The sequence below is a fragment of the Microbacterium sp. genome (assembly GCF_041641055.1).
In the GTDB taxonomy this organism is placed as follows: Bacteria; Actinomycetota; Actinomycetes; order Actinomycetales; family Microbacteriaceae; genus Microbacterium.
This window is the reverse complement of sequence record NZ_JBEPZB010000007.1, coordinates 1-115,019: the sequence shown is the minus strand read 5'-3', so window position 1 is coordinate 115,019 and position 115,019 is coordinate 1. Positions and strand designations below refer to the sequence as shown.

The 115,019-nt window shown below is 69.7% G+C and carries 95 protein-coding genes and 1 riboswitch (1 of these 96 running past the window's edge); of the genes, 40 read left to right on the top strand and 55 right to left on the bottom strand.

Annotation, left to right across the window (positions count from 1 at the left end):
* The 4 genes from ACESK8_RS06730 to ligD form a co-directional block, all read left to right on the top strand.
* Positions 1-3,076, top strand: partial view of a lamin tail domain-containing protein gene (locus ACESK8_RS06730; RefSeq protein WP_372967870.1) — the 3' portion only. 17 nt of this gene lie to the left of the window's left edge; only the last 3,076 of its 3,093 coding nucleotides appear in the window; its start codon lies beyond the left edge, outside the window; its stop codon occupies positions 3,074-3,076.
* Positions 3,077-3,166: 90 nt separating this feature from the next.
* Entirely contained in the window at positions 3,167-5,620 is a 2,454-nt protein-coding gene (locus tag ACESK8_RS06725; protein WP_372967869.1) for an ATP-dependent helicase, read from the top strand.
* Positions 5,621-5,646: 26 nt separating this feature from the next.
* Positions 5,647-6,795 carry an SseB family protein gene (locus ACESK8_RS06720; RefSeq protein WP_372967868.1) on the top strand — a complete coding sequence of 383 codons (1,149 nt, stop codon included), beginning with the start codon at positions 5,647-5,649 and terminating at the stop codon, positions 6,793-6,795.
* A 39-nt stretch (positions 6,796-6,834) separates the two neighbouring features.
* Complete coding sequence (gene ligD, locus ACESK8_RS06715) at positions 6,835-7,887, top strand: non-homologous end-joining DNA ligase (RefSeq protein ID WP_372967867.1); 1,053 nt, start codon at positions 6,835-6,837, stop codon at positions 7,885-7,887.
* Between the two features lie 3 nt (positions 7,888-7,890).
* Here ligD and ACESK8_RS06710 read toward each other — a convergent pair whose 3' ends face one another.
* Both ACESK8_RS06710 and ACESK8_RS06705 read right to left on the bottom strand, forming a co-directional pair.
* The gene (locus tag ACESK8_RS06710; protein WP_372967866.1) at positions 7,891-8,934 is read right to left on the bottom strand and encodes an ATP-dependent DNA ligase; all 1,044 of its coding nucleotides are present in this window, start codon (positions 8,932-8,934) and stop codon (positions 7,891-7,893) included.
* A gap of 94 nt (positions 8,935-9,028) precedes the next feature.
* Positions 9,029-10,480 carry a phytoene desaturase family protein gene (locus ACESK8_RS06705; RefSeq protein WP_372967865.1) on the bottom strand — a complete coding sequence of 484 codons (1,452 nt, stop codon included), beginning with the start codon at positions 10,478-10,480 and terminating at the stop codon, positions 9,029-9,031.
* A gap of 41 nt (positions 10,481-10,521) precedes the next feature.
* Here ACESK8_RS06705 and ACESK8_RS06700 point away from each other — a divergent pair, with 41 nt between their 5' ends.
* Positions 10,522-11,007, top strand: a complete 486-nt coding sequence (locus tag ACESK8_RS06700) for a hypothetical protein (RefSeq protein WP_372967864.1) — start codon at positions 10,522-10,524, stop codon at positions 11,005-11,007.
* A 124-nt stretch (positions 11,008-11,131) separates the two neighbouring features.
* Here the strand turns inward: ACESK8_RS06700 and ACESK8_RS06695 are convergent, their stop codons facing one another.
* Positions 11,132-12,367: an acyl-CoA dehydrogenase family protein gene (locus tag ACESK8_RS06695; RefSeq protein ID WP_372967863.1), complete on the bottom strand. Its 1,236-nt coding sequence runs from the start codon at positions 12,365-12,367 to the stop codon at positions 11,132-11,134.
* A 78-nt stretch (positions 12,368-12,445) separates the two neighbouring features.
* Complete coding sequence (locus ACESK8_RS06690; RefSeq protein ID WP_372967862.1) at positions 12,446-13,108, bottom strand: TetR/AcrR family transcriptional regulator; 663 nt, start codon at positions 13,106-13,108, stop codon at positions 12,446-12,448.
* Positions 13,109-13,260: 152 nt separating this feature from the next.
* On the opposite strand from ACESK8_RS06690, the gene sucC reads away from it, so the two are divergent.
* Positions 13,261-14,427, top strand: coding sequence for an ADP-forming succinate--CoA ligase subunit beta (gene sucC, locus ACESK8_RS06685; protein WP_060928717.1), 1,167 nt, complete (start codon positions 13,261-13,263; stop codon positions 14,425-14,427).
* Between the two features lie 27 nt (positions 14,428-14,454).
* Positions 14,455-15,357 carry a succinate--CoA ligase subunit alpha gene (sucD, locus tag ACESK8_RS06680; protein ID WP_060928716.1) on the top strand — a complete coding sequence of 301 codons (903 nt, stop codon included), beginning with the start codon at positions 14,455-14,457 and terminating at the stop codon, positions 15,355-15,357.
* A gap of 141 nt (positions 15,358-15,498) precedes the next feature.
* Here the strand turns inward: sucD and ACESK8_RS06675 are convergent, their stop codons facing one another.
* Positions 15,499-16,956: an NCS2 family permease gene (locus ACESK8_RS06675; RefSeq protein ID WP_372967861.1), complete on the bottom strand. Its 1,458-nt coding sequence runs from the start codon at positions 16,954-16,956 to the stop codon at positions 15,499-15,501.
* A gap of 91 nt (positions 16,957-17,047) precedes the next feature.
* On the opposite strand from ACESK8_RS06675, the gene ACESK8_RS06670 reads away from it, so the two are divergent.
* The 8 genes from ACESK8_RS06670 to ACESK8_RS06635 all read left to right on the top strand — a co-directional run bounded on the left by ACESK8_RS06670 (position 17,048) and on the right by ACESK8_RS06635 (position 28,008).
* A complete protein-coding gene (locus ACESK8_RS06670; protein ID WP_372967860.1) occupies positions 17,048-18,427 on the top strand; it encodes a DUF6350 family protein in 1,380 nt (459 codons plus the stop codon).
* 43 nt (positions 18,428-18,470) lie between these two features.
* Positions 18,471-19,058, top strand: a complete 588-nt coding sequence (gene purN, locus ACESK8_RS06665; protein ID WP_372967859.1) for a phosphoribosylglycinamide formyltransferase — start codon at positions 18,471-18,473, stop codon at positions 19,056-19,058.
* 40 nt (positions 19,059-19,098) lie between these two features.
* Positions 19,099-20,706: a bifunctional phosphoribosylaminoimidazolecarboxamide formyltransferase/IMP cyclohydrolase gene (purH, locus tag ACESK8_RS06660; RefSeq protein WP_372967858.1), complete on the top strand. Its 1,608-nt coding sequence runs from the start codon at positions 19,099-19,101 to the stop codon at positions 20,704-20,706.
* Positions 20,707-20,793: 87 nt separating this feature from the next.
* Positions 20,794-22,290 (top strand): DNA-3-methyladenine glycosylase 2 family protein, encoded by a 1,497-nt coding sequence (locus tag ACESK8_RS06655; RefSeq protein ID WP_372967857.1) that lies wholly within the window; start codon positions 20,794-20,796, stop codon positions 22,288-22,290.
* A complete protein-coding gene (locus ACESK8_RS06650; RefSeq protein WP_372967856.1) occupies positions 22,287-22,784 on the top strand; it encodes a methylated-DNA--[protein]-cysteine S-methyltransferase in 498 nt (165 codons plus the stop codon). The genes ACESK8_RS06655 and ACESK8_RS06650 overlap by 4 nt, the downstream gene beginning before the upstream one ends.
* Positions 22,785-23,120: 336 nt before the next feature.
* Positions 23,121-25,052, top strand: a complete 1,932-nt coding sequence (locus tag ACESK8_RS06645; protein WP_372967855.1) for an ABC transporter ATP-binding protein — start codon at positions 23,121-23,123, stop codon at positions 25,050-25,052.
* On the top strand, positions 25,049-26,863 hold the full coding sequence (locus tag ACESK8_RS06640) for an ABC transporter ATP-binding protein (protein ID WP_372967854.1): 1,815 nt from the start codon (positions 25,049-25,051) through the stop codon (positions 26,861-26,863). Before ACESK8_RS06645 ends, ACESK8_RS06640 begins: the two co-directional genes overlap by 4 nt.
* Positions 26,864-27,204: 341 nt before the next feature.
* Entirely contained in the window at positions 27,205-28,008 is an 804-nt protein-coding gene (locus ACESK8_RS06635) for a hypothetical protein (protein ID WP_372967853.1), read from the top strand.
* Positions 28,009-28,040: 32 nt separating this feature from the next.
* On the opposite strand, the gene yicI is transcribed toward ACESK8_RS06635, so the two are convergent.
* From yicI to ACESK8_RS06605, 6 genes are all read right to left on the bottom strand, one after another.
* Complete coding sequence (yicI, locus tag ACESK8_RS06630; RefSeq protein WP_372967852.1) at positions 28,041-30,275, bottom strand: alpha-xylosidase; 2,235 nt, start codon at positions 30,273-30,275, stop codon at positions 28,041-28,043.
* Positions 30,275-31,162, bottom strand: a complete 888-nt coding sequence (locus ACESK8_RS06625) for a carbohydrate ABC transporter permease (protein ID WP_372967851.1) — start codon at positions 31,160-31,162, stop codon at positions 30,275-30,277. The genes yicI and ACESK8_RS06625 overlap by 1 nt, the downstream gene beginning before the upstream one ends.
* The gene (locus tag ACESK8_RS06620; RefSeq protein ID WP_060927973.1) at positions 31,162-32,127 is read right to left on the bottom strand and encodes a carbohydrate ABC transporter permease; all 966 of its coding nucleotides are present in this window, start codon (positions 32,125-32,127) and stop codon (positions 31,162-31,164) included. Before ACESK8_RS06620 ends, ACESK8_RS06625 begins: the two co-directional genes overlap by 1 nt.
* A 58-nt stretch (positions 32,128-32,185) precedes the next feature.
* Complete coding sequence (locus tag ACESK8_RS06615; protein ID WP_372967850.1) at positions 32,186-33,493, bottom strand: ABC transporter substrate-binding protein; 1,308 nt, start codon at positions 33,491-33,493, stop codon at positions 32,186-32,188.
* A 125-nt stretch (positions 33,494-33,618) separates the two neighbouring features.
* Positions 33,619-34,632, bottom strand: coding sequence for a LacI family DNA-binding transcriptional regulator (locus ACESK8_RS06610; RefSeq protein WP_372967849.1), 1,014 nt, complete (start codon positions 34,630-34,632; stop codon positions 33,619-33,621).
* 214 nt (positions 34,633-34,846) lie between these two features.
* The gene (locus tag ACESK8_RS06605; RefSeq protein WP_372967848.1) at positions 34,847-35,305 is read right to left on the bottom strand and encodes an N-acetyltransferase family protein; all 459 of its coding nucleotides are present in this window, start codon (positions 35,303-35,305) and stop codon (positions 34,847-34,849) included.
* A gap of 178 nt (positions 35,306-35,483) precedes the next feature.
* Between ACESK8_RS06605 and ACESK8_RS06600 the strand changes: the two genes are divergently transcribed.
* A complete protein-coding gene (locus tag ACESK8_RS06600) occupies positions 35,484-37,703 on the top strand; it encodes an NADP-dependent isocitrate dehydrogenase (protein ID WP_372967905.1) in 2,220 nt (739 codons plus the stop codon).
* 97 nt (positions 37,704-37,800) lie between these two features.
* Here ACESK8_RS06600 and ACESK8_RS06595 read toward each other — a convergent pair whose 3' ends face one another.
* Both ACESK8_RS06595 and ACESK8_RS06590 read right to left on the bottom strand, forming a co-directional pair.
* On the bottom strand, positions 37,801-39,321 hold the full coding sequence (locus ACESK8_RS06595) for a L,D-transpeptidase family protein (protein WP_372967904.1): 1,521 nt from the start codon (positions 39,319-39,321) through the stop codon (positions 37,801-37,803).
* A 95-nt stretch (positions 39,322-39,416) separates the two neighbouring features.
* A complete protein-coding gene (locus ACESK8_RS06590; RefSeq protein WP_372967847.1) occupies positions 39,417-39,824 on the bottom strand; it encodes a RidA family protein in 408 nt (135 codons plus the stop codon).
* Positions 39,825-39,850: 26 nt separating this feature from the next.
* Between ACESK8_RS06590 and ACESK8_RS06585 the strand changes: the two genes are divergently transcribed.
* The 5 genes from ACESK8_RS06585 (at position 39,851) to nagB (ending at position 47,382) form a co-directional block, all read left to right on the top strand.
* Entirely contained in the window at positions 39,851-41,068 is a 1,218-nt protein-coding gene (locus ACESK8_RS06585; protein ID WP_372967846.1) for an alanine racemase, read from the top strand.
* Complete coding sequence (locus tag ACESK8_RS06580) at positions 41,065-44,337, top strand: family 20 glycosylhydrolase (protein ID WP_372967903.1); 3,273 nt, start codon at positions 41,065-41,067, stop codon at positions 44,335-44,337. Before ACESK8_RS06585 ends, ACESK8_RS06580 begins: the two co-directional genes overlap by 4 nt.
* Positions 44,338-44,416: 79 nt before the next feature.
* Positions 44,417-45,604 (top strand): ROK family protein, encoded by a 1,188-nt coding sequence (locus tag ACESK8_RS06575; RefSeq protein ID WP_372967845.1) that lies wholly within the window; start codon positions 44,417-44,419, stop codon positions 45,602-45,604.
* 40 nt (positions 45,605-45,644) lie between these two features.
* Entirely contained in the window at positions 45,645-46,610 is a 966-nt protein-coding gene (locus tag ACESK8_RS06570; protein ID WP_372967844.1) for an ROK family protein, read from the top strand.
* The gene (nagB, locus tag ACESK8_RS06565) at positions 46,603-47,382 is read left to right on the top strand and encodes a glucosamine-6-phosphate deaminase (RefSeq protein ID WP_372967843.1); all 780 of its coding nucleotides are present in this window, start codon (positions 46,603-46,605) and stop codon (positions 47,380-47,382) included. The genes ACESK8_RS06570 and nagB overlap by 8 nt, the downstream gene beginning before the upstream one ends.
* A gap of 10 nt (positions 47,383-47,392) precedes the next feature.
* On the opposite strand, the gene ACESK8_RS06560 is transcribed toward nagB, so the two are convergent.
* The 6 genes from ACESK8_RS06560 to ACESK8_RS06535 form a co-directional block, all read right to left on the bottom strand.
* Entirely contained in the window at positions 47,393-47,797 is a 405-nt protein-coding gene (locus ACESK8_RS06560) for an NUDIX domain-containing protein (protein ID WP_372967842.1), read from the bottom strand.
* On the bottom strand, positions 47,790-49,154 hold the full coding sequence (locus tag ACESK8_RS06555) for an FAD-binding oxidoreductase (RefSeq protein ID WP_372967841.1): 1,365 nt from the start codon (positions 49,152-49,154) through the stop codon (positions 47,790-47,792). Before ACESK8_RS06555 ends, ACESK8_RS06560 begins: the two co-directional genes overlap by 8 nt.
* Positions 49,151-49,522 (bottom strand): YrdB family protein, encoded by a 372-nt coding sequence (locus ACESK8_RS06550; RefSeq protein WP_372967840.1) that lies wholly within the window; start codon positions 49,520-49,522, stop codon positions 49,151-49,153. Before ACESK8_RS06550 ends, ACESK8_RS06555 begins: the two co-directional genes overlap by 4 nt.
* 29 nt (positions 49,523-49,551) lie before the next feature.
* Positions 49,552-51,723 carry a sigma-70 family RNA polymerase sigma factor gene (locus tag ACESK8_RS06545; protein WP_372967839.1) on the bottom strand — a complete coding sequence of 724 codons (2,172 nt, stop codon included), beginning with the start codon at positions 51,721-51,723 and terminating at the stop codon, positions 49,552-49,554.
* Positions 51,724-52,194: 471 nt separating this feature from the next.
* Entirely contained in the window at positions 52,195-53,361 is a 1,167-nt protein-coding gene (gene nagA, locus ACESK8_RS06540; protein ID WP_372967838.1) for an N-acetylglucosamine-6-phosphate deacetylase, read from the bottom strand.
* On the bottom strand, positions 53,358-54,884 hold the full coding sequence (locus ACESK8_RS06535) for a family 20 glycosylhydrolase (protein ID WP_372967837.1): 1,527 nt from the start codon (positions 54,882-54,884) through the stop codon (positions 53,358-53,360). Before ACESK8_RS06535 ends, nagA begins: the two co-directional genes overlap by 4 nt.
* A gap of 52 nt (positions 54,885-54,936) precedes the next feature.
* A riboswitch (ZMP/ZTP riboswitch) is annotated at positions 54,937-55,021 on the top strand.
* Positions 55,022-55,056: 35 nt separating this feature from the next.
* Here ACESK8_RS06535 and glyA point away from each other — a divergent pair.
* Together glyA and ACESK8_RS06525 are read left to right on the top strand one after the other, a co-directional pair.
* Complete coding sequence (gene glyA / locus ACESK8_RS06530; protein ID WP_372967836.1) at positions 55,057-56,331, top strand: serine hydroxymethyltransferase; 1,275 nt, start codon at positions 55,057-55,059, stop codon at positions 56,329-56,331.
* On the top strand, positions 56,328-57,206 hold the full coding sequence (locus ACESK8_RS06525) for a bifunctional methylenetetrahydrofolate dehydrogenase/methenyltetrahydrofolate cyclohydrolase (RefSeq protein WP_372967835.1): 879 nt from the start codon (positions 56,328-56,330) through the stop codon (positions 57,204-57,206). The genes glyA and ACESK8_RS06525 overlap by 4 nt, the downstream gene beginning before the upstream one ends.
* A 410-nt stretch (positions 57,207-57,616) precedes the next feature.
* Here ACESK8_RS06525 and ACESK8_RS06520 read toward each other — a convergent pair whose 3' ends face one another.
* Positions 57,617-58,180 carry a hypothetical protein gene (locus tag ACESK8_RS06520; protein WP_372967834.1) on the bottom strand — a complete coding sequence of 188 codons (564 nt, stop codon included), beginning with the start codon at positions 58,178-58,180 and terminating at the stop codon, positions 57,617-57,619.
* Between the two features lie 59 nt (positions 58,181-58,239).
* A complete protein-coding gene (locus ACESK8_RS06515) occupies positions 58,240-58,800 on the bottom strand; it encodes a TetR/AcrR family transcriptional regulator (RefSeq protein ID WP_372967833.1) in 561 nt (186 codons plus the stop codon).
* A gap of 65 nt (positions 58,801-58,865) precedes the next feature.
* Between ACESK8_RS06515 and ACESK8_RS06510 the strand changes: the two genes are divergently transcribed.
* A complete protein-coding gene (locus ACESK8_RS06510; RefSeq protein WP_372967832.1) occupies positions 58,866-59,342 on the top strand; it encodes a DUF4188 domain-containing protein in 477 nt (158 codons plus the stop codon).
* A gap of 18 nt (positions 59,343-59,360) precedes the next feature.
* On the opposite strand, the gene ACESK8_RS06505 is transcribed toward ACESK8_RS06510, so the two are convergent.
* From ACESK8_RS06505 to ACESK8_RS06470, 8 genes are all read right to left on the bottom strand, one after another.
* The gene (locus tag ACESK8_RS06505) at positions 59,361-60,083 is read right to left on the bottom strand and encodes a DUF6882 domain-containing protein (protein WP_372967831.1); all 723 of its coding nucleotides are present in this window, start codon (positions 60,081-60,083) and stop codon (positions 59,361-59,363) included.
* A 22-nt stretch (positions 60,084-60,105) separates the two neighbouring features.
* The gene (locus tag ACESK8_RS06500; RefSeq protein WP_372967830.1) at positions 60,106-61,353 is read right to left on the bottom strand and encodes an MFS transporter; all 1,248 of its coding nucleotides are present in this window, start codon (positions 61,351-61,353) and stop codon (positions 60,106-60,108) included.
* 61 nt (positions 61,354-61,414) lie between these two features.
* A complete protein-coding gene (locus tag ACESK8_RS06495; protein WP_372967829.1) occupies positions 61,415-62,218 on the bottom strand; it encodes an HpcH/HpaI aldolase/citrate lyase family protein in 804 nt (267 codons plus the stop codon).
* Entirely contained in the window at positions 62,203-62,988 is a 786-nt protein-coding gene (locus ACESK8_RS06490) for a fumarylacetoacetate hydrolase family protein (protein WP_372967828.1), read from the bottom strand. Before ACESK8_RS06490 ends, ACESK8_RS06495 begins: the two co-directional genes overlap by 16 nt.
* A gap of 59 nt (positions 62,989-63,047) precedes the next feature.
* Entirely contained in the window at positions 63,048-64,211 is a 1,164-nt protein-coding gene (gene hpaD, locus ACESK8_RS06485) for a 3,4-dihydroxyphenylacetate 2,3-dioxygenase (RefSeq protein WP_372967827.1), read from the bottom strand.
* A 14-nt stretch (positions 64,212-64,225) separates the two neighbouring features.
* A complete protein-coding gene (hpaE, locus tag ACESK8_RS06480; RefSeq protein ID WP_372967826.1) occupies positions 64,226-65,722 on the bottom strand; it encodes a 5-carboxymethyl-2-hydroxymuconate semialdehyde dehydrogenase in 1,497 nt (498 codons plus the stop codon).
* Positions 65,719-66,405, bottom strand: coding sequence for a GntR family transcriptional regulator (locus ACESK8_RS06475; RefSeq protein ID WP_372967825.1), 687 nt, complete (start codon positions 66,403-66,405; stop codon positions 65,719-65,721). The genes hpaE and ACESK8_RS06475 overlap by 4 nt, the downstream gene beginning before the upstream one ends.
* Positions 66,402-67,859, bottom strand: coding sequence for a fumarylacetoacetate hydrolase family protein (locus tag ACESK8_RS06470; protein WP_372967902.1), 1,458 nt, complete (start codon positions 67,857-67,859; stop codon positions 66,402-66,404). The genes ACESK8_RS06475 and ACESK8_RS06470 overlap by 4 nt, the downstream gene beginning before the upstream one ends.
* A gap of 153 nt (positions 67,860-68,012) precedes the next feature.
* Between ACESK8_RS06470 and ACESK8_RS06465 the strand changes: the two genes are divergently transcribed.
* Positions 68,013-69,392 carry an MFS transporter gene (locus tag ACESK8_RS06465; RefSeq protein WP_372967824.1) on the top strand — a complete coding sequence of 460 codons (1,380 nt, stop codon included), beginning with the start codon at positions 68,013-68,015 and terminating at the stop codon, positions 69,390-69,392.
* Positions 69,393-69,506: 114 nt separating this feature from the next.
* Here the strand turns inward: ACESK8_RS06465 and ACESK8_RS06460 are convergent, their stop codons facing one another.
* Positions 69,507-70,208 (bottom strand): IclR family transcriptional regulator, encoded by a 702-nt coding sequence (locus tag ACESK8_RS06460; protein ID WP_372967823.1) that lies wholly within the window; start codon positions 70,206-70,208, stop codon positions 69,507-69,509.
* Positions 70,209-70,340: 132 nt separating this feature from the next.
* Between ACESK8_RS06460 and ACESK8_RS06455 the strand changes: the two genes are divergently transcribed.
* On the top strand, positions 70,341-72,212 hold the full coding sequence (locus ACESK8_RS06455) for an FAD-dependent monooxygenase (RefSeq protein ID WP_372967822.1): 1,872 nt from the start codon (positions 70,341-70,343) through the stop codon (positions 72,210-72,212).
* Positions 72,213-72,473: 261 nt separating this feature from the next.
* Complete coding sequence (locus tag ACESK8_RS06450) at positions 72,474-72,854, top strand: VOC family protein (RefSeq protein WP_372967901.1); 381 nt, start codon at positions 72,474-72,476, stop codon at positions 72,852-72,854.
* 33 nt (positions 72,855-72,887) lie between these two features.
* Here the strand turns inward: ACESK8_RS06450 and ACESK8_RS06445 are convergent, their stop codons facing one another.
* Together ACESK8_RS06445 and ACESK8_RS06440 are read right to left on the bottom strand one after the other, a co-directional pair.
* Positions 72,888-73,742, bottom strand: coding sequence for a PhzF family phenazine biosynthesis protein (locus tag ACESK8_RS06445; RefSeq protein WP_372967821.1), 855 nt, complete (start codon positions 73,740-73,742; stop codon positions 72,888-72,890).
* 26 nt (positions 73,743-73,768) lie between these two features.
* The gene (locus ACESK8_RS06440; RefSeq protein ID WP_372967820.1) at positions 73,769-75,502 is read right to left on the bottom strand and encodes a thiamine pyrophosphate-binding protein; all 1,734 of its coding nucleotides are present in this window, start codon (positions 75,500-75,502) and stop codon (positions 73,769-73,771) included.
* A 158-nt stretch (positions 75,503-75,660) separates the two neighbouring features.
* On the opposite strand from ACESK8_RS06440, the gene ACESK8_RS06435 reads away from it, so the two are divergent.
* Positions 75,661-76,170, top strand: a complete 510-nt coding sequence (locus ACESK8_RS06435; RefSeq protein ID WP_060927765.1) for a phosphoribosyltransferase — start codon at positions 75,661-75,663, stop codon at positions 76,168-76,170.
* 39 nt (positions 76,171-76,209) lie between these two features.
* On the opposite strand, the gene ACESK8_RS06430 is transcribed toward ACESK8_RS06435, so the two are convergent.
* From ACESK8_RS06430 to ACESK8_RS06395, 8 genes are all read right to left on the bottom strand, one after another.
* Positions 76,210-77,733 carry an ATP-dependent DNA ligase gene (locus ACESK8_RS06430; protein ID WP_372967819.1) on the bottom strand — a complete coding sequence of 508 codons (1,524 nt, stop codon included), beginning with the start codon at positions 77,731-77,733 and terminating at the stop codon, positions 76,210-76,212.
* An 87-nt stretch (positions 77,734-77,820) separates the two neighbouring features.
* Complete coding sequence (locus ACESK8_RS06425) at positions 77,821-78,591, bottom strand: enoyl-CoA hydratase/isomerase family protein (protein ID WP_372967818.1); 771 nt, start codon at positions 78,589-78,591, stop codon at positions 77,821-77,823.
* A gap of 10 nt (positions 78,592-78,601) precedes the next feature.
* Entirely contained in the window at positions 78,602-79,798 is a 1,197-nt protein-coding gene (paaE, locus tag ACESK8_RS06420) for a 1,2-phenylacetyl-CoA epoxidase subunit PaaE (protein WP_372967817.1), read from the bottom strand.
* Positions 79,798-80,289: a 1,2-phenylacetyl-CoA epoxidase subunit PaaD gene (gene paaD / locus ACESK8_RS06415; RefSeq protein ID WP_372967816.1), complete on the bottom strand. Its 492-nt coding sequence runs from the start codon at positions 80,287-80,289 to the stop codon at positions 79,798-79,800. The genes paaE and paaD overlap by 1 nt, the downstream gene beginning before the upstream one ends.
* Positions 80,286-81,095, bottom strand: coding sequence for a 1,2-phenylacetyl-CoA epoxidase subunit PaaC (gene paaC, locus ACESK8_RS06410; protein ID WP_372967900.1), 810 nt, complete (start codon positions 81,093-81,095; stop codon positions 80,286-80,288). Before paaC ends, paaD begins: the two co-directional genes overlap by 4 nt.
* 5 nt (positions 81,096-81,100) lie before the next feature.
* Positions 81,101-81,406, bottom strand: coding sequence for a 1,2-phenylacetyl-CoA epoxidase subunit PaaB (paaB, locus tag ACESK8_RS06405; RefSeq protein WP_056308954.1), 306 nt, complete (start codon positions 81,404-81,406; stop codon positions 81,101-81,103).
* Positions 81,406-82,383, bottom strand: coding sequence for a 1,2-phenylacetyl-CoA epoxidase subunit PaaA (gene paaA, locus ACESK8_RS06400; protein WP_372967815.1), 978 nt, complete (start codon positions 82,381-82,383; stop codon positions 81,406-81,408). Before paaA ends, paaB begins: the two co-directional genes overlap by 1 nt.
* A 100-nt stretch (positions 82,384-82,483) precedes the next feature.
* Positions 82,484-82,903 (bottom strand): pilus assembly protein CpaE, encoded by a 420-nt coding sequence (locus ACESK8_RS06395; RefSeq protein WP_372967814.1) that lies wholly within the window; start codon positions 82,901-82,903, stop codon positions 82,484-82,486.
* 94 nt (positions 82,904-82,997) lie between these two features.
* Between ACESK8_RS06395 and ACESK8_RS06390 the strand changes: the two genes are divergently transcribed.
* A complete protein-coding gene (locus tag ACESK8_RS06390) occupies positions 82,998-85,121 on the top strand; it encodes a DEAD/DEAH box helicase (protein WP_372967813.1) in 2,124 nt (707 codons plus the stop codon).
* A 21-nt stretch (positions 85,122-85,142) separates the two neighbouring features.
* Here the strand turns inward: ACESK8_RS06390 and ACESK8_RS06385 are convergent, their stop codons facing one another.
* The 8 genes from ACESK8_RS06385 to ACESK8_RS06350 are packed head-to-tail and all read right to left on the bottom strand — an operon-like array spanning position 85,143 to position 92,606.
* Positions 85,143-85,490 (bottom strand): DUF86 domain-containing protein, encoded by a 348-nt coding sequence (locus tag ACESK8_RS06385; protein ID WP_372967812.1) that lies wholly within the window; start codon positions 85,488-85,490, stop codon positions 85,143-85,145.
* A complete protein-coding gene (locus ACESK8_RS06380) occupies positions 85,487-85,981 on the bottom strand; it encodes a nucleotidyltransferase domain-containing protein (RefSeq protein ID WP_372967811.1) in 495 nt (164 codons plus the stop codon). Before ACESK8_RS06380 ends, ACESK8_RS06385 begins: the two co-directional genes overlap by 4 nt.
* A gap of 48 nt (positions 85,982-86,029) precedes the next feature.
* A complete protein-coding gene (paaK, locus tag ACESK8_RS06375) occupies positions 86,030-87,316 on the bottom strand; it encodes a phenylacetate--CoA ligase PaaK (protein ID WP_372967899.1) in 1,287 nt (428 codons plus the stop codon).
* Between the two features lie 44 nt (positions 87,317-87,360).
* Complete coding sequence (paaI, locus tag ACESK8_RS06370; protein ID WP_372967810.1) at positions 87,361-87,744, bottom strand: hydroxyphenylacetyl-CoA thioesterase PaaI; 384 nt, start codon at positions 87,742-87,744, stop codon at positions 87,361-87,363.
* A 5-nt stretch (positions 87,745-87,749) separates the two neighbouring features.
* On the bottom strand, positions 87,750-89,831 hold the full coding sequence (gene paaZ, locus ACESK8_RS06365; RefSeq protein WP_372967809.1) for a phenylacetic acid degradation bifunctional protein PaaZ: 2,082 nt from the start codon (positions 89,829-89,831) through the stop codon (positions 87,750-87,752).
* Positions 89,828-90,694 (bottom strand): 3-hydroxyacyl-CoA dehydrogenase family protein, encoded by an 867-nt coding sequence (locus tag ACESK8_RS06360; protein WP_372967808.1) that lies wholly within the window; start codon positions 90,692-90,694, stop codon positions 89,828-89,830. The genes paaZ and ACESK8_RS06360 overlap by 4 nt, the downstream gene beginning before the upstream one ends.
* Entirely contained in the window at positions 90,691-91,422 is a 732-nt protein-coding gene (locus tag ACESK8_RS06355; protein WP_372967807.1) for an enoyl-CoA hydratase/isomerase family protein, read from the bottom strand. The genes ACESK8_RS06360 and ACESK8_RS06355 overlap by 4 nt, the downstream gene beginning before the upstream one ends.
* Entirely contained in the window at positions 91,419-92,606 is a 1,188-nt protein-coding gene (locus ACESK8_RS06350; protein ID WP_372967806.1) for an acetyl-CoA C-acyltransferase, read from the bottom strand. The genes ACESK8_RS06355 and ACESK8_RS06350 overlap by 4 nt, the downstream gene beginning before the upstream one ends.
* Positions 92,607-92,719: 113 nt before the next feature.
* On the opposite strand from ACESK8_RS06350, the gene ACESK8_RS06345 reads away from it, so the two are divergent.
* On the top strand, positions 92,720-93,331 hold the full coding sequence (locus tag ACESK8_RS06345; protein WP_372967805.1) for a TetR/AcrR family transcriptional regulator: 612 nt from the start codon (positions 92,720-92,722) through the stop codon (positions 93,329-93,331).
* Positions 93,332-93,334: 3 nt separating this feature from the next.
* Here the strand turns inward: ACESK8_RS06345 and ACESK8_RS06340 are convergent, their stop codons facing one another.
* Positions 93,335-94,102 (bottom strand): IclR family transcriptional regulator, encoded by a 768-nt coding sequence (locus tag ACESK8_RS06340; RefSeq protein WP_060927780.1) that lies wholly within the window; start codon positions 94,100-94,102, stop codon positions 93,335-93,337.
* Positions 94,103-94,261: 159 nt separating this feature from the next.
* Here ACESK8_RS06340 and dhaK point away from each other — a divergent pair, with 159 nt between their 5' ends.
* From dhaK to ACESK8_RS06320, 4 genes are all read left to right on the top strand, one after another.
* Positions 94,262-95,254, top strand: coding sequence for a dihydroxyacetone kinase subunit DhaK (dhaK, locus tag ACESK8_RS06335; protein ID WP_372967804.1), 993 nt, complete (start codon positions 94,262-94,264; stop codon positions 95,252-95,254).
* Complete coding sequence (gene dhaL / locus ACESK8_RS06330) at positions 95,254-95,889, top strand: dihydroxyacetone kinase subunit DhaL (protein ID WP_372967803.1); 636 nt, start codon at positions 95,254-95,256, stop codon at positions 95,887-95,889. The genes dhaK and dhaL overlap by 1 nt, the downstream gene beginning before the upstream one ends.
* Before the next feature lie 5 nt (positions 95,890-95,894).
* Positions 95,895-98,387, top strand: coding sequence for a phosphoenolpyruvate--protein phosphotransferase (ptsP, locus tag ACESK8_RS06325; protein ID WP_372967802.1), 2,493 nt, complete (start codon positions 95,895-95,897; stop codon positions 98,385-98,387).
* A 158-nt stretch (positions 98,388-98,545) separates the two neighbouring features.
* Entirely contained in the window at positions 98,546-99,844 is a 1,299-nt protein-coding gene (locus tag ACESK8_RS06320) for a hypothetical protein (protein WP_372967801.1), read from the top strand.
* A 29-nt stretch (positions 99,845-99,873) separates the two neighbouring features.
* On the opposite strand, the gene ACESK8_RS06315 is transcribed toward ACESK8_RS06320, so the two are convergent.
* Genes ACESK8_RS06315 through pdhA form a run of 3 tightly spaced genes read right to left on the bottom strand, consistent with a single transcriptional unit; the run spans position 99,874 to position 103,351 of the window.
* Positions 99,874-101,229: a dihydrolipoamide acetyltransferase family protein gene (locus ACESK8_RS06315; RefSeq protein ID WP_372967800.1), complete on the bottom strand. Its 1,356-nt coding sequence runs from the start codon at positions 101,227-101,229 to the stop codon at positions 99,874-99,876.
* Positions 101,226-102,254 (bottom strand): alpha-ketoacid dehydrogenase subunit beta, encoded by a 1,029-nt coding sequence (locus tag ACESK8_RS06310; RefSeq protein ID WP_372967799.1) that lies wholly within the window; start codon positions 102,252-102,254, stop codon positions 101,226-101,228. The genes ACESK8_RS06315 and ACESK8_RS06310 overlap by 4 nt, the downstream gene beginning before the upstream one ends.
* Positions 102,251-103,351: a pyruvate dehydrogenase (acetyl-transferring) E1 component subunit alpha gene (pdhA, locus tag ACESK8_RS06305; RefSeq protein WP_372967798.1), complete on the bottom strand. Its 1,101-nt coding sequence runs from the start codon at positions 103,349-103,351 to the stop codon at positions 102,251-102,253. The genes ACESK8_RS06310 and pdhA overlap by 4 nt, the downstream gene beginning before the upstream one ends.
* Positions 103,352-103,502: 151 nt before the next feature.
* On the opposite strand from pdhA, the gene ACESK8_RS06300 reads away from it, so the two are divergent.
* The 3 genes from ACESK8_RS06300 (at position 103,503) to ACESK8_RS06290 (ending at position 106,978) form a co-directional block, all read left to right on the top strand.
* Entirely contained in the window at positions 103,503-103,940 is a 438-nt protein-coding gene (locus ACESK8_RS06300) for an Lrp/AsnC family transcriptional regulator (RefSeq protein ID WP_372967797.1), read from the top strand.
* 132 nt (positions 103,941-104,072) lie between these two features.
* Complete coding sequence (locus tag ACESK8_RS06295) at positions 104,073-105,518, top strand: aldehyde dehydrogenase family protein (RefSeq protein WP_372967796.1); 1,446 nt, start codon at positions 104,073-104,075, stop codon at positions 105,516-105,518.
* Positions 105,515-106,978, top strand: a complete 1,464-nt coding sequence (locus ACESK8_RS06290) for a GMC family oxidoreductase (RefSeq protein WP_372967795.1) — start codon at positions 105,515-105,517, stop codon at positions 106,976-106,978. The genes ACESK8_RS06295 and ACESK8_RS06290 overlap by 4 nt, the downstream gene beginning before the upstream one ends.
* Positions 106,979-107,349: 371 nt before the next feature.
* Here ACESK8_RS06290 and ACESK8_RS06285 read toward each other — a convergent pair whose 3' ends face one another.
* The 3 genes from ACESK8_RS06285 to ACESK8_RS06275 are packed head-to-tail and all read right to left on the bottom strand — an operon-like array spanning position 107,350 to position 111,321.
* Complete coding sequence (locus ACESK8_RS06285; RefSeq protein WP_372967794.1) at positions 107,350-108,993, bottom strand: amidohydrolase; 1,644 nt, start codon at positions 108,991-108,993, stop codon at positions 107,350-107,352.
* 1 nt (position 108,994) lies between these two features.
* Positions 108,995-109,834 carry a molybdenum cofactor biosynthesis F family protein gene (locus ACESK8_RS06280; RefSeq protein ID WP_372967793.1) on the bottom strand — a complete coding sequence of 280 codons (840 nt, stop codon included), beginning with the start codon at positions 109,832-109,834 and terminating at the stop codon, positions 108,995-108,997.
* A 29-nt stretch (positions 109,835-109,863) separates the two neighbouring features.
* Positions 109,864-111,321 carry an APC family permease gene (locus ACESK8_RS06275; protein ID WP_372967792.1) on the bottom strand — a complete coding sequence of 486 codons (1,458 nt, stop codon included), beginning with the start codon at positions 111,319-111,321 and terminating at the stop codon, positions 109,864-109,866.
* Between the two features lie 258 nt (positions 111,322-111,579).
* On the opposite strand from ACESK8_RS06275, the gene ACESK8_RS06270 reads away from it, so the two are divergent.
* The 3 genes from ACESK8_RS06270 to ACESK8_RS06260 all read left to right on the top strand — a co-directional run.
* A complete protein-coding gene (locus tag ACESK8_RS06270; protein ID WP_372967791.1) occupies positions 111,580-112,326 on the top strand; it encodes an SDR family NAD(P)-dependent oxidoreductase in 747 nt (248 codons plus the stop codon).
* A 119-nt stretch (positions 112,327-112,445) separates the two neighbouring features.
* Positions 112,446-113,261 carry an SDR family NAD(P)-dependent oxidoreductase gene (locus tag ACESK8_RS06265; RefSeq protein WP_372967790.1) on the top strand — a complete coding sequence of 272 codons (816 nt, stop codon included), beginning with the start codon at positions 112,446-112,448 and terminating at the stop codon, positions 113,259-113,261.
* 491 nt (positions 113,262-113,752) lie between these two features.
* Positions 113,753-115,019, top strand: a 1,267-nt coding sequence (locus ACESK8_RS06260; protein WP_372967789.1) for a DUF222 domain-containing protein, incomplete at its 3' end; no start/stop codon positions are given.

Sequence of the window (115,019 nt, the reverse complement as noted above, 5' to 3'; positions counted from 1 at the left end):
CGCGGCTGCGGTCACGACGGTCTGCGCACTCAGCGCCGCCGCCCTGCTCGCCGTTCCGCTCGCCGCCACCGGAGCCGAGACCGGCATCCGCATCAACGAGGTCGAATCCAGCGGAGGGGTGCCGGGCGACTGGATCGAGTTCGTCAACACCTCTGCGGCCGCGATCGATCTGAGCGGCTTCGTCGTCCGTGACAACGGGGAGGACGAGCCGTACACGTTCCCGCAGGGGAGCGTCATCGAGCCAGGCGCGTACCTGGTGATCGATGAGATCGCAGCGGGCGTCGGAGACTTCTCCTTCGGTCTGGGCAAGGACGATCAGGTGCGACTGTTCGACGCGGGCGGAGTGCTCGTCGACGAGACCGCCTGGACAGGGCATGCCGCAGTCACCTGGGGAGCCGAGGACGTCGACGGGACCGTCGCATGGGCGGCGACCGCCGAGAGCTCCAGGGCGGCGGCGAACGTCTTCCCGTCCGACGCCCCCGATGCGGGCTCGATCGTCATCAACGAGGTCGACTCGCAGCCGGCCGACTGGATCGAGTTCTACAACGCGGGCGACGCGGACCTCGACATCTCGGGGTACGAGATCCGCGACAATTCGGACGACCACCGGTGGCAGTTCAGCCCCGGCACCCGGATCGCCGCGGGGGAGTTCCTCGTGGTCGAGGAGGGCACCATCGGCATCGTCGGCGGTGCGGAAGCCGCCTTCCGCGATCCGATCGGCATCGGCAGCGCGGACCGCATCCGACTCTTCGACGCTGCGGGAACGCAGATCGACGACACGCTCCCGTGGAGCGGACACGCGGCGATCGACGGCGATTTCGCTGCGGCCACTCTCGCGCGCTGCCCCGACGGTCGGGGATCCTTCGTGCTCGCCCATTCGACGCCGGGCGCGGCGAACTCCTGCGTGATGCCTGACGTGGTGATCAACGAGATCGAGTCGAACGGCGACGCCACCGACTGGATCGAGGTCGTCAACACCGGAAGCACGCCGGTGGATGTGGCGGGGTGGACCGTCATTGACGGCGACCCGGTCGGTCATGCGGCCGAGACGACCCCGCTGCCAGCCGGCACAGTGCTGGAGCCCGGCGCGTACCTCGTCTTCGACCAGCCGAAGGACTTCGTGTTCGGACTGGGCAACGGCGATACCGTCACACTGCGCGACGCGAACCTGAACGTCGTCGACGAGCACGTCTACGCCGCCCACGCGGCCGGTGTCCTGGCTCGCTGCGCGGACGGCAGTGGCGACTTCGTCGACATCGCCGTATCGACCAAGGGGCTGCGCAACGCCTGCGGGAACCCGGTGCGGATCAACGAGGTCGAGTCGGACGGCGGATCGCCGGACGACTGGATCGAGCTCGTCAACCCGACGACCTCGGCGCTCGACGTGTCCGGCATCGTCGTGAAGGACGACGACGATGCGCATGCCTACCCGATCCCGGCAGGCACGACGATCGCCGCCGGCGGCCACCTCGTGATCGAGCGCGCCGCTCTGGGCTTCGGCCTCGGCGACGGCGACACGGTGCGGCTGTTCGACGGCGACCTGCTCGTGGACTCCGCCTCGTGGGGCGCAGGCCACGCCGCCACCACCTGGGGGCGCTGCCCCGACACGACCGGCGCCTTCGGAATCACGGCACGCAGCACCAAGGGAGAGGCGAACGTCTGCGCCGGAGATATCGCGGTCTCGGCCTGGCCGGGGTCGGCTGAGGTCAGGGTGCTCGACGCGGCTCCGACGTTCCTCGAGGACAGCTCGGGTCTGGACGTGCAGGAGACGAAAGACGGCGCATTCCTGTGGGCCGTCGACAACGGCGAGGGGCGGATCTGGAAGCTGAAGGCCCATGCCGACGGCTCCTTCTCGCAGATCCCCGGGTGGGAGTCGGGCAAGCGGGTGCGGTTCCAGAAGGATGCCGCGAACCCCGGTGCGGCCGGCCCCGACACCGAGGGCATCACCGTCGACGACGAAGGCGCCGTGTACGTCGCCTCGGAGCGCGACAACAGTGCCAAGGGCGTGAACCTCAACACGGTGCTGAAGGTCGACCCCGCGGCATCCGCTGGCGACCTCGTCGCCCAGCAGGAGTGGGACCTGACCTCGCTGCTGCCGGCCGTCGGGGCGAACCTCGGCATGGAGGCGGTGCAGTGGGTGCCGGACTCGGCCCTCGACGGGAAGCTCTTCGACATCACGACCGGCGCCGCGTACGATCCGAAGACCCACGCAGGCCACGGCGGCGGGCTGTTCTTCGTCGCCGTCGAGGACAACGGTCACGTGTACGCCTTCGCGCTCGCCGCCGACGGCGGGGCGACGCTCGTCTCGGAGATCGCGCCAGGGCTTCCCGGGGTGATGGCTCTCGACTACGACAGCGTCCTCGATGTGCTCTGGGCGGTCTGCGACGACGGCTGCCAGGGGCGCTCGGCGCAGATCACGCTCAACGGCTCGGCGCAGCCGGGGATCGCACACTTCGCGCGGCCCGCCGGCATGCCCGACATCAACAACGAGGGATTCGCCACGGCTCCGGCGTCGCTCTCCGCCGACGGGCAGCGTCCGGTCTGGTGGTTCGCCGACGGCTTCGCCTCGGAAGCTCTCAGGGTAGGCACCCTTCCCGGCACGGCGGGGGAGAACCCCGGCAATCCAGGGAACCCGGGCAATCCGGGCAACCCCGGCGGCGAGAAGCCGCCGCTGCCCGGCTCGGGGCTCACCGACGACAACCGAAACGGGGTGACGGTCGACCCGGCGGTCGCCTCGCGGGGGCAGACCGTGACGGTGACGGCGGGCGGGGCGCACGCCTCCGAGCGTGTGTCGGTGTGGATGTACTCCGAGCCGGTGCGCCTGGCGACGGGGACGGCATCCGCCGACGGAGCGCTCACGGTCACGATCCCGACGGATGGTCCGCTGGGCGCCCACCGCATCGCGGTGTACTCCGCCGCCGGTGAGCTGATCGGCTGGGCCGACATCCGCGTCGCCCAGAGCGGCGGGGGTCTCGCCGCGACGGGTGCGGAGGTCCCGGCGGCGGCGATCGCGCTGGCGCTGCTGCTGATGACGGGCGGTGCGCTCGCGGTCCGCCGACGCAGCCGCGCGGCCTAGGAGTCACGAGGGCGGGGAGGCCGTGCTCCGGCCTCCCCGCCTGCCCTCCCGTGCCCCCGTGTCGGTGGCTCGGCCTAGACTCATAAGGCCATGACCGAAGCCCCCCTCATCGTCCCCGGATCCGTCGGCCCACGCTCCACAGGGGCGGAGGGGCACGACGATCTCCTCGCCGGCCTCAACCCTCAGCAGCTCGAGGCCGTGACCTATCGCGGCCCCGCGCTGCTCATCGTCGCGGGTGCGGGCTCGGGCAAGACCAGCGTGCTCACCCGACGCATCGCGTCACTGCTCCGCAGCCGCGAGGCATGGCCCAGCCAGATCCTCGCGATCACCTTCACCAACAAGGCCGCCGGCGAGATGCGCGAGCGCGTCGAGGCGATCATCGGCGACGCGGCGCGCGGCATGTGGATCTCGACGTTCCACTCCGCCTGCGTGCGGATCCTGCGCCGGGAGGCACAGCAGTTCGGCTTCACGAAGTCGTTCACGATCTACGACTCCGGCGACTCGCGGGCCCTGATCAAGCGGCTCGTCAAGGAGCACGAGGCCGACGCGTACGGTCTGACCCCGGCATCCGTCCAGTCGCGCATCTCGAAGCTCAAGAACGAGCTCTCGGATGCCGAGGCCTACGCGCGCCAGGCCAACATGTCGGACCCGGCCGAGCGGATCTTCGTCGAGCTCTTCACCGACTACCAGCGGCAGCTGCAGAAGGCCAACGCCTTCGACTTCGACGACCTCATCGGTCAGACGGTCTACCTGTTCCGGGCGTTCCCGCAGGTCGCCGACACGTACCGCCGTCGGTTCCGGCACATCCTCGTCGACGAGTACCAGGACACCAACCACGCCCAGTACGCGCTGATCCACGAGCTCACCCGGCCGGTGTCGGGCGAGTCCGCCGATCCGTATGCCTCCAACGGCATGATGATCTTCGAACCGGAGATTTCGCCGGAGCTGGAGGGTGCATCGCTCACGGTGGTCGGCGACTCCGACCAGTCGATCTACGCCTTCCGCGGTGCCGACATCCGCAACATCAGCGAGTTCGAGCGCGACTTCCCCGGTGCTCGGGTCGTCCTGCTCGAGCAGAACTACCGGTCGACGCAGAACATCCTGTCCGCGGCCAACGCCGTGATCGGCAACAACTTCGACCGCAAGGACAAGAAGCTCTGGAGCGACAAGGGCGACGGCGACATGATCGTCGGCTTCACGGGGTACTCGCAGCACGACGAGGCCCAGTTCGTGGCCGATGAGGTCGAGGCTCTGCATCGTGCGGGGATGCCGTACTCCGAGATGGCGGTCTTCTACCGCACCAACTCGCAGTCGCGCGCGTTGGAGGAGATCTTCATCCGCTCCGCCGTGCCCTACAAGATCATGGGCGGCACGAAGTTCTACGAGCGCGCGGAGATCAAGGACGCCCTGGCGTATCTCGTCGCCGTCGCGAACCCCGCCGACGAGATGGCGGTGCGCCGCATCCTGAACAAGCCGAGGCGAGGTATCGGCGACGTCACCGAGACGGCGATCGCGCGATTCGCCGAAGATCACGGGATCACCTTCCGCCAGGCCCTCTCGGTCCCCGACCAGCTGGGCTTCGGTCCGAAGATCCAGGCCGGGATCGCCCAGCTCGACGCAGTGCTCGCCGAGGCGACCGAGATCATGCTTCCGGCGTCCGGTGAAGTGCCGGCGCCGACGACCGTGGCCGACGGGCTGAGTGTGCTGCTCTCCAAGAGCGGCTACCTCGACGCGCTGCGCGCCAGCCGCGACCCGCAGGACGAGGCCCGCGTCGAGAACCTCGACGAGTTCGTCGCAGTCGCGCGCGACTTCGCGCGCAATAACCCCGAAGGCACCATCGTCGACTTCCTCACCGAGGTCGCGCTCGTCTCCGACGCCGACGACCTGGACGACGAGTCCGGATCGGTGTCGCTGATGACGATGCACACGGCCAAGGGCCTCGAGTACGACGCCGTGTTCGTCACGGGTGTCGAAGAGGACCTGATCCCGCACCGGATCTCCGCAGGCGAGCCTGGCGGACCGCAGGAGGAGCGTCGGCTCTTCTACGTCGGCATCACCCGCGCGCGCAAGCGCCTGCACCTCTCGCTCGCGATGACCAGGGCGCAGTTCGGCGAAGTGTCGGTCGCCATGCCCAGCCGGTTCCTGCAGGAGATCCCGGCCGGACTCATCGACTGGCGCCAGTCGCCGGGAGACGTGAACTCCCGGGGAGGGTCGCAGTCGCGCGCGCTCAACGCACGCCGCGCCGGAGGGTTCGGCGGATCCGGCTCCGGTGATCGTTTCGCCGTCAAACAGCTGCCGGGCAGGGACTCGCTCAAGCCGCTGTCGACCGCGATGGACAAGTTCCCCAACCGTGTCACGGCCAAGATGCGCGACAACGGCGACCTCGAGCTGGCGGCGGGCGACCGCATCCGTCACTCCGACTTCGGCGAGGGGCGCGTCGACGCGGTGACCGGCGAGGGTGCGAAGCGCATCGCGCATGTCCGCTTCGATTCGGCCGGGCAGAAGAAGCTCCTCATCAAGGTCGCGCCGATCGAGAAGATCTAGCGGTTCCGCGGGTTAGGCTGGCTGATATGGCCCTGTTCTCCCGCCGCAAGAAGTCCGCTGACGACGTCGTCGCCGACCAGACCGAGATCGAGGCCGCCGAGTCAGAGGATGTGCCGGCGACCGACACGTCGGATGCGCAGGCGACGCCGGACGAGACCCCCGAAGCCGCGCCGAGCATCGGCATCTCGGTTCAGGCCTTCCGAGGCGTGGGCGCTCAGGCCGGCCCGGAGGTGACGCTTCCCGCGCCGGATGCGGCAGCAGCGTCGGGCTCCGCGCCGATGTCGGCCCCCGCTGCGGCACCGGCGCCGGTCGCGACGCCGGCACCCGAGCCCGAAAGACGCCTGCCCCTCGCTCCGGTCCAGCCGCCGGAGCAGACCGAGACCGTCCCCGGCATGAAGGACAACGTCCTGCTCCGTGAATCGCTCAAGGAGGTCGAGAAGGGCGCGACGAACGAGCAGCTCCTCGGCGTTCTGCGTCAGGTGCTGCAGGGACACCTGTACATCCGCGTGAACGGCGATGCCCGCGCGCAGATCAGCGAGGGCAAGCCGCTGGCGGTCGCCGTGGTGCGTGACGGCGAGCGCCAGTTCATGCTCGCCTTCAGCTCGGCCGCGGCCGTGCGCGACTCGGTGCAGCTCGAGAAGGATCCTTCTGCGACCTCCGCGGTCGCGCAGCCGGTCACCTCGGTACTCCAGCAGGTCGTGTCCGGAGACTTCGCCGGGCTCATCGTCGACAACGCCTCTGCGCCGCATCGCGTCGTGTTCCCCACTGAACTGCTGCAGAAGGCGCTCGACCAGGCCGACGTCGACATGACGGTGAAGTCGATCCTCGCGGCTCCGCGCGAGCAGGACACCGCATCCAAGCTCGGCGATGCGCTCGCCGTGAAGCGCATGTGGGTCGCCGTCAACGAGGGCAACAGCAGCGGACAGGTGGGCATCGCCGAAGCGCAGACGCCAGACGGCAAGCGGTTCCTGCAGCTGTTCTCGCATCCCCTCGAGGTGCTGGCGCTGGGGCGGGGAGATCGTCCGCTGCCCTTCGAGCCGCAGCAGCTCGCGAATCTGCTGTCCAGCCATATCGAGATGGCGGGGGTCATCATCGACCCGGCAGGGCCCAGCATGCTCGTCGAGCGCGACGCTCTCACATCGGTGCTGATCATGGCCGTCGACATCGGCGACTGAGGGGTTCCGTCCGTCGCACGCGGACTCTAGGGTCGGAGCATGGCCTCAGAACGCGTGACCCTGACCGTCATCGACCCCGACGGGGAGCGCGAAGTCGCCCTCTCCAGTCCGAACCGGGTCGTCTGGCCTAAGGACGGCATCACGAAGGCCGAGCTCGCGGAGTACTTCCAGCAGGTCAGCGTGCCGTTCCTCGAGGCGAACGGCAACCGACCGGTGTCCCTCGAACGATTCCGCGACGGCGTGGGCAGCGAGGGCTTCTTCTCCAAGAACCCTCCCAAGGGCACACCCGACTACGTGGACGCGGTGATGGTCACGTACAACAGCGGGCGGCGGCATCCGCAGATCGTGCTCAACCGGCCCAGCGCCATCGTCTGGGCCGCGCAGATGAACACGATCGTCTTCCACCCGTGGGCGTCGCTCGCCACCGACTCCGACAACCCCGTCGAGCTGCGCATCGATCTCGACCCCCAGCCGGGCACAGGGTTCGCGGATGCCGTACCGGCCGCCCGTGCCCTCCGTGAGGTGTTGAAGGAGGTCGGGCTCGACGCGTTCGTGAAGACGAGCGGCAACCGCGGACTCCACGTGTTCGCCCCGATCGAGCCGACTCATGAGTTCCTCGACGTCCGCCATGCCGTGATCGCCGCCGGCCGGGAACTGGAGCGGCGGATGCCGGAGCAGGTCACGATGAACTGGTGGAAGGAGGAGCGGGGGGAGCGGATCTTCATCGACTTCAACCAGGCGAATCGCGACCGCACCATGGCGGGTGCGTACAGCCCGCGTGCACTCCCCGGCGCCACGGTCTCGACACCGGTGCACTGGGATGAGCTCGACGGATTGGACCCGGCGGCCTTCACCGTGCGCAGCGTCCCCCGGCGCCTGGAGGAGATCGGAGATCCGTGGGCGGGAGCGCAGGAGAAGCGCGGACGCATCGACACGCTCCTGCAATGGTGGGAACGCGATGTGGCTGACGGGCTCGGAGAGCTGTCGTTCCCGCCGGAGTTCCCGAAGATGCCCGGCGAGCCGCCCCGCGTGCAGCCCAGCAAGAAGGTGGCCGCGAACTGGGACGAGAACGGCGATCCGGTCGAGGACTGACGCTCAGCCGATCACGTCGGCGAGATCGTAGCCGGCGACCGTGTCGAGCTGGTCGTAGGTGCACGAGCGCGCGTCCCGGTCCGGGCGCCAGCGCTCGAACTGCACGGTATGGCGGAAGCGCGCGCCTTCGAGCTGGTCGTACCGGACCTCGAGCACGAGCTCGGGGCGCAGCCGCACGAAAGACACGTCCTTCGATCCGCTGAACCGCGAGCGTTCGCCTTCACCCGTGACGGCTGCGCCGGCGTCATCGCGTTCGACCAGCGGCTCCAGCTCCTCGACGAGCTGTCGGCGACGCACGTCGCTCCACGCGGCGACGCCGCCGACCTGGAGCAGAGTGCCGTCGGCGTCGTAGAGCCCGACCAGCAGAGAGCCCACCCCGGAGCCCGACTTGTGCACGCGATAGCCCAGCGCGACGACATCGGCGGTGCGGGCGTGCTTGATCTTCACGAGCGTCCGCTTGCCCGGCGCATAGGGCTGATCGAGGGGCTTCGCGACCACGCCGTCGAGCCCCGCGCCCTCGAATTCGGCGAGCCAGCGCACGGCGGCGTCGCGATCGCGGGTGGTGCGGGTGATGTGCAGCGGATGCTCGACCGAGGACATCAGCGTCTCGAGCCTGGCGCGCCGCTCGGCGAACGGAGTCCCCTGCAGGTCCTCGTCGCCGAGGGCGAGCAGATCGAAGGCGATGAACATCGCGGGCGTCTCGACGGCGAGCCTGTTCACCCGGGATGCGGCGGGATGGATGCGTTGGCTGAGCGCCTCCCAGTCCAATCGCTGCGCGCCGTCCGGCCCGGTGGCGACGACGATCTCGCCGTCGAGGAGGCAGGGGCCGGGGAGCAGACGCGGGATCGCCTCGACGAGCTCGGGGAAGTAGCGGGTGAGGGGCTTCGCGCCGCGGGAGCCGATCTCGACGTCCTCCCCATCCCAGGCGATCAGACCGCGGAAGCCGTCCCACTTCGGTTCGAAGAGGAGCCCGCCGGCGGTCTTCGCGGGGTCGGGGACGGATGCTGCCGCCTTCGCCAGCATCGGGGCGGGGATCTCATAGCGCATGGATCCATCCTGGCCGGGGTTCCGTCGACGCAGAAGGGCCAGTTCGGCCGCATCCGTCTGCAGCGCCGCAGGCTGAACCGCGTGTGGGGAGCGGTCAGCCGAAGAGATCGCCGAGGGAGGCGGGTCTTCCGGCATCCTTCAGAGCCGTGCGGGCCGCGTGCCAGCCCGCCATGCCGTTGACGCCGGGACCAGGAGGCGTCGAGGCGGAGGCGAGGTAGACGCCGCGCATCGGGGTGCGCCACGGGGCGGTGCCGAGCACGGGCCGACGCAGCGCCTGCGGGATCGTGAACGCGCCGCCGAGGATGTCGCCGCCGATCTCGGACGGGTTGATCGCCTCGCGATGCGAGGCCGGCACCGAGTGGTGCGCGAGGATCAGATCGCGGAAGCCCGGCGCGAACCTCTCGACCTGTCGGGTGATCAGCTCGGTGGCGTCGAGGTCGGAGTTCTGCGGCACGTGGATGTACGTCCAGAGGACCGCCTTGCCCTCGGGAGCCCTGGTGGGGTCGAAGACCGACGGCTGCACGGTGAGGACGTACGGTCGATCGCTGATCCGTCCCCTGGCCACGGCGTTCTCGCTCTCCCAGACCTCCGCGGCGGAGCCGCCGACGTGCACGGTGGGGGCCTGCGCGACGTCGGCGTTCGCCCACGGGATCGGCCCGTCGAGGGCGAAGTCGACCTTCGCGGCGGCGGGGCCGTAGCGGTACCCGCGGATCGCCCTCGCGTATCCGGCGGGGATGTCGGGGTGGGTGAGCGTGAGGCGGGGTGAGGTGTTCAGCAGCAGCAGGTCACCGCGGGCGGGGTCGCCCCAGTCGAGCGTGCCGAGGTCGGTGACGTGCGTGCCCGACTCGACGGTCCCGCCGTGCGCCTCGATGTCCGCGACCATGCTGTCGGCGATGCGCTGCGCTCCGCCGCGCGGGTACATCCACCCGCCCGCGTGGGCCTGGGCCGCGAGCAGCAGCCCGGCGGCCGCACCGGCGAGCGAGGGCATCGGGGTGTTCGCGTGCGCGAGCACCCCCGACATCAGGCCGGCGGCCTCGTCGGTGCGCAGCGAGTGGCGGGCGAGCGGGGTGCCCTGATCCAGCATCCGCAGTGCGAAGCGGAGCGCCGTGAGCGGGTCGCGCGGGATCCGGAGCATCTGGTTGCCGGTGAAGTCGACGACGCCCTCGACGTGGCTGCTGAGCGGGCGGAGCAGCGCGAGCCAGGCGCGTTCGTCGACACCGAGTCCCGCGGCGGTGCGCTCGATGTCGCGCCAGGCGATCCCTGCGCGTCCGCCGTCGAGCGGGTGGGCGTAGGAGATCTCGGGAAGGATCCACTCGATCCGCTCCGCGAGCCCGAAAGCCTGGAAGAACGGCGACGAGAGCGCGGCCGGATGCACGGCGGCGCAGACGTCGTGGAGGAATCCGGGGAGGGTGTTCTCGGCGGTGCGGACGCCGCCGCCGATCGTGTCGGATGCCTCCAGGACGCGCACCTCGTACCCGGAGCGGGCCAGTGCCACCGCCGCCGCGAGGCCGTTCGGTCCTGAGCCGATGATCGTCGCGCGAGCCATACGGCCAGTCTTCCACGTCCGGGCGTGAGATCCTTGAAGAGATGAATGAAGTCCAGGGGCCTACCCCCACCGGAACCTCCCGTCCCTACCGCACCCTCACCGAGGCGCTCCGCGCGCACCGCATCGCCGTCGAGAACCATGAGTTCATCACGGCGATCACGGATGCCGTCGGCATCTCCTCGTACATCGACCGCGGCCGCTACATCGAGGCGATCCGCCGCGGCGCCGGTGCTCCGCTGCACATCGGCAAGACCTACACGAACGGGTTCACGGAGGACGAGGTGGTCGTGATCGGCTCCACGCCTCTGCGTCTGCAGCCCAGCGAGGGCCGCGCACCGTACTTCTATGTGACGCATCCGAGCGAGTTCCGTCCGATCGCCCCGGTGAAGGCCAAGCGCTCGTCGACACCCCGAGTCGCCGCGGCACCGAAGGTCGCTCGTGCGCCGAAGCCGGTCGAGCGGGACTACGGCGTGTGCGACGTCTGCTTCATGCTGAAGACGCCGTCCGGCGGCTGCGGCTGCGACTGACCTCTGCTGCGGTCCCGATCTGCACAGGGTTCCCCGCACAGCACACGAACGGACGGGACTGGTGTGCTGATCGTGACAAGGTGTGCGCGCCGGGACCGTCGCGACCGGTCGTCCTCGGCCGAGCTCAGGCGAAGGCGCTCATCCCGGTGATGTCACGCCCGAGCAGCAGCGCCTGCACGCTCTCGGTGCCCTCGTAGGTGTGGATCGCCTCGATGTCGGCCATGTGCTGCATCACGCCGTTCTCGAGCAGGATGCCGTTGCCGCCGAGCAGGTCACGGGCGATGGAGGCCACCCGCCTCGCCGCTCGGGTGTTGTGGAACTTCGCCAGTGAGGCCTGCGTCGGACGCAGCTCGCCCGCGGTCTCCAGGTCGGCGAGGCGGCGGCAGTAGAGCTGCATCGCGGTGAGGTCCTCGAGCATGTGCGTGAGCCGCTCCTGCACCATCTGGAACTTCGCGAGCGGCTTGCCGAACTGGATGCGCTCCTTCGAGTACGCCAGAGCCGCCTCGTAGCAGGCGGTCGCGTGACCGAGTGCCGACCAGGCCACGCCCGAGCGGGTGGCGTAGAGCACGACGGACGCGTCCTTGAAACTGTGCGTGCCCGGCAGGACCGCATCGAGGGGCACGCGGACGTCGTCGAGCACGATGTGCGCCTGGTGGATCGCGCGCAGCGATGCCTTGCCGCGGATCGGGGTGCCGGTGTAGCCGGGAGTGTCCTGTTCGACGAGGAAGCAGCGGACCGCACCATGCTCGGATGCCGTCTCATCGTCGACACGCGCCCAGACGAACGTGATGCCGCCCGATGCGCCGTTGCCGATCCACTTCTTGGTGCCGCGGAGCACCCAGTGGTCGCCGTCGCGGCGCGCCACCGTCTCCAGGGACACGGAGTCCGAGCCGTGATCGGGCTCGGTCAGCGCGAACGAGCCGAACGCCGAGCCGTCGGCGAGCGAGGTGAGCCACTTCTCCTGCTGCTCGGGCGAGCCGAAGAGGGCGAGGGTGCGCAGGGCGAGGCCGCCCTGCACGGCGAGCACGGTGCCGAGCGACCCGTCGCCGCGGGAGATCTCCATGTTCACCAGTCCCGCGGCGAGAGGCGAGAGGCGCGTGAGCGACGGATGCTCGATACCGTCGGCCACGAGGTCCATCTCGCCCATACGCCGAGCGGCGTCCAGCGGATACTCGGCGCGGTCCCAGGCGTCCGCCATCTGCGGCCCGACCTCGTCGATGTACGCCTTCGCTCGCTCCCAGGCGGCACGGTCGGCCTCGGGGATGTCGGCGAAGACGGCGTAGTAGTCGCTGTCCTGGCGTCCGGTGATGTCATACGACGAGACGCGCTCGCCGGGGAAGGGGGAGGCTGCGGTGCTCATGGTGACTCCTTCGTGGCACCAAGTATCGTACTCGCTGAAACTCGGTTCCACGACCCCGCCGCTCGCGGACGGCGCGGATCAGTCGAGCTGAGAGCGCAGCCTTCTCGTCACCTCGGCGATCGGCATGGACCGGGGGAACACCGCGACCACCACGTCGTCCGGCTCGTCGGTCGCGGCATCCGCCGGGACCCCGTAGCGCCGACGCACATCGCCCAGCGCCGACTGCAGTGTCGACAGCGGCACCTTCTTACGTCCGCGGAGCAGCTGACGCAGCACGTGGTTGTGCACCGCCGTCACGAGGGCCGCGAAGCCGACGGCATCCAGCGGATCCACCCCGGGCAGCGCGCTGCGCAGGTATTCGTCGAACAGCCTCTCGTACCGGAACACCGTGATGATCTCGCGTTCGCGCAGCACCGGCACCTGACGGACGATCTGATAGCGACGACGGGCCAGCTCCGGATCGTGCGCGAAATGCGCGAAGACGGACTCGGATGCCGCGCACACCGCGCCCCACGGATCTTCGTGCCCCTCGGAGAGGAACTCGCGGAGGCGGTCGAGGAGCAGCTCGTGATCGGCGAAGACGACGTCCTCCTTGCCGCCGAACTGACGGAAGAACGTGGACCGGGAGACCCCCGCGGCCTTGGCGATCTGCTCGACGGAGGTCTGATCGAATCCCTGGGCCTGGAAGAGCTCGAGGGCGGCGGCGACGACGGCGTCGCGCGAATCGGGGAAGTCTCGCATAGCGAAAGCCTAGGACCTCACGGCCAGAGCGCCACGGTGTCTGACGTTCCGAGACGCTCAGGCGCGTCCAGATCGGGGTAGTAGGCTGGGGGACTGGTCGATGTCTCGACATCGAGAGAATTACCAGACAGCAGCCCAGTGAAGGAACCACAGTGGATCTGTACGAGTACCAGGCACGAGACGTTTTCGAGAAGTACGGAGTGCCGGTCCTCGCCGGCATCGTCGCCGACACCCCTGAGGAGGTGAAGGCAGCCGCGGAGAAGATCGGCGGAGTCGTCGTCGTCAAGGCCCAGGTCAAGACCGGTGGACGCGGCAAGGCGGGTGGCGTCAAGGTCGCGAAGACCCCCGACGAGGCGTACGAGGCCGCCAAGGCCATCCTCGGCCTCGACATCAAGGGCCACGTCGTCAAGCGCGTCATGGTCGCCCAGGGTGCGCGCATCGCCGAGGAGTTCTACTTCTCCGTGCTGCTGGACCGCGCCAACCGCTCGTACCTGAGCCTCTGCTCGGTCGAGGGCGGCATGGAGATCGAGGAGCTCGCGGTCGAGCGCCCCGAGGCTCTCGCCCGCGTCGAGGTCAACCCGCTCACGGGCATCGACAAGGACAAGGCCGTCGAGATCGCTCGCGCAGCGCGCTTCCCGGAAGACCTGGTCGAGAAGGTCGCCGACGTCTTCGTCAAGCTCTTCGAGGTCTACAAGGGCGAGGACGCGACGCTCGTCGAGGTCAACCCGCTGGTGCGCACCGAAGAGGGCGACATCATCGCGCTCGACGGCAAGGTCACCCTCGACGACAACGCCTCGGAGATCCGTCACCCCGAGCACGAGGCGCTCGAGGACAAGGACGCCGCAGACCCGCTCGAGGCCAAGGCCAAGAAGAGCGGCCTGAACTACGTCAAGCTCGACGGCGAGGTCGGCATCATCGGAAACGGTGCAGGACTCGTCATGTCGACCCTCGACGTCGTCGCCTACGCCGGGGAGAAGCACGCCGGCGTCAAGCCCGCGAACTTCCTCGACATCGGCGGTGGAGCCTCGGCCGAGGTCATGGCAGCCGGCCTCGACGTCATCCTGGGCGACCCGCAGGTCAAGAGCGTCTTCGTCAACGTCTTCGGCGGCATCACGGCGTGCGACGCCGTCGCCAACGGCATCAAGGGCGCCCTCGAGACCCTCGGCAGCACGGCCTCCAAGCCGCTCGTCGTGCGCCTCGACGGCAACCGCGTCGACGAGGGTCGCGCGATCCTCGCCGAGTACGCGCACCCGCTCGTCACGCTCGCCAGCACCATGGACGAGGGCGCCGACAAGGCCGCCGAACTCGCCAACGCCTGATCGCAGAGAGACACAAGGACTAGAGAAATGTCGATCTACCTCAACAAGGACTCCAAGGTCATCGTCCAGGGCATCACCGGCGGCGAGGGCACCAAGCACACGGCGCTCATGCTCAAGGCGGGCACCCAGGTCGTCGGCGGAGTGAACGCCCGCAAGGCCGGCACCACGGTCGCGCACACCGACAAGGACGGCAACGCCGTCGAGCTCCCCGTCTTCGCCTCAGTCGCCGAGGCCATGAAGGAGACCGGCGCAGACGTGTCGATCGCGTTCGTCCCCGGCGCCTTCACGAAGGACGCGATGATCGAGGCCATCGACGCCGAGATCCCGCTGCTCGTGGTCATCACCGAGGGCGTCCCCGTGGGCGACTCGGCCGAGGCGTGGGCCTACGCGCAGAGCAAGGGCAACACGACCCGCATCATCGGGCCGAACTGCCCCGGCATCATCACCCCCGGTGAGGCGCTCGTCGGCATCACGCCGGCGAACATCACCGGCAAGGGACCGATCGGCCTCGTGTCGAAGTCGGGCACCCTGACGTACCAGATGATGTTCGAGCTGCGCGACCTGGGCTTCTCGACCGCCATCGGCATCGGCGGCGACCCGGTCATCGGCACGACCCACATCGACGCGCTCGCCGCGTTCGAGGCCGACCCCGAGACCAAGGCGATCGTCATGATCGGCGAGATCGGCGGCGACGCCGAGGAGCGGGCGGCCGACTACATCAAGGCGCACGTCACCAAGCCGGTCGTCGGCTACGTCGCGGGCTTCACGGCTCCCGAGGGCAAGACCATGGGCCACGCCGGCGCCATCGTCTCGGGCTCGGCCGGCACCGCTCAGGCGAAGAAGGAGGCCCTCGAGGCCGCCGGGGTCAAGGTCGGCAAGACGCCGTCCGAGACCGCCGCTCTGATGCGCGAGATCGTCGAGTCGCTCTGACCTGAGCTACAATCGAAGAGAAGGCCCTGGACTCCACTCCGGGGCCTTCTTTCATGCCCGGGTGCATCTCGCCCGTCGGGCGTGCAGACGAAGAGAGGGGCGGATGCCGCAGCACCCGCCCCTCCTGTCGTATCCGTTCGCTCAGGCGACGCCGAAGAGCGCTTCGATCGGCCCGCGGGCGAAGAAGATCACGAAGCCTGCGGCCACGATCCACAGCAGCGGGCTGATCCTCCGCGCCTTGCCGGAGAACGCCTGCACGAGGACCCAGCTGACGAAGCCCGCGCCGATGCCGTTCGCGATCGAGTAGGTCAGCGGCATCACCGTGACGGTGAGGAACACCGGCAGCAGGACGCTGAACTCGGTCAGGTCGATGTACTTGATCTGCGCCATCATCATCGCGCCGACGATCACCAGGGCGGCTGCGGCGATCTCGGTCGGGACGATCGACGTGAGCGGGGTGAGGAACATCGCGAGCAGGAACATGCCGCCCGTGATGAGGTTCGCGAAACCGGTGCGCGCGCCCTCTCCGATGCCGGCACCGGACTCGATGAACACCGTGCTCGACGACGATGACGTCCCGCCGCCGATGATCGCGCCGACACCCTCGACGACGAGCGCTGACTTGATGCGGGGGAAGTCGCCGTTCTCGTTGGCGAGATCGGCTTCCTTGGCGAGGCCGGTCATCGTACCCATGGCGTCGAAGAAGTTCGAGAAGACCAGCGTGAAGACGATCATCACGATCGCGACCAGGCTGACCTTGCTGAAGTCGAAGCCGAAGTCGACCGCGCCGATCAGGCTCAGATCGGGAAGACCGAACGGCGATCCGCTGAGCGCGGGAACGGTGAGTCCCCAGCCGCCCTCGTTGCCGTCGGCTGCTGCACCGAGGTGCCAGATCGCCTCGACGATCACGGCGAGCACAGTGCCGGAGACGAGGCCGATGAGGAGCCCGCCCTTGACCTTGCGGGCCACCAGGACGCCGGTGATGATCAGCGTGGCGATGAACAGGACGGTCGGAACGGTGGCGACCGATCCGCCGACTCCCAGTCCCACCGGAGGGGACGCGCTGCCGGTGGACGTGACGAAGCCGGAGTTGACGAAGCCGATGAACGCGATGAACAGGCCGATGCCGACCGTGATCGCGATCTTGAGCTGGAACGGGACGGCGTCGAAGATCATCTTGCGCAGCCCGGTCGCCGCGAGGAGGACGATCACGAGACCGTTGATCATCACGAGCGCCATCGCCTCGGGCCAGGTGACCTGACCGACGACGGAGAACGCGACGAAGGCGTTGATGCCGAGGCCTGCGGCGAAGCCGAACGGCAGGCGGGTGATGAGGCCGAACAGGATCGTCATCACGCCGGCGGTCAGTGCCGTCGCGGCTCCGACAGCGCTGAAGTCCAGCGTCTTGCCGGCGACGTCGGCCGAGCCGGACAGGATGATCGGGTTGAGGATCACGATGTAGGCCATCGTGACGAACGTCACCAGGCCTCCTCGGATCTCGGTGCCGATCGTGGATCCGCGCTTGCTGATCTCGAAGAAGCGGTCCAGAGCGTTCGTGGGTTCGACGTCGGACCGTGTGGGGGATGGGGCAGTTGTCATCGGGAAACCTCCGCTGGAGACGATATCGTGTCGCCGGAGCCGCGCGCGCCCCCAGGCGACGACAGGGTTCTCGTCGTAGTCTCGATTCGATATGCAACGCCTCCTCGTCGCGCTCCTCGCCGCCTTCGATGCCGCCATCGCCGCGGCCGTCGGACTCGTGGTGCTCCTTGCGCCGCTCACGCTCCTGTGGACGCTCTCGTTCGGCGTCACGGCCGATTGGGGCGCGCTCTGGCCGCTGACCGGGACGCTGTGGCAGTTCGGTCACGGCGTGCCGCTGGATGTCGACGTGTCCGCTGACGTGCTCAGGGCGACGGGGATCGCGCCGGCCGCAGCCGCTTTCACCCTCTCGGTGACACCGCTCGCGTTCCTGCTCTTCACCCTGCTGTTCGCGGCCCGTTCGGGCGGCCGCGCGGCCCGTGCCGGTGCCTGGCTGCTCGGATCGCTCTCGGGTGCGGCGACCTTCGGGGTGATCGCGCTCGGTGTCGCGCTGACCGCGCAGCTCGGCGCCGCCAGGGTGCCTCTCGTGCTCGCGGTGCTGCTGCCGACTGCGGTGTACCTCGTGGGTGCGGTGGCAGGCGCCGTGCGCAGCGCCTGGGAGGACGGAGACGGAGGGCTCCTCGACCGTGTGCACGACGTGATCGACTCCTGGGGCGACTGGGGTCCGGTCCCGAGCGCATCGGTGCGAGGTGCTGCTTTCGCCGTGGTGGGCATGACCGCGGTGTCTGCCGTCGCCGTCGCGATCCTGACGGCGACGAGGGGCAGCGAGGTGGTCGCGCTCTTCCAGGCCGCCAGGGTCGACGCCCTGGGCGCCGGGGTCATCACGCTCGGGCATCTCGCCTACCTCCCGACGATCATCGTGTGGGCTGCATCCTGGCTCGCTGGGCCCGGCTTCGCGGTCGGCGTCGGCACCGCCGTGTCTCCTGCCGGGACGCAGCTCGGAGTGGTGCCGGGCATCCCGGTGCTGGGGCTGCTGCCGGAGAGCACCTCGATCTGGATGCTCATCGTCATCATCGTGCCGATCGGGGTCGGCGCCTTCGCGGGGTGGGCGGTGCGCTCCCGACTCGTCTGGGAGGGAACGCCGCTGGGCACCGCGCCGCGAGCGGCGATCGCCGCGGGGATCGGCGTGCTGACTGCTGCGGTCGCCGCGGTCGCTGCGCTGCTGGCCGGCGGCTCGATGGGTCCAGGGCGCCTGGCCGAGGCCGGACCCGCCGTGCTGCCGTTCGCCCTCGCGCTCGGCGGAGAGGTGCTGCTGGGTGCCGCGATCCTGCTGCTCTCGCCGCGTCACCGGGACGAGCTCGCCGAGGAGCGCACCGACCGGTGGATCGCCGAGATGAGCGCCTCCGATCTGCACGGCGACGGCCCTTCGGCATCCGCGGTCCGCCCGGTGCAGGGCGACCCGTTCCCCACCGTCACCGCTCCGGTCGACGACTTCCGACTTCCGCGTCGCGACCCCGGCGATCCGCTGGACTGACATGCGGCTCGGGCCCTGCCGCCGGCCCCGGTAGACTGGGCGCGTGCTCACGGTCGCCGTTCTCATCTCGGGCACCGGCTCGAACCTTCGCGCCCTCCTCGAGGCCGCTCGTCACCCCGATTTCCCCGCCAGGGTCGTGGTCGTCGGAGCCGACCGCGACGCCGACGGACTCGCCCACGCCGAGGAGTTCGGCATCCCCAGCTTCACCGTGCCGTGGCACCAGCACGAGTCTCGTGAGGCATGGGGAGAAGAGCTCGGGCGTCAGCTGGCCGTCTGGAACGCCGACCTCGTCGTGCTCAGCGGCCTGATGCGGCTGCTCCCGGCGGGACTGGTCGCCGCCCTCTCGCCGCGTCTCATCAACACGCACCCCGCCTACCTCCCGGAGTTCCCCGGCGCACACGGCGTCCGCGACGCGCTCGCCGCCGGAGTCACCGAGACCGGTGCGAGCGTGATCGTCGTCGACGACGGCGTCGACACGGGACCGATCCTCGCGCAGGAGCGCGTGCCGATCCTCGACGGCGACACCGAGCACACGCTGCACGAGCGCATCAAGCCCGTCGAACGCAGACTCCTCATCGACGTGGTGCAGCGCATCGCGACCGGTGAGCTGTCGCTGACCTCCGCACCCTGACCCGATCCACGCACGTCCCCCTCGCACGAAGGAGCCCATCATGGCCGGCCCCCGCCACGACCACTCGCTGTACCGCGATCGCGACACCGTCCCCGTCCGTCGCGCACTCGTCTCGGTGAGCGACAAGACCGACCTGCTGGTGCTCGCGAAGGCCCTCGCCGATGCCGGAGTGCAGATCGTCTCGACCGGCTCGACGGCCGCGACGATCCGTGAGGCCGGTGTCGAGGTCACCGACGTCGCCGCCGTCACGGGCGTCGCCGAGATGCTCGACGGCCGCGTGAAGACGCTGCATCCGAAGATCCACGGCGGACTGCTCGCCGATCTGCGCCTCGAGGATCACGAGCGTCAGCTCGCCGACCTCGACATCGCTCCCTTCGAGCTCGTCGTCGTGAACCTCTACCCGTTCATCGAGACGGTCGCCTCGGGGGCCGAGGGTGATGACGTCGTCGAGCAGATCGACATCGGCGGACCCGCGATGGTGCGTGCCGCAGCGAAGAACCACGCGAACGTGGCGATCGTCGTCTCGCCGCAGTCCTACCCCGGGATCATCTCGGCGATCGCCGAGGGCGGCACCACGCTGACCCAGCGTCGCGAGCTCGCCGCCCGTGCCTTCGCGCACACGGCGGCCTACGACACGGCCGTCGCGTCGTGGTTCGCCGAGGGCACGCTCGGCGACGGGGAGGACCTGCCGACTCACCTGACGATCCAGGCCGAGCGCCTCGCGACGCTCCGGTACGGCGAGAACTCGCACCAGCGCGGCGCCATCTACACCCGCGTCGGCGGCCACGGCATCGCCCAGGCCACGCAGCTGCAGGGCAAGGAGATGTCGTACAACAACTACGTCGACGCGGATGCCGCGCTGCGCGCCGCCTACGACATGGTGAAGCCCGCCGTCGCGATCATCAAGCACGCGAACCCCTGCGGCATCGCGACAACGGCCCCGAACGCGCTCGACCCGATCGCCAGCGCGCACCTGCGCGCCCACGAGTGCGACCCGGTGTCGGCCTACGGCGGGGTGATCGCTGCCAACGGCACGGTGACGCTCAAGATGGCGGAGAACCTCAAGGACATCTTCACCGAGGTGATCGTCGCGCCCTCGTTCGAGCCGGCCGCCCTCGAGGTCTTCAAGGCGAAGAAGAACCTCCGCCTCCTGCAGCTGCCCCAGGACTGGCAGCAGGAGCGCTCCGACGTGCGTCTCGTGTCGGGCGGCCTGCTGCTGCAGGACGCCGACCGCTTCCCGGACGACATCGTGTCGGTCGCGAAGAACTGGGAGCTCGTCTCCGGAGAGCGTCCGAGCGACGAGGAGATGGAGAACCTCATCTTCGCGTGGAAAGCCTGCCGTGCGGTCAAGTCGAACGCGATCGTGCTCGCGAAGGACAACGCCACCGTCGGCGTCGGCATGGGCCAGGTCAACCGCGTCGACTCGTGCCGCCTCGCGGTCGAGCGTGCAGGAGACCGCGCTGCCGGCTCCGTCGCCTCCTCCGACGCGTTCTTCCCGTTCGCCGACGGCGCTCAGGTGCTGATCGACGCCGGTGTCACCGCGATCGTGCAGCCCGGCGGCTCGGTGCGCGATGAGGAAGTCGTGGATGCGGCCCGCAAGGCGGGCGTCACGATGTTCTTCACGGGAGAGCGTCACTTCTTCCACTGAGGCATCGGCCGGACGCCGGCGGCGGACCGGGACAGCGATGTCCGATTCCCGCCAGCCGGTGTCCGGGGTCGATGGCAGAGTGGAGGCATGAGCTTCCCCACGACGGACTTCGACGAGCGGTATCGAGCGATCAGCGCCCGCGACACCCGCTTCGACGGGCAGTTCGTCACAGCGGTCCGCTCCACGGGCATCTATTGCCGCCCGAGCTGCCCCGCGCGCACGCCGAAGCCGCAGAACGTCACGTTCTACCCGACCAGCGCCGCCGCCCACGAGGCCGGCTTCCGCGCCTGCAAGCGCTGTCTCCCCGAGGCCGCTCCCGGCTCCCCGGCCTGGGATCTGCGCGGCGATGTGGCGGCGCGGGCGATGCGGCTGATCGCCTCCGGGGTCGTCGAGCGCGAAGGCGTGTCCGGTCTCGCCGTGCGGCTCGGGTACTCGACCAGGCACCTCACCAGGCTGCTCTCGACCGAACTCGGAGCCGGCCCACTCGCTCTCGCCAGAGCGCATCGGGCGCATACGGCGCGGATGCTCCTCGTCGGCACCGACATGCCCGTCTCGGACGTGGCGTTCTCGGCGGGATTCGCCAGCATCCGCCAGTGCAACGACACGATCCGCGAGGTGTTCGGGCTCACGCCGGGCGAGTTGCGGGCGCGACGGCGGCTGCCGTCATCCGCGGCTCCCGGGGCGATCGACCTCGTCCTGCCGTACCGCGGTCCGCTCGACGCATCCGGCATCTTCCAGTGGATGGCCGCGCGTGCGGTGGCGGGAGTCGAGGAGGCCACGCCCACGTCGTTCTCGCGGCATCTGCGCATGGCGGGTGGGCCGGCGTGGTTCGAAGTGACCGGCGATGCCGCCGAGCGCCTGCACCTGCGCGCCCGTGTCGCGCGGCTCGGCGATCTCGCGCCGCTCGTGTCGACCGTACGGCGCATCTTCGACCTCGACGCCGATCCGCTCGCGGTAGATCAGGCGCTCAGCATCCACCCCGAGCTCGCTCCACTGGTCGCGCGCACGCCGGGCATCCGCGTGCCAGGCTCCGCCGACCCGCACGAGATGCTCATCCGCGCCATGATCGGCCAGCAGATCACCGTCGTCGCCGCCCGGACGGCCCTCACGGCGCTGACGGACGCACTGGGGGAGCGCACCGAGCACGGCCTCCTGTTCCCGACGATGACGGCGATCGCCGAGCACGGCGCAGAGGTCCTGCGGGGCCCGGCTGCCCGCATCAGGGCGATCGTCGGAGCCGCCGCCGCGCTCGCCGACGGCTCGCTCCGCCTGACCGTCGGCGACGACGGCATCGAACAGCGCGCCGCCCTCCTCGCCATGCCGGGCATCGGCCCGTGGACGGCGGACTACGTGCGGATGCGCGTGCTCGGCGACCCCGACATCCTGCTTCCCGGCGATGTCGCACTCCGAGCAGGCGCCGCAGCCGCGGGCCTTCCGGGGGATGCTCGCCCGCTGACCGCGTGGGCTGAGCGCACGGCTCCCTGGCGCAGCTACCTCAGTGCCCACCTCTGGCGCGCAGCGCCCGTGCGGCCCCCGCGTGCCGCGCGTCCGATCAGGACCATCGCTCAGAAGGAGACACCATGACCGCTCTCATCCAGACCCTCGACACGGCCGACGGCCCCTTCACGATCCTGGCCGACGACCGGCAACGGGTGCTCGCCTCCGGATGGACGGCGGATCGGGCGGCGATCGTCGCGCGGCTCTCGACGGCCACACGTCCTGCCCGCATCACGGAGGGCGACACGGATGCCGCCGCGGCGGTCCGCGCCTTCTACGCCGGCGACGTGACGGCGGTCGACGGCGTCGAGGTCGCCCAGACGGGCACGGAGCTGCAGCTCGCGGGGTGGGCCGCGTTGCGCCGGATCACCCCGGGTGAGCCGCTGACCTACACGTCCTTCGCCGCGCAGCTCGGAAACCCCCGCGCCGTGCGGGCCGCAGCGTCGATCTGCGCCAGGAATGCGCCCGCCCTCTTCGTGCCGTGCCACCGCGTGCTGCGGTCGGACGGGACCCTCGGCGGGTTCGCGTGGGGACTGGATGTCAAGTCGAGTCTGCTGGCACGGGAGGCCGTGGAACGCTGAGCCGGGGACCGGGGTCGTCAGCAGGGGGAGCGGGGATCGGGGCGCGAGGAGGCGCTCCGAAACCGATCGGGAATCTCTCTTGCGCTCAGCTTGTTCACAGGAATAGGCTGGTGGGCTGTCGCACCGACCGGACGACACAGCCGAGCCCCTGAGGAGGACACCATGACAACGATCGCCGCTGCGCAGATCGCCACTCTCGGCTCGACCCCGGTGCGACCGCTGCGCTAGAGCCTCTTCCGACACGCACCACCTCTTCGGATGCCGGACTCGACGAGTCCGCTGCTGCGTCCGACCCCTTCAGCTACCGCTTCCCCATACGAAACTCGTCTGAGAGACATGTCTTCCTCGCCTTCATCGCAGAACGCCTCCTACTCGTCCTCCCTCTCCACACCGGCCGCACTGTGGCGCCTGAAGCCCTTCGTGAAGCCGGTCATCTGGCGGCTCGCCGGCGGTGCCGCCAGCGCGCTCGTCGCGGCGATCATCGCCCTGATGATCCCGATCGTCCTCGAGCAGATCATCCGCGGGCCCGTGCAGACCGGCGCGATCGACGCGATCGCGTGGGGCGCGCTCGCCGTGTTCGGCCTCGCCCTCGGCGAGGCGCTCATGGTGTGGCTGCGTCGCCAGTTCGTGCTCAACCCCGCGACGCAGGTCGAGTACAAGATGCGCACCGAGCTGTACTCGCGCCTGCAGACGCTGCCGGTCTCGTTCCACGACCGCTGGCAGTCCGGCCAGCTGCTGAGTCGCATGATGCAGGACATCGGCCTCATCCGCCGGTGGCTGGCCTTCGGCCTGGTGCTGCTCGTGGTGAATGTGCTGACCATCATCATCGGCTCCGTGCTGCTGTTCCGCTGGCACTGGCTGCTGGGCGTCATCTTCATCGTCACCGCCATCCCGCTGTGGATCCGCGGCTACCTCTTCGAGAAGCGCTACGGCGCCCTCACCCGCCGCAGCCAGGACCAGGCCGGTGACCTGGCGACCAGCGTCGAGGAGAGCGTGCACGGCATCCGCGTGCTCAAGGCCTTCGGCCGGGGCAAGCATGCGCTGAGCCGATTCAGCCGCCAGGCCGAGACGCTGCGGGAGACCGAGATGAGCAAGGCGGGCGCGATCGCGTCCATCTGGTTCTGGCTCGACCTCATGCCGCAGATCGCCTTCGGGCTGAGCCTCATGTCCGGCATCTGGCTGATCTCGCAGGGTGAGATCGACCAGGCCCAGCTGTTCGCGTTCTTCGCGATGGCGGTCGTCCTGCGCTGGCCCATCGAGTCGATCGGCTTCCTGTTCTCGTTCATGCTCGATGCACGTACGGCCACCGACCGGGTGTTCGACATCTACTCCGAGACGAACACGATCACCGACCCGGAGAACCCCGTGCACATCGCGGAGCCCCGCGGGGAGCTCGCGTTCGAGGCGGCGCACTTCCGCTACCAGGACGCGGGATCGCACGAGCGCGACCTGCTCGACGGGATCGATCTCGTGCTGCGCCCCGGCGAGACCATGGCTCTGGTCGGTCTCACCGGAAGCGGCAAGACCACCCTGACGACGCTGCCGACGCGTCTGTACGACGTGACCGGCGGTCGGGTGACCCTCGACGGCGTCGACGTGCGCGACCTGCCGCTCGCCGAGCTGCGCCAGCACATCGCGATGGCCTTCGAGGACGCGACGCTCTTCTCCGCGACCGTGCGGGAGAACGTGCTGCTCGGGCGTGCCGACCTCGACGTGCACAGCGAGGAGGCCGAACGCGTGCTGCGTGAGGCGCTGGACGTCGCGCAGGCGTCGTTCGTCGACTCCCTCCCCGAGGGCGTCGAGACCGTGATCGGCGAAGAGGGGCTGAGCCTCTCCGGGGGGCAGCGTCAGCGTCTCGCGCTCGCGCGTGCGGTGGCGGCGGACCCGAAGGTGCTCGTCCTCGACGACCCGCTGTCGGCGCTGGACGTCGACACCGAGGCGCTCGTCGAGGAGGCGCTGCGCCACGTGCTCGCCGACACGACCGCGATGATCGTGGCCCACCGCCCGTCGACCGTGGCCCTCGCCGACCGCGTGGCGCTGCTCGAATCCGGGCGCGTCACCGCGGTCGGTACCCACTCCGAGCTGCTGAAGACGAGCCGCCACTACCGCCACGTCATCTCCAGCCTCGAAGCGGAGGAGGCGGCGCGCACCGGCGCGATCCCGATCATCCGCGACGAGCAGGACGAGATCGAGACCGCCGTCCAGGACGGGATCCGGGAGGATGCCGCCGACGAAGACATCATCACCGAGAAGGAGGTGCAGCGATGAGCTCCGCCATCACCGGAACCCAGGACGAGGACCGCTCCCGCTACACCCGGGAGGAGAGCCGCGCCATCCGGCGTCGCTCGCTGCGCCTGCTGGGCTCGCTCGTACGCCCGCTGAAGACGCAGATCACGCTCGCCGCGATCGTGCTCGTGATCTCCACCGCGCTGCAGGTCGCCGGACCGATCCTGATCAGCATCGGTCTCGACCGCGCGCTCCCCGCCGTGCTCGAGCGTGCGGACTGGATGCCGACCTTCATGATCGGCGGCATCTACCTGCTCGCCGGTGCCGTGGCCGCGGCGATGATCGCCTGGTACGTGATCATCGCGGCCAAGCTCACCCAGGCCGTGCTGCTGGATCTGCGCAAGCGGATCTTCCTGCACACGCAGCGGCTGAGCCTGGAGTTCCACGAGTCGTACACGTCGGGGCGCATCATCTCCCGTCAGACGAGCGACCTGGACTCGATCAAGGAGCTGCTCGACGGCGGGCTCAACGAGCTCGTCTCGGGCGTGCTGTTCGGCCTGTTCACCTTCATCGCACTGTGCGTGTGGGACTGGCAGTCCGGACTCATCCTCGCGATCGGCGGCGTGCCGCTGTTCTTCCTGATGCGCTGGTTCTACTCGCGCTCGCAGCTCGTGTACCGCGAGTCCCGGGTGATCAGCGCCAAGGTCATCGTGCAGTTCGTCGAGACCATGACAGGCATCCGCGCGGTCAAGGCGTTCCGCAAGGAGCCGCGCAACGACGCGACCTTCCAGAAGATCGCCGGTGACTACCGGGACGTCAACCGGCGCTCGATGCTGCTGTTCGGCACGTTCGAGCCCGGTCTGATGGGCGTCGCGGCACTGGTGCTCGGCATCGTCGTGCTGTGGGGCGGCATCCGGGTCTCCGAGGGTGCTCTGACGGTCGGTGTGCTCCTGTCCGCCGTGCTGTACGTGCGCAACTTCTTCGCGCCGATGCAGGAGATCGCGATGTTCCTGAACTCCTACCAGTCGGCCACGGCCGCTCTGGAGAAGGTCTCCGGTGTCCTCGAAGAGGTGCCGACGGTGCCGGACCCCGAGAAGCCGGTCGACCTCTGGGAGTCGCGTGGGCATGTCAGGTTCGACGAGGTGACCTTCGGGTACAACGGCGAGAAGACGATCCTGCCGAACTTCTCCCTCGACATCCCTGCCGGTCAGACGATCGCCCTGGTCGGGACGACGGGCGCGGGCAAGTCGACGCTGGCGAAGCTGATCTCGCGGTTCTACGACCCGTCGGTCGGCACCGTCACCCTCGACGGGGTCGATCTGCGCGATCTGCATCCGAAGGACCTCCGACGTGCGATCGTCATGGTCACCCAGGAGGCGTACCTGTTCAGCGGCACCGTGGCTGACAACATCGCGCTCGGCAAGCCGGACGCCTCGCTCGAGGAGATCAGGGCGGCCGCGCGGGCCGTGGGCGCCGATGGATTCATCTCTTCGCTCCCTGACGGCTACGGCACCGACGTCAACAAGCGCGGCGGCCGTGTGTCGGCGGGACAGCGCCAGCTGATCTCGTTCGCGCGGGCGTTCCTCGCGGACCCGGCGGTGCTGATCCTCGACGAGGCCACGGCCTCGCTCGACATCCCGTCGGAGCGGCTGATCCAGGATGCTCTGCAGACCCTGCTGAAGGACCGCACGGCGATCATCATCGCTCACCGTCTGTCGACCGTGGCCATCGCTGACCGCGTGCTGGTCATGGAGCACGGGCGGATCATCGAGGATGACACCCCCGACGCGCTGATCGGGGGCACGGGCAAGTTCGCACAGCTCCACGCCGCCTGGCAGCAGACGCTGGTGTGACACTGCCGACCCGCTGAGGACGAGCGCACTGCGGCCGCGACCGATCATCGGTCGCGGCCGCAGTGCGCTCACCCCGCGCGCGCCCGCCGCCCTTCCTCGCGCCCGCCGCCCTTCCTCGCGCCCGCCGCCCTTCCTCCCGCCCGCCGCCCTTCCTCCCTCCCGCCCGCCGCTCCTGTCGGGGTCAATTGAGCACCTCTGGGAGCCTTTTGTGGTGCGTTATTGACCCCGCAGCGGTCCAGCGGTGCGTTATCGACCCCGCAGCGGATCGGCGGGGGCGATAGAGGATGCCGAGTCGGCGCTCTGACGGCGCGCCGGTGCGCGGTGCTGGGTAGCATCGAAGCATGGACCCGTTGCTGCTCGCCGTCGAGTGGTGGTGGATCGCGCCCGTCGCAGCCGGCGGAGTCGCCGCCGGAGGTTACGGTCTGCGACGCCGCAGCAGGCGGAGCGGACGGCGGCTGGAGTACGACGCGGCCCGCCATGACCTCAAGGCGGCCCAGCAGACCGCGGTGGAGCGGAGGATGTCGGTCAAGCTCGCCCGCGCCGACGTCGCCCGCATCGCGGCGGAGCGCAGTGCGCGCCGCGCGACCTCCGACCAGCTCGCCGGCGCCAAGCGGATCCTGCGCGCCAAGGAGAACGACGCCAAGGCGGCCGCCGCCGACGTGCGTGCCAAGCACGTGCGGGTCAACGCCGCCCGCGCCGCGATTCCCGCCGCATCCGCGCCGCGTCCGCTGGAGAGGCTGCACGCGCAGCACGACGCGCTCGTCGCGCGCTGGATGCGGTACGAGACCGACCCTGCGCTGCAGATCACCTACCCGGCCATGACCGACGTCAAGCAGCCGGCCACGGCGGACTATCTGCGTGCCGCCGGTCGCGCCGTCGAGGCGCGTCGCGGTGCGGACAGCGCCGCCGCACCGGCCGAGTTCGCCGCCTACCGCGACGCGGTGTCGGAGTTGGAGCGTGCGTTCGAGGCAGCCGAGTACGCCGCGCGGGTGCGCGCCGGCGAAGCCCCGCAGTCGACGTCGGCCTGGCAGGATGCGGCGCAGGACATGCTCAGTCGTTCAGCCGAGGCGATCGACCGAGCCGCGGGTGCCGCAGCCTCCGCGCTCGCGGCGTGGAACGATCGGAAGCGTCCCGACAAGCGCTGACCGCCGCCCGCCTGTGGCTCGATCGGAGGAGGTCAGCCGGTCACCTCCGAGAGATCGACCTCGTAGACGCGCTCGCGGCCATCGGGGCTCGTCACCGTCACAGACGCCGATCCCGATCCGCCCGGGAACACCCGCAGTCGAAGGCCGTCGTGGTAGTCGTAGTCCGGCCTGTCGGTGCGGGCACCCCAGGGGAGCACCGTGCCCGGTCGCACATACAGCGGGAGCGAGTCGAAGGCATGCGTCTCCCGGCGCCAGCCTCCACCCGTCACCGTCTCGCCTGTCAGCAACGAGGTCCACTCGCCCTCGGGCAGATAGAACTCCACGGTCCCGTCCTCCGAGAAGACCGGTGCGACGAGCAGATCCGCACCGAGCATGTACTGGCGGTCGAGGTACGCGGCGGCGGGGTCGTCGGGGAACTCCAGCTGCATCGGTCGCATCACCGGCAGCCCGGTCCGCGCGGCGTCGACGCCCTGTTGGTACAGATACGGCATCAGCTGCATCTTGAGGTGCGTGAAGCGCCTCGTCACGTCGACCGCCTCCTCGTCGAAGGCCCACGGCACCCGGTACGAGCTCGAGCCGTGGAAGCGGGAGTGCGAGCCGAGCAGGCCGAAGGCGGTCCAGCGCTTGAAGACCCCGGCATCCGGCGTGCCCTCGAAGCCCCCGATGTCGTGGCTCCAGAACGCGAAGCCGCTGAGTGCCAGCGAGAGCCCGCCGCGCAGGGTCTCGGCCATCGAGGTGTAGGTCGAGGTCGAGTCCCCGCCCCAGTGCACCGGCATGCTCTGCCCGCCGGCGGTCGCCGAGCGCGCGAACAGCACGGCGTCGTCGGCGCCTCGGGCCTCGACGAGCACGTCGTGCACCGCGCGGTTGTAGAGGTGTGTGTACAGGTTGTGCATGCGTGCGGGATCCGAGCCGTCGGCCCACACGACCTCGGTCGGGATGCGCTCGCCGAAGTCCGTCTTGAAGCAGTCGACACCCTGCGCGAGCAGACCGCGGAGCTTGGCCTGGTACCAGGCTGTCGCGTCCGGGTTCGTGAAGTCCACGAGTCCCATACCCGCCTGCCACAGGTCCCACTGCCAGACCGATCCGTCGGCGCGCCGCACGAGGAAGCCCTGATCGGCGGCTTCGAGGAACAGGGGGGACCGCTGAGCGATGTACGGGTTGATCCAGACGCAGACGCGGAGGTCCTTGTCGTGCAGTCGCGACAGCATGCCCTCGGGATCGGGGAACACCCGCGAATCCCAGACGAAGTCGGTCCAGTTGAACTCGCGCATCCAGAAGCAGTCGAAGTGGAACACCGACACCGGCAGCTCCCGCGCCGCCATCTCGTCGATGAACGAGTTGACGGTCTGCTCGTCGTAGTCGGTCGTGAAGCTCGTCGACAGCCAGAGCCCGTACGACCAGGCGGGCACCACCGGCGGCCGTCCGGTGAGAGCGGTGTAGCGCGAGAGCACCTCCTTCGGCGTCGGACCGGCGATGACGAAGTACTCGAGCACCTCGCCCGAGACGGAGAACTGCACGCGCTCGACCGACTCCGAGCCGATTTCATACGACACATGACCCGGGTCGTTCACGAGCACTCCGTACCCGCGATTGGAGAGATGGAAGGGGATGCTCTTGTACGCCTGCTCGCTGGACGTGCCGCCGTCGGCGTTCCAGATGTCGACCGACTGGCCGTTCTTCACCAGCGGGCCGAAGCGCTCGCCGAGACCGTAGATCAGCTCGCCGACCCCGAGGTCGAGCTGCTCGTGCACGAAGACGGATCCGCCGGGGGTGGAGCCGCCCTGGCGCGCGTTGTCGACGATCCCGGCATCCACCCGGGCGTCCGGAGCGAGCCGGACGTAGCCCTGGGCCTTGTGTCCGCTTCCGGTGACCCGTCTGCCGTCGACCTCGAAGGAGAGGTCCCAGGGCGCGCCGGGTGCGATCCGGGCGGCGAGAGTGCCGGCATCCAGGAAGCCGCCGCCCTCGCTGACGGACACGGAGGCCGTCCCCGTCCCTGCGCCGGGAAGCCCGAACCCGCCGTGCCAGCGGCCGCCTTCGTGGTGAGCGATGCGCACGCGCACGACGCCCTCGGCAGGGGAGGAGACCGTGGTCGTCAGCACGGGGCGGTTGAGGGTGTCGCCTCGCTTGGCGATCACCATAGTGGGCGCCGTGATGACGATCCCCGGCCCGTCGGGGGTGTCGATGGTCTCGGCGATGTCGTAGGCCTCCTGCGCGTACAGCGCGGTGACCCCTGGACGCAGTTGCCAGAACCCGTCGGTGAACTTCATTACTTGACTGCTCCTGCCGTGATGCCGCGTGTGAGGGTGCGCTGGAAGATGAGGAAGAAGATGAGCGTGGGGATGATGCCCAGGAGGGCCGATGCGCTCGTGGTCGTGACGTCCATGAGCCGGTCGCCCTGCAGCACGCTGATCGCCACCGGGACCGTCTGGTTCGCGTTCGAGGCGAGGAAGGTCAGCGGGATCAGGAACTCGTTCCACGTCCAGATGAAGAAGAAGATGAGCAGCACCGACAGGGTGGGGCGGCTGATCGGGAACACGACCCGCCACAGGATCTGCCAGCGGCTCGCGCCGTCGAGCGACGCCGCCTCCAGGATCTCCTTCGGGAAGGTGCCGTAGACCGAGGACAGCAGGTACGTGCCGAACGCCGCCTGGATGACCGTGAACACGATGATGACCGACCACACGTTGTCGTACAGGCCGACGGATTTGAACATGTAGTACAGCGGGTAGAGAAGAGCCTCCTGCGGCAGCAGGTTCGCGAGCAGGAACAGCAGCACGATCCAGCTGCGGCCGCGCACGCGGCCGATGCCGATCGCGAAGGCGTTGAGCATCGAGATCACGACGGCGAGCACCGAGACGACGCCGGCGATGAAGAGCGAGTTCCACACCTTCTCGGGGAAGTTGACCCTCTCCCAGAACTTGATGATCCCCCCGAAATCCAGAGTCTCGGGCAAGGCGAGCGGTCCTGACGTCGCATAGTCCACGGGCGACTTGAAGGAGTTCACGACGACGAGGTAGAACGGCGCGATGATGAGCAGCGCGCCGATCACGACCAGCGCGAGCATGAGCCAGTCGATCGGACGCTTCTTCGTCATGCCGCCGCGGGGGCGGGCCTTGATCGGCTTGCCGGTGACGATGGCGGTGGTGGCGTGCATCACAGACCCGCCCTTTCCTTGCGCTCGAGCGAGTTCTGGACGCGGATGAAGATGATCGACACGATCACCACGACGATGGTCAGCACGGTGGCGATGGTCGCGCCGTAGCCGACGTTCCGCTTGGTGAAGAACTCCTGGTAGGCGTAGTACGCGGGCACCAGGGTGGCGCCGGCCGGACCGCCTCGGGTGATGATGTACACCGGGCCGAAGACTTTGAGAGCCGCGATCGTGCAGGTGAGGGTGACGACGAAGATCTCCGGGCGGATGATGCTCATCGTGATCGCCGAGAAGCGCTGGAACCAGTTCGCGCCGTCGAGTTCCGCGGCTTCGTAGAGCTCGGGATCGACGCGCTGGAGGGCCGCCATGAAGACGACGACGGGGTAGCCGAGCTGCACCCACACCATGACCACCATCAGCACGATGAGCGCGGAGGGCATCTGGCCGAGCCAGTCGTAGGCGGGGATGCCGAACCAGCCGAGGATCTGGTTGAGTGCCCCGTCGCCACCTGGCCGCACGATCCAGCCGATCACGATGCCGGCGACCGCGATGGGCAGGATCTGGGGGAGGTAGTAGGTCGCGCGCAGGAAGCTGCCGACCCGGCCGCCGAACTTGCGGCCGACGACGTCGAATAGCAGCGCGGCGACGATGAGCCCGACGATCGTGGGCACGACGACCATGGCGATGATCATCCACACCGAGTTCGTGAACGAGGTCCAGAAGTCGCTGTCGGTGAGGATCTTCTGCCAGTTCTCGAGGCCGATGAACTCCGGCGTGCGCACGCCCTTCCACTTCGTGAAGGTCAGATAGACGTTCCAGACGAGCGGGACGATGACGACGATGAGCAGCAGGATGAAGCCGGGCAGCAGATACATCCAGTAGGCGCCCGTCCCACCGCTGCGCTGCGGGATCGAGGGCTCTTCGGGCGGCAGCTTCGTGCGGCCCTCGCGGCGTGTGGCGAGTGACATGTTCATCTCCAGGGGGTTGCGGGGGCGACGACGTGCGGCCGTCGCCCCCGCGAGTGGATCAACGGAATTCCGAGGTGCCCTCGTCGTACTGCTCGCCGAGGTTCTTGTTGGTCGTCTCCGCGTCCTGCGCTCCTGTGATCAGGCCCTGGAGCTCCTGCACGAGCACGTCGTAGAAGCCGGGCGCTGGCCAGTCCGGGTAGAACGAGAGTCCGTCGGCATCCAGCACGCCGTTGAACGTCTCGATCAGCGCCGCGCTCTTCTCATCCGTGATGTCCGCCGTGTCCGCGGCGACCGGAAGACCGCCGTTGTTGCCGATGATCGCCTGGATCTCGGGGCGCATCGTGATGTCGATGAACTCGTAGGCGAGCTCCTTGTTCGCGGCGTTCTCAGGCACGACCCACAGGTTCCCCGAGGAGCCGAGCGAGAGGTCGGCGCCGGGGAAGGCGGTCATCGTCCAGTCGAAGCCGGTGGCCTCCGTGACGAAGCGGCCGAACCACCAGGAGCCTGACACGAAGATCGGCGAGGTGCCGTTGATGAAGGAGACACCGGCATCCTCGGCCTTGACCGACGAGACGTCCGAGGCGATGTAGCCCTTGTCGACATACTCCTGGAGCGTCTCGGAGGCGGCGGTGACCTCGGGGCCCTGCCAGTCGACCTCGCCGTCGTACAGCTGGTACGAGTCGACGAAGCTGCGGTCCCCCTCGAGAAGTGCGAGCTGGTACCAGAGCTGTCCGAGGGGGTACTCGGCGCCGGCCTCGGCGAGCGGGGTGACACCCTGCGCGACGAACGCGTCGAGCACGTCGACGAACTCGTCGTAGGTGGTGGGGATCTCCAGGCCTGCGGCGGCGAAGGCATCCTGGTTGTAGTAGACGCCGACGAACTCGCCGTAGTTCGGAACGCCGAACCAGGTGTCGCCGCCCATCACGCCGTCTTCGGAGTACTTCGCGGTGGTCTGGAGGGAGGGGGCGAGCTTCTCGTCCCATCCGTACTCCGCGACAGCGTCGGAGATGTCGGAGATGAGTCCGGTCGAGGCGAGGAAGCCTGCCGTCGCGTTGCCCTTGTTGAACTCCATGAGGTCGGGCGCGGCATCGGTATCGAGCACCTGGGACGCGGTCTTCTGGATCTGCTCGAAGGACTTCTCCTCGAACTCGACCGTCGCTCCGGTCTCCTCTTCGAAGATGTCGATCGCCTCGGCCCAGGCCTTGCCCATCGCACTGTCGGCGCCCTCGTAGTGCCAGAGCTTGAGGGTGTCGCCATCGCCCCCCTCGTCGCCGGAGCCGGCGGTGCAGCCGCTCAGTGCGATCCCGGTCGCGGTGAGAGCGGCCAGAGCCGCCAACGTCTTCGTCCTGCGGGTCGTGCGTGCCATCGTCGGCACTCCTTTCTCGGTGGCCCCGGAGGGCCGGACACTTCAGTGGGTCGGGTGTTCAGTTGTGTGGTCGGCGTTGTCGAAGCGTTTCGACGACGCCGATGCGGAAACCGCCTGAGCCGTGGTCACTCCCGGGCGGGGGCGATGGAGCCGGCGGCGTGGTACTCGGGAGGGATGAGGTGGATGCGGGCGCTCGCGCCGGCGTTCTCCAGCTGCTGCAGTGCGAGCTCGACCGCGAGGTCGCACGACTGCTGCGGGACGAGCGGGATCGTGTCGATCGGAACCGGCAGGGTGGCGGTGTCGAACGAGGCGGCGGCGGAGATCACCGAGACGTCCGCGCCGACGGTCAGGCCGTGGGCGGCGACGGTGTCGAGCAGCACATCGTGCACGTCGCCCACGGCGTGCACGATGAATGCTCGCACGCCGCGGGCGAGTGCCCGCTCGGCGGCGGCCCGGACGGCGGCGGGCTCGGTGGTGGTCACGCCCGTCGTGACCCACTCGAGCGCGACGCCGCGCTCGGAGCTGCGGTCCTGGACTCCGTGCAGCAGGCGCCGCGGGAAGTTCGACTTGCGGTAGGCGACCTCGGTCTGGCCGAGCAGTGTGACGCCGTCGTGTCCGGCGTCGGCGAGTCGATCCACGGCGAGACGACCGGCGGACTCGAAGTCGAGGTCGACGCAGGTCAGGCCGTTCGCATCGTCGGGGATGCCGATGAAGACCGTCGGGGTGCGCACCGACCGGGCGATGTCGGCCCGTGCGTCGTCCGGTGCGACGTCGAGCACGAGGATCGCGTCGACGAGGTTGCTCGCCGCCACCCGGTTCATGCCCTCGGAGGCCTGCTCGTCGGTCAGCAGCAGGATGTCGTAGCCGCTGCGACGCGCGGCGACCGCGGTCGCGAGCACGAAGGCCATGTGCGTCGGCGCGTGCGTGTCTGCGCGCAGCGGCTCGGTGAGGGCGAAGATGTTCGTGCGGCGACCGGCCAGCATCCGGGCTCCGGCGTCCGGCTCATAGCCGAGCGTCTGGACGGCGGCCTCGATGCGCAGACGGGTCTTCTCCGAGACCGGCCGCTTGCCGCTGAGCGCGTAGGAGACCGTGCTGATCGACACGCCGGCGGCAGCGGCCACCTGGTGGATCGTCGTCATGGGGGACTCCATCGTCACTGTCTGTCACATCGTCGAAGCGTTTCGCCCACGCTTCTGACAGCGATGATAAGCACCGGGATGCATCCAGCGCAAGGCTTTTGTGGTTGTCCGCAACAAATAGCTGTGACAGCTCGTCGACGGCGATTCCCTCGGATCGCTCTGACAGGGCGACGGGGCCTCGATGGGGGAGGGGATTCGAGACCCCGCCGCCGGTCTACGAAGTGATGCGGATCTGAGCGATGACCTCGGAGTACTCGGTCTCGCCGACCGGGGTGAACCCGACACGGAGGAAGAACGCCTCCGGTCCGTCCTCGCCGGCCTCGTAGATGACGTTGACGTGATCGAATCCGCGCGTGCGCGCCTCATCGATCAGCTGCCCCACTGCGAAGCGCCCGACACCCTTGCCCTGATCGTCGGCGTCGACGTTGATGCGCCACAGCACGGAGCGGAAGTGCTCCTCCGGGGCATCCGGGTCGAAGTTCGCGCTGACGAAGCCGACGACCTGGTCGCCGTCGAGGACGACACGCTGCCAGGACGTCTGGGGATCGATGACGGTCGCTGCGATGCCGTAGGACACCGGAGCGAGGAACTGCTCCTGTCCGGGCTTGAGCGACATGTTGTTCACGGCGACGATCGTCGCAGCGGAGAGTTCGACCATGCGCAGTTCGGACATGATCACAGGCTAACCCCTCCCGAGGCATCCCACCCACAAACCTCGACTTTTCCCGCCGGAGGGCGGAGAGCGGCGGGCGCGTCGGGACGCTTCGGCGGAGGCCTCGCCCACGCGCGACGGACCGCTCAGGTATCTTGGTATCGAGACAAATATGCCCTCGCGAACGGAGAACCTCCTGGTGACCGACGACGCCATCATCTACACGTACACGGACGAGGCTCCGGCACTCGCCACCGCCTCCTTCCTCCCGATCATCAAGGCCTTCACCGGTCAGGCGGGCATCGAGGTCGAGACCCGGGACATCTCGCTCGCCGGCCGCATCCTCGCCGCCTTCCCGCAGAAGCTCACTCCCGAGCAGCAGGTCGGAGATTCCCTCGCCGAGCTCGGCGGCCTCGCCACGCTCCCCGAGGCGAACATCATCAAGCTCCCCAACATCTCGGCGTCCATCCCGCAGCTCAAGGGCGCGATCGCGGAGCTGCAGGCGCAGGGATACGACATCCCCGACTTCCCCGACGAGCCGACCTCGCTCGAGGAGAAGGACATCCGGGCGCGGTACGACCGCATCAAGGGCTCCGCCGTGAACCCCGTGCTCCGTGAGGGCAACAGCGACCGTCGTGCCCCTCTGGCCGTGAAGAACTACGCCAAGAAGCACCCGCACCGCAACAAGCCGTTCGCCGAGGGATCGAAGACCCGCGTCGCGACGCTCGGTCACGACGACTTCAAGAACAACGAGCGCTCCTGGGTCGCGGCCCACGACGACGTCCTGAGCTTCCGGCACACCGCCGCCGACGGCACCGTCACGATCCTCAAGGAGGGACTGAAGGTCCTGCCGCGCGAGATCATCGACGCGACGTTCCTGTCGGCAGCGCACCTCGACGCGTTCCTGGCGGAGACGCTCGAGACGGCGAAGAACGACGACATCCTCTACTCGGTGCACCTCAAGGCCACGATGATGAAGGTCAGCGACCCGATCATCTTCGGTCACGTCGTTCGCGTCTTCTTCGCGGACGTGTTCGCCCAGTACGGCGACAAGCTCGCAGCGGCGGGCCTCAACCCGAACGACGGTCTCGGCTCGATCCTGGCGGGCCTCGGCTCGATCGCCGAGGGCGCGGAGATCGCGGCCGCGTTCGACAAGGCCATCGCCGAGGGGCCCCGCCTGTCGTACGTGAACTCGGACAAGGGCATCACGAACCTGCACGTTCCGAGCGACGTGATCGTGGACGCCTCCATGCCGGCCCTCGTCCGCAACGGCGGCAAGCTGTGGGGCAAGGACGGCGGCGAGGCCGACACGCTCGCCGTGATCCCGGACTCCTCGTACGCGAGTGTCTACCAGGCCGTCATCGACGACGTGATCGCCAACGGTCCGCTCGACCCGGCGACCATCGGCACGGTGCCGAACGTGGGCCTCATGGCGCAGGCGGCCGAGGAGTACGGAAGCCACGACAAGACCTTCGAGGTCGCGGCTCCCGGCATCGTCCAGGTCCTCGACAGCGAGGGGACCGTGCTCATCGAGCACGAGGTCGGCGCCGGTGACATCTGGCGCGCGACACAGACGAAGCACATCCCGGTGATGGACTGGGTCAAGCTCGCCGTCTCCCGTGCGCGTGCCACGGGCGTGCCCGCGGTGTTCTGGCTCGACGCCAACCGCTCGCACGACGCGCAGATCATCGCCAAGGTGCACCAGGGTCTCGCGACGCTCGACACCAAGGGCCTCACGATCACGATCCTCGCGCCGGAGGAGGCCACCCGCTACACGCTGGCGCGGATGCGCCACGGCCTCGACACCATCTCGGTGACGGGCAACGTGCTGCGTGACTACCTCACCGACCTGTTCCCGATCCTCGAGGTGGGTACGAGCGCCAAGATGCTCTCGATCGTGCCGCTGCTCGCCGGCGGTGGGCTCTTCGAGACGGGGGCCGGCGGATCCGCCCCCAAGCACGTGCAGCAGCTGGTCGAGGAGAACTACCTGCGGTGGGACTCCCTGGGTGAGTTCTTCGCTCTGGCCGCGTCCCTCGAGCACTTCGCGGACCGCACGAGCAACGAGAAGGCACGGGTCCTCGCCGAGACGCTGGATGCGGCGACCGGCACGTTCCTGGAAGAGGACCGCTCGCCCGGTCGCGCCCTCGGCACGATCGACAACCGTGGCAGCCACTTCTACCTCGGGCTGTACTGGGCTCAGGAGCTCGCGGCGCAGACGAAGGATGCCGAGCTCGCTGCGGCGTTCGCTCCGATCGCGGCGACGCTCGCCGAGAACGAGGAGAAGATCGTCTCCGAGCTCAACGCCGTGCAGGGCAAGGCCGTCGAGATCGGCGGATACTACCGGCCGGACGACGCGCTCGTCACGGCCGTCATGCGTCCGTCCACGACGCTGAACGGCATCGTCGACGCGCTGAGCTGACACGGGACAGCAGAACGAAGGGGCCGGATGCGCGAGCATCCGGCCCCTTCGTTCTGCCGGCGACCCGGAGCGGGCCGAGATGCCCGACAGGCGAGGGTCAGTAGTGAACGGCGACCTCGAGGCCGACGGGCGACCACTCGTAGACGAAGCGGGCCACGTCGATCGGCATGTTCACGCAGCCGTGGCTGCGCGGGGTCCCGAAGTCGTTGTGCCAGTAGGTGCCGTGGAAGGCCTCGTCACCGTTGAAGTACGTCACCCAGGGGACGTTCGGCGTCTCGGTGATCGAGCCGTCCGGCTCACGGCTCCTCATGGTCTGCTCGCGCACGTGCGCGTAGACCGTGAAGTTGCCCGTGTCGGTGGGTGTGGCGCTCTTGCCGGAGGAGATCGCCCAGGAGCGCACCACGGCGCCGTTCTCGTAGAGCGTGGCCGTCTGACGGCTGAGGTTCACATCGATCTTGCGCAGCAGGTTGACGGACTCGAACTTGGTCTCCTTGACCTCGATCGGGAACACCCCCTCGCCGGCCTCGATCTTCGCGGCCGCATCGGCGGCGAGGTTCGTGGTGTCGCCGATCGCGCGGCCGTTGACCCCGGCCGTCTCGGTGCGCAGGATGTTGCCCGCCGAGTCGACGATGTTGGTGGCGTTGACCGGAGCGCGGTCGACGGAGGCCGCCAGAGTGTCCACGGTCGTCTGGATCGCGTCCTGGTCGGCGGTGATGCGCAGCTCGCCGTCGACGTCCTCGATGGTGAACCAGGTCGCGGCGACGGCGGGAGTGACGGGCACGGTGCGCTCGTCGCCGATGTAGAAGCCCATCGTGCCGAGCATGGTGTTCACCGACGTCATGACGGCCGTGGCGTCCTCATCGGTGACCGCGGGAGCGGCCTCGGCCGGTCCGCCGGGGAACTCGAGCGTCTTGCCGCCGTCGGCGACGGCGCCGACGATCGCCGCGGTGAGGGCATCCAGGTCGACGGCCGTGCCGGCCTCGGACGGAGTGACGACGTACTTCGCGGTCTTGGCGTCGAACACCACTCCTGCGTCGACGGGGTCGACGAAGCTCGAAGGAACGGCCTCGCGCAGCGCGGCCTCCGCCTGCTCGGGGTCCAGGGTGATGTCTCCGGCGACCGGGTCGCCCATCCAGGATCCGAGGTTCCACAGCGGTCGCTCGGCGAACGCCTCATCCGCGAGGCCGCGGGCGTCGATGGTGGCGCCGAGTTCGGCGCCCGTCAGCACGACGTCGTCACCGGCCCCGGTGAGGGTGACCTCGGTCTCGGCGACGTGCGCCTCGATGGCTTCGGCCGCAGCGCCGGGGGTGAGCCAGCCGACCGGGATCCCGGCGACCGTGGTGCCGGGGGCGATGAGGATCAGCGATGCGGCGGCTGCTCCGAGCACCACGACTCCGGCGCCCAGGCCGATCCACAGGCCGAGGCGCTTCTTCTTCGGGGCGGGCTCGATGGGGGCCCAGGCGAGCTGCTGGTCGCCGCTGTCAGGCGGCAGCGAGTCGGTGGATGCGTCGCCGGTTGTGGCGGGCGCGGCCGAATCGAGCTGTGTGCCGGAGGCGGTCGCCTCGGTCAGCTTCTCGGTCTTCGCGTCCTGCGCTGAGATCAGATCGGTCACGAACATCACCCCCCGGTTTCTCACGTGTCCTAAGCGATATGCTACGCGATCGCAGGTAACGGGGAGGCAACGGTCCGGGCCGGGAGCCCGCCGTCGGAGCGTCAGTCGGTGACGACGGCGAGACCGTCGATCTCGACGAGCATCTCCTCGCGCGGGAGGCCGGTGAACACCGTCGTGCGCGAGGGCAGCACGCCGCTGGGCGTGTGAGCGGTGACGAAGGCGCCGTAGGCCTCGTTCATGATCGCGAAGTCCTCGCGGGTGGTGAGGTAGACGCGCAGCATGACGACGTCGTCGAAGGTCGCGCCCGACGCCTCGACGATCGCCTTGACGTTCTCGAGTGTGCGCGTGGTCTGGGCGGCGACATCGCCGGGGTGGAGGTACTCGTTGGTCTGGGGATCCACGGGGCCCTGACCGGAGACCTGGACGATGGGTCCCTTGCGGATCCCCTGCGAGAAGGTGTGGGCGGGGGCCGGAGCGGCGTCGGTCGACACGCGGATCTTGGCAGTCATGGGACCCAGCCTAGTAGCCTTGTTAGATGCCTCTACAAATCCCGGATCCTGTCATCGGCGCCTGGACGAAGGGATTCCCGGCGCGTGCCGCGGGGCTCCGGCTGTCGGAGGTCGGATCGGCGGGGCTGCATCTGTCCGACCTCGTCACGCCGGTCCTCACGGTGCACGAGGCGGCGCTCGCCCACAACGAGTCCACCGTGTTCGATTGGGCGCGAGGACAGGGAGTCCTGTTGGCGCCCCACGGCAAGACGACGATGGCCCCCGCCCTGTGGCAGCGGCTCTTGGACGCCGGCGCGTGGGGGATCTCGGTCGCGACACCGTGGCAGGCCGAGGTGGCCGTCGACGCGGGCGTCCCGGTCGTCCTCATCGCGAACGCGGTCACCGACGGCGCGGCCGCACGCCATCTCGGTGAACTCCTCGCCGCCGACCATTCCCTGCGCATCCTCTGCTGGGCCGACTCCGTCGCGACCGTCGGGATCCTCGCGGATGCGCTCGCCGATGCCCCACGCCCGCTCGACGTGCTCGTCGAGCTCGGCGGTGCCGGCGGGCGCACGGGCGCGCGCAGTCTCGAGGAGGGCGAGCTCATCGCGGCGGCCGTCACGGCGGCCCCGGGGCTGCGGCTGGCGGGGGTCACCGGATACGAGGGACCCTTCGGACCCGACCGCGGTGATGACTCTGTCGCGGCGGTCGACGCGTACCTGCAGACGCTCGTCACCCTGCACGAGCGGCTGCGCTACGAGCCCGGAGTCCGGCCGGTGCTCAGCGCCGGGGGCAGCGCGTTTCCCGATCGGGCCGCAGCCGTCCTCTCCTCGCGCAGGGACGAGGCCGACATCGTGCTGCGCTCAGGGGCGTTCCAGATCCACGACGACGGCTTCTACGCCCGCATGTCGCCGTTCGGAACCCTGACGTCGACCGCTCCGCTGCGCTCCGCCATGCACGCCTGGTCGCGGGTCGTCTCGCAGCCCGAGCCCGGGCTCGCCCTGCTGGACGCGGGACGCCGGGATGTCCCCTTCGACCTCGACCTGCCGGTGCCGCAGTCCGTCGCCGGGGCGATCACGGCGCTCAACGATCAGCACGCCTTCCTCGCCCTCGCCGACGGCGCATCCGTGGCGCCAGGGGACGTCGTGCGCCTCGGACTGTCGCACCCCTGCACGGCCTTCGACAAGTGGCGGGTGGTGGCGATCATCGACGACCCGGGCGCCGACGATCCCCGGGTCGTCGGGGCGGTGGCGACGTGCTTCTGAGCAGCGAGAAGGACGTGCTTCTGAGCAGCGAGAAGACGGTCAGGGTCTACCGCGCGGCCACGGTCGTCGACGGCACCGGTTCCGCTCGCTTCACCGCGGACGTGGCCGTGGAGGGTGCGAGGGTCGTGGCCGTGCTCCGCGAGGGGGACGCGCGCCGACTCGACCTGCCCTCCGACGCCGTCGAGATCGAGGCGTCAGGACTCGTGCTCTCGCCCGGCTTCATCGACATGCACGCGCACAGCGAGCTGGCGGTGCTGAGCGGCGCAGCGCACGACGCCAAGATCCGACAGGGCGTCACCACCGAGGTGCTCGGGCAGGACGGGCTCGGCTACGCGCCTCTCGACGATGCGACCGCCGCCGTCATCCCCGCGCAGATCGCCGGATGGAACGGCATGCCGGCCGCTGCGCCGTGGCGATCGATGGACGACCTCCTCTCCGCGATCGACGCCGCAGCGGTGGCCAACGCCGCCGTGCTGGTGCCGCAGGGGAACCTGCGCATGATGGTCGTCGGACACGAGGATCGGCCGGCGAGCACCGACGAGATCGCCCGGATGTGCGGCCTCCTGGGCGACGCGATGGATGCCGGAGCCTTCGGGATGTCGAGCGGTCTGACCTACACGCCGGGCATGTACGCCGACACCGCGGAGCTCGAGACGCTGTGCCGGGTCGTCGCCGAGCGCGGCGGGTACTGGGCGCCGCACACCCGCAGCTACGGGGGCGCCGCACTGGATGCCTACCGCGAGGCGCTCGACATCGGTCGACGCACGGGCTGCCCGATCCACCTGACGCACGCCACGATGAACTTCGCCCCCAACCGCGGACGGGCGGGGGAGCTCCTGGCGCTCGTGGACGCCGCGATCCGCGACGGCGTGGATGTCACCCTCGACACCTATCCCTACCTGCCTGGGGCCACCACCCTCGCCGCGCTCCTGCCGAGCCGGCTCGCGGCGGGGGGAGACCTGCTGGGCGCGATCGCCGCGCTCGACGACGGCGGCCGGGAAGCCGTGCGGGTCGAGCTCGAAGAGGTCGGATGCGACGGCTTCCACGGGGAACGCGCGGACTGGAGTGCGATCGAGATCTCCGGAACGCGGTCGGAGCGGCTCGGCGGACTCGTCGGTCGGACCGTGGCCGAGATCTCGGCGTCGTCGGGGACGCGCGCGATCGACGTCGTGCTCGACACGATCCTCGAGGACGCCGGTGCGACGGGGATCCTCATGCACATCGGCGACGAGGCCAACGTCAGGGAGATCATGCGCCATCCTCGCCACAGCGGCGGGAGCGACGGCATCCTCGTGGGTGCGAAGCCCCATCCGCGGGGCCGGGGGACGTTCCCGCGCTACCTCGGCCACTACGTCCGGGAACTCGGCATCCTCACGCTCGAAGAGGCGGTGCGCCACCTCTCCGGAACCCCGGCCGCACGGCTGGGCCTGGACCGCGGCGACGCCCCTCGCGGTGTGATCAGGGAGGGGGCGATCGCCGACCTCGTGCTGTTCGACCCCGAGACGATCGCCGCCGGTGCGACCTTCGAGTCGCCGCACGCCGCCCCGTCCGGAATCGCCGAAGTGCTGGTCGGCGGCGTGCCGGTCGTGCGGGCTGGAGAGGTGACCGGTGCGACTCCGGGGCGGGCGCTGCGGATGGATCCGCCCGCGCATCGCGCCGCCGTTCCCGCGGTCGACTCGACGATCGATCCGCTCGCCCCGGCGTTCGAGTGGTCGTTCCGCACGCCGATCGTCGCTGCAACGGCGCTCGATGCCACCGCATCGCGTCTGAGAGTCGGTGATGCGCAGGACGATTCGGCGCCGGCGATCGCACTGAGGGTCGACGAGACCCTCGCGGCGGAATTCTTCGCAGAGGGGAGGGTCTCCGCTGAGGCGTTCCGCCTTCGGGTCGCGGCCGACGGGGCCGAGGTGATCGGTGCGAGCGAGGTCGGAGTGTTCCGCGGCGCGACGGTGCTGCGGCAGCTCCGGAAGCCGGGGGCGGAGCATGCGCGCCTCCCGGCCGGGACGTGGGAGGGCGCGCCGGCCCACCCCTGGCGCGGCGTCATGCTCGACGTGGCTCGGCACTTCCGTCCCGTCGAGGACCTGCGCCGTCTGGTCGACCTGCTGGCCGATCACCATCTGTCGATCCTGCATCTGCATCTGACCGACGATCAGGGCTGGCGCTTCGCCGTGCCCGGGTTCCCGCGGCTCACTGAGATCGGCGCGCGACGGGAGGCGACGCAGCGAGGTCACGGCCCGCTCGCGACGGTGGAGCCGGGCGTGCACGACGGGCACTACACGGATGCCGAGCTCCGTGACCTCGTCGAGTACGCCGCCGAGCGGTTCGTGACGATCGTGCCCGAGGTCGAGCTGCCCGGACACATCCAGGCCGCGCTCGCCGCATACCCGGAGCTCGGCAACACCGACCTGGGCGAGGCGCCGACCGCGCCCTGGGAGCGCTTCGGCGTGAATCCCCGCACGCTCGCCCCGACCGAGGACGCCCTCGACTTCGGTCGCGCGGCGATCGACGCCCTGTGCGACCTGTTCGACTCCCCGTGGATCGGGATCGGCGGGGACGAGGTGCCCGTGACGGAATGGGAGCAGAGCGCCGCCGCCCGGCAGCGGATGCAGGAGCTCGGCCTCGCGACGCCGCACGAGCTGCAGCCGTGGTTCACGGCTCGATTCGTGGAGCACGTGCGGCGGCGGGGTCGTACCGCCCTCGCGTGGGACGAGGTCCTCGAGGGTGACGTGCCGGACGGCGTCGAGATCCTCGCGTGGAGAGGCCCCGTGGCGATGCGGGAGGCGCTGCGCCGGGGCATCCCGGTGATCGCGTGCCCCGACCTCGAGGTCTATCTCGACTACCCGCAGTCGGAGTCGGCGGAGGAGCCGATCAGGGTCGGTCCTCCGCTGCCGATCGAGCGGACGTACCGCCTGCGAGTGCCGGACGGCGCTGTCGGCGGCCAGGCGAACGTCTGGACGGAGCACCTGCCGACTCGCGACCGCGTCGATTTCGCCGTGTTCCCGCGTCTGGCGGCGATCGCCGAGCGGCTGTGGCAGGGGGGAGAGGCGCCCGCGTTCGACGGGTTCGCGCGCCGTCTCCCGGTGCATCTGCAGCGGCTCGCCGAGGCAGGGGTGCGGTATCGTCCTCTCGATGGTCCGACGCCCGTGCAGAGGCGTCCGGGGGTCCCGGGAAAGCCGTTGACGCGGCACGCCAGGGAGCAGATCGTCGAAGGTCTCGTCACCCGTCTGCGCGACCGTGCGCGAGGCGCCGACGGGGCACACTCAGCGTAATGTAACGTTTTCGTAACCCTCCCTGTGCTACACGGAGCGGGGGTTGCACAATTTTTGTTCGTAAGGTCTACTAACAAACATGTCCGTTTCGGGTGAATCACGTCCATCGACGTCGTCAGACTACGTCGGTGCGAACGCCCACGCCTTCGGCCCCGGACGCCACCTGCGCTCCCGCTCGAAGGTCCTTCCCGAGCACGCCCGCGGGCACAACCGGGCGCTGGTGCTGCAGACGCTGTACCACTCGGGAGCGATGAGCCGCGCCGACCTGTCGAGGGAGACCGGACTGACCCGCGTCACCATCTCCGACCTGGTCGCGGAGTTCATCGCCGACGGCATCGTGGTCGAGATGGGCGTGCGGGAGACCGTCGGACCTGGCAAGCCGCCGATCCTCATCGACATCGACCGCGTCGGTCACCAGATCATCGGGCTCGACCTCTCCGGACCGCATGCCTTCGTGGGCGCCCTCCTCAGCCTCGACGGCGATGTGCTCGAACGGCGGGAGGTGCCGCGTCCCGAGTCTGCAGACGGAGATGCCGCCTATGCGGCGACGCTGGAGCTGGCGCGCGCTCTCGCAGGCATCGCGACCCAGCCGATCCTCGGGGTCGGCATCGGCACGCCCGGCGTCGTCCGGCCCGACGGTGTGGTGCTCAGCTCGCCCAACCTGGGGTGGAGCAACCTGCCTCTCGAGGCGAAGCTGGGGATCGATCTCGACCTTCCGGTCCTCGTCCGCAACGACGCCAACGCCGCTGTGCTCGCCGAGTACACGTTCGGCGAAGCCAAGGCGGACTTCATGCTGATCAAGATCGGCCGCGGTGTCGGAGCGGGAGTCATCACCGGCAGCCAGCCGCTGCTCGGCAGCAGGTTCGCAGCGGGCGAGATCGGTCACGTCGTCGTCGGCACCGACGGCGGTCCCCGGTGCGCGTGCGGCAAGGACGGCTGTCTCGAAGCCTGGCTCACCGAGACCCGCCTGCGCCCCGAGATCGACGCCGCACCCGGATCTCGCGACGAGATCCTGAGGGATGCCGGCACCAGGATGGCGATCGCGATCGCGCCGATCGTGGCGGCCCTCGACCTCTCCGAGGTCGTCCTCTCCGGTCCCGGCGACCTGCTCGACGGAGTGTTCGTCGAGGCGGCAGTGGAGACACTGCACGCACGCACTCTCGAGGGCGTCTTCGAAGACGCCCTGATCCGGCGGACGCTCCAGGAGGACATCGTCCTGCGCGGCGCCGCGGTGATGGTCCTGTCCAGCCAGCTGGGCGTGTCGTGACCCGCGCCACGGCCCCGATGATGAGCAGGAGCGACATCCGATGACGGATGCCATCGTCGCCGACCGCGCCGGTCGGCAGATTCGTGTGGGCCTGGACGTCGGCGGCACGAAGATCGACGCCGTCGCCGTCTCGCGCTCCGGCGACATCCTCGCGCGACTGCGACGACCCACCGGATGGGGCGAGGACGCGGTCATCGTCAGCATCCTGGATGCCGTCGACGCCCTGTCTGCCGAAGGCGGCTTCGATCGCTCCGACGTCGAGTCGGTCGGCGTCGGGATCCCCGGGCTCGTCGATGCGGATTCCGGTCGGGTCCTGCACGCGGTGAATCTCGGGGTCGAGTCGCTCGATCTCGCAGGGCTCGTGGGCCGACGTCTGGACACTCCGGTGCGCGTCGAGAACGACGTGAAGGCGGCGGCTCTCGGGGCGGCCATGCTGCGGGGCATCGACGGCTCCATGGCGTATCTGAACCTCGGCACGGGTGTCGCGGCCGGCATCGTCGTCGACGGCACGATCTGGCGCGGCTCTCGGGGCACTGCGGGCGAGGTGGGACACCTCTCGGTCGATCCGAACGGGCGGCTGTGCGGATGCGGCCAGCGCGGCTGCATCGAGACGTTCTGCGGCGGTGGAGCCCTGGCGAAGGCCTGGGGGCGCCCTGGAGCTCTGCCGGTGCGGGACATCCTCGACGCCGCAGATGCCGGCGACGAACGCGCGGGCGAACTCCGCAGCGACCTCTTCCACGGAGCCGCGGCGGCCGTCCGGGCGCTCGTGCTCTCCGCCGATGTCGAGCGCGTGATCATCGGCGGCGGGCTGACCTCGCTCGGCGACCGGCTGCTCACGGGGGTGCGGGCAGCACTCGGAGCGGAGGCCGCCGCCTCGCCGTTCATGCGGTCGCTGCACCTGGATGACAGAATCGAACTGCTCCCCGCCGGCTCGCCGGCCGCCGCCTTCGGCGCGGCGATCGTCGGCGCCACCATCCCCTCCAAGGAGATCGTTTCCCATGGCTGAAGTCGTCATCGTCGAGAACGCGGAAGCGGCGGGTGCGCTCGTCGCCGCCGAGATCGTCGAACTGATCGACGCACGTCCCGACGCCGTGCTGGGCCTGGCGACCGGGTCCACTCCGTTGCCGGTCTACCAGGCGCTGCGCGCACGGCTCGAGGGACGTGACGTCTCCCAGGTGCGCGGATTCGCCCTCGACGAGTACGTGGGACTCGACCCCGCCCACCCCGAGAGCTACCGTTCGGTGATCACCCGCGAGGTCGTCGAGCCGCTCGGACTCGACCCGCGCCGCATCCATGTGCCCAACGGCGCGGAGGCGACCATCCAGCACGCGGGTGACGACTACGAGTCGGCCATCGACGCGGCTGGAGGGGTCGACCTGCAGATCCTCGGGATCGGCACCGACGGCCACATCGGCTTCAACGAGCCCGGTTCGTCGTTCGCCTCGCGGACGAGGGTGAAGACCCTCACCGAGCAGACGCGCGAGGACAACGCGCGCTTCTTCGACTCGATCGACGACGTGCCCAGGCACTGCATCACCCAGGGGCTCGGAACGATCCTGCGGGCGCGTCACCTCGTGCTGCTGGCCTTCGGCGAGGGCAAGGCACAGGCGGTGGCGGATGCCGTCGAAGGGCCGCTCTCGGCGATCCTGCCCGGATCGGCCATCCAGCTGCATCCGCATGCGACAGTCGTCGTCGATGAGGCGGCGGCATCGCGCCTCCGCCTTGCGGACTACTACCGGTACACGTTCGCCAACAAGCCGTCCTGGCAGGGCATCTGACCCGGCGGGCTCAGCGCGTCGCGGGCCACGCGAGCGGAAGCAGGTGCTCGACGCTGAGCGGCGCGAGCGGCAGGGTCTCCGCGTCGGCCGGTGTGATCCACCGGAGCTCGGCGAGCTCCGCCTGGACGACCACCTCGGCTGCGGCGATCGACACGGAGAACGCTTCCGCGATCACGCGGTGACCCGGTTCGTTCGCAGCGGCGGACACGAAGGTCCCGAGCGGAACGAGGTCGCCCTCGTCGAGGTGCAGACCGAGCTCTTCGTGGAGCTCTCTGATCAGAGTCTGCGCGGGCGTCTCACCGGGTTCCGGCTTGCCGCCCGGCTGCATGAAGCGGGTCGTGCCCTCCTTGCGTACGACGAGGACCTTGCCGACATCGTCGACGATCACCGCGGCGCTGACGTGGATGTCAGGCATCGACGGCGAACACCTTGCCGGGGTTGAGGATGCCGAGCGGATCGAACACGCGGGTGATCTGCCGCTGCAGCTCCCACTGGTCGTCACCGAGCTCGTCGGCCAGCCAGCGGCTCTTGAGCGTGCCGATGCCGTGTTCACCCGTCAGCGTCCCACCGAGCGCGATCGCCGCGCGGAAGAGCTCGTCGGCTGCCGCCCAGACCTGCGCGGGAGGCTCGGCGCCCTCGAAGATGAAGTTCGGATGCAGGTTCCCGTCACCCGCGTGCGCGACCGTCGGGATGGTCATCGCGTAGGCCTTCTCGATGCGAGCGATCTCATCGAACATCGCCGGCATCGCGCTGCGGGGCACGGACACGTCCTCGATCAGTGTGGTGCCCAGGGCCGACATCGCGGGATGCATCGCGCGACGGATGGCCAGCAGTCGCTCACCCTCCTCGCGATCGTGGGAGACCTGAGGCACGCCGTGGTGCCCGGCGAGGATGGTCGCGATCGTCGTCGCCTCGGCGACGGCGGCCGGCCCGTCGGTCTGGATCGTCAGCTGCGCACTGCCCGGCGTCGGGACGGGAAGCCGGAGCAGCGCGGCGACGGCGGCGAGGCTCGCCGCGTCCATGAGCTCCATGATGGCGGGCTGGATGCCGGAGGCGGTCACCGCGGCGGAGGCCGCCGCGGCGGAGCGGACGTCCGGGAAGGTCGCGGCGATCGTGCAGGTGGTGCCCTCCACGAGCCGACGCAGTTTGAGGGTGGCGCCGACGACGACGCCGAGTGTCCCCTCGGAGCCGATCACCAGCGAGGTGAGGTCGAGTCCGGTCACGCCCTTGACGCTGCGGTGACCGAGATGCAGCAGCCGACCGTCGGCCAGCACGAGGTCGACCCCGAGCACGGCATCCCTGACCACGCCGTACTTCGCGCAGAGCAGTCCGCCTGCGCCCGTGGCGATGTTGCCGCCCACGGTCGAGATCGCACGGCTGGCCGGGTCCGGCGCCCACCAGAGCCCGTGCGTGGCGAGCACGTCGTTCAGTTCGGCGTTGAGGATGCCCGGTTCGACCACTGCGAGAAGATCGTCCGCGCGGATCTCGCGGATGGCCGTCATGCGGCGGGTGGAGAGCACGATCTCGCCCTCGCCGCCGTTCGCGGCACCGGCGAGACCGGTTCCGGCCCCTCGCACCACGACCGGCGTGCGAGTCTCGGTGGCGATGCGCATGACTGTCTGGACGTGCGCGACGGTCTCGGCGTGGATGACGGCGATCGGGCGCCCCGGTGCCGCGTGGCCGGACTGGTCGGCGCGTGCGTCGTCGAGAGAGGCGGCGTCGGTGTCGACGAGGTCTCCGAGGGCGGAGACGAGGAGGTCGAGCGCGGTCATGCGATCCGGCGCCGCCCGCTCACCACGCCCGTTCCGACGGCGACCACGGCGAACGCGGTGCCGATGATCGGCTGGTCCATGAGCCACCAGGCGATCGTCACGCCGACGTAGATGAGGAGCTCGACGGCCGCGCGCAGGAACGGGTGCAGCCGGAGCACGGGGCGGGGGGAGAGGAACAGCGCCCACACCAGGATCACGACGACCGGAGCGCCGATGCCGAGGACGACGTTCCACGGGAAGGGCCAGGTGGCGAAGCCCCACAGAGCGAGCGAGCCGACGGCTGCGACCAGGACGATCGAGCGCACGATGTCGAGCGCGGTGATGTTCGGGCGGTCGACGCCGGGGACGGTGGCGGAATCCTGGGGCATACCCCCAGTCTATTCGCCGTGGTGACTGGTCAGAGTGCCGGGACGGTCTCGTCGATGACTGCGACGGTCTCGTCGGCGACAGCCCTCTGCGCGGGTGCGGTCACGGGCTCTTCGACGGGGGCGGGTGCCTCGACTGGCGCGGGTTCTGCGGCAGGAGCGGGCTCCGCGACAGGAGCGGGCTCCACGGCCGGTGCGGGCTCCACGGCCGGTGCAGGCTCTTCGGCGACGGGCGCGGGAGCCTCGACGGGTGCGGCGGGAGGAGTCTCTTCCGCAGGGGCGGCCTCCGCCGGAGCGAGGGATGCAGGATCGGTCGGCGCTGGCGTGCTCTGCGCCTCATCGAGTGCGAGGAGGCAGAGGGCGCCGGGATCGAAGCCGCCGAGGTCGAGCAGCGTCACGCTCGTCGAAGGACCGGTACGGTCGCCGGCGACGTAGAAGAACTCCACCGTCGCGTTCTCGCAGATCTGCTGGAGCGTCGGCCGGAGGTCGATCTCGCCGTATCCGACCGAGGGGTCGTCGCGTTGGGGCGTGAGCGTCGTCGTGCCGTTGCCGCCGGTCCCTCCGCCGATCGTCGTGTTCACGACAGAGCCCGCGACCCCGGACACCGGTACGACGTAGTGGGTGGTCACGATGTTGTCGAGATCGATGATGAACTCGACGTCTGCAGCGCCCACCGACGGCGTTCCCGCCGGGAGTCCGCCGCCGTTCTCGCCCTCGCCGGGGTTCTCTCCGCCGGGGTTCTCGCCTCCGGGGTTCTCTCCTCCGGGGTTTTCGCCTCCGGGGTTTTCGCCTCCGGGGTTCTCTCCGCCGGGGTTCTCTCCGCCGGGGTTCTCTCCGCCGGGCTCACCGTCTCCGGGGTCGGTCGGGTCGACGGGCGGAGTTACGGGCTGCACCGGGATCACCGGCGGTGCGAGCGCGGGTGCCGTGTCTTCGGCCGGCTGCGGGGTGATGGGGCTCTCGGCCGGGGGCTCGACGAGCTCGTCGTCGGTGTCGTCGTCGCTCTCTTCGATGAGGAGCGTCTTCTCGTCCGACATCGACTCGTCCGGTCCGACGTCCGCGCTGATCGCCGAGGAGTCGCTGTCGCCTGCGCTCGGCAAGGAGGCTGCGGGATTCGCGCCCGCGAGGCCGGGGATGATGGCGGCTGCGGCGACCACGCCGGCGACGACCAGCGCGGCTGAGCCCGCGCCGACCAGCGCGCCGACACCGCTGAGGATCCCGCCACCGGATGCTGCTCCGCCGGCTGCTCCGGTGCCTGTCGTCGCGCCCGCTCCTGCACCGCCTCCTGTGCCGGCACCGCCTCCGGTGCCCGTCGATCCGGCGGCAGCTCCGCTTCCGCCGGCGACGACGGCGCCCTGGGTGATGCTCGACGGCATGGCAGCGAGGGCCACGATCGGCGTCCCGCCGCCCTGCAGGGCGGCCAGGTACCCGGCAGACCCCGAGACGCCGAGCACCAGCGGAAGCAGGACGAGGGCGAGTCGCTTGGAGACGTCCTTCGCCTCGGCCGCGACGATCATGCACCGGGCGCAGTCTTCGAGATGCTGCTCGAGGCGCTTGTGGTCACGGGTGCTCAGGTTGCCACGCGAGTAGGCACCGAGGTGCTCGATGGTCCACTGGCAGTCCGAGCCCGGCTCCGCGCTGCGCAGGTGAGCCTGGATCCACGCCTCGCGGAGACCCTCGCGTGCGCGGAAGGCGAGCTGCGAGACCGCGCCGGCCTTCATGCCGAGCAGCGTGGCGGCCTCCTGGGGCTTCATCTGCTCGATCTCGGTGTACCAGAGCACCTCCTGCCAGCGGGAGGGGAGGCTGCGGAAGGCCTGCGCCGTGAGGCTGCGGTCGAGCGCCTCGTTCGCAGCCTGCTCCGTGCTGTCAGGATCTGCCACGGTGTCGAGCTCATCGATCGCCGAGTCGCGTCGCGATCGGCCCCAGGCGGCTGCCGTGTTGCGGATGCTGGTGAACAGGTAGGCGCGGAACGAGCCGTTGGGTCCGCCGCCCTTGATGATGGCCTGGTAGATGCGGGTGTACGACTCCTGAACGAGATCGTCAGGATCGATCGACGAGGTGATGGACCGGGCGACGGACATGCCGGAGGGGTAGTGCCGCCTCCAGAGTTCTCCGAACGCCGCTGCGTCACCCGAGCGGGTGCGCAGTACGAGATCGGCGTCGGCGATCGACTCGTCGTGCGAAGTGCTGTCGTGGTCCACTGTCATCCATCTGTCGTGGAGCGCGAATGCGCCTCCACATGAAGAGACGCGTGAACCCCATTTTCATCACGCGCCTGTTCCATTCTCTCTCCAATCTCCCAGCGTCGCCACCCCTGATGAGAATCCGTGCAGAGATCGACGGTCGCAGAGAAACACCAGGTCAGGGCCGAATCGACCGTGCCAGCCGAACATTCTCGAAAAAAATCTGGGAAGTCGCGTAATGAATCGGCCTCCTCTTCGTCTCATCCATAGAGACAGCCATGGGGCTCCACCGGGGGGCGGAGTCCCGGCGCTGGTGCAAGGGGTAAGTGCATCGGCATGGCGGGTCGGGCGCCTCGGGGGAGGAGTGCTCGACCCGCCAGCTCTCGACAAGGGGGAATCGTGCTGGGGCCGCCGATCTGGGGAACGGCGGCCCCGCACCCAACCGAAGCAGGGCCGGAGCACGCAGAGCTGCGCGTCGTCGCGCGGAGCGCTGGGTCAGTGCCGGCCGTCCACCCACACGCGCGCGACGTGCAGCTGCGCGTCGAGCAGCACGGCGTCGCCGACGTGCCCGACGGTGAGACGTCCGAACCGGTCGCCCACGCCGATCGCACCCGCAGGCGTCTCGGTGAGCGCGCGGACAGCGTCGACCAGCGGCACGCCCGCATCGACAGCGCGTCGGAGTGCCAGATCCTGGGTGAGGGTCGACCCCGCGATCGACCCCGTGTCATCAGCCCGCGCGACCCCGTCCTCGACCGTCACGCTGACGGCGCCGAGGTCGTAGTGACCGTCTGCGCTTCCTGCGGCGGCCATCGCATCAGTGATCAGTGCCACCCGGCCAGGTGCGGAATCGAACACGAGTTTGATCACGTGCGGATCGAGGTGCACGTTGTCCGCGATCACCTCGAGGACCACGCGGTGATCGGCGGCGGCGGCCAGCACAGGACCCGGCGCACGGTGATGGATGCCCGGCATCGCGTTGAATGCGTGCGTCAGCAGTGTGGCTCCGGCCTCGAACGCCTGGACGGCGAGTCCGGCATCCGCGCTCGTGTGCCCGACGGCGGCGACCGCGCCCGATTCCGCGATCAGTCGAACGGCGTCGAGACCGCCGGGGAGCTCGGGGGCGAGCGTCACCTGCCTGATGGTGCCGCGGCCCGCATCGAGCAGTCGTGTCACGTCGTCGGCCGCGGGGTGCCGCAGCAGCGTCGGCTCGTGTGCGCCGTGGTGGGCGGGGTCGAGGAACGGTCCTTCGAGGTGGGAGCCGAGGATGTCGGCGTCCGTCTCCATGAGATCGGCGATGTCGGCGACCCGGCGCGCCAGGTCGTCGAGCGGAGCGGTGACGAGGGAGACGACCGCGCGCGTGGTGCCGTGCTGCCGGTGCAGCGCCCGCGCCATGCGGATCGCCTCGACGCCGTCATCGAAGGATGCGCCGGCACCGCCGTGCCCGTGGATGTCGACGAATCCCGCGGTGAGCACGGCGTCGGGGCCGGCGACGGCCGCGGCATCCACCACCTCATCGGCGGACGTCCAGGCGCCTCCGGTGCCGCGGTCGACGATGAGGCCGCCCTCGATGCGCAGCCAGGCGTCCGGGACGACCGCGCCACCGTCGACGAGCCGGACCGAGTGGATGACGAGCGAGCCGCTCGCCGCGGGATCGGATGTCATCGCTCGCTCCAGGGGATCTCTGCTGCGGGGTGGAAGTCGACCCGACCAGCCTTCCACAGCGGGGCGAGGGAGCCGAGCCGCTCGCGGAACGATTCCCACTCGCGCCCCGTCCCCTCGCGCGGCGACCAGCCGATCTCGGCCTGCGCCGCCGCTCGGGGGAAGACCAGCTGCTCGACCTCGCTGAAGGTGCGGGTGGTCTCGCTCCACAGCGGGGCCTCGATCCCGAGGATCGCACCCTCCGGGACATCGAGGATCGAGGTGGGCTCCCACTCGTAGGCCGTGCGGATATCGATGACCCCTGCCCAGGTGAGCCCGAGCGGGAAGTCGGCGTCGTACTTCATGTCGAGGTAGGCGACGTCCGCCGCCGACATGATCAGCGCGCCGCCGCGCTCGACGAAGTGAGTCGCCTCCGCGGCGTGCGTGCCCTCCGGCGTCGTCTTGCCCCAGTACTGCCCGATCGTGCCCTCGGCGATGTCCTTCGCCGCACCGACCTCATGCCAGGCGAGCGGGATCTTGCCCTCCTCGACGACGATCGCCGTCGCGCGCTCGACGAAGAGGTCGAAGTCGTCCTGCGGAGTGCCGAGGGACTCGTCCCCGCCGATGTGGATGTAGGGGCCGGGAGTCATCTCGGCGAGTTCGCGGACGACATCCCGCACGAAGTCGTAGGTGCGCTCCTCGTGGATGCGGACGCTGGAGTGCCCCACGCCCCAGCCGAGATACGGCTCACCGGCGACCGGAAGCGGCTGGCCGAGACGAGCCGATTCGGAGAGCAGGCCGTCGTTCATGACGGGTTCCTCGACGAGCTCCGGGTAGGCGACGCCGATCGCGTGCGTGTGCCCGGGGAGATCGATCTCGGGGATCACCAGCATGTGCCGCTCGGCCGCGTACGCGACGATCTCGCGGTAGTCGTCCTTCGTGTAGAAGCCGCCGCGGTCGCCGAGCGACGCGGTCGAGGAGGCGAGCTCGGTGAGCTTCGGCCACGAGTCGATCTGGATGCGCCAGCCCTGGTCGTCGCTCAGGTGCAGATGCAGGTGGTTGAACTTCAGTGCGCTCGTGCTGTCGATGAACTTCTTCACCTCGTCGACATCGAAGAAGTGGCGGGTCACGTCGAGCATCACGCCGCGTCGGCCGAAGCGCGGGGAGTCGGAGATGTCGGCGCGGAGCAGGGCCCATCCGTCGTCGTCCTCGCGCAGCAGCTGCAGCAGCGTCTGCACGCCGTAGAAGAGGCCGGCCTCGTCGGCAGCGGCGATGTCTACCGTCTCGTCGATCGTGAGCGTGTAGCTCTCCGGGCCGCCCACCGAAGGGTCGAGGCGCAGCGTGATCTCGCCCGACTGGTCGGGGGTCGACTGGTCGGGGGAGGCGGAGAGGCGGATGCCGCTGCGCTGCGCGACCGCCTCGATCAGATGAGCCGTCAGCCGGGCGTCGCCGCTGACGCGCGTGGCTTCCGAGACCGGCATCCGGCCCTCTCCGGCGGTGGCGGAGGAGGGCAGGGGAACGAGAGGCAGTGAATGGGGAAGGACCATGAACAAAACCTACCCTGCGGACGGTCGGGAGCACAGGGAAATCCGCTATGCTCATAACCGTCGCGACTGGCGTCTGGGTGGACTACCACCGGGGAGCGACTGACCACGGACTTCGACCGCGCGCCTGGGCCGATAGGTACACCCTTCGAATCCGTTGTCAGAGGAGCAAGTCATGACCGACCGTTACTTCAACGCCCCACTCTCCGAGGTCGATCCCGAGATCGCGCAGGTCCTGGATCGTGAACTGAAGCGTCAGCAGACGTTCCTCGAGATGATCGCCTCCGAGAACTTCGTCCCTGTGTCGGTGCTGCAGTCGCAGGGCTCCGTGCTGACGAACAAGTACGCCGAGGGCTACCCGGGCCGTCGCTATTACGGCGGCTGCGAAGAGGTCGACGTCGCCGAGGAGCTCGCGATCCAGCGCGCCAAGGACCTGTTCGGCTCCGAGTTCGCCAACGTCCAGCCGCACTCGGGGGCATCCGCCAACGCCGCAGTGCTGCACGCGATCGCCCGCCCGGGAGACACGCTGCTCGGCCTCGCTCTCGACCAGGGCGGCCACCTGACCCACGGCATGAAGATCAACTTCTCGGGCCGTCTCTACGACATCGTCGCCTACGGCGTGGACCCCGAGACGTCGACCATCGACATGGACGAGGTGCGTCGCCTCGCGGTCGAGCACAAGCCGAAGGTCATCATCGCCGGCTGGTCGGCATACCCCCGCACGCTCGACTTCGCCGCCTTCCGTGCCATCGCCGACGAGGTGGGCGCGCTGCTCTGGGTCGACATGGCGCACTTCGCCGGTCTCGTCGCCGCAGGTCTCCACCCGAACCCCGTTCCGCACGCGCACGTCGTCTCCTCGACCGTGCACAAGACGATCGGCGGGCCGCGTTCGGGCTTCATCCTCACGAACGACGCCGACCTGGCGAAGAAGATCAACACCGCTGTCTTCCCCGGACAGCAGGGCGGCCCCCTCATGCACGTGATCGCCGCGAAGGCGACCGCGTTCAAGCTCGCGGGCACCCCGGAGTTCAAGGAGCGTCAGGAGCGCACGCTGCGCGGAGCCTCCATCCTCGCCGAGCGCCTCTCCCAGCAGGACGTGAAGGATGCCGGGATCGGGGTCCGCTCCGGCGGCACCGACGTGCACCTGGTGCTCGTCGACCTGCGTGACGCCGAGATCGACGGCAAGCAGGCCGAGGACCTGCTGCACGACATCCACATCACCGTGAACCGCAACGCGGTGCCGAACGACCCGCGTCCGCCGATGGTCACCTCCGGTCTGCGCATCGGAACGCCGGCGCTCGCGACCCGCGGCTTCGGCGACGCCGAGTTCACCGAGGTCGCCGACGTGATCGCGCTCGCGCTGCTCCCCGGCGCCGACGTCGAGGCGCTCCGTGCGCGCGTCGATGCGCTCGCCGCAGGCTTCCCGCTCTACCCGGACCTGCAGCAGTGACCGCGAAGATCCTCGACGGCAAGGCGGCGTCGGCCGCGATCAAGGCCGAGCTGACCGAGCGCGTCGCCGCGCTGAAGGCGAAGGGGATCGTTCCCGGGATCGCCACGGTGCTCGTCGGCGCCGACCCGGCATCCCAGCTCTACGTCGGCATGAAGCACCGCCAGTCCGAGGCGATCGGGATGAACTCGATCCAGCGCGAGCTGCCGGCCGATGCCACGCAGGCCGACGTCGAGGCGCTGATCGACGAGCTCAACGCCGATCCGGACTGCCACGGCTACATCGTCCAGCTGCCGCTGCCGAAGCACATCGACACCGACGCGATCCTCGAGCGGATCGACCCGGCGAAGGATGCCGACGGCCTGCATCCGACCAACCTCGGGCGGCTCGTGCTCAACGTCAACAGCCCGATCCACACTCCGCTGCCCTGCACGCCGCGCGGTGTGATCGAGCTGCTGCTGCGCAACGACTACGACCTCAAGGGCAAGCATGTCGTGGTCGTCGGGCGCGGTGTCACGATCGGCCGCTCCATCGGTCTGCTGCTCACCCGACGCGATCTGAACGCGACGGTCACGCTGACCCACACCGGCACGGTCGACATGCCGCGCTACCTGCGCGAGGCCGACGTCATCGTCGCCGCGGCGGGGGTCAAGCACCTCATCCGCGCCGAGGACGTCAAGCCGGGAGCCGCCGTGCTCGACGTGGGGGTGACCCGCGAGACCGATCCCGAGACCGGGAAGAACCTCGTCTTCGGCGACGTGCATCCGGATGTCGCCGAGGTCGCAGGCTGGGTCTCGCCGAATCCCGGCGGGGTCGGGCCCATGACGGTCGCCCTGCTGATGACCAACGTCGTCGAAGCGGCCGAACGCCTCGTCTGACCCGGCCCCGGTCGTTCCGGGTGGATCCGGTCCCGGTCTGTTCCGGGTCGATCCGGTCCCGATCTGCACACTTTGTCCCGAACTGCACACCTTTCGCGCGGATCCGTCCGCGGAACGGGGCACTGTGTGCAGATGGGGGACCCGAACTGCAGACCCGGTCCCGGTCGTTCCGGGTGGATCCGGTCCCGATGTGCACACCTTGTCCCGGTCTGCACACGTTTCGCCCCATTTCGTCCGCGGAACGGGGCACTGTGTGCAGATCGGGACGGGGTGAGGTCAGCCCGGTGCGCGGATCGGGACGGGACGGGACGGGACGGGGTGTGGTCAGCCCGGTGTGCAGGACGGGACAGGACAGGACGGGATGGGACGGGACGGGGTGTGGTCAGCCCGGTATGCGGGACGGGGTGTCGTCAGCCCAGTTCGTCGAGCATCCGCCGCTGCTCGGGCGTGAGCCCGTCGTTCAGCTCCTCGCGGGCGGCTGACGTCTCGCGGGCGGCGGATGCCCCGGGGGATGTCTCGGACGTCGTTCCGTTCGCCCGCCCTCGCCCGACCTTCGCCTGCACGGCGTCGTAGAGTTCGCCGGCCTTCGCCTGGAGGCGGTCGTCGACCTGGTCGTAGATCATCCACACGAACAGCAGGAAGAGCGGGGGCAGGGCGAAGCCCCAGAATCCGGATGCGCGCACGCCGGTCAGCCAGACGGTGAGCACCCAGATGATGAGCTCGACCAGGTAGACCAGCACGTACTGCACGGTCTTCTCGCCCAGGCGCGTGCGGTCGGCCGCCGATCTGGCTGCCGCCTTTCGGAAGGCGGCGGTCAGCGTCGGCTTCACCAGGAGCGCGGCGAGCGTGAGGATCACAGCGGCCCAGAGGGCGTTGAACCCGACGGAGACGCCGGGGAACAGCAGGCCGATGAGCAGCAGAACCGCGACGTTGAACACGTACAGAGCGGCGAATCGGACGATGGCGTTCTTCATGCGACCAGAATTCCACAGTCCTGGATGCTGCGGCACCTCGAGCGTGACAGCGCAGGTGGTCAGCTCGCGGGGAAAGCGCGCTCGACCGCATCGACGACCGCGTCGTAGACCGAGTCCCAGGGCACGAGCGGGGGAGTCACCCCGGCGAGTTCGAGGCTGACGGCACCGTGCACCTGAGCCCAGACGGTGAGAGCGGCGGCGGTCACTTCGGACTCGGGGACACGTGCCCCGAGTGCGCGCATCAGCGGTGCCATCGCCGCGCTCATCGTCGCGTCATCCGGTCGGCAGTCCTCGGTGGCCACGCCTCCGCCGAACATCAGGCGATAGAGAGCGGGGTTGGCCATGGCCCACGATCGATAGGAGAGGCCGAGTGCGCGCAGGCCCTCGGGCTCAGCGTCGGCCTGGGCCTCGCCGAACGATGCGAACCCGTGTTCGATGACGGCCACCAGCAGCTCCGTCTTCCCGCCGAACAGAGCGTAGACGGCAGAGGTCGAGGTGCCGGCGTTCACGGCGATGTCGCGGAGACTGATGCGCTCCGGACCCTTGTCGTCGACCATCGCGGCCGTCTCCGCGAGCAGTCGGTCACGGAGCAGATCGTCGTAGAGGGGAGGCCTTGCCATGCGGGGGAGTCTATCGTAACGTTGTTTCATAACGCAGTTACATAACAAAGTTCCAGGAGCGGCTCATGTCTCAGCAGGTCTTCCCCGGTCGCTTCACCGCGACCCCCGAGCGCACGGATGTCACGGTCTTCCTGATCGGGATGCGCGCCAATCGATGGTGGCAGCTCGGAAAGGTGTGGTGGACGGCCAGCAAGATGCCGCCGATGCTCCAGCACCTCGCGACGCGTCCGGATGCGGGCATGCTCGGCGCGCACAGCTGGTTCGGGCGGACGACCATCCTGCTCTCCTACTGGGAGAGCCCGGAGCACCTGCAGCGCTTCGCGGCCGACCGGGACGCTCCGCATCTGCAGCCCTGGAGGGACTTCATGCGCACGCTGCAGGGCAGCGGCAGCGTCGGCGTCTGGCATGAGACCTACCAGGTGCCCGTCGCCGACCTCGAGGCCGTCTACGTGGACATGCCTGTGTTCGGCCTGGCCGCGGCCACGGCACACTCTCCCGTCGGCCCGGGACAGAAGACGGCGCGCCAGCGGATGGGCCGCTGAGGCGAGGCTCGACGCGGCTCAGACCTGCGGGTGCAGGCTGCTCTCGATGTTCGTGATGCGCGCCTGCTCGTCGAACCGGAAGGTCGCCGTGCCGGTGCTGTCGGCCACTGTGGCGCCGGAGAACGACTCGTCCGTCCAGGTGAGGTTCCAGCCGGCGAGGCGCGCGGCATCCCACACCGAGGTCCGCGCGTCCGGCAGCGCCACGGTGGAGAGGATGCGCGGCAGCGCGATGGCGGCGGCCGCGACGGTGAGCGGCGGCAGCGGAGCATCGAGCAGGAACACGGCGTACGTGCCGCCGCCGACCGGAGCGAGGTAGTACGGCGCGCGGCCCGTCAGCTCCACGGCCACGGCGCCGACCGTGTGCGCGGCTGCAGTGATCCAGTCGGCGTCACCCGCGGCGTCGGCGGGGAAGGGAAGTTCCGTCTCGCTGAGCTCGGCGATCCCGTGCTCGCGTCCGTAGTCGCGCAACTGAGCGGCGACACCGGCGGGATCCCCCTGCGGGTGGGCCCACGCCCACAGCAGCGAGCGAGGTCCCGGGGCGATCGTCGCCACCAGATGCGCACGCGTCACGAGCTGGCGGGACGGGTCCGCGTTCGACGTGAAGGTGAGCGTGCCGGCGGCCATGTCGGCATCCCAGCGATTGTCACCGAGGTCCTCGAGCGCGGTGGCCAGGGAGTCCTGACGGAGGGCGGAGAACAGTGCGGCACGGTCTGCGAGCGGCTGGAGCGCGGCGAAGGTCATGCCCACAGTCTCGCCCGGATTGCTATGAATCCGCCAACTCCGTGCGGCCGGTCAGAGCATCCGCCGGTCGCCCCATCCGCCAGACGCTCGGCACCAACAGCGTCACGGCGGCGAGGACGGCGTAGAGGATCCCCGAGGTGACGAGCACGGTCTCGACGTCGCTGTGCGTGAGCAGCCAGCCGTAGACGAGCGTCCCGATCGGCATCACCACGAAGCTGCCGAGCATGTCGTAGCTGGCGACGCGGGAGAGCTTGTCGCCGGGGATGTTCTCCATCATCGCGAGATTCCAGCCGGTGCTGAACACCTCGGCGCCGGCTCCCGCCAGGAACGCGGTGATGGCGAGCAGGACGACGGCGGGATGCACGCCCAGCACCGTGAGCGGGATGGCGAAGGCGGCCATGCCGATCATGCCGTAGCGCAGCGGCCGTTTCAGCGGGAACCACAGCAGCACCAGGGTCATCAGCAGGATGCCGACGCCTTCGGCGCTGACGACCCACCCCCACCCGGCGATGCCCAGCCTCTCGTCGTTCTTCGCGATGTACGGACCGACGACGCCCCACGCGCCGATGTGGATCGCGTTCATGACCATGAAGGCGAGCACGATCACCCACAGCCAGGTGCGGCTCCAGAACTCGCGCCACCCGACCCGGAGGTCGTGGAACATCGTGGTTCCGCCGCCATGATCCGGCGGAGGAAGCCTGACCATCGCCAGCACCGGGATCGCGATGACCCAGCCGATCGCCTGCACGACCATGGCCCAGGCGGGACCGGCGGTGGCGACCACGATGCCGGCGATGATGGGACCGCCGATCGTGGTCGCAGAGCGCACGAACGACAGCATCGCATTGGCCTGCTGCAGGTGCTCGGGGGAGGTCAGCTGCGGGATGATCCCCTGCATGGCGGGGAGGACGAACGCGGTGGACGCGCCGTTCACGACCGACAGCAGCGCGAGCAGCGGAACCGTGGCCGCTCCGGTGAACAGCAGTGCGGCCATCGCACCGATCGTCAGGATGTCGATGACGTAGCAGGACTGGATGATGAGAGCCCGGGGGAGCCGATCGGCGACCACTCCGCCGAACAGCAGGAAGACGATGTTGCTCACGGTGAACGCCGCCAGGACGATCGACAGCGATCGCGCGTCGTTGTCGATCTCGAGCACGGCGAAGGCCAGCGCGATCGACGACATCGAGCCGGCGATGAGCGTGATGGCACGCGCGAGGAAGAACCAGCGGAATCCTCGGTCCTGCATCGCTGCGAGCGCGCGGATCATCGCGGGTGCTCGCTGCTGTGCATCCGTCCATCCTGCCACCCGAGGGCAGCGGCAGCAGGAGTCAGTAGCTGGCGCGGGTCGTGTCGCCGGATGCCGGGATGAAGCGGGCGGCCAGCGCCTCGGATGCCCGAGCCAGCATCGCCACGTCGGCCCCGACGGCCACGAAGTCCGCACCCGCGGCGATGTACGCATCGGCGGCGGAGGGATCGAAGGCGTTCACACCCACCGGAGTGCCCGCATCCTTCGCCGCCGCGAAGACGCACTCGACCGCTGCGACGACATCCGGGTGCGTCTGCTGACCGAGCAGCCCCATCGACGCGGACAGGTCGGACGGGCCGACGAACACCGCATCCACCCCATCGACCGCTGCGATCTCGGCCGCAGCCTCCACACCGGCCGCGGTCTCGATCTGCACCGTGAGGGAGGTGTGCCGCGCGGAGTCCTGCAGGTAGCCGTCGACGCGGTTCCAGCGGGCGCTGCGCGCGAGCGCGCTGCCGACCCCACGCACGCCCTCGGGCGGGTAGCGGGTCGCGGCGACCGCGGCACGCGCCTCCTCGACCGACGAGACCATCGGCACGATGAGATTCTGCGCGCCCAGGTCGAGCACCTGCTTGATCGCCACCGTGTCGTTCGACGGCACGCGCACGACCGGCGCGATCGGATAGGCGGCGACGACCTGCAGCTGCACCAGGGTCGACTCGAGCGTGTTCGCCGAGTGCTCCATGTCGATCAGGAGCCAGTCGAGCCCGGATCCTGCGGCGACCTCGGTGACGAGGGGGCTGCCGGAGCATGCCCACATCCCGATCAGCGGGCGGTCGGCCGATGCGAGCTGCTCGCGGAGGGACGGTTTCAGATGAAGCGGCATTCGATCGTTCCCATCGGTCCGTAGTCGCACAGCACCTGATCGCCGCGCGACACCCACATCGGGCGTGTGAACGATCCTGCCAGGATGATCTCGCCCGGCTCCAGACGCGCGCCGTGCTGGTGGAACTTGTTCGCGAGCCACGCGACACCGGTGGCGGGGTGGCCCAGCACGCCGGCGGCGACCCCGGTCTCCTCGATCTCGCCGTTGCGCGAGAGCACACCGGGCACCCATCGCAGGTCGATCTCGTCGGGGCGCTTGCGCACCGTGCCCAGCACCATGGCACCGTAGGCGGCATTGTCGCTGATCGTGTCGACGATCGTGCGCCCCTCGAGCTCGATGTGCGAGTTCAGAACCTCGAGCGCCGGCACGGCGTAGTCGATCGCCGCGAGCGCATCCTCCAGCGTGCAGTCCGGGCCTTCGAGCGGATGCTTGAGCACGAAAGCGAGCTCGACCTCGATGCGCACGTTCGAGAAGTGATCGACCGGGATCTCGGCCCCCGACTCGTACACGGTGTCGTCGAACATGACGCCGTAGTCGGGTTCGGTGATGCCGGTCGCCTGCTGCATGGCCTTCGACGTGAGTCCGATCTTGCGTCCGACCAGGCGACGCCCGGCGGCGATCTGCGAGTCCCGCCAGACCCCCTGGATCGCGTACGAGTCTTCGACCGTGGCGTCGGGGTACCGCGCGGTGATGCGCGGGATCACCCCGTGCGTCCGGTCGGCCTCGGCGAGTTCCGCGGCGATCTGCGCGACGATGTCTGGTGACAGCATCCGTCTCTCCTCTGTGTGGGAACGTGTGCGACGTGCGTGCGAAGTCGGCGTCGAGGCGATCAGAGCTGGTGGCCGAGCTTGTACTCGCCCTGCTTGTACTCCGGCATGGCCTCGTCGTCGCCGGGTCGCGTGTACGAGAATCCGTCGGCGCCGATCGTGACGGCCATCTCGGAGTCGTCGGTGCGGGCGACGACGGGCTGGGGGTTGCCGTCGAGATCGAGCACGAGCGACGCCTCGGTGTACCAGGAGGGGACGACCGGGTTGCCCCACCAGTCCCGGCGCTGGTTGTCGTGCACATCCCAGGTGATGACGGGGTTGTCGGGGTCGCCGGTGTAGTAGTCCTGCGTGTACACCTCGACGCGGTGCCCGTCGGGGTCGCGGAGGTAGAGGTAGAACGCGTTCGAGACGCCGTGGCGGCCGGGGCCGCGCTCGATGGCGTCGGAGCGACGGAGCGCGCCGAGCTTGTCGCAGATCGCGAGGATGTTGTGCTTCTCGTGGGTCGCGAAGCACACGTGGTGCATGCGAGGGCCGTCGCCGCCGGTCATCGCCGTGTCGTGCACCGTGGGCTTGCGGCGCATCCAGGCGGCGTACACGGTGCCCTCGTCGTCCTGGATGTCCTCCGTGACGCGGAACCCGAGGTCCTGCATGAACTTCACGGCGCGGGGCACGTCGGGGGTGACCTGGTTGAAGTGGTCGAGTCGCACGAGCTCGCCGGGGATGTGCAGGTCGTACCGCCACGACATCCGCTCGACGTGGTCGGACTGGTGGAAGAACTCGATCGGGAAGCCGAGCGGGTCGACCACGCGCACCGAGTCGCCGACGCCCTTGACGAAGCCCTCGGGGTTGCGGCGCACGTCGCAGCCGAGCTCCTCGTAGAACGCCACGGCGAGGTCGAGGTCCTCAGGCGTGCGCACCCGGTACGAGAACGCGGCGACCGCGGCGATCGGTCCCTTGCGCAGCACGAGGTTGTGGTGGATGAACTCCTCCGTCGAGCGGAGGTAGATCGCCTCGTCATCCTCTTCCGTGACGTACAGGCCGAGGACGTCGACATAGAACACCCGCGAGGCGGCCAGGTCGGTGACGACGAGCTCCATGTAGGCGCAGCGCAGCACGTCCGGAGGGGTGCTCTCGGGCGTCGCGATGGGGTTGTCGGTCTGGATCGGAGCCTCCTGGCTCACGTAGTAGCCCGAGGAGGTCAGCGTCTTCGCAGTCTTGTCGGTCATTGCAGGGTCCTTGCTCAGTTCTTGCCGAAGGTCGGGTTGTGCGCGCCGCCGAGCGTGATGTGCACGCTCTGCTGGTCGGTGTAGAAGTCGATCGAGCGGTACCCGCCCTCGTGGCCGAGTCCCGAGGCCTTCACGCCGCCGAACGGGGTGCGCAGGTCGCGGACGTTGTTGCTGTTCAGCCACACCATGCCCGCCTCGACGGACTGGGCGAAGTTGTGCGCGCGCTTCAGGTCGTTCGTCCAGATGTAGGCGGCGAGGCCGTACTTCGTGTTGTTGGCGAGCGAGAGCGCTTCGTCGTCGGAGTCGAACGGCGTGATGGCGACGACCGGGCCGAAGATCTCCTCCTGGAAGATGCGGGCGTCGGGGGAGACGTCGGCGAACACCGTCGGCGCGACGAAGTTGCCCGTATCGAACCCCTCGGGGCGCCCGCCGCCGGCGACGAGGCGCCCCTCGGTCTTGCCGATCTCGACGTAGCTCATCACCTTGTCGTAGTGCTCGGGGTGCACCAGCGCGCCCACCTCCGTGGCCGGGTCGTGGGGGTAGCCGACCTTGACGCGCTTCGCCTGGGCGGCGTAGCGCTCGACGAACTCCTCGTAGACCGAGCGCTCGACGAGGATGCGGGATCCTGCGGTGCAGCGCTCGCCGTTGAGGGAGAAGACGCCGAAGATGGTCGCGTCGACCGCGGCCTCGAGGTCGGCGTCGGCGAACACGACGGCGGGGGACTTGCCGCCCAGCTCCATCGAGAGGCCCTTGAGGAAGGGAGCGGCGTTCCCGAAGATCAGCTGTCCGGTCGAGCTCTCGCCCGTGAACGAGATGAGCGGTACGTCGGGGTGCTTCACGAGCGCGTCTCCGGCGTCCTCGCCGAGTCCGTTGACGAGGTTGAAGACGCCCTGCGGCAGCCCGGCCTCCTCGAAGATACCGGCCCAGAGGGATGCCGAGAGCGGCGTGAACTCGGCGGGCTTGAGCACGACGGTGTTTCCGGTGGCGAGCGCCGGGCCGAGCTTCCAGGACTCGAGCATGAACGGCGTGTTCCACGGCGTGATGAGACCGGCGACGCCGATCGGCTTGCGGTTGACGTAGTTCATCTGCTTGCCGGGCACCTTGAAGGCGTCGTCGGACTGCGCGACGATCAGGTCGGCGAAGAAGCGGAAGTTCTCGGCGGCGCGGCGGGCCTGGCCGAGCGCCTGCGTGATCGGGAGACCCGAGTCGTACGACTCGAGCTCGGCGAGGCGGGCATCCCGCGACTCGACGAGGTCGGCGATCCGGTGCAGCACGCGCGAACGCTCGCGGGGGAGCATCCGCGGCCACGGCCCTTCGTCGAACGCGCGCTTCGCAGCGGCGACGGCGAGTTCGATATCGGCCTTCTTGCCCGCGGCTGCGGTCGTGTAGGTCTTGTTCGTCACCGGATCGAGCACATCGAACGTGTCGCCGTCGACCGAGTCGACGAATGCGCCGTCGATGTAGTGCTGGATGTGATCGGGCAGGTCTGCGGGGATGCGGGAATCGGTCATGACTCGTCTCCTGAGTTGTGGTGAGAGCGGGTGTGCAGCGCGTCGAGGAAGGCGTCCCTCGTGCGCAGACGGTGGTTGCGGGCGGCCAGCTCGATCTCGAGCGGGTCGGCACCCGCCCTGATGAGCTCGAGGATCTGGGTGTGCTCCTCGACGGAGTGCTGCGCGCGGCCGGGCACATACGCGAACGTCGAATCGCGGATGCCGGACAGGCGGGCCCATCCGCGGTGCACGAGGTCGAGCAGGTGCGGGTTGGGGCAGGGTTCGAAGAGCAGGGAGTGGAACTGGCGGTTGAGCTCGGTGAAGGCGTGCGCATCGAGGTGGCCGAGCATCTGCGTCATCCGCTCGTTGACGGCCTCGGCGGCAGCCAGCGCTTCGTCGTCGAGCAGCGGTGCCGACAGCGCCGTCGCCGCTCCCTCGACGAGTCCGAGCGTCTGCATGGTGTGCGCGTACTCGCTCTCGTCGACGAGGGTGACGCGAGCGCCGACGTTGCGCTCGAAGGTCACGAGTCCTTCGGCCTCGAGGCGCCGGATGGCTTCGCGCACCGGGACGACGCTCATGCCGAGCTCATCGGCGAGCGAACCCAGGACGAGCCGGTATCCGGGCCCGAAGGTGTGCGCCGAGATGCGCGAGCGGATCCAGGCGTAGGCCTGCTCGGACTTGCTGGAGCTCGCGACCGTCGTCATGAGCCGGCACCCGTGCGGGTCGCGGACTCGTACTTCTCGCGCCACGCCGCGTTCAGGGGGAAGAGGCCGTCGACAGGATGCCCTGCGGCGACCTGCTCGGCGATCCAGGCGTCCTCGACCTCCTGGGCGAGAGCGGCGTCGGCGATCTCTTCGGCCAGAGCCGGAGGGATGACGATCACACCGTCTCCGTCGCCGACGATGATGTCGCCCGGCTGCACGGTCGCTCCGCCGCACGAGATCGTGACGTCGACGTCCCACGGCACGTGCTTGCGCCCGAGGACCGAGGGGTGGGCGCCCTGCGAGAAGACCGGGAGGCCGATCTCGGCGACCGCGTCGAAGTCTCGCACGCCGCCGTCGGTCACGACGGCCGCCGCACCACGGGCTCGGGCCCGCAGAGCGAGGATGTCGCCGAGGGTGCCGGTGGTCGCGTCGCCGCGGGCCTCGATCACGATGATCTCGCCCTCCTCGACGGCGTCGAAGGCGCGCTTCTGGGCGTTGTAGCCGCCGCCGTGAGAGGCGAACAGATCCTCGCGGAAGGGCACGAAGCGCAGCGTCTTGGCGGTGCCGACGATCTTGCTGCCCGGGATGTTCGCGGCGACCCCGTCGACGAAGCAGGAGTGGTGCCCGCGCTTGCGCAGCTGCGCGGAGAGGCCGGCGGTCGGGGCCTCCATCAGCTTCGCGCGCAGCTCGGGGGAGAGGGCGGACGTGGTCGTCTCGGGCGGAAGGCCGGCTTCCTCGCGGGATCCCCAGGCCTCGGTGCGCTGCAGATCGTCGACGGCGGGGAGAGAGCCGAGCTCGGCGTCGAAGGGCGCGTCGCCCTGGGTGACGGTGGTGACGAGTCGGCCGGACGTCGGAGCGCCGGCGGCGTCCGGAGCATCCACCTCGATCTCGACCACGTCGCCGGGGACGATGACGGACGATCCTGCGGGGGTCCCCGTCAGGATGACGTCGCCGGGTTCGAGCGTGAAGTGCTGCGAGAGGTCCGCCACGAGCTGGGCGAGCGGGAAGATCAGGCCTGCGGTCGTGTCGTCCTGCCGCAGCTCGCCGTTGACCCAGGCGCGGACTCGCAGGGCCGCCGGGTCGACGGTCCTGGCGTCGATCAGCTCGGGGCCGAGCGGGGTGTAGCCGTCGCCGCCCTTGGAGCGGACGTTGGACCCCTTGTCGTTCGCGCGGAGGTCGTAGAGGCCGAGGTCGTTCGACGCCGTGACCCAGCCGACGTGGTTCCAGGCGTCCTCGAGTGAGACGCGGCGGGCCGCCGTGCCGATCACGAGGGCGATCTCGCCCTCGAAGGCGAGGAGCTCCGTGCCGGCCGGCCGCTCGACGGTGCCGCCCGAGACGCCGACGGAACTCGACGGCTTCAAGAAGTAGGAGGGAGCTGCGGGTCGACGCCCGCGCTGATCGGCGCGGGAGGCGTAGCTCAGGTGGATCGCGATGATCTTGCCGGGGCGGGTCATGGATGCCGTCACGGGGCGCCTCCTCGCGCTGTGGATCGACGCCTTGTGCGTCGTATTCGAAATCATATATCATCGTGTCACCCCTCGGCAAGCAACTCGATACCCCTCGTACGCGAGCCGTGACAATGCGGTCACAATCAAAGGAGACACCCCATGAGCGGGCAGTCACAGGCTGGGTTCACGCCCACCGGAACCATCGCGACAGCGGCCGATCGGCGCCGTGTCGTCTTCGCGACAGTCGTCGGCACCACGGTCGAGTGGTACGACTTCTTCATCTACGCCACGGCCGTCGGTCTGGTGTTCGGGCAGCTCTTCTTCGAGCCGCTCGGTGCGAACAGCGCCCTCATCGCGTTCGCCACCGTCGGCGTGAGCTTCCTCTTCCGCCCCCTCGGGGCATTCCTCGCCGGCCACTTCGGAGACAAGCTCGGACGCAAGGCCGTGCTCATGTGGACGCTCATCCTGATGGGAGCGGCCACCGCCCTCATCGGAGTCCTGCCGACGTACGAGGCGATCGGCATCGCCGCTCCCATCCTCCTCGTGCTGCTGCGCATCCTGCAGGGCATCTCGGCCGGAGGCGAGTGGGGTGGCGCGGTGCTGATGGCCGTCGAGCACGCCCCGAAGGCGAAGCGCGGGATCTTCGGCGCCTCGCCACAGATCGGTGTGCCGCTCGGCCTGCTGCTCGCCTCCGGCGTGATGGCACTCATGACCGCGATCGCTCCGGGAGACCAGTTCCTACAGTGGGGCTGGCGGGTGCCGTTCCTGCTCAGCGTCGTCCTGATCCTCGTGGGCTACTACGTGCGACGCAAGGTGGAGGAGAGCCCGGTGTTCATCGAGCTCGCCGAGCGCAAGGAGAAGGCGAGCATGCCGATCGTGCAGCTCTTCCGCAAGCACCTCCTGCTCGTGATCGTCGCGGCCCTCGTGTTCGCGGGCAACAACGCGGTCGGGTACATGACGACCGGTGGATACATCCAGGGCTACGCCACCAACCCCGAAGGCCCGATCGGCCTCGAACGCGGACCCGTGCTGTGGGCTGTCACCGGCTCTGCCGTCACCTGGCTCATCACGACGCTCATCGCCGGCTGGCTGTCCGACCGCATCGGTCGGCGCACCACGTACATCATCGGCTGGGTGATGCAGCTCGTCGGCGTCTTCACGCTGTTCCCGCTGGTCAACACCGGCCAGGTCGGCCTGCTGTTCGCCGGCCTTGCGATCCTGACGATCGGCCTCGGCTTCACGTACGGGCCGCAGGCGGCGCTGTACACCGAGCTGTTCCCGGCCAGCATCCGCTTCTCGGGCGTCTCGATCTCGTACGCGATCGGAGCGATCGCCGGTGGCGCCTTCGCCCCGACCATCGCGACCGCGATCGTGCAGGCGACCGGTTCGACGCAGGCGGTCACGTGGTACCTCGCCGGCATGACGGTGCTCGGCCTCGTCGCGACGCTGCTGCTGCGCGACCGCTCCGGAATCCCGCTGGGACCGGACCACGAGGACGAGCAGTCCGTGAGCCCGATCCGGGGTCTCGCCAGGGCCTGATCTCGATCGGACGTCCACAATTCAGCATCGACGATGGTGCAGGCGATGCGTCGCTCCGGTTCTTCGGGGGCGACGCATCTGCCGTCTCTCATTCATGCTGAATTGTGAACGACGTCAGCCGTCGAGGGCGTCGCGGATCGCGGATGCCGAACGCTGCAGTCTCGCGGCGATCTCGGCGTCCTCGAGGTCGGTCGCGACGTGCACGACGGCGATCGCCGCCGGTCGCTGCCCGCGGAGCGCGAGGGGCACCGCCACCGACTGCACGGTGGGGATGACCTCGTCGTGACTCGTCGCATATCCGCGGGTGCGGGCGCGCTCGACCTCGTCACGGAGGGTCTGCTCGATGCCGGTCGGCCATTCCGACGGCCTCAGCTGCGCGAGGATGGCCTTGCCCGGCGCGCCGACAGTGACGGGGTGACGGGCACCGGGCCGCTGCGCGACGCTCGCGATGGCGTGGCGCGGTTCGATGCTGGCGAGCGTGATGCAGTCGTCGCCGTCGAGGACGCCCAGGAAGCAGGTCATCCCGAGCTCGTTCGCGATGGCGGTGAGCTCGGGCAGCGCCTCGGCCTGCAGGTCGTGGGCGACGCCCGCGGCGAGGGCCGCCATGCGAGCGCCGAGCGTCACGGAGCCTGACGCGTCCCGTCCGACGAGGCGGTGGTCCTCCAGTGTGCGCAGGAGCCGGTAGGCGACCGAGCGATGCACTTCGAGCCGGGCGGCGATCTCGTCGATCGTGAGGGGGACACGTGCGTCGGCGAGGACCTCGAGGATCCGGATGCCGCGGCTGAGGGTCTGCGAGGCCGGTGTGCCCTCTGGCATGCGTGCGCTCCCTTGCGTTCCGAGACGGGCGTCTCTAAGCTGTGTTCAATAGTAGAACGTCGTGTTCGAATATAGAACACGAGATCTACGGACGCAAGACCCGACAGAGACGTCCGGAAGGAATCGACGACGATGCAGTTCCACCACCACGGCTACGTGTCCGGAGACCCGCGCGTGAAGGATGCCGCCGGCATCGGCGCAGAGCGCCCGGACGACGTGCCGGATCAGATCGACGTGCTGATCGTCGGTTCCGGACCCGCCGGGATGCTGCTCGCGGCGCAGATGTCGCAGTACCCCGATGTCTCCACGCGCATCATCGAGAAGCGCGACGGCCGGCTGGTCCTCGGTCAGGCCGACGGCATCCAGCCGCGCAGCGTCGAGACCTTCCAGGCCTTCGGGTTCGCCGAGCGCATCATCGCGGAGGCGTACAACATCGGCTGGATGAACTTCTGGGGCCCGAACCCCGACAGGCCAGACGAGATCGTCCGCACCTCGCGCACGGCCGACTACGCCTACGACATCTGCGAGTTCCCGCACCTGATCGTCAATCAGGCGCGCGTGCTCGACTATTTCGCCGAAGCAGCCGCGAACGGCCCAGGGCGCATCGCTCCCGACTACGGCATCGAGTTCGCAGGTCTCACCGTGCACGACGACGGCGAGTACCCGGTCGAGGTCTCCCTGCGCTACGTCGCCGGGGAGCGCGCCGGCGAGGAGCGCACGATCCGCGCGAAATACGTCGTGGGATGCGACGGAGCGCGCAGCGGCGTGCGCCAGGCGATCGGACGCACCCACGTCGGTGGCAGCGCCGCGCACGCGTGGGGCGTCATGGACGTGCTGGTCAACACCGACTTCCCGGACTGGCGCACCAAGTGCGCGATCAACTCCGAGGCGGGCAACATCCTGCACATCCCGCGTGAAGGCGGATATCTCAGCCGGATGTACATCGACCTCGGTGAGGTCGCCGAGGACGACGACCATCGCGTCAGGCAGACGCCGATCGAGGAGATCATCCGCAAGGCGAACGCGATCCTCAGCCCCTACACTCTCGATGTCAAGGAGGTCGCCTGGCACAGCGTCTACGAGGTCGGACACCGCGTCACCGACGGCTTCGACGACGTGATCGACGGATCGGGTCGCACGCCGCACGTGTTCCTCACGGGCGATGCCTGCCACACCCACAGCGCCAAGGCGGGTCAGGGTATGAACGTGTCGATGCAGGACGGTTTCAACCTCGGGTGGAAGCTCGGCTCCGTCCTCACCGGGCGCGCACCGGAGACCCTCCTCGCGACGTACGGGGCCGAGCGTCGCCCTGTCGCGCAGCAGCTGATCGACTTCGACCGCGAGTGGTCGACCCTCATGGCGCGCAAGCCCTCGGAGATCACCGACCCCACGGACCTCGCGACGTACTATCTCGCTACAGCGGAGTTCCCGTCGGGCTTCATGACGCAGTACACGGCGTCGATGATCACCGGCTCGGACGCGCATCAGGCGCTCGCCGCAGGATTCCCGCTCGGCAAGCGCTTCAAGTCGGCCGAGGTCGTGCGTGTCGGCGACGGGAACGCCGTGCACCTCGGACACCACGCCAAGGCCGATGGGCGTTGGCGCGTGTACGCCTTCGCGGCTCGCGATGCGGCGACGCTCGACGCGTGGGCCGAGTCGGCCGCTCCGGTGTTCGCCCGGTTCACGCCGGCGGATGCGGACGCGGATGCCGTCTTCGACGTGAAGGCCGTCTATCAGCAGCCGTACGAGGAGATCGAGGTCACCTCAGCGCCCGAGCTCTTCCAGCCGAAGACGGGTCCCCTGGGGCTCACCGACTGGGAGAAGGTCTACGCCGCAGGTCCGTCGAAGTGGACCGAGACCGACATCTTCGAGGCGCGGGAGCTGTCCCGCGACGGTGTCGTCGTCGTGGTGCGCCCCGATCAGTACGTCGCCGCGGTCCTGCCGCTCGACGCGACGGAGGAGCTGGCGGCGTTCTTCGACGGAGCACTGCTGCCGGCATCCTGAGTCCTCGCGTTGCGAAGGAGATCTCCCTCTGCGAAGGAGACATTCGCGCCATCTCTCCTTCTCAGCGTGAGTTCTCCTTCGCTGGGGGTGGGGCAGGGGTGTGGGTTGGCGTGGGGGTTGGGGTGTGGGTTGGGGGGGACGGATGGGGATGCCGCGGCGATCAGGACGGGTGTGAGGTGCTGAGAGGCTCTGGCGGGTGTCGGAGGCCCCGCGTACTCTGAGGGCCGACGGGCGACGCAGCCCCGACAGGAGGAGTGCATGATGGACTGGAAGATCGAGCTGATCTTCGTCCCGGTCTCGGATGTCGACCGGTCGAAGGAGTTCTACACGAAGATCGGGTTCAACCCCGATCACGACCAGGTGCCGTACGAGGGTCTCCGATTCGTGCAGATGACCCCGCCGGGGTCCGCCTGCTCGATCGCGTTCGGCACGGGGCTCGAGATCCCGCTCGAACCGGGGCAGCAGAAGACGATCCAGGTGGTGGTTCCGAACGCCGACGATGCCAAGGCCCACCTCGAGGGCCTCGGTGTCACGACGAAGGGCGTCGAAGACCTCGGATGGGGCCGCTTCGTCTGGTTCGACGACCCCGACGGCAACACCTGGACGCTGCAGGAGCTCCCGGATTACAGCGCGCAGTCCTGACGTGCGCTGACGGACACAGGCGTCCGGCGCGCGTCACTCCAGACGGAAGGCGCCGCCGGACACCTCGATGCCGCCGCTCGGCGGGATCGCCACGGTGAGCAGGCTCGGGCGTCGCACGTGCGCGCCCTGATGGATGCGGACCACAGTCGCCGGGTGGCCGAGATCGCGAAGGTAGGCGCCCACCGAGGCCGCCGCTGACCCGGTCGCCGGGTCTTCGGTGATCCGCCCGACGGGGAACAGGTTGCGTGCGTCGATGTCTGCCGGGCCCGCGACGTGCAGCACCGTCGAGGTGCCGAGCCACCCTCGCTCGCGCATGAGCGCGGCGACCTCGGCGGGGGAGAAGCGGAACTGATCGAACAGCTCGCGATCTCTGAGCACGACGATCGGATGCCAGTTGCCGGCGAACGATTCCTTGGCGGGGAACCGTTCATCGAGGTCCGCCGGGGTGAGGCCGAGCAACGCTAGGAGCCGGGCGAGCACGTCGGCGTCGAGATCGCGCACCTGCGGCTCGACGCTCGTGAACGACACCGTCACCGCGCCATCCCGGTCCACCGTCGAGCGCAGCGCGACCGGGCCCGCGTTCGTGTCGAACACGACGTCGCCCGGCCCCTCCCGTTCGGCGAGGGCGACGGCCGTCGCGACAGTGGCGTGTCCGCAGAACGGGACCTCCGCCGACGGTGACCAATAGCGGGCCCGGTACCGGGGGATGCCGGTGTCGTCGTCGCGCCCGACCAGGAACGCCGTCTCGGAGTATCCGACCTGGGCGGCGATGCGCTGCATCCGCTCGTCGCTCAGGTCCGCGGCGTCGAGGACGACTCCTGCCGGATTCCCGCCCTCAGGGGCTGCCGCAAAGGCGCTGTATCGGAGGACGTCGAGATCACCGGGCATGACGGAGATCCTATCGATCGCCCGGGTCAGGAGTTCACGCGGATGATCTCCTGCTGGTACGGCGCGATCACGTCGCCGGAGATGCGAAGGTCGAGCAGCAGGAACCGCCGCGAGGCCGGATCCTCCTGGGTCCACGCAGCGAGGCGATCGAGGTCCGCGAGCGTGTTCACGACCACGCCCTCCGCGCCCACGGCGGCGCCGAACGCGGCGAAGTCGACCTCGGGGATCCGCATCGGGCCCTCGGCGAGTCCCTTGAGGCCGTAGAGGTTCACCTCTGCACCGTACGCGGCGTCGTTCCAGATCACGGCGATGCCTCGTCCCTGAGCGGCGCGCACCGCGGACTCGAGGTCGGCGATCGCCATGAGCCCGCCGCCGTCCCCCGAGGTGAGCACGACCGTCGACTCGCGGCGCGCCAGGGCCGCGCCGACGACGCTGGGCCATCCCTGCCCGATCGACTGGAACGCGGTGCCGACCATCATCATGCGATCGGGTGCCTCGACCGGCCAGTACATGTTCGCCCAGCCGATGAAGTGCCCGCCGTCCGAGACGACGACCCGGTCGCTGGGGAGGAGCTCGGCGATGCGTCGCGCGGCCGATCGGGGGTCCAGCCGGCCGTCCGCGGCGAGCTCGTCGCCCTCGTCGTAGGCGCGTGCGGCGGCGACGTCGACGCTCTCACGCCATGCCCGGGGCACAGCTTCGGATGCCGCGGCCGACACGCCGGGTGCATCCGCCGTCGCCTCGGCGTGGCGAGCGTCAGGTCCGAAGCCGTGCCCGTCGAGGCGGGCGTCGAGGCGGGCGACCAGGGCCTCGGCCGCGACACGGGCGTCCGCGCGGACGAACCCGCCGACGTGCGGGTGGGTGGCGGCCGGGGCGATGTCTATCTGGAACACGCGGGTCCCCGGCGCGAACAGCTCGCCGAAGCGCATCGTGAACTGGTTCAGGGACGCCCCGAACACGACCGCGACATCCGCGGTGTGCACCAGGTCCATGGCACCGTCCGCGCCGAAGCCGCCCGTGACGCCGAGGTCGTACTGCGTCTCGGGGAAGACCCCGCGGCCGAGAGCCGACGAGGCCGTCAGCGCACCGGTCAGCTCCGCGAGACGACCGAGGGCATCACCGGCGCCCGCCAGCCAGGCACCGCGTCCTGCGAGCAGGAAGGGGCGGGATGCTCCGCGCAGCGCGGCGGCGATGTCGTCCAGCATCCCCTCGGCGAACTCGCCGCGGGGAGCGAGCGGTGCAGGGATGCGGGGCGCGGGCGCCTCCGGCACCGGGCCGGCCTCGCGCGAGGCCACGTCGTAGGGGATCGCCAGTACGACGGGCACGCGGTAGGTCAGTGCGTGCTCGATCGCGATGACGGTGGTGGCTGCGGCATCCGCGTGCCCGACGGTATAGGTGCGGGCACCGACCGCCGAGGCCAGGGCGATCTGGTCGACGTCCCACGGCCGTGGACCAGAAGTCGGCTCGTCGCCGACGACGAGCACGAGCGGCACGTGCGCCTGCACGGCCTCCGCCAGTGCGGTGAGGGTGTTCGTGAAGCCGGCCCCGTACGTCGAGGTGCCGGCGGCGATGCGACCGCACGCGCGGAAGTGCGCGTCGGCGGCCACCACCGCGCCCTGCTCATGGCGGACGGCGGTGAAGACGGCATCCGTCTGGGTTTCGATCGCGTCGAGGAAGTAGGCGTTGCCGTTGCCCATCACGCCGAAGACGGCGTCGATGTGCTGGGCGAGGGTGAGAGCGACGTGCGCGGAGACGGTGGGCATGCGAGAGCCTTTCGAGACAGGGACGGAGATCGTGCGCATTCCGTATGTGTCTCGCCCTCGCGTCGTCGCGAGGTGCTTCGTGCCTCTTTTTCAGGCACCGGCGTCAGAACGCCGGACTCGTCGATCCTATCGCGCCGACGGTGCAGGAGAATGAGGAGATGACGGATGCATCGATCGAGCGCGAGACGCTGACCTGGGACGGCTTCGGAGCGGCGACGAGGGACCTCGCCCGCCGGATCCTCGACAGCGGCTTCATGCCGGAGGTCGTGGTGGCCATCGCCCGCGGCGGTCTGCTGCCGGCCGGCGCCATCGCGTACGGCCTCGGCGCGAAGAACTGCGGCGCCATCAACGTCGAGTTCTACACCGGCATCGGCACGGTGCTGGATGCTCCCGAGGTGCTGCCGCCCGAGCTCGACATGGCCTATCTCGACGGCCGTCGGGTGCTGCTCGTCGACGATGTCGCGGACTCAGGGCGCACCCTCGCACTCGCCGTGCAGCTGCTCGAGGACAAGGGCGCCGAGGTGCGCTCCGTCACGATCTACACGAAGCCGTCGACCATCATCCAGCCGGACTACGCCTGGAAGGACACCGACCTCTGGATCGACTTCCCGTGGTCGTTCCAGGGCACGGTCCGCGAAGAGGACCTCGGACTGACGCCCACCGCCTGAAGCCCACCGCCTGAAGCCGGCTGGGTCGCGCGTGCGCGCTCACCCGCGCAGCAGCGCGCGCAGGGTCTGGATGGTGTCGGCCTCCGCCAGGGTCTTGTCGGGACGATAGCCCTTGACCCTGGCGAAGCGCAGGGCGATACCACCGGGGTAGCGCGGGGAGCGCTGCACGCCGTCGATCGCGATCTCGACCACGAAGTGCGGGCGCAGGAAGACCGTGCTCTGGGTGCGCCTCGTCTCGAGAGGCGGGAACTGCTCGGTCTGCCACCGCAGCAGTTCGTCGGTGAGCCCCTTGAAGGTCTTTCCGACCATCACGAATCCGCCCGGTTCGCCGAACTCCCCGCTCGGGTCGAGCGCTCCGAGGTGCAGGTTCGACAGCCATCCCGCTCGTCGCCCGGACCCCCATTCCGCTGCGAGCACGACCAGATCGAAGGTCAGCACGGGCTTGACCTTCACCCAGGACTTGCCGCGTCGCCCTGCGGCGTACGCAGCATCGACCCCCTTGACGACGACTCCCTCGTGGCCGGCGATCAGTGCCTCGCGCGACAGCCGCTCGGCCGCCTCGGGGTCGTCGGTGACGATGCCGGGCATCCGCCATTCGCCCACTACGCGCTCGAGTTCCGCGAGGCGGGTGGAGAGCGGCTCGTCGAGCAGATCACGTCCGTCGACGTGCAGGACGTCGAAGAACCAGGGACGCAGCACGAGGTCGCGCGAGACGTCGGCGCCGAACCGCGACATCGTCTCCTGGAACGGGCGAGGCCCTCCGTCTTCGTCGAGGGACAGGGTCTCGCCGTCGAGGATCAGGTCGTGGGCGGGGAGGCCGCGCACGATCTCGACGATCTCCGGCACGCGGTGCGTGATGTCGGCCAGGCTCCGTGTGTACACCCCGACCTCGTCGCCGTGGCGGTGCACCTGGATGCGCGCGCCGTCGAGCTTGTACTCGACCGACGCGCGGCCGGTGATCTCGAGCGCGGCGGTGGGAGTCGCGGCCGTCGAGGCCAGCATCGGCAGCACCGGTCGGCCGACCACGAGTCCGACGTCGTCGAGGTCGGCCTCGGTGCCCGTCAGTGCGAGCACGGCCGTCTCGCCCAGGTCACCGGACAGCATCGCCGCTCGCCTGACCGCAGCCGGAGCGCGACCGGAGGCGCGAGCGATCGCATCCTGCAGCACACCACCGAGCGCGCCGGTGCGGAGTTCGCCGAGCATCGCCCGCGCGAGCAGGTCCCACTCGGTGGCCGTGGCGCGGGTGGCCAGCGAGACCAGCGTGGCGGTGCGCGCACCCGCAGAGCCGGAGCCGGATGCCTGGGCGAGCGATCCGAACGCCTGGTCGACATCGTCGATCGACAGTGTCGGAGTGTCGGAGTGCGTGACGTCCAGTGCGCCGATGCCGCGCCATCCGACGCCGAGTCTGCCCTGACGCGGTGTGGCGAGGAGGATCCCCACCACCGTCGGCAGCTCGTCGGCATCCGCGTTCGAGAGGAGCTGCGCGAGTGCCTCGATCTTGGCGAGGCGCGAGGAGGTCGCCGTGACGGCGTCGGCGGAGGAGACGAGCTCCGAGAGCATCATGCGTGCAGTCTGTCACCGGCATCCGACATCGGCGACGCCCTTGCGTCGAGCCGCATCCCGCCGCTAGTGACCGCGCGGCCCCCTCGCTCAGTGCCCGCGGAACTCCGGTGCCCGCTTCTCCTGGAAGGCCGCGAAGCCCTCGCGGTAGTCGTCCGTGTCGCAGAGCGCCGCCTGCGCGGCGTTCTCGATGTCGAGGGAGTCCCACAGCGCCAGGCGCTCGTCGCGGATGCGCGCCACCAGCTGCTTGCTCGCGAGGAACGCGGCGGTCGCTCCGCGCGCCGCCTTCGCCGCGGCATCCGTCGTCGCCTGCAGCACTTCGTCATCGGGCAGCGCGCGGGAGAAGAGCCCGGCGGCGACCGCCTCCGCGCCGGTCATCAGCCGCCCCGTGTAGATGAGGTCGAGAGTGCGGTGCGCGCCGAGACGGTCGACGAAGAGCGCGTGGCCTCCCGAGTCGAGCGTGGCGCCGAGAGCCGCGAAGGGCGAGCCGATCTTGGCGGATTCCGCGACGTACACCACGTCCGTCGCGATGAGCAGTCCGAGGCCGACGCCCAGGCAGGCACCGTGCGCCACCGCGAAGGTCGGAGCGGGGAATCGCGACATCCGCTGCAGGAGCGGCGTCACGAGTCCGCCGAGGTAGCCCAGCACGTCATCGTCGCGAGGGTCGACCGTCGAGATGTCGCGGCCGGCGCAGAAGGCTCGTCCTTCGCCGCGCAGCACGAGTGCCCGCACCCCGGCGGCCTCGGCCTCGTCGTAAGCGCGACCGAGATCTCGCAGCGCCTGCTCGTCGAGGGCGTTCAGTCTCGCGGGGGCGTTGAGCACGACCGTCGCGACGTCGCCGTCGAGCGTGAGATCGATCATCGGATGCTCCTCAGACGTCGTAGTCGACCACGACGCGGTCGCTGGTCGGGTGGGATTGGCAGGTCAGCACGTATCCGCGCTCGAGCTCGTCGGGTTCGAGCGCGTAGTTCTCGGTCATCGTCACGCTGCCCTCGATCACCCGGGCCCTGCACGTGCCGCACACGCCTCCCGCGCACGCGAACGGGGCGTCCGGCCGCACGCGCAATGCCGCGTTGAGCACCGACTCCCGGGCATCGACAGGGCTCTCCACGGTGGAGGAGACCCCGTCGAGGTTCACCTCGATGCGGATCGTCTTCTCGCCGGCGCGCACGGTCACCGGGCGCGCGGCATGCTTCGGCTCGTCTCCGGTCGTGAAGAGCTCGAACCGCACATGCTCCTTCGGCACGCCGACATCGCCCAGCACCGTGCGACACAGGTCGACCAGCGAGAGGGGGCCGCACAGGAACCATTCGTCCACATCCGCCGGGTCGATCAGCACCCGCAGGATCGTCCGCAGCTTCTCCTCGTCGATCCGACCGGACAGCACCGGGGCGGTGCGCTGCTCGCGCGAGAGCACGTGGTGCAGCGTGAGGCGCGTCGGGTACCGGTCCTTCAGATCCGCGAGGTCCTCGAGGAACATCACGTCCAGCGTCGAGCGGTTCGTGTAGAGCAGCGTGAAGCGCGAGGTGTCCGACCGCGTGAGGACCGTGTGGGCGAGCGCCATGAGCGGCGTGATCCCCGAACCCGCGGCGATCCCGACGACATGACGCCGATCGAGGTCGGGCAGCGCGGACGTGAACGTGCCCTGCGGGCTCATGACGTCGATCTCGAAACCCGGATGCAGTGCGGTCTGCGCCCATGTCGAGAAGAGTCCACCCTCGTCGCGCTTGACGGCCACGCTCAGTCGGGTGGGAAGGCCCGCAGCGACCTGCGCGAGGCTGCGGTGTTCGGGCGCGCGGCACAGCGAGTACGACCGGCGCACCTCGGTGCCGTCGAGAGTGGTGCGCAGAGCCACGTACTGGCCAGGCAGATGGGCGTAGTCATCGGCGAGCTCCGCCGGAACCGTGAAGGTCACCTCGACCGAATCCTCGGTGAGCGGGCGCACCTCCTCGACCGTGAGGGTGTGGAATCGGGCGCGCTTCGATGCGGATGCCGCGGCGGGGGCTGGCACGGAGGCGGCGCGTCCCGGAGCACCCGTCGTCTTCGCGGGCGTGGCGAACAGCGACATCAGTGCACCTTGAAGTGGTCGAAGGGCTCGAGGCAGGCGCGGCATTCGAACAGCGCCTTGCACGAGGTGGATCCGAAGCGCGAGACCTCGCGGGTGTCGAGGGAGCCGCACTGCGGGCAGCGCACGCTGATGCCGAGACGGATCGGCCCGGAAGAGAGCGACGCGCGTCCCGTCGGCGGGGCGATGCCGTACTCGGACAGCTTCCGCTTGCCGGCATCCGACATCCAGTCCGTCGTCCACGCGGGGGAGAGCACGAGCCGCACGTCGACGTGCGCGTATCCGGCCGCGTTCAGCGCCAGGATGACGTCATCGCGGATGGTGTCCATCGCCGGGCATCCGCTGTACGTGGGAGTGATGTCCACCCGCACCGCGTCGCCCTCGACGGAGACGTCGCGGAGCACGCCGAGGTCCTCGATCGTGAGCACGGGAACCTCAGGGTCGGGCACCGACGCCGCGATCCGCCAGGCATCGGCAGGAGCTGAGCGGCTCACCACGATGCCCCCGGATGCCGTCGTGCGAGGACCTGCATCTCTGCGAGCAGATGACCGAGCGACGTCGAATGCGCACCCCTCCTGCCGCCGGCCGAGGATGCGGCCACGGCGGGTCTCGCCAGCTCCGCCTCCGTGAGCACAGTGTCGACGACGGCGTCGAAGCCGTCGCGGAGCGACGACGGGCGCACGGCTGCAGCGCCGAGGCGGTCGATGAGCGGTTCGTCGCGGAACAGCTCGTCGACATACGGCCAGACGTCGTCGAGCGCCCGGGTCATCCGTCGCCGTGACTCGTCCGTGCCACCCGCAAGCCGCAGCACCCACTGCACGGCGTGGTCGCGGTGATAGTCGACCTCCTTGAGCGACTTCTCGGCGATCGCGGCGAGAGTCGATTCCGTGCTCGCCCGCAACGCGGAGTAGAGCTCGAACATGAAGGTCGACGCCACGAGCTGGCGCGCGATGGTCTGGGCGAAGTCGCCGTTGGGCTGCTCGACGATCCAGGAGCTGCGGAACTCCGGCTCGTCGCGGAAGTAGGCGAGGTCGTCTTCGGAGCGGCCGTCGTAGCTGCCGGCGAAATGGAGCAGCGAACGCGCATGACCGAGCAGGTCGAGGGCGATGTTGCCGAGGGCCACGTCCTCTTCGAGCTCGGGAGCGCGCGAGATCCACGCGCCGAGCTGCTGGGACAGGATGAGCGCATCGTCACCCAGCCACAGGGCGTACTCGGCGATGTCCGCCGAGGCCGCAGCGGTGCCTGTTCCCGTGAGCTCCTCGCTGAGCTGGAGTTCATCGACGGAGACGTCGCCATGCACATCGCTCACAGGTGCGGCACCCCCTCGGAAGCCGTGTAGTAGACGGCGTGACGGTAGTTCTTGCCCGCCGGACTCTCGAAGTACGCGCCCTTGGCGTCGGGGTCGCTCGTCGTGATGGCATCGGCGGGGACGGCCCAGATCGACACGCCCTCGCCGCGACGCGTGTAGAGGTCGCGGGCGTTGCGGATCGCCATGTCGGCGTCCGGTGCGTGCAGCGAGCCGACGTGCACGTGGCTGAGTCCCCGATTGGCGCGGACGAACACCTCCCAGAGCGGCCAGGGTTCGCGCTCGTCGGCGCCCGGCGTCGCCATCACGCGGCGACCTCCGTCTTCAGCGCCTGCTTCCGGGCGTACTCGGCGGCCGCCTCGCGCACCCAGGCTCCGTCCTCGTGAGCGGTGCGGCGTCGCTCGAGCCGTTCGGCGTTGCACGGGCCGTTGCCCCGCAGCACCTCGAAGAACTCGTCCCAGTCGATCGCGCCGATGACGTACTGCCCGGTCTCCTCGTCGAATCGGAGGTCGGGGTCGGGGAGCGTGACCCCGAGGATCTCGGCCTGGGGCACGAGCATCCCGACGAAGCGCTGCCGCAGCTCGTCGTTCGAGAAGCGCTTGATCTTCCACTTCATCGACTGTGCGGAGTTCGGGGACTGGTCATCGGGCGGGCCGAACATCGCAAGGCTCGGCCAGTACCAGCGGTCCACCGCATCCTGGGCCATCTTCTTCTGCTCATCGGTGCCCTGCATCAGCGACAGCAGGATCTCGAACCCCTGGCGCTGGTGGAACGACTCCTCCTTGCACACGCGCACCATCGCGCGGCCGTATGGTCCATAGGATGCTCGGCACAGCGGCACCTGGTTGCAGATCGCCGCGCCGTCGACGAGCCATCCGATCGCGCCCATGTCGGCCCAGGTCGGGGTGGGGTAGTTGAAGATCGAGGAGTACTTGGCCTTGCCGCTGATGAGCTGGTCCATCATCTCGTCGCGGGTGATTCCGAGGGTCTGCGCGGCCGAGTACAGGTAGAGTCCGTGACCGGCCTCGTCCTGCACCTTCGCCATCAGGATCGCCTTGCGCTTGAGGCTCGGCGCGCGCGTGATCCAGTTGCCCTCGGGCTGCATGCCGATGATCTCGGAGTGCGCGTGCTGGGAGATCTGACGGATGAGGGTGCGGCGGTAGGCCTCGGGCATCCAGTCGCGTGGTTCGATGCGCTGCTCGTTCGCGATGAGCTCGTCGAAGCGTCGCTCATCGTCCGACACCTCGGTGCCGGCGAGGGAGAGGTCTGCGGGGCTGGTCATCATCGACTCCTCGGTTCGCGATCCGTCTTTACTGACCGCTCGTTAGGTAATTCTGACATGACGGTCGACGGCACGCAAGACGAGCGGGATCTGCGGCGCGTCAGCGCGAGCGGGAGACCAGGTCCAGCAAAGCCCGTCCGTAGGCCTCTGAGGGATCCGGATGCTCGAAGCGCAGCGTCTCCCCGGCGATCTCGACCTCGACCACGAACGCGTCGCTCACGCGCGTCAGCGAGCGGAAAGTGCCGCGCAGCAGCTCGCGCAGCTGGTCCTCGCGGGGGAGCCACACCGCGTCGGCGAGGGTGACCGCGTCGAGCGCCCACTCCGTGGTCCCGTTGAAGGCGAGGTCGGTGCCGCTCGGTGTCTGACGGGCCTCGATGGTCATCGCGCTCACCGTGAAGACGTCGGCCTCCGCCTCGAGCTCGACGTCGTCGGGAAGATCGAGCTGGAATCGGTCGCCCTCGGCCGGATGCCACCCGAGTCCGGCATCACGCAGGGCCACGGCCAGTTCTCGGGTGATCATCGTTCCACGCTAGACGACGAAGACCGGGGCAGGGGCGATCGCGTCCTGTGGATGGAGGGGGCCCAGTGTCCGCCACCTCGGGCAGAGTGGGGGCATGACTTCTCCTGCTTCTGTCGACATCCGCGATGCTGCGCTCTCGGCGCTGCGTGAACTCGTCGGCAGGCCGGACGCCGACTTCCACGACGGCCAGTACGAGGCGATCGAAGCGCTCGTCGAACGCCGACGCCGTGCGCTGGTCGTGCAGCGCACCGGGTGGGGAAAGTCCGCCGTCTACTTCGTCGCCACACTGCTGCTGCGTCGTCAGGGAGCGGGACCGACGGTGCTCGTCTCGCCGCTGCTGGCGCTGATGCGGGATCAGATCGCCGCCGCGGAACGCGCAGGAGTGCGGGCCGTCGCGATCAACTCGACCAACGCGCACGAGTGGTCCGAGGTGCTCGGACGGCTCGACCGCGACGAGGTCGACGTGCTGCTCGTCTCGCCGGAGCGCCTGAACAACCCCGCCTTCCGGGAGCAGCAGCTGCCGGCGCTCGTGCGGCGGCTCGGCATGCTCGTGGTCGACGAGGCGCACTGCATCAGCGACTGGGGTCACGACTTCCGCCCCGACTACCGCCGACTCCGCGATCTCATCGACCAGATGCCGCCGGAGGTGCCGGTGCTCGCGACCACGGCCACCGCGAACAGCAGGGTGGTCGCGGACGTCGCCGAGCAGCTCGGCAGCGGTGCGGTCGACCGCGAGAGCGAGCAGACAGAGGTGCTCACGATCCGCGGGCCTCTGGCTCGGACCTCGCTGCGCCTCGGCGTCCTGCGGCTGCGCGATTCGGCGAGCCGTCTGGCCTGGCTGCTCAGCCACATCGACGACCTGCCGGGCTCCGGGATCATCTACACGCTCACCGTCGCTGCCGCCGTCGACACGGCTCGACTGCTCCGCGAGCACGGGCACGAGGTCCGCGCCTACACAGGCCAGACCGACACGGACGAGCGCACGGAGAGCGAGGGGATGCTCAAGCGCAACGAGGTCAAGGCGCTCGTGGCGACGAGCGCGCTGGGGATGGGCTTCGACAAACCCGACCTCGGCTTCGTCCTGCACCTGGGGGCGCCCTCGTCGCCGGTGGCCTACTACCAGCAGGTCGGTCGTGCCGGTCGTGCGAGCGAGAGCGCCGATGTGCTCCTGCTGCCGGGGGTCGAGGACCGCGACATCTGGCACTACTTCGCGACCGCGTCCATGCCCGATCGTGAGCGCGCCGAGCGTGTCATCGCCGCTCTCGGGGCGGATCCGATCTCGACGCCGGCGCTCGAGGCGATGGTCGACATCCGGCGCACCCCCCTCGAGCTCCTGCTGAAGGTCCTCGATGTCGACGGCGCTGTCCGCCGCGTGCAGGGCGGATGGGTCGCGACGGGAGAGCCCTGGACCTATGACGCGGAGCGCTATGAGCGCATCGCTGCCGAACGCCGCGCCGAGCAGCAGCACATGATCGACTACGAGCAGACCGACGGATGCCGGATGGAGTTCCTGCAGCGCACGCTGGATGACGACACGGCGGCCCCGTGCGGCCGGTGCGACAACTGCGCCGGGGTCTGGTTCCCGAGCGAGGTGGGGGCTTCCGCCACGACTCAGGCTGCCGCGTCCCTCGACCGTGTGGGCGTTCCGATCGAGCCGCGCAAGGCCTGGCCGACCGGCGCGGACCGGCTCGACGTCCCGGTCAAGGGTCGCATCCCGGCCGGCGAGCAGGCCGGCGAAGGCCGAGCGCTCGCCCGGCTCACCGACCTCGGATGGGGCGGAACCCTGCGCGAGCTCTTCGCAGCGGGCGCGCCCGACGCTGCCGTCTCGCCGCAGGTGCTCGCCGGCTGCGTGCGGGTGCTCGCCGACTGGGGATGGCAGCAGCGTCCCGTCGCGGTGGTCGCGATGCCCTCGCGGTCGCATCCGCTGCTCGTCGACTCCCTCGCCAGGGGCATCGCCGAGATCGGACGACTGCCGTATCTCGGCGCGCTCGATCTCGTGAACGGCGGACCGACCGGTCAGCCCGGAGGCAACAGCGTGTTCCGCCTGGCCGGGCTGTGGGACAGGTTCAGCGCTGCACACCTCGAGGTGCCCGCAGGGCCCGTGCTGCTGGTCGACGATCTGGCCGACAGTCGTTGGACGCTGACGGTCGCGGGGCGAACGCTCCGGGGGGCCGGCGCCACAGAGGTGCTCCCGTTCGCCCTCGCCCTGCGCGGCTGACGACGGCGCCCGAGATTTCGCTCACGGCTTCGGGGACGGGGCGGCTGCCCGCGCCAGCATCCTCCGAGCTGCAGCGGCGAGCAGTGGGACGTCGGATCGAGCCGTCGTCATGACGATGGCGTGGGTCGTGTCGAAGTAGCGGTGGGCGAGGTAGTCGCGCATGCCGGCGATCTCCGTCCACGGGATCTCCGGCTCCGCCGCGACCGCAGCCTCGCTGAGATCCTTGACGGCTTCGCCGATCTCGATGAGCCGCGCTCGAATCGCATCGAAGACGATCTCGTCGTCGCTGTCGACTCGTTGCTCGTAACGAGCGATCGCTTCGCAGGCGCGAACGATGTCGCGGAGCCGCTCGGACAGACGTCTGTTCACAGAGTGATGGCTTCGCGCTCGACGCTCTCTGCGACCGCCGGTGTGAGGCCGTCGAAAGGAACGAGATCGACCGCTCGTCCGAGTATCCGCTCGGCCTCGTGCCTCATCCGCAGCAGATCGAACACGCCCACCGTCGGTGCGACGTCCACGGCCAGATCGATATCACTGGTCTCGGAGTCCTCCCCGCGTGCCACGCTGCCGAACAGGCGGATGCGCTGTGCCCCGAGCGGGAGGAGGGTGCGTCGCAACTCGCTCGATTGAGCGATCACCCTGGCGCGCTCGCTCTCCTCATCCACAGGGCGCGGAGCGACCTCGATGACGAGACCCGCGGCCGAGATCAGTCTGTCGACCGCATCGAAGGACGGCTCACGCCGTCCGGTCTCGTACTCGCTGATCACACTCTGAGGGGTGTTCGCCAGTCTGGCCAGAGTCGACTGCGTCATCCCGCTCTGGCGACGGGCGTGACGGATCAGATCGGCGGCACGACTCATAGCCTGATGATATCGCGTATAAGCGATATAGCGCATCCATGATATTGGTCAGCGCAGGTCGTACACCCGCTGGTACTTTCCCTCGCTGCGCGGGAGCGACCCCGGCTCCTCCACGCGCACCTCGACGCTCGTGCCGATGTGCATCTTGATGCGATGAGTGAGGACGGCGGCAGCGGCATCGCACTCCTCGGCGCTCAAGGACGGATGCCGCTCGATGCGCACAGTGAGCGTGTCGAGCTGCGCGACGTGATGCAGCTCGAGCACGAAGTGCGGAGTCAGCGTCTCGATCCCCATCACGAGCTCCTCGATCTGCGTCGGGAAGAGGTTCACGCCGCGCAGGATGATCATGTCGTCGTTGCGTCCTGTGATCTTCTCCATGCGCCGGAGTGCCGGATACGCCGTCCCCGGCAGCAGGCGCGTGAGGTCTCGCGTGCGATAGCGGATGACGGGGAACGCCTCCTTGGTGAGCGAGGTGAAGACGAGCTCGCCGAGCTCGCCGTCCGGGAGCCGGTCGCCCGTGTCGCCGTCGATGACCTCCGGAAGGAAGTGGTCCTCCCAGATGTGCGGTCCGTCCTTGGTCAGCACGCTTTCACTGGCGACACCGGGTCCCATCACCTCGCTCAGGCCGTAGATGTCCACCGCCTCGATGGCGAGTCGCCGTTCGATCTCGCGGCGCATCTCATTCGTCCACGGCTCCGCGCCGAGCACGGCCACGCGGAGGGACGTGGTCGTCGGGTCGGTCCCGGCGGCCTCCAGCGCGTCCGCGATCGTGAGCAGGTAGCTGGGCGTGCAGAGGATCGCATCGGGACGGAAATCGGTGATGAGCTGCGCCTGGCGAGCCGTCTGCCCCCCGGAGACGGGGATGACCGTCGCGCCCAGGCGCTCGATCCCGGCGTGCGCGCCGAGGCCGCCGGTGAAGAGCCCGTAGCCGTAGGCGTTGTGGACCTTCATGCCCGCGCGGATCCCCGCGGCGTGCAGGGACCGCGCCACGAGGTCTGCCCAGCGGTCGAGGTCGCCCTCGGTGTACCCGACCACGGTGGGGCGCCCTGTCGTGCCTGAGGACGCGTGGATGCGGCGCACGTCCGCCATCGGCACGGCGAACATCCCGAACGGATAGGTGTCGCGCAGGTCCGCCTTGGTCGTGAACGGCAGCCGCTGCACGTCAGCGAGAGTGCGGATGTCCTCCGGGCGCACACCGCGCTCGTCGAACAGCCGTCGGTACAGCGGCACGTTCTCGTAAGCGTGACGTACGGTCCACTGCAGCCGCTGCAGCTGCAGCCGTCCGAGCGCATCGGGGGAGTGCAGCTCGGTCTCGACGCCGATCTCGGCGTGCATTCCCGTCATCATCGACTCCTTCGTCGTGGTGGATCAGGCAGGGCTCAGTCGGGATGCGGCCGGTTCGTCGTGAGCGAGCGCCCGCGCACCTCGGCGACCACGTCGCCCGATTCGTCGGTCACCGTGACGTCGTAGAGGCCGTTGCGACCGCTGACCACTCGCCGGACCGCCCGCGCGGTGAGACGCTGGCCGACCGTGGTGGACTTCAGGAAGGCGATGTCGGCGCCGCCGGCGACGGTGACCCGTTCGTCCTCGTTGCAGGCGATCGCGAAGGCCGTGTCCGCCAGGGCGAAGACGAGGCCGCCGTGCGTGATCGCGAAGCCGTTGAGCATGTCCTCCCGCACGGTCATCGAGACGACGGCCTCGCCGGGGGCGTCGTGCTCGACCGTCATCCCGAGCATCGCCGAGGCGGCGTCGCGCTGCATCATCGGCCTCATGCGGGCACGGCCTCCGGCGTCGGCTGCTTGTTCACCAGCGTGAGCACGTCGTAGGTCGCGACGACCTCATCGCCCTGGTTGCGGATCACGGCATCCCACCGCACCTCGCCGTACTCGTCGGTCTCGCGGGGTGTGATCTGCTTGGCGGTGAGTTCGACGCGGATCGTGTCGCCGGGGGAGACCGGCGTCAGGAACCTCAGGTTCTCGAGGCCGTAGTTCGCCAGCACCGGGCCGGGCTCCGGGTCGACGAAGAGGCCCGCGGCCCAGGACACGAGCAGATATCCGTGGGCCACGCGGCCAGGGAAGAAGGGGTTGGCTGCCGCGGCATCCTCGTCCATGTGGGCATAGAACGTGTCGCCGGTGAAACGGGCGAACGTCTCGATGTCGTCGAGCGTGACCTCGCGGGACGCGGACACGATCTGGTCGCCGATCCGCAGCTCGGCGAGGGATTTGCGGAACGGATGCCGCCCACCGGCATGGGATGCCGCCCCGGCGTGCCACACGCCGGTCAGCGCCGTGAGCATCTCCGGAGAGCCCTGCACGGCGGTGCGCTGCATGTGGTGCAGCACGGCGCGGATGCCGCCCAGCTCCTCGCCGCCGCCCGCGCGCCCCGGCCCGCCGTGCACGAGGTTCGGGAGCGGCGATCCGTGACCCGTGGAGGACCGGGCGTCGTCGCGGTCGAGCAGCAGCATGCGTCCGTTGAACGGCGCGATGCGGGTGGCGAGCTCGACGGCCTGAGCAGGGTCGTGCGTCGCGATGCTGGTCACGAGCGAACCCCCTCCGCGTGCGACCAGTGCGGCGGCCTCGTCGATGCTCGTGTAGGTGACCAGGGACGAGACCGGACCGAAGGCTTCGATCGAGTGCACGGCGTCGGCCTGCGCGTCATCGAAGCGCAGGAGCACGGGGGAGACGAAGGCGCCGTCGGGGGACGGTCCTGTGCTGCCGTCGGCGTGACGCACTTCGGGGGAGTCCGTCGTGCCGACGACGACGCGTCCGCCGGCATCCTGCAGGCGCCCCACCTGGCGCAGCACCTCGTCGCGCTGAGCGGTCGACGCGAGGGGACCCATCGTCACACCCTCCGCACGGGGGTCCCCGAGCACGGTCTTCGTCGCGATACGTGCCTGGACGGCGGCGATCACCGCATCCGCCGTGCCCTCGGGCACGATCGCTCGGCGGATCGCCGTGCACTTCTGCCCTGCCTTCGTGGTCATCTCGGTCACGAGCTGGCGGACGTAGGCGTCGAACTCCGGCGTGCCCTCGACGGCGTCCGTGCCGAGCACGGAGGCGTTGATGGAATCGGTCTCCGCGGTGAACCGCACCCCGCCGGTCTGCACGGCGGCGTGCGCTTTGAGGCTCTCGGCCGTCGAGGCGCTGCCGGTGAAGCCGACGATGTCGCCCAGGCGGAGGTTCTCGAACAGGTCGGGCACGCTGCCGCTGACCAGCTGCAGCGAGCCCTCGGGGAGCAGCCCCGACTCGACGAGGATGCGCACCATCGCCTCGGCGACATAGCCGGTGGGGGTCGCGGGCTTCACGAGAGTGGGCATGCCCGCGAGGAAGGCGGGGGCGAGCTTCTCGAGCGAGCCCCAGACCGGGAAGTTGAAGGCGTTGATCTGCACCGCGATGCCGGGAAGGGTCGTGTACACGTGCCGCCCGAGGAACGAGCCGTCCTTCGACAAGGGTTCGACCGGGCCGTCGACGTGCACCCGGCTGTTCGGCAGCTCGCGCCGTCCCTTGCCGGAGTAGGAGAAGAGGACGCCGATGCCGCCGTCGATGTCGACCCACGAGTCGGAGGTGGTCGCACCCGTCCGCGCAGACAGCACGTAGAGCTCGTCCTTGCGGGCGGTGAGCGCGAGGGCGAACTGCTTGAGGAGCACGGCGCGCTGGTGGAAGGTGAGCGCGGCCAGGCTGCGGTGCCCGACGGTGCGCCCGTACTCGAGGGCGCCGGCGAGGTCGAGGCCATCGGTGGAGACGCGCGTGATCACGTCGCCGGTCGACGCGTCACGAACCTCGGACGCACGCGCGTCGGACGACGGCGTCCACCACTCGCCCTGCACATAGCTCGTCAGATACTCGGTCATCTCTCCTCGTTCCATACGTAGAAACCTTCGCCGCTCTTGCGGCCGAGCTTTCCCTCCGCGACCATTCGCCGCAGCAGTGGCGGCGGGGCGAAGCGCTCCCCGAGGGTGCGCTCGAGCTCCTCGGCGATGCCCAGCCGCACATCGAGCCCCACCACGTCGGTCGTGCGCAGCGGACCCGTCGGATGCCGGTACCCGAGGGTCATCGCCGCGTCGATGTCCTCGGCCGATGCGACACCCTCCTCGAGCATGCGGATCGCCTCGAGACCCAGCATCACCCCGAGGCGGGACGACGCGAAACCCGGGGAGTCCCGCACGACGATCGGCGTCTTGCCGAGAGCGTTCACCCAGTCCCGTGCGCGGGCGGTGGTCTCGGCATCCGTCGAGGTCCCGTGCACGATCTCGACCAGTGCCGACGCCGGCACCGGGTTGAAGAAGTGCAGACCGAGGAAGCGCTCGGGGTGGTCACGGGCAGAGGCGAGGTCGTCGATGGAGATCGAGGAGGTGTTGCTGGCCAGGACAGCCGCGGGGTCCATGGCGGCCTCGGCACGTCCGAGTGCCTGCTCCTTGAGGTTCCGGTCCTCGGGCACGGCCTCCACCACGAGGGCGGCGTCGGAGAACCCGGCGACGTCGATGCCGGTGGTGAGCCGATCGGCGATCCGGCGCGCATCGAGCGACGGGTCGCGTTCGACGGAACGACGGATGCTCTCCTCGATGCGCTGTCTGGCGGCGTCCGCGCTCGCCGCATCGCGTTCGACGACGGTGACCCGTGAGCCCGCCAGGAGGAACGCGTGCGCGATGCCCGCGCCCATGCGGCCGCCGCCGAGGATCCCGACCGTCTCGGGACCGGTCGTCTGGGGACTCATCGACTCTTCCTCTCGAGGAACGCGGTCATGCGCCGATGCTTCTCCGGCGACTCGAAGAGTTCCGCCTGCAGTTCGAGCTCGATGGCGGGGTGCTGCGCCCTCGGCGTCCGCAGCGCGCGTTTGGTGTGCTGGGTGGCCAGCGGGTCGTTCGCGGCGATCCGATCGGCGATGCCGTGCGCCGCGGCCAGCAGCTCGTCGGCCGGATGCAGGGAGGACACGAGGCCCCACCGCAGTGCCTCCTCGGCGTCGAGCGACCGGCCGGTGAGCAGCAGTTCGCTCGCCCTGGCCTCGCCGACGATCTCGGGAAGCCGCCAGGTCGCACCGGCGGCGGCGATGATGCCCAGCCCCGTCTCGGGGTTCCCGATGCGCAGCGAGGGAGTGGCGATGCGGATGTCGGCGGCGTAGGCGAGCTCCGCTCCGCCGCCCAGCGCATACCCGTCGATCGCCGCGATCACGGGCATGGGCAATTGGCGGATGCGGACGAAAGCCATCGCGTTGATCCCCTTCCTGGCATCCTCCGCCGTGCGCTCGCGGAGCTGCGCGATGTCTGCGCCCGCCGCGAAGACGCCGGCGGACCCGGTGAGGATCAGCGTGCGCGGTGTCGCCTCGAGCGCGGCGCAGAGCTCGTGCAGCGCATCGATGGTCTTCTGGTCGATCGCGTTGCGCTTCTCGGGGCGGTCCAGGGTGGCGGTGACGCGATCGCCGCGCTCCTCGATGCGGAGGGTCATGCGAGGCGCTCCACGATCATCGCGGTGCCCTGCCCGACGCCGACGCACATGGTCGCGAGACCGTAGCGCGCGCCCTCGCGCTCGAGCCGGCCGATCAACGTGACGATCAACCTCGATCCGCTGGAGCCCAGCGGGTGTCCGAGGGCGATCGCGCCGCCGTCGGCGTTGACGATCGCGGGATCGAGTCCCAGGCGGCGGATGCAGGCGAGGGATTGCGACGCGAACGCCTCGTTCAGCTCGACCGCGCCGAGATCGGCGACCTCCAATCCTGCCTTCGCGAGGGCCCTCTGCGTGGCGGGGACGGGGCCCAGCCCCATGATCTCCGGCGCGAGCGCGGCGGTCGCGGAGGCGACGATCCGGGCGCGCGGACGCAGGCCGTGGCGCTGCACCGCCTCGGCGCTCGCGACGACGATCGCGGAGGCGCCGTCGTTCAGGGAGCTGGAGTTGCCGGCGGTGACGACCTCGCCCCCGGCGACCACCGGGCGCAGTGCGCGCAGCGCCTCCCGCGTGGTGTCGCGTCGCGGCCCCTCGTCCGTGTCGACGAGCGCGCGCGGCGTCTGGACGCCGACGATCTCCGCGGCGAAGCGTCCGGCGTCGATCGCGGCGATGGCACGCCGGTGGCTCGTCAGCGCGAACTCGTCGGCATCCGCTCGGCTGATCCCCTCGAGGCGCGCGACCTCCTCTGCGGTCTCCGGCATCGCGAACGTGGCCTTGTCGCGTGCAGCCAGCCGCGGGTTCGTGAAGCGCCAGCCGATGGAGGTGTCGAACGCGGCACCGGGCTTCGCCCAGGCGCGATCGGGCTTGGCCTGGACCCACGGGGCGCGGGTCATCGACTCGACGCCGCCGGCGACGACGAGGTCGGCGTCGCCGCTGCGCACTGCGGACGACGCGAGGGCGATCGCCGACATCCCCGAGGCGCAGAGGCGGTTCACGGTGAGACCCGGCACCGAGTCGGGGAGGCCTGCGAGCAGCACGGCCATGCGGGCGACGTTGCGGTTGTCCTCGCCCGCCTGGTTCGCGGCACCGAGGATGACCTCGTCGATCGCGTCGGAGGGGATGCCGGAGCGGCGCACGGTCTCGCCCACCACGAGGGCGGCGAGATCGTCGGGGCGGATGGACGCGAGAGCGCCGCCGTAGCGGCCGACGGGGGTGCGGACGCCATCGACGAGATAGGCCTCGGACATCGTCATCCTCTCGATCGCCCACGCTGGCGGTATTTTCAGACCGATCGGTCAGGAATACGATCTCAGATCGACGGATGAATGGCAACTCGCCGCGGGGTGACAGACTTGGCCCCATGGCGCACCCCGGATCAGAGGCGTCGGCCCCCAGGCGCGGCCGACCGGGCTACGACCGCGAGCAGGTGCTCTCCGTCGCGGTGAAGGTCTTCAACGAGCAGGGCTACGACGCGACGAGCGTCGCCGATCTCAGCGCGACGCTCGGGCTCACGAAGTCCGCGCTGTACCACCACTTCGAGTCGAAGTCGGCGATCCTCGAACTCGCGCTGAACGACGCCCTCGACGCCCTCGAGGCCGTGGTGGACGAGGCGACGGCCCGGCATCCGCTCGCCTCCGACCGCCTGCGGTCGATCATCCGCGGCGCGGTCCGGGTGCTGACCGAGAAGCTGCCCTCCGTCACTCTGCTGCTGCGGGTCAGAGGCAACGGGGACGTCGAGTCGGCGGCCCTGGTGCGCCGTCGCGCGTTCGACCAGAGGGTGACCGCGATCGTGGCGGAGGCGCAGGCGGAGGGACTCATCCGGGACGACGTCGACGCCGCGGTCGCGACAAGGCTCATCTTCGGGATGATCAACTCCGTCGTCGAGTGGTATCGCCCGGGGGGACCCGTCGATCCGGACGAGCTCGGGGAGGACATCCTCCGGGTGACGCTCGACGGGCTGCAGTCGCGCTGACCCTCAGTCCTCGGCGGGGGCGACGCGCGGTGGCCACGTCGTGGCACCGAGCTCCCGCGAGATGTTGCGCGCGGTCTCGCGGAGGGCATTGAGCACCGCGTCGGGTGCGGGCCCCTGGGACGTCGGCATCACGACGGCGACGGCCGCGACGATGTCGTTCGAGGCATCCGACACGGGCGCTGCGATCGACGATTCGCCGAGGACGGCCTCGTCGACCTCGGAGGCGCTGCCGCGCTCGGCGATCGACGGCAGCTCGAGGGTGAGGCGGGCGACATCGGTGATGGTGTCGCCGGTGAGACTGCGCAGCGGCTGCTCGAAGACCGTCCGCTGGAATCCGAGGTCGTGGGCGAGCAGCACCTTGCCCAGTGCTGACGCGTGGGCGGGGATGGCGACCCCGGTCTCGAGCATCTGCTGGCTGTCGTCGGGTCGCAGGTCGTGGTGGATCACCAGCACCTCATGGAAGTGCGGGGCGCCCAGGCGCACGGCGAGGTCGGTCCGCCGTGCGAGCTCCTGCGTCCATCGCATCGCCCGCGCCCTCACGTCGAGCGTGTCGAGGTAGACGTTGCTGAGCCGGAGCAGGGTCGGGCCGAGCATGTATCGCTGTCCGCCGCGCTCCTTGGCCACCAGCCCGTGCGCGCGGAGCGACTTCACGATCCCGTGCACGGTCGAGGGCGGCAGGCTCAGGGCGAGCGCCAGGTCCGTGATCCCGAGGTGTCGCGCTCCCTGCAGCAGCTCGAGCACTTTGGCGGCACGATCGATGGCCTGGATCATCGGCGCCTCCTCCCTCCGGCTCGTCGGTGAACCGGTCCTTCGCGGCGGTCGTCAGGTTGATCTTGACAACTCGATCGCACCCGAGCATATTCGACATTGACGAATAACTTTCCGATATTGCGAAAGATCGCCGCCGTAGAGATCAAGGGAGATCGAACGATGAAGAAGCTCATCAACAACCCCGCCGACGTGCTGGTCGAGTCGCTGCGGGGCGTCGCACTCGCGCATCCCGAGCTGTCCGTCGACCTGGACAACCACGTGATCACGCGCGCGACACCGAAGGCGCAGGGCAAGGTCGCGGTGGTCTCCGGGGGCGGATCCGGTCACGAACCGCTGCACGGCGGCTACGTCGGAGTCGGCATGCTCGATGCCGCCGTCGCCGGCGAGGTCTTCACCTCGCCCACTCCGGATCGCGTTCAGGTCGCGACGAAGGCCGTCGATCGTGGAGCAGGCGTCCTCCACATCGTCAAGAACTACACCGGCGACGTGCTGAACTTCGAGATGGCCGCAGAGCTCGCCGCGATGGAGGGCATCGAGGTCGGGACCGTGATCGTCGACGACGACGTCGCCGTGCAGGACTCGCTCTACACGGCCGGCCGCCGCGGAGTCGGACTCACGGTGCTGCTCGAGAAGCTGGTGGGCGCAGCCGCGGAGGAGGGGCAGGACCTCGCCGCGGTCGTCGAGCTGGCGAAGCGGATCAACGGCCAGGGGCGCTCGATGGGTATGGCGCTCACGAGCTGCACCGTGCCTGCGGCGGGGAAGCCCACCTTCGACCTCCCGGACGACCAGATGGAGATCGGCATCGGCATCCACGGCGAGCCCGGTCGGCACCGTGAGCCGCTGGCTCCCGCGGCGGACATCGCCCGCCAGCTCGTCGAGCCGATCCTCGCCGATCTCGACGTCTCCGGACCCACGATCGTGATGCTCAACGGCATGGGAGGATCCCCGCTGATCGAGCTCTACCTGATGTACGGCGAGGTCGTGGCTCTGCTCGAGAAGGCGGGCGTGCAGATCGCGCGCAACCTGGTGGGCGACTACATCACGTCGCTCGACATGGCCGGGTGCTCACTGACGGTGCTGAAGGCCGACGACGAGCTGCTGCGACTGTGGGATGCTCCGGTGAACACGCCGGGTCTGCGGTGGGGCGCGTGATGGCGGCGCTCGACACGACTGCCCTCGCCGACTGGATCCGGCGGTTCCGTGACGTGATCGCCGAGAAGCGCGACTGGCTCACCGAACTCGACTCCGCGATCGGCGACGCGGACCACGGGGCGAACATGTCACGCGGGATGGATGCCGTCGTGGCGAAGCTCGACGGCGGCGTGCCCGGCACGGTCGACGAGCTGCTGAAGACGGTGGGAATGACCCTCGTGAGCTCGGTCGGCGGCGCCAGCGGACCGCTGTACGGCACGCTGTTCCTGCGGATGGGGATGACGGCGGGGCCGGTTGCAGAACTCGACGGTGCAGGACTCGCCGCCGCGCTGCGGGCCGGTCTCGAGGGCATCGTCGCACGAGGCAAGGCGGAAGCGGGGGACAAGACGATGTTCGACGCGATGGCGCCGGCCGTCGACGCGTTCGATGCCGCCCTCGCCGGCGGCTCGGACGTCGGGGCGGCGTCGGCTGCTGCCGCGGAGGCGGCGGCTGCGGGGCGCGATGCGACGGAGCCGCTCGTCGCCCGCAAGGGGCGTGCGAGCTACCTCGGTGAGCGCAGCGCTGGCCACCTCGATCCCGGTGCCGCATCGACCACGCTGCTGTTCGAGACACTCGCCGCGGCGTCGGCGGACTGACGCCGATGATCGGCATCGTCGCCGTCTCCCACAGCGCACGACTCGGGGAGGCGGCAGTGGAGCTTGCCCTGCAGATGGTGCAGGGTGGGGGAGTCCACGTGCGGGTGGCTGCGGGTGCGGGAACGGATGCCGACGGCACCCCCGTCCTCGGAACGGACGCCGTCGCGGTGGCATCGGCGATCGACGAGCTCGCCGCCGACTGCGACGGAGTGCTGGTGCTGATGGACCTCGGCTCCGCCGTGCTGAGCGCCGAGCTCGCGCTGGAGCTGCGCATGAGCGAGGTCCCGGTGCAGCTCGCTCCTGCGCCCTTCGTCGAGGGCCTGCTCGCCGCGGTCGTCTCTGCGGGAGCGGGCGGAGCCCTCGACGACGTCGCTCGAGAGGCCATGGCAGCGCTCGGAGCGAAGACCGGGCATCTCGACGAACCCGGTGCTCCGGATGCTCCGGCCCCCGAGGCGCCGCCTGAGTCACGGGCCGCTGGCGCGAACCGTCGTGTCGTGACCGTACGCAACCCGCTCGGCATCCATGCGCGGCCGGCGGCGCTCATCGCCGAAGCCTCGAGCGGAGCCGACGTGCGACTGCGGAAGCTCCCCGACGGGGCGGAAGCCGCGGCGGCGAGCCTCTCGCGGCTGCTCATCCTCGGGGCGAGGCAGGGCGACGATATCGAGCTGTCCGCTTCGGGGGCGGACGCGGATGCGGCCCTCGAACGGCTGGTCGCGCTGTTCGCCGACGGGTTCGGCGAGGGGGATGCACCGGCGGCGCCGGCCGCGCCGACCGCGCGGGCGGTCGACGAGCCGCAGACTGCCTCTCCGGCCGCTCCGCCGGCTGCCATCGCCGCCGGCACCGTGCTGCAGGGGCGCGGAGTCAGTGCGGGACGCGTCGCCGCGCCCGTGGTGCGGCTCGCCGCAGCGCTGCCCGAACCGGACCGCGACGTGGTGATCGACCCCGCCGACCGGGCGGGCGAGGTCTCCGCGATCGAGTGGGCAGCGGTGGCGGTCGCCGACCAGCTGCGCTCCCGCACGGCGCAGGCGACGGGCGACGCGCGGGCGATCCTGGACGCCTCGCGCCTGCTCGCCTCGGATCCCGAGCTCGTCGCCGACGCGTCGACCCTCGTGCGCTCGAAAGGACGCAGCGCGGCGCGCGCGGTCTGGGAGACCGCGGTGGCGCACGAGCGGGCGCTGCGGGCACTCGGCGGGCGGATGGCGGAGCGGGTGGCGGACATCCGCGACGTCAGAGACCGCCTGATCGCCGAGATCCTCGAGGTCGACCTGCCGGGCGTCCCTGAGCGGGACGAACCGTTCGTACTGGTGGCGACCGACCTCGCGCCCGCCGACACGGCAGCCCTCGGCGGCGGGAACTGCGTGGCGCTGGTGACCGAACAGGGCGGGCCCACCTCGCACACCGCGATCATCGCCCGCTCCCTCGGCATCCCCGCAGTGGTCGGAGCGGCCCGGGCGACGGGCATCGCGGCAGGGGCGGTCGTCCTCGTCGACGGCGATCGGGGAACCGTGGAGGTCGAGCCGGATGCGGGGCGGGTCGAGGCGGCGCGCGCCGCCGCGGTCGTGGTCCCGTTCGACGGCGAGGGGAGATTGGCCGACGGCACGCCCGTGGCCCTGTTGGCGAACGTCGGCGGTGCCGCGGATGCCGCGACCGCTGCCGCCGCCGGAGCCCAGGGCATCGGGCTGTTCCGCACCGAGTTCTGCTTCCTCGATCGGGTCGATGCGCCCTCCATCGACGAGCAGGTCGCGGCGTACCGTGGTGTCCTCGCGGCCTTCCCGGGGCGCAGGGTCGTGGTGCGCACACTCGACGCGGGGAGCGACAAGCCACTGCCGTTCGCGAACGCGGACGACGAGGACAACCCGGCACTCGGGGTCCGTGGACTCCGCATCGCCCGGCGCTCTCCCCGGCTGCTCGAGGACCAGTTGCGTGCGCTCGCGCTCGCCGCCGAGGCGGAATCCGCTCTGGTGGAGGTCATGGCGCCGATGGTGGCGACGGTCGAGGAGGCGCGCGGCTTCGCCGATCAGGCGAGAGCGGCGGGACTCGAACGCGTCGGCGTCATGATCGAGACGCCCTCCGCGGCGCTGCTCGCGTCCGAGATGCTCGAGGTCGTGGACTTCGTGAGCGTGGGCACCAACGACCTCGCGCAGTACGCGCTCGCCGCGGATCGCCTGCTCGGTGAGCTGGGCGAGCTCAACGATCCGTGGCAGCCGGCCGTGCTCCGTCTGATCGGTGCGGCGGGTACTGCGGGTCGCGCCTGGAACCTGCCCGTCGGCGTCTGCGGTGAAGCGGCGGCCGACACCGCTCTCGCTCCCGTGCTCGTGGGCCTCGGTGTGACGTCTCTGTCGATGACGCCCCGAGCGCTCGGGCGGGTGGCGGCCGCGCTGGCCGAGGTGACGGCGGAGCACTGCCTGGCGGCGGCGGATGCCGTGCTCAAGGCGGCGACCGCTGGGGAGGCGCGGTCTGCAGCGGCTGCTGTCCTACGCGCGCCCCATCCGGAGTGATCGGGGTCGCGAAACGCGAAGATATACGCGCGGAGGTATGCGATTCATCTCGGTCTGATCTCAACAGGATCCCGGTTCTTCCGCGGGCTGCGGCACCACCTCTACGCTCAACCTGACGGGCACTATCTGATGCTGCACGTCATCACCGGGGGGTACACATGCCAGAAGCCACATCCATCCGTTCTCGGCTCGCCGCCGGTATCGGTGCCGTCGCGGTCAGCGCGCTTCTGGCGCTTACCGCCTGCGCACCGGCACCGGAGTCGCAGCCGACGCCCACGCCCTCCGCCGCGACGGAGACGCCGGCACCCGAACCGTACGCGGGGCCCGCGCTCTTCGTCGGGGATGAGCTGAACTGGTTCATGCTGTCGCCAGACGAGATCTCTTCAGTGCTCCCCGCCTCGACGGATATCGGTGCCGCCTCCTCAGTGCTGACGCAGATCTCCGACGGCTGGGGACCTGATCCGGTACCGGCAATCTGCACCAACTTCCTCGTCGAGGAGTCGTTAGGAACCGTCGGGTCCCGGAACATGGAGTGGAGGGTGAACGGTGGCGGCGATCAGGGCTACGGGCATCTGCTCGCCCTCCAGTTCGCCGACGAGGCCCACGCTCAGGGTCGAATGGATCAACTCATCGCCATGGCCGAGCAGTGCTCGACGTTCGACTTCAACGGTCCTGCGAGTTTCGAGTCCGTCGTGCCGGAGCCCGCAGACGGCGTGCGTGCGATGGCAGGCACGTTGCAGCTTCCCGAAATCGAGGGAGGGGGTCGAGGCTTCAGCGCCTTCGCATCCGTCGGCAATGTGCTCGTGGAGCTCTGGCAGACTCAGGGAAGTGGTGACGTCCCGGACGCACGGGCGATCGCGGAGCTCCTGCAGGACCGTGCTGCGGAGGCGCGTGCCACACTCATCGAAGAGCTCACAGCGAACCCGCCGACGGTGGAGGAAGAGCCCGCGATCGATGGGGGCGCACCCTGGAGTGATTGGGAGATCGCATTCGGCGGAGTGGGACCGATCCGTCTCGGCGATCCGATCGACACTGCTCTGTCCGCCGCTGAGGGCGCGCAGACAGTGGCTCCTGAGTACGAGCAAGGACCTTGGCGAATCGTGAACGCGGACGGTTCTGCGTCGATGCTGATCCAGCCCTCCGCAGACGGATCGACGGCAGCGTCGATCACCGTCGGCAACGCCCGCTCGCTCGAAGGGATGCCGCAGAACACGGCGTCGCTGCCGTCCGCCGGTGGAATTCGAGTGGGAGCCCCTGTCGCGGATGCGATCGCCGCATTCCCAGGCGGCACTACCGTGACGGTCTCCTCGTCAGGGGACGACTGGTACGACGTCGCCACGCGGGATGGCCGTCTGCTCCGCTTCCATGCGGATCGTGACGTGGTCGACGATGGAGCCGTCATCGTGGGTGTCCAGGTCGAAGACGCGACGCTCCGCACCTTCTTCTCCTTCGGATGAGCGTCTGAGTCCGCCGCGACGTGGCGGCCTCAGACGCGACCGAACGCGCGCAGCGGATGCTCGATGAGCTCGGTGACCCGGCGGAGGAAGCTCGCGGCGTACCCGCCGTCGCACACCCGGTGGTCGAACACGAGCGACAGCTGGGCGATGCGCCGCGGCACCACCTGCCCGTCGACGACCCAGGCCCGCTCGATGATGCGTCCGATGCCGAGGATCGCGACGTCGGGGTGGTTGATGATCGCCGCCGATCCGTCGACGCCCAGCCCGCCGTAGTTGTTGAGGGTGAAGGTCGATCCGCGCAGGCGCTCCGGCGGCATCGTCCCCGCCCGGGCGGTCGCGCTCAGCTCACGCAGAGCGTCGTCGAGCTGCAGGATGCTGAGCTCGTGAGCTCTCGGGATGACGGGGACCATGAGTCCCCGTTCGGTATCGGCGGCGATGCCGAGGTTGACCCCGTCGAAGGAGATCAGCTCCGCGGCGTCGTCGCTCAGGCGGGACGCCAGCACCGGGTGCTCCTCGAGAGCGAGCAGCACGAAACGCGCGACCAGGGCCGTGACCGAAGGAGCCGATCCGCCCGCCGGAGCCATCCGCGTCCGGAGGTTCCAGAGTTCGGTCGCGTCGACATCGACCCAGACGGTCGCCTCGGGGATCTCCGAGCGGCTGCGGGTCAGCTTCGCGCTCACCGCCCGGCGCAGGGGCGACATCCGCTCTCGCGACACGACAGCCAATCCGTCGACGCGGGCGTCGGCTGCACTGGCGACGGGGTGGTCGAGCGGCTGGTCCACGGCGGCGTCGACCGCGGCGGCGAGGACATCGGCGCGTGTGACGGCGCCGTCGTGTCCGGTGGGCTTGAGGGCGTGCACGTCGACGCCGAGGTCGCGCGCGAGGCGTCGCACGAGCGGGGAGCGGACCGCCACAGGTCGCCGTTCGGCATCCGGCTCCGCCGCAGCACTCCCGACGCGCGCGCGGCGGCGGCCCGTGGACGAGCGCTCCGAGGTGCCGTAGCCGATCAGCACGTTGCCGGATCCGGCGCGCTCCTCCTCCCGATACGCCTCCTGCTCGACGGCATCCGGTGCCGCAGCACGAACCGCAGCGCTGCCCGCAGCACTGCCCGTGGCGTCGCCGGACGCGCCCCCCGCGGGGTCCGCGACCTCGAGCACGGGGGCGCCGACGTCGATGGTCTCGCCGGGCTCGCCGTGCAGCGCCGTCACGACTCCCGCGAACGGGGAAGGAAGCTCGACCACGCTCTTCGCGGTCTCGACCTCGGCGATCGCCTGATCGGTGACGATCGTGTCGCCGACGGACACGAGCCACTGCACGAGCCCCGCCTCGGTGAGGCCTTCGCCGAGATCGGGCAGACGGAACACCCGGCCGGTCAGCGCGGTCATGACTCGTCCTCCCAGTGCAGCGAGTCGATCGCATCGAGCACGCGGTCGACGTCCGGCAGGTACCAGTGCTCGAGCTTCGGGGGCGCGTAGGGCGTGTCGAATCCGGTCACGCGCCGCACCGGCGCCTCCAGGTATTCGAAGCAGCGCTCGAACACCCGCGCCTGGATCTCGGCGGCGACGCTCGCGTAGCCGGGCGCTTCGGCGATCACCACGGCACGTCCGGTCGCGCGCACCGCAGCCGTGACAGTGACGTCGTCGAACGGCGACAGCGAGCGCACGTCCACGACCTGCACGCTGCGGCCCTCGGAGGAAGCCACCTCCGCCGCCTCGAGTGCGAGCGCCACCGAGGCGCCGTACGCGAGGAGCGTGACGTCTGTGCCCTCCCGTGCGATGCGGGCCGTGCCGATCTCGGCGGTGGCGGAGGTGTCCACCTCGCCTTTGCTCCAGTACAGCTTCTTCGGCTCGAGGAAGATCACCGGGTCGGGGGAGGCGATGGCCGCCCGCAGCAGCGAGTACGCGTCCTGGGGCGTCGACGGACTGACGACGGTCAGGCCCGGGGTGTGCGCGTAGTAGGCCTCGGAGGAGTCGCAGTGATGCTCGACGCCGCCGATGCCCCCGCCGAACGGGATGCGGATCACGAGCGGCATCCGCACGGCACCGCGCGTGCGATTGCCGAGCTTCGCGACGTGACTGACGATCTGCTCGAATGCCGGCAGCGCGAAGGCGTCGAACTGCAGCTCGACGACGGGCCGCATGCCGTTCATCGCCATGCCGACCGCCGTGCCCACGATGCCGGACTCCGCGAGCGGGGTGTCGAAGCAGCGGTCTTCACCGAAGCGGGCGGTGAGCCCGTCGGTGATGCGGAAGACACCGCCGAGCGCGCCCACGTCCTCGCCGAACACCACGACGGCAGGGTCCGCCTCGATCGCGTCTGCGAGCGCGAGGTTCAACGCCGCCGCCATGCTCAGGGTCGCCACCGTGCGGGTACGGGACTCCACCCGGGCATCGTCGTGGGCGATGGTCATCGTGCACCTCCTGCGGATTCGGGCGTCCGTTCGATCTCGCTGCGCAGCATCTGCCACTGCTCCTCGAGCTGAGGGGTGCGCGTCTGATGAACGAAGCGGAAGAGGTCCTCCGGATCGAGGTCCCGATCGGTGTTCAGGGCATCGCGCATCGCTGTCGCGGTCACTTCGGCCTCGGCGGAGTACTCGGACTCGAGTTCTGCGGTGAGCGCGCCCGTCCGAGTGAGGTGTGCTCGCAGGCGTGTCAGCGGGTCGCGGGCGACCCACGCCTGCACCTCCGCCCGCTCGCGGTAGCGGGTGTCATCGTCGGCATTGGTGTGCGCCTGCATCCGATAGGTGTGCGCCTCGACGAGCGTCGGGCCGCCGCCGGAACGGGCGTTCTCGATGGCGTCGCCGAGCACGGCGAGCACCGCGGCGACATCGTTGCCGTCGACGCGCTGCCCCGGCATCCCGTACCCGATCGCCTTGTGGGCGAGCGAGGGCGCAGCGGTCTGGCGGCTGAGCGGCACGGAGATCGCGAACTCGTTGTTCTGCACGAAGAACACGACCGGCACATGGAAGACCGCCGCGAAGTTCATCGCCTCGTGGAAGTCGCCCTCGCTGGTCGCGCCGTCGCCGCACAGAGCGAGGACCACCGTCTGCTCCCCGCGCTGCTTCGCCGCGAATGCGAAGCCGACCGCATGCAGGAGCTGGGTGGCGAGGGGAGTCGCCTGCGGGGCGACCCGGTGCGCGCGCACGTCGTAGCCGGAGTGCCAGTCGCCCTTGAGGAGCACCAGCGCCTCGGCCGGCGCGACGCCTCTGGCGATCACCGCGACCGAGTCGCGGTAGGTCGGGAACAGCCAGTCGCCGTCGGCGAGAGCGAGCGCGGCACCGATCTGGCATGCCTCCTGGCCGTGCGACGAGGGGTAGACCGCGAGGCGTCCCTGACGCACGAGGGCGCTGGCCTGGTCGTTGATGCGGCGGGCTTCGACGAGCCCGCGATAGGCCCGCAGGAGAGCGGCCTGATCGGGCAGCGCGAACTGCTCGTCTGCGACGGTCTGCCCGTCCGCGTCGATGAGCTGCACCGCCGCGTCGCGCGGGAGCAATGCCCGAGTATCCATCCGTCCGCCCTCTCTGCCGAACCTGATGAAGCCAGCATGCCCCGGCCGCGACAGTCGTCCAAGAACCCTCGACAGATCCTGGACGTTTGAGCGGCAGTTGGCGTTGATGGAGTCGAAGTGTCAGGATTCACTGACGGGACGAAGGGGTGCCATGCTCACGCTGGACGACACGGATCACGCGATCCTCGACGAGCTCCGCCGCGATGCGCGCGCATCGATGACGGCGATCGCCGAGGCGGTGCACATCTCGAGAGCCGGCGCGCACGCGCGCATCAAGCGCCTGACGGACGCCGGGGTGATCACCGGCTACACCGTGCGCACCGACCCCGTGCTGCTGGGCCACCACGCCAGCGCGTACGTCACCCTCGCGATCGAGCAGGCGACATGGCAGGAGGTCAGTGCTCGCTTGCGGCGCATCCCCGAGATCGAGCACATGGCCCTCGTCGGAGGGGACTTCGACGTGATCCTGCTGGTACGGGCGAGCGATGCTCGCGACCTCCGCCGGATCGTGCTCGAGGACATCCAGGCGATCCCCTCGATCCGCTCCACGCGGACGACCCTCATCTTCGAGGACTTCACCCTCGTCTGACCCCGGGCGACCGCATCCCTTCGCACTCGGACATCTCCGGCGCGCTCCTCGACAAGTGCGAGGACCCAGGGCATTCGACAATGAGACGAGCGCCAGTTCCCTGGCCTGCGTACCGCTCGAAGGAGAGTCCCGATGTCCGAATCCGCCGCATCCGCAGCCGCAGCGCTGCTCGACCGCATCCAGGCGCCGGAGGGCGCGGGACGAGAGATCCCGGATGCGGCGACGCGAGATGTCATCGGGCGAGCGCCGGTGCATGCCGTCGCCGACCTCGACGACGCGATCGCCCGCGCGAAGGCCGCGCAGCCGGCGTGGGAGGCCCTCGGTCACGGGAAGCGCAGCGAGCTGCTCCTCGCGGCCGCCGACGCGATCGATGCGAACGCGGAGGCGCTCGCGCACCTGCTGTCACGCGAGCAGGGCAAGCCGCTGAACGGCCCCAATGCACGCTTCGAACTGGGCGCATGCTCGGCCTGGCTGCGCACGAACGCCGGCATCCAGCTCGACCCGCAGGTCCTGGTCGACGACGAGAACCTGCACGCCGAGCTCGTCTACAAGGCCGCGGGCGTGGTGGGCGCGATCGGCCCGTGGAACTGGCCGCTGATGATCACGATCTGGCAGATCGGCCCCTCCCTGCGGATGGGCAACACCGTGGTCGCCAAGCCGAGCGAGTACACGCCGCTCAGCGTGCTCGCGATGCTCGCGGTCATGAACGACGTGCTGCCGGCCGACGTCCTGATCGGGATCTCGGGAGACCGCGAGGTCGGTGCCCGCCTGGCTTCGCACCCCGACATCGACAAGATCATGTTCACCGGCTCCACCGCCACGGGACGGCGCATCATCGAGAGCTCGGCCGGCAACCTCGCGCGCCTCACCCTCGAACTCGGCGGGAACGACGCCGGCATCGTGCTGCCGGGCACGGACGTCGCGACGATCGCCCAGGATCTGTTCTGGGGTGCCTTCATCAACACGGGTCAGACCTGCGCGGCCATGAAGCGCCTCTACGTGCACGACTCCGTGTACGACGAGGTGGTCGACGCGCTGGCCGAGATCGCGGCATCCGTGCCGATGGGCAACGGCCTCGACGAGGACAACGTGCTGGGGCCGCTGCAGAACCGCGCCCAGTTCGACATCGTGTCGCGGCTGGTCGAGGAGGCGAAGGGACGCGGCGCGCGCGTGGCTGCCGGAGGCGAGGCGGCCCCGGAACTCGGCGAGCTCTTCTACCGCCCGACGATCGTCGCCGACATCGACAACGATGCCGCCCTCGTGCAGGAGGAGCAGTTCGGTCCGGCGCTCCCGGTCATCCGATACAGCGACGTCGACGAGGCGTTCGGATTCGCCAACTCCGTCGACGTCGGCCTGGGCGCCTCCGTCTGGTCGAGCGATCCGGAGGCCGCGCGTGAGGCTGCGACGCGCATGGAATCCGGCACGGTGTGGATCAACTCGCACGGCGGGCTGCATCCGATGGTGCCGTTCGGCGGGGTGAAGAGCTCGGGCTACGGCCTGGAGTTCGGTGTCGAGGGCCTCAAGTCCGTCGCCGTGACGCAGGTCGTGTCCGGCCCGGGGCGCAAGGCGCAGGCATGAAGTCGGCGATCGTCGTCGGCGCCGGGACCTCGGGGGCGATCGTCGCTCGACGGCTGGTGGATGCGGGCATCGAGGTGACGCTGATCGAGGCCGGAGGATACGACGCGAACCCGGCGATCCACGACCCGTCCAGGGCAGGGGAGCTCTGGCACTCGGCTGACGACTGGGACTTCTTCACAGTCCCTCAGGAGCACGCGGGCGGACGCCGATTGCACCTCCCGCGGGGCAAGGTCACCGGTGGATCGCACGCGCTGAACGCCATGATCTGGGTGAGAGGCGCCGCCTCCGACTATGACGGCTGGGAGCGCGACGGTGCGACCGGGTGGGGGTGGAGCACCGTCGAGCCCGTGTTCGACGCGCTCGAACACGACGTGCTGCCCGTCACCGACGACTACGACCTCTCGCCCATCCAGGCGTCGATCATCGACGCCGCGGTCGAGGAGGGACTGCCCCGCAACCCGAACTACAACGGCGGCACGCTCGACGGCGTCTCGCAGCAGCAGGTGACCATCCGGGACGGACGCCGCGTGAACACGTGGATGGTCTATGCCCAGCCCGTCGCCGAACGGCTCACGATCCTGACCGGTCGCGAGGTGCACTCGGTGATCGTCGAGGACGGTCGGGCGGTCGGAGTCAGGCTCGGAGAGGGAGAGGATGCCGAAGACGTCTTCGCCGACGAGGTGGTCCTCTCGGCGGGTGCCATCGGATCGCCCGTGATCCTGCTGCGCTCGGGCATCGGCCCCGCCGAGGAGCTGGCGGCTCTCGGCATCCCCGTCGTGCTCGATGCGCCGGGCGTCGGCAAGAACCTGCACGACCACCTGCTCTCGCCGGTCATCTTCACGACCGAGCGACCCGTGGGGCCGCCGCAGCCCGGTGTCTCGGTGACGCAGTCGCACCTCTTCTGGCGCAGTCGCGACGACCTCGCCGAGCCGGACACGCAGCCGATCCACTTCTCGGTGCCGATGTGGGGCGAGCTCGAACCGCGCGGAGACGACGGCTTCACGCTGATGGCGGGCCTGGTGACGCCGCACAGCCGGGGCGCGCTCACGCTGTCCGGACCTGGCCTCGCCGACCAGCCGCTCATCGACCTGGCAGCCCTCGAGGATGACAGGGACGTCGCCTCGCTCGCGGCATCCGTCCGTCAGTGCCGCCGGATCGGCGCGCAGCCGGCGCTCGCCGAGGAATGGGGCGCGACGGAGGTGTACCCGGGTCCTGACGTGCAGGATTCGGGCATCGAGGACTGGGTGCGCCGCACCGCGATCACCTACCACCACCAGGTCGGCACCTGCCGGATGGGATCGGATGCGGATGCCGTGGTCGATCCGCTGCTGCGCGTGCGCGGCCTCGAGGGGCTCAGCGTGATCGACGCCTCGGTGATCCCCACCGTTCCGACCGGTAACACCAACGCGCCGGCCGCGATGATCGGCGAACTCGGGGCCCGGTTCCTGCTGCGCGACTGAGGGCGAGCGGCGTCCCGCCGCAACGCATCCGCCGCGGGGCGAGTGCGGGGTCAGTAGCGAATCGCATCCGCGGTGCGGGGTCGAAAGCGCATCCGAATCGCGCTGTAGGGGTGCGTTATTGACCACTCACGTGCGCGGCGGGGCCGCGTCGGTGGGGGCGGAGCCGGTGGTGTGGATGCAGTCGGTAAAGCACCGCATCCGCAGCGGGGGTCAATAGCGCATCGCATCCGCGGTGCGGGGTCAATAACGCATCGCAAACGCGCTGCAGGGGTGCGCTATTGACCCCGCACCGGCGCGCACCGGGCGCACCGGCCGGCGGCACCGGCGCGCACCGGCGCGCACCGGCCGGCGCGCACCAGGCGGGAACGACATCAGCCCGCGCTGTAGACCTCGCGCCCCGCGAACCAGGTCGAGATCACCGGGGTGTCAATGATCTCGGCCGCCGGCCCGGCGATCGCATCGCGCTCGAGCACGACGAAGTCCGCGGACTTGCCAGGCGTCAGCGAGCCGGTCTCGCCTCCGAGTCCCATCGCCGTCGCGGCGTTGATGGTGAAGACCTCCAGCGCCTCCTCGGGGGTGATGGCCTGCTCGGGCCAGAGCACGCCGGGCGCGCGGCCCAGCGGGTCGGCGCGCGTCACGAGTCCCTGCAGACCCTCCAGGGTGTTCGGCGACTCGCTCACCGGCCAGTCCGAACCGCCGGCGACCAGGGCGCCGGCGTCGAGCAGCGCACGGTTGGGCTGGGAATGCTCCGCGCGATCGCCCAACACTTCCGCGAGCGCCTCCGGGATCACTCCGGGGAACCAGATGAACGGCGAGATGTCGGCCGACACGTCCAGCGCCCGCAACCGAGGGATGTCGTCCTCGGCGAGGAACTGCCCGTGCGCGATCTGGATCGGGATGCTGTGGCCCTCGGCGCGAATGCGCTCCGCCACGTCGAGCACCAGCCGGGCCGATCCGTCGCCCGTGCAGTGCACCTTGGCGCCGAGCCCCCGCTCGGCCACCGCCCGCAGCCATCCGTGGAGTTCGTCGAAGTCCATCGTCGTCTCGCCGTGGAAGTGCGCACCGTGCACCGCATCGGCCACATACGGTTCGAGGAACGACGCCGTGCGTGCCGGCGGGACTCCGTCGAGGAAGATCTTCACGAAGTCGGGACGGTGGTGCGGCGTCCGATACTCCTCACCCCGGTCGATGAGGGCGGCCCCGATCGGGTCGAATCCGAAGATCTCGTCGTTGATCAGCAGAGACGAGACCACCCAGGCGTTCAGCTCGCCTGTCCGATCAAGCGATGCGAGGGCTGCGAGGATGTCGGTCGACACCCCCGCATCCTGGAACGTCGTGATGCCGAAGGAGTTCAGGATGTCCACCCCGCGGCGCGAGGCCGCGATGTGCTGGTCGGGGGTCAACCCACCGCTGCGGTCGTACGCCTCCTGCACCGGGATACCGGCTGCCTCCAGGAGGACGCCCGTCGGAGTCCCATCGTCCGCATCCAGCAGGACCTCGCCACCGGCCGGGAGCTCACCCGGGGTGATCCCCGCCAGCTCGAGCGCACGGGTGTTCGCCCACCGGTTGTGCCGGGAGTCCTCGACGAGGACCACCGGGCGTCCGCCGGCGGCGTCATCGAGCAGCATCCGGGTCGCCGTGTTCGCCAGTGTCGGCAGCAGTGTCGTCGACACCGGACCGCCGACGATCCAGGCATCCTCCGGCAGGCTCTCCGCCTTCTCGCGAACGCGGTCGAGGATCACCTCGAGCGGCAGCGACGCCGGCAGGAAGAGCTCGAACAGCTCGGTGCGGCCCGCCATCGCATGATGATTGTGCACGTCCACGAAGCCCGGGTACACCGCCGCGGTGCCGACGTCCAGCATCCGCGTCTCCGGCCCGCGATGCGTCGAGACGGCGGCGAGCGTGCCGGAGGCCAGGATGCGCCCGTCGCGCACGGCGAACGCCTCGACGAGCGGGGTGCGGCGATCCGAGGTGCGGATCACCGACCCCGTCACGATCAGGTCGGCCGGCGCCATGTCAGAGGGCTCCGAAGTGGGCGGGCTCCAGACCGTCCGCGTGATGCGTGGTCGAGAGCAGGCGGCCGTGAGCGCCGAACGTGAAGTGCGTGGGCACCGCGCCCGACTCGTCGAGACCGAACAGCACACCGTGCGAGCGGATCGCGTTCACGTCGCGGTGGTCGGCGATCGTGACGGATGCGCAGGGGATCACCTTCTCGCGCCACGCGAAGATGTAGATGCCGGGGCGCACCTCCCACACGCTGTTCTCGTCGGTGTCGGCGAGCCCGCGCTCGGGGCCCGCGAGGCACTGCCAGGAGTACCAGCGCTCCGAGAGGTAGACGTGCTCGTAGGCGTGCTCCTCGCTGTAGACCCACTCGACGCGACGGCCGATCAGGGTCGTCGTCGGCGCTGCCTCCGCGCCCGTGACCGATGCAGCCTCGATGATGCTGGGGGCGAAGACGTGCTGCACGCGGGTGCGGCCCTGCTCCGGCGCGGGCAGGATGACCGAGATGACGGCGAGGGCCCTGCCATGGCGGAGATCGACGACCAGCGACACGGCTTCGTTCGGCAGGTAGTTGTGGTGGAACTGCACGAAGTACAGGTCGTCGTCGACCTCGAATGCCTCGTAATCGTCGGTGTCGGAGGCTGCCTCCGTCGGGTCCTCGGCACCGGGTCGGTAGTCCCAGGTGACCGTGGTGTCGGCGAAGCGGTGCGCGATGCGCGTGCCTCGGGCGTCGACCACGGTGATCTCACGACCGCTCAGCGCGGTCGAGTGCGGAGCCTTGTTCGCATCGAAGCCGGGGGCGAGTCCTTCCAGCGGCAGCCAGGTGGAGGTGTCGGCGGGGTTCAGGGTCGTCATGTCTCTCCTTGAGTGTGGATGGGCGAGCGTCAGCGGCTGCTGAAGCGCTCGAGGTCGGATGCGAGGCCCTCGTACACGGCGGGCCGGGACCTCTTGAGGTACTCGCCGTAGACGATGCCGCCGATGAGGGCGACCACGAGCAGCAGCGGCATGAGGCGGATGGCGAGCTCCTCGGAGCCGGCCACGATGTTGAAGTTCACGATCGCCAGCACCGAGATCGCGGCGATGCCGAGGAATCCGATGCCGGGGGCGATGAAGGTGCTCCACCAGCGGGGGTCACGGTTTCGGCGGAAGTGCACCACGATCGAGATCGCCGCCAGGCCCTGCAGGATCAGGACGCTGAGGGTGCCGAAGCCGAGCATGGCCGGGACGAGGGTGAGGATGGGGTCCGCTCCCGCGATCGCGAAGATGATCGCGACGACGGCGGCGAACGACGCCTGCACGATGCCCGCGAGCTGAGGTGCACCGTTGCGGCGCGTGCGGGCGAGTGCCTGGGGGAGGATGCGCGAGCGGCCGAGGGAGTAGAGGTAGCGGGTCGCCGAGTTGTGGAAAGCGAGCATGGCGGCGAACAGGCTGACCAGCAGCAGGATCATCATGACCGTGGTGAGCGGACCGCCGAGGTACTGCTGCGACAGCGAGAAGATCAGGTCGCCGGTCGGCAGGTGCTCGAGCGCGGTGGCCTGCGCCTGCGCGACACCGGTCGCGCTGACGACCGCCCACGTGGTCACGCCGAGGATCACGCCGATCGCGATGATCGAGGTGTAGGTCGCGCGGGGGATCGTTCGCAGCGGCTGCTTCGCCTCCTCGCTGAACAGTGCCGTGGCCTCGAATCCCAGGAAGCCCGTCGCCGCCAGCAGCAGGCCGATGGGCAGGGAGCCGGAGAACACCGCCTCGGGACTGAACGCGCCCAGATCGTAGCCGGTCTGCACGAGCACGGAGACGTCGAAGACCACGAGCATCAGGACCTCGAGCACGAGGCAGACTCCGAGGATCTTGGAGCTGAAGTCGACCCCGACCCGAGCGAGGACGAAGCACACGACGATCGACAGCAGGCCCCAGATCAGCCAGTGCACGTCGAGCCCGGTCAGATCGCGGATGATGTTCTGCATGAAGAAGCCGCTGGTGCCGATCGTGCCGACCACGAAGAAGTTGTAGCCCAGGGTCGCGATGAGTCCCGCGATGAGTCCACCCGTGCGGCCCAGACCCTTCACCACGAACGCGTAGAAGCCGCCCGCGTTCACCAGCTGCTTCGACATCTGCGCGTAGCCGACGGCGAAGAGCAGCAGGATCGCGGCGACCAGGAAGAACGCCATCGGGGTTCCGCCGCCGTTGCCGAGAGCGATCGCGAGCGAGGCGACGACCACGATGCCGGTCAGCGGCGCGACGGCGGCGAGCACGAGGAAGACGATCCCGGCGACGCCCAGAGCGCCGGGTCGAAGAGAAGTGTGGTCCTGCTGCGTCGTGGACGCAGATGTCGGGTCTGCCACGTCGGCTCCTTTGCTCGGTGACGGCCGTGTCCGCACGGCATCGACGACGAGGGGTTCGTCGATACAGCGAGTCTGCTCGCGTGGCGAGGGCGGTGCTTGACCCTGAGCGAAGGACGATGGTGCCAGCGTGCACAGCACGCCCACCCCCGTTCTCGGCGGTGACGTGGGGGAGCAGGATGACGAGGACGACACCGCCGTCCTCACAGTGCGCCACCGGGTGCGCGGCGCGGAGTCGCGGGGCGGAATCGCACGAAGACCATGGACCTGCAGCTGAACGGGACGACGGCGCTGATCACAGGCGCGGCCGGCGGGATAGGGCGGGCCACCGCGTGGGCGCTCGCCGCGGAGGGCGTGCGGGTGGCGCTGCTCGATCGGGACGGCCCCGCACTCGCGGAGACCGCCGAGGGCTGCATCGATCCGGTCGTGCTGGTCGCGGACGTGACCGACGAGATCGAGGTGGCGGGCGCCGTCGACGCGGCGATCCGGGCGCTCGGCGGGCTGGACGCCGTCGTGTGCTGTGCGGGAGTGTCCGGGCCCGTCGGGGCGGGGATCGATGAGATCTCGCTCGACGAATGGAACGCGGTCTTCGCCGTCAACGTCACCGGTACGTTCCTCGTCGTCTCGCATGCGCTGCCGGCGTTGCGAGCGGCGGCCGCGGCATCCGTCGTCCTGATCGCGAGCGACTCGGCGTTCGTCGCCTCGGCGGGAATGGTGCCGTACTGCGCGTCGAAGGCTGCCCTCGTGCAGTTCGGTCGCGCGCTGTCCGTCGATCTCGCCGGAACCGGAGTGCGGATCAACGCGGTCGCGCCGTCCATCGTGGACACCCCGATGAGCCGCGGCGACCTCGGGGCGGAGGCGTTCAGGGACCCCGCCTTCCCGGTGCAGACGGCCCAGGAGGTCGCCTCGCACGCGGTCTACCTCGTCTCGCCGCGCAGCAGGGGGATCAACGGGACGACCGTCCTCAGCGATTTCGGCTACTCCGCGCGGTCGGGCTTCCCCGCCTGATCGCGCGGCACCGGATCCGGGCAGCGGCGTCCAAGCAGCGTCATCACACGAAGTCACGAAGTCACGAAGTCGCGAAGTCACGAAGTCACGAAGTCACGAAGTCACGAACAGGAGCAGGCATGGGAACCTCAGTGGGATCGACCGTCGCGGGTCGCGTCGTCGTCATCACCGGCGGCGGTACCGGAATCGGAGCAGCGATCGCCGAGCGATACGCCGCCGAGGGCGCGCACGTGGTCGTCGTCGGGCGACGAGCAGAACCTCTGCGGGCGGTCGAGGCGGCCGTCGGAGCGCATCCGATCATCGCCGACGCCGCCGACACGGAGTCTGCGAAGGCGGCGGTCGCCGAGGTGCTCGCCACCTTCGGGCGCCTCGACGTGCTAGTGGCGAATGCAGGTGGCCACGGATTCTCGCCGGTCGCGGAGACCGACGACGAGAGCTGGGAGGCGGCGATCCGCGCCAACCTGACCACAGCGTTCGTCATGGCCAGGGAGGCGCTTCCCGCCCTCATCGAGTCGAAGGGCCAGGTCGTGATCGTGTCGTCGCTCGCCGGGCTCTTCGCCGGCCCGTCGGTGGCCGGCTACACGGTGGGCAAGCATGCGCTGATCGGGCTGACGCGCACGCTCGCCCGTGACTACGGGCGCCAGGGAGTGCGAGTCAACGCGATCTGCCCGGGCTGGGTGCAGACGCCGATGGCCGACGACGAGATGGACGAGTTCGCCACGCACGCAGGGCTCGATTCGCGGGAGGAGGCATACGCCACAGTGACCGCCGACGTGCCGCTGCGGAGGCCGGCGCGGCCCGCCGAGATCGCCTCAGTCGTCCGATTCCTCGGTTCGGGGGAATCGTCGTACGTCACCGGTGCGGTGATCGTCGCCGACGGAGGCTCGCACGTCGTGGATGTGCCGACCATCGCGTTCGATCACGCGGGGATGTAGCGAGGCGGGCGCGGGAGCGGGAGCATCAGGAGGGGATGCGGGGAGGGGATCCGCGGGTGCTCGAGTCGGACGCAGGGGTGACGCTCGGCTGTCGTCTCTCGGCCTTCCGCCCGCTTCTCGTTCGCCCGCTTCTTCCTCTTCTCTCGGGTCCTTCTGTCGGTCCTCTTCTTCCTCTTCTCTAGGGTCCTTCTGTCGGTCCTCTTCTTCTTCTTCTCTCGGGTCCTTCTGCCTGCCGTCTTGTTCCGCTTCTCTCGGGTCCTTCTGCCTGCCGTCTTGTTCCGCTTCTCTCGGGTCCTTCTGCCTGCCGTCTTGCTCCTCTCCTCTCGCGTCCTTCTGCACGCCGTCTTGTTCCTCTCCTTTCGGGTCCATCTGCCGGTCCTTCCCCCTCTTTTGCGCGCTATGCCGAGAGATTGGAATACGGGGTGTGATCTGGGGTTCTGGGGGGTGGTTTCGGGGGGTGAATGTCGGTGGGGTGGGGTTGACTGGCGGGTATGAACAGCACCGTGCAGCGTTTGGATCAGGTCATCAGCGACCTGTCCGGTGTGCTGTGTGATGACGTGCTGGCGGGGTTGTCGGACGCGGACCGGGTCGAGGTGCTGCAGCGGGCGGGGGCGGCGTTCCGGCGGGCGGAAGCGGTGGTGGTGGAGACGCTCGCGACGGCGGATGCGGTGGGGTTCCCGCATGCGGTGGGGTGTCGGAACACGACCGAGTTGTTGCAGCGGACGGTGCGCGTCGAGGTGCGCTCGGCGACCCGGGTGGGGACGACGGTGACGCGGGTGCGGCGGGAGTCGAGCCTGGTGTCGGGGGAGCGGCTGCCGGCCCGGTGGCCACATATGCGGGAGGCCCTGTTGGATGGGGTGGTGGGGGTGGCGGGGTTTCTGGCGGCGACGGGTCCGATCGAGAAGGTCTGGGACCGGTTGAGCACCGACCAGCGCCTGGCCGCGGACCTCGCCCTGGCCGGCGCTGCCCGCGGGCACAGTCTCGCCCCGGTCGATGACCCTGACGGTGATGACCCCGACGCGGATGTCGATGAGTCCGCGGATGTCGTCGATGAGGATGGTCCGGCGCCGACGACGGATGATCTGTCGAGTCTGGCGGAGGGTCTCGCGTCGATCTTCGATCCGGATGGGGAAGAGCCCAAGGATGAGGATGCGCGGCGTCGCCGGGGGGTGACGATCGGCCGGTTGAAGAACGGGTTGCACGCGATCCGGGGGTATCTCACTCCGGAGGTCGCGGCGCAGTTGCTGTTGATCATGGACGCGATCCTGAATCCCAAAGGCCCGGGGGCTCCGATGCCCGGGGTGTTCTTCACCCCCACCGACCCCACCGACACAGACACCAGCGACACCGGAGACACGGGTGCGGACTTCGAGTCCGCTGATCCTGCTGATCCTGCTGCTGACGGTGCGGGTGATGTGGGGGCGCAAGAGGCCGAGAACGATCCCGAAGGGGAGGATCCGTTCAATTCGGATCCGCGGAACGTGTTCGATGACCGCACGACGGAACAGAGACGCCATGACGCTCTCGCGGCCGCGCTCGCGATCGCCGCCCGACACACGGACATGCCGACCCTCGGTGGGGCGGCCCCGACCGTGGTCGTCACCGTCGACGCGACCGCTCTTGCCACCGGGACCGGGTGGGCGACGATCGCCCGTACCGGCGCGCACCTGCCCGTCTCGATCGCCGCGCACGCCGCGTGCGCGGGCGCGATCCAGCGGGTCCTGTTCGATGAGGGCCGCATCATCGGGATCACCAGCA

Coding starts and splice junctions, on each gene's coding strand:
- ACESK8_RS06725 (WP_372967869.1), top strand. CDS start 3,167: ATGACCGAAGCCCCCCTCATCGTCCCCGGATCCGTCGGCCCACGCTCC.
- ACESK8_RS06720 (WP_372967868.1), top strand. CDS start 5,647: ATGGCCCTGTTCTCCCGCCGCAAGAAGTCCGCTGACGACGTCGTCGCC.
- ligD (WP_372967867.1), top strand. CDS start 6,835: ATGGCCTCAGAACGCGTGACCCTGACCGTCATCGACCCCGACGGGGAG.
- ACESK8_RS06710 (WP_372967866.1), bottom strand. CDS start 8,934: ATGCGCTATGAGATCCCCGCCCCGATGCTGGCGAAGGCGGCAGCATCC.
- ACESK8_RS06705 (WP_372967865.1), bottom strand. CDS start 10,480: ATGGCTCGCGCGACGATCATCGGCTCAGGACCGAACGGCCTCGCGGCG.
- ACESK8_RS06700 (WP_372967864.1), top strand. CDS start 10,522: ATGAATGAAGTCCAGGGGCCTACCCCCACCGGAACCTCCCGTCCCTAC.
- ACESK8_RS06695 (WP_372967863.1), bottom strand. CDS start 12,367: ATGAGCACCGCAGCCTCCCCCTTCCCCGGCGAGCGCGTCTCGTCGTAT.
- ACESK8_RS06690 (WP_372967862.1), bottom strand. CDS start 13,108: ATGCGAGACTTCCCCGATTCGCGCGACGCCGTCGTCGCCGCCGCCCTC.
- sucD (WP_060928716.1), top strand. CDS start 14,455: ATGTCGATCTACCTCAACAAGGACTCCAAGGTCATCGTCCAGGGCATC.
- ACESK8_RS06675 (WP_372967861.1), bottom strand. CDS start 16,956: ATGACAACTGCCCCATCCCCCACACGGTCCGACGTCGAACCCACGAAC.
- ACESK8_RS06670 (WP_372967860.1), top strand. CDS start 17,048: ATGCAACGCCTCCTCGTCGCGCTCCTCGCCGCCTTCGATGCCGCCATC.
- purH (WP_372967858.1), top strand. CDS start 19,099: ATGGCCGGCCCCCGCCACGACCACTCGCTGTACCGCGATCGCGACACC.
- ACESK8_RS06655 (WP_372967857.1), top strand. CDS start 20,794: ATGAGCTTCCCCACGACGGACTTCGACGAGCGGTATCGAGCGATCAGC.
- ACESK8_RS06650 (WP_372967856.1), top strand. CDS start 22,287: ATGACCGCTCTCATCCAGACCCTCGACACGGCCGACGGCCCCTTCACG.
- ACESK8_RS06645 (WP_372967855.1), top strand. CDS start 23,121: ATGTCTTCCTCGCCTTCATCGCAGAACGCCTCCTACTCGTCCTCCCTC.
- ACESK8_RS06640 (WP_372967854.1), top strand. CDS start 25,049: ATGAGCTCCGCCATCACCGGAACCCAGGACGAGGACCGCTCCCGCTAC.
- ACESK8_RS06635 (WP_372967853.1), top strand. CDS start 27,205: ATGGACCCGTTGCTGCTCGCCGTCGAGTGGTGGTGGATCGCGCCCGTC.
- yicI (WP_372967852.1), bottom strand. CDS start 30,275: ATGAAGTTCACCGACGGGTTCTGGCAACTGCGTCCAGGGGTCACCGCG.
- ACESK8_RS06625 (WP_372967851.1), bottom strand. CDS start 31,162: ATGCACGCCACCACCGCCATCGTCACCGGCAAGCCGATCAAGGCCCGC.
- ACESK8_RS06620 (WP_060927973.1), bottom strand. CDS start 32,127: ATGTCACTCGCCACACGCCGCGAGGGCCGCACGAAGCTGCCGCCCGAA.
- ACESK8_RS06615 (WP_372967850.1), bottom strand. CDS start 33,493: ATGGCACGCACGACCCGCAGGACGAAGACGTTGGCGGCTCTGGCCGCT.
- ACESK8_RS06610 (WP_372967849.1), bottom strand. CDS start 34,632: ATGACGACGATCCACCAGGTGGCCGCTGCCGCCGGCGTGTCGATCAGC.
- ACESK8_RS06605 (WP_372967848.1), bottom strand. CDS start 35,305: ATGTCCGAACTGCGCATGGTCGAACTCTCCGCTGCGACGATCGTCGCC.
- ACESK8_RS06595 (WP_372967904.1), bottom strand. CDS start 39,321: ATGTTCGTGACCGATCTGATCTCAGCGCAGGACGCGAAGACCGAGAAG.
- ACESK8_RS06590 (WP_372967847.1), bottom strand. CDS start 39,824: ATGACTGCCAAGATCCGCGTGTCGACCGACGCCGCTCCGGCCCCCGCC.
- ACESK8_RS06585 (WP_372967846.1), top strand. CDS start 39,851: ATGCCTCTACAAATCCCGGATCCTGTCATCGGCGCCTGGACGAAGGGA.
- ACESK8_RS06575 (WP_372967845.1), top strand. CDS start 44,417: ATGTCCGTTTCGGGTGAATCACGTCCATCGACGTCGTCAGACTACGTC.
- ACESK8_RS06570 (WP_372967844.1), top strand. CDS start 45,645: ATGACGGATGCCATCGTCGCCGACCGCGCCGGTCGGCAGATTCGTGTG.
- nagB (WP_372967843.1), top strand. CDS start 46,603: ATGGCTGAAGTCGTCATCGTCGAGAACGCGGAAGCGGCGGGTGCGCTC.
- ACESK8_RS06560 (WP_372967842.1), bottom strand. CDS start 47,797: ATGCCTGACATCCACGTCAGCGCCGCGGTGATCGTCGACGATGTCGGC.
- ACESK8_RS06555 (WP_372967841.1), bottom strand. CDS start 49,154: ATGACCGCGCTCGACCTCCTCGTCTCCGCCCTCGGAGACCTCGTCGAC.
- ACESK8_RS06550 (WP_372967840.1), bottom strand. CDS start 49,522: ATGCCCCAGGATTCCGCCACCGTCCCCGGCGTCGACCGCCCGAACATC.
- ACESK8_RS06545 (WP_372967839.1), bottom strand. CDS start 51,723: ATGACAGTGGACCACGACAGCACTTCGCACGACGAGTCGATCGCCGAC.
- nagA (WP_372967838.1), bottom strand. CDS start 53,361: ATGACATCCGATCCCGCGGCGAGCGGCTCGCTCGTCATCCACTCGGTC.
- ACESK8_RS06535 (WP_372967837.1), bottom strand. CDS start 54,884: ATGGTCCTTCCCCATTCACTGCCTCTCGTTCCCCTGCCCTCCTCCGCC.
- glyA (WP_372967836.1), top strand. CDS start 55,057: ATGACCGACCGTTACTTCAACGCCCCACTCTCCGAGGTCGATCCCGAG.
- ACESK8_RS06520 (WP_372967834.1), bottom strand. CDS start 58,180: ATGAAGAACGCCATCGTCCGATTCGCCGCTCTGTACGTGTTCAACGTC.
- ACESK8_RS06515 (WP_372967833.1), bottom strand. CDS start 58,800: ATGGCAAGGCCTCCCCTCTACGACGATCTGCTCCGTGACCGACTGCTC.
- ACESK8_RS06510 (WP_372967832.1), top strand. CDS start 58,866: ATGTCTCAGCAGGTCTTCCCCGGTCGCTTCACCGCGACCCCCGAGCGC.
- ACESK8_RS06505 (WP_372967831.1), bottom strand. CDS start 60,083: ATGACCTTCGCCGCGCTCCAGCCGCTCGCAGACCGTGCCGCACTGTTC.
- ACESK8_RS06500 (WP_372967830.1), bottom strand. CDS start 61,353: ATGATCCGCGCGCTCGCAGCGATGCAGGACCGAGGATTCCGCTGGTTC.
- ACESK8_RS06495 (WP_372967829.1), bottom strand. CDS start 62,218: ATGCCGCTTCATCTGAAACCGTCCCTCCGCGAGCAGCTCGCATCGGCC.
- ACESK8_RS06490 (WP_372967828.1), bottom strand. CDS start 62,988: ATGCTGTCACCAGACATCGTCGCGCAGATCGCCGCGGAACTCGCCGAG.
- hpaD (WP_372967827.1), bottom strand. CDS start 64,211: ATGACCGACAAGACTGCGAAGACGCTGACCTCCTCGGGCTACTACGTG.
- hpaE (WP_372967826.1), bottom strand. CDS start 65,722: ATGACCGATTCCCGCATCCCCGCAGACCTGCCCGATCACATCCAGCAC.
- ACESK8_RS06475 (WP_372967825.1), bottom strand. CDS start 66,405: ATGACGACGGTCGCGAGCTCCAGCAAGTCCGAGCAGGCCTACGCCTGG.
- ACESK8_RS06470 (WP_372967902.1), bottom strand. CDS start 67,859: ATGACCCGCCCCGGCAAGATCATCGCGATCCACCTGAGCTACGCCTCC.
- ACESK8_RS06465 (WP_372967824.1), top strand. CDS start 68,013: ATGAGCGGGCAGTCACAGGCTGGGTTCACGCCCACCGGAACCATCGCG.
- ACESK8_RS06460 (WP_372967823.1), bottom strand. CDS start 70,208: ATGCCAGAGGGCACACCGGCCTCGCAGACCCTCAGCCGCGGCATCCGG.
- ACESK8_RS06455 (WP_372967822.1), top strand. CDS start 70,341: ATGCAGTTCCACCACCACGGCTACGTGTCCGGAGACCCGCGCGTGAAG.
- ACESK8_RS06450 (WP_372967901.1), top strand. CDS start 72,474: ATGGACTGGAAGATCGAGCTGATCTTCGTCCCGGTCTCGGATGTCGAC.
- ACESK8_RS06445 (WP_372967821.1), bottom strand. CDS start 73,742: ATGCCCGGTGATCTCGACGTCCTCCGATACAGCGCCTTTGCGGCAGCC.
- ACESK8_RS06440 (WP_372967820.1), bottom strand. CDS start 75,502: ATGCCCACCGTCTCCGCGCACGTCGCTCTCACCCTCGCCCAGCACATC.
- ACESK8_RS06435 (WP_060927765.1), top strand. CDS start 75,661: ATGACGGATGCATCGATCGAGCGCGAGACGCTGACCTGGGACGGCTTC.
- ACESK8_RS06430 (WP_372967819.1), bottom strand. CDS start 77,733: ATGATGCTCTCGGAGCTCGTCTCCTCCGCCGACGCCGTCACGGCGACC.
- ACESK8_RS06425 (WP_372967818.1), bottom strand. CDS start 78,591: ATGATCGATCTCACGCTCGACGGCGACGTCGCGACGGTCGTGCTCAAC.
- paaE (WP_372967817.1), bottom strand. CDS start 79,798: ATGTCGCTGTTCGCCACGCCCGCGAAGACGACGGGTGCTCCGGGACGC.
- paaB (WP_056308954.1), bottom strand. CDS start 81,406: ATGGCGACGCCGGGCGCCGACGAGCGCGAACCCTGGCCGCTCTGGGAG.
- paaA (WP_372967815.1), bottom strand. CDS start 82,383: ATGACCAGCCCCGCAGACCTCTCCCTCGCCGGCACCGAGGTGTCGGAC.
- ACESK8_RS06395 (WP_372967814.1), bottom strand. CDS start 82,903: ATGATCACCCGAGAACTGGCCGTGGCCCTGCGTGATGCCGGACTCGGG.
- ACESK8_RS06390 (WP_372967813.1), top strand. CDS start 82,998: ATGACTTCTCCTGCTTCTGTCGACATCCGCGATGCTGCGCTCTCGGCG.
- ACESK8_RS06380 (WP_372967811.1), bottom strand. CDS start 85,981: ATGAGTCGTGCCGCCGATCTGATCCGTCACGCCCGTCGCCAGAGCGGG.
- paaK (WP_372967899.1), bottom strand. CDS start 87,316: ATGCACGCCGAGATCGGCGTCGAGACCGAGCTGCACTCCCCCGATGCG.
- paaI (WP_372967810.1), bottom strand. CDS start 87,744: ATGATGCAGCGCGACGCCGCCTCGGCGATGCTCGGGATGACGGTCGAG.
- paaZ (WP_372967809.1), bottom strand. CDS start 89,831: ATGACCGAGTATCTGACGAGCTATGTGCAGGGCGAGTGGTGGACGCCG.
- ACESK8_RS06360 (WP_372967808.1), bottom strand. CDS start 90,694: ATGAGTCCCCAGACGACCGGTCCCGAGACGGTCGGGATCCTCGGCGGC.
- ACESK8_RS06355 (WP_372967807.1), bottom strand. CDS start 91,422: ATGACCCTCCGCATCGAGGAGCGCGGCGATCGCGTCACCGCCACCCTG.
- ACESK8_RS06350 (WP_372967806.1), bottom strand. CDS start 92,606: ATGTCCGAGGCCTATCTCGTCGATGGCGTCCGCACCCCCGTCGGCCGC.
- ACESK8_RS06345 (WP_372967805.1), top strand. CDS start 92,720: ATGGCGCACCCCGGATCAGAGGCGTCGGCCCCCAGGCGCGGCCGACCG.
- ACESK8_RS06340 (WP_060927780.1), bottom strand. CDS start 94,102: ATGATCCAGGCCATCGATCGTGCCGCCAAAGTGCTCGAGCTGCTGCAG.
- dhaK (WP_372967804.1), top strand. CDS start 94,262: ATGAAGAAGCTCATCAACAACCCCGCCGACGTGCTGGTCGAGTCGCTG.
- dhaL (WP_372967803.1), top strand. CDS start 95,254: ATGGCGGCGCTCGACACGACTGCCCTCGCCGACTGGATCCGGCGGTTC.
- ptsP (WP_372967802.1), top strand. CDS start 95,895: ATGATCGGCATCGTCGCCGTCTCCCACAGCGCACGACTCGGGGAGGCG.
- ACESK8_RS06320 (WP_372967801.1), top strand. CDS start 98,546: ATGCCAGAAGCCACATCCATCCGTTCTCGGCTCGCCGCCGGTATCGGT.
- ACESK8_RS06315 (WP_372967800.1), bottom strand. CDS start 101,229: ATGACCGCGCTGACCGGCCGGGTGTTCCGTCTGCCCGATCTCGGCGAA.
- ACESK8_RS06310 (WP_372967799.1), bottom strand. CDS start 102,254: ATGACCATCGCCCACGACGATGCCCGGGTGGAGTCCCGTACCCGCACG.
- pdhA (WP_372967798.1), bottom strand. CDS start 103,351: ATGGATACTCGGGCATTGCTCCCGCGCGACGCGGCGGTGCAGCTCATC.
- ACESK8_RS06300 (WP_372967797.1), top strand. CDS start 103,503: ATGCTCACGCTGGACGACACGGATCACGCGATCCTCGACGAGCTCCGC.
- ACESK8_RS06295 (WP_372967796.1), top strand. CDS start 104,073: ATGTCCGAATCCGCCGCATCCGCAGCCGCAGCGCTGCTCGACCGCATC.
- ACESK8_RS06290 (WP_372967795.1), top strand. CDS start 105,515: ATGAAGTCGGCGATCGTCGTCGGCGCCGGGACCTCGGGGGCGATCGTC.
- ACESK8_RS06285 (WP_372967794.1), bottom strand. CDS start 108,993: ATGGCGCCGGCCGACCTGATCGTGACGGGGTCGGTGATCCGCACCTCG.
- ACESK8_RS06280 (WP_372967793.1), bottom strand. CDS start 109,834: ATGACGACCCTGAACCCCGCCGACACCTCCACCTGGCTGCCGCTGGAA.
- ACESK8_RS06270 (WP_372967791.1), top strand. CDS start 111,580: ATGGACCTGCAGCTGAACGGGACGACGGCGCTGATCACAGGCGCGGCC.
- ACESK8_RS06265 (WP_372967790.1), top strand. CDS start 112,446: ATGGGAACCTCAGTGGGATCGACCGTCGCGGGTCGCGTCGTCGTCATC.